At 44.0% G+C, this 115,343-nt stretch carries 88 protein-coding genes (2 of these 88 cut by a window edge); 13 read left to right on the plus strand and 75 right to left on the minus strand.

The annotated features are described in order from the left end of the window. The 22 genes from ligA to PPM_RS23580 all read right to left on the minus strand — a co-directional run. On the minus strand, window positions 1-235 hold the beginning of the coding sequence (gene ligA, locus PPM_RS23480; protein WP_013373297.1) for an NAD-dependent DNA ligase LigA. It extends 1,781 nt beyond the left edge of the window; only the first 235 of its 2,016 coding nucleotides appear in the window; the start codon lies at window positions 233-235; the stop codon falls past the left edge of the window. Between the two features lie 94 nt (window positions 236-329). Further along, the gene (pcrA, locus tag PPM_RS23485) at window positions 330-2,654 is read right to left on the minus strand and encodes a DNA helicase PcrA (protein ID WP_013373298.1); all 2,325 of its coding nucleotides are present in this window, start codon (window positions 2,652-2,654) and stop codon (window positions 330-332) included. Between the two features lie 42 nt (window positions 2,655-2,696). After that, a complete protein-coding gene (locus PPM_RS23490; RefSeq protein ID WP_013373299.1) occupies window positions 2,697-3,407 on the minus strand; it encodes a heptaprenylglyceryl phosphate synthase in 711 nt (236 codons plus the stop codon). Between the two features lie 126 nt (window positions 3,408-3,533). Next, complete coding sequence (locus PPM_RS23495) at window positions 3,534-4,406, minus strand: phosphatidylinositol-specific phospholipase C/glycerophosphodiester phosphodiesterase family protein (protein WP_016324753.1); 873 nt, start codon at window positions 4,404-4,406, stop codon at window positions 3,534-3,536. Window positions 4,407-4,627: 221 nt separating this feature from the next. Then, window positions 4,628-6,028 carry an undecaprenyl-phosphate glucose phosphotransferase gene (locus tag PPM_RS23500; RefSeq protein ID WP_013373301.1) on the minus strand — a complete coding sequence of 467 codons (1,401 nt, stop codon included), beginning with the start codon at window positions 6,026-6,028 and terminating at the stop codon, window positions 4,628-4,630. Beyond that, a complete protein-coding gene (locus PPM_RS23505; RefSeq protein WP_016324754.1) occupies window positions 6,025-6,933 on the minus strand; it encodes a glycosyltransferase family 2 protein in 909 nt (302 codons plus the stop codon). The genes PPM_RS23500 and PPM_RS23505 overlap by 4 nt, the downstream gene beginning before the upstream one ends. A 370-nt stretch (window positions 6,934-7,303) precedes the next feature. Next, complete coding sequence (locus PPM_RS30690) at window positions 7,304-7,396, minus strand: putative holin-like toxin (RefSeq protein ID WP_219727884.1); 93 nt, start codon at window positions 7,394-7,396, stop codon at window positions 7,304-7,306. A gap of 183 nt (window positions 7,397-7,579) precedes the next feature. Further along, window positions 7,580-8,566: a glycosyltransferase family 2 protein gene (locus PPM_RS23510; protein WP_231124484.1), complete on the minus strand. Its 987-nt coding sequence runs from the start codon at window positions 8,564-8,566 to the stop codon at window positions 7,580-7,582. Between the two features lie 97 nt (window positions 8,567-8,663). Beyond that, complete coding sequence (rfbD, locus tag PPM_RS23515; protein ID WP_016324756.1) at window positions 8,664-9,539, minus strand: dTDP-4-dehydrorhamnose reductase; 876 nt, start codon at window positions 9,537-9,539, stop codon at window positions 8,664-8,666. 1 nt (window position 9,540) lies between these two features. After that, window positions 9,541-10,560: a dTDP-glucose 4,6-dehydratase gene (gene rfbB / locus PPM_RS23520; protein WP_016324757.1), complete on the minus strand. Its 1,020-nt coding sequence runs from the start codon at window positions 10,558-10,560 to the stop codon at window positions 9,541-9,543. A gap of 100 nt (window positions 10,561-10,660) precedes the next feature. Further along, window positions 10,661-11,209 (minus strand): dTDP-4-dehydrorhamnose 3,5-epimerase, encoded by a 549-nt coding sequence (gene rfbC, locus PPM_RS23525; RefSeq protein ID WP_016324758.1) that lies wholly within the window; start codon window positions 11,207-11,209, stop codon window positions 10,661-10,663. Between the two features lie 21 nt (window positions 11,210-11,230). Then, window positions 11,231-11,974, minus strand: a complete 744-nt coding sequence (locus tag PPM_RS23530) for a sugar phosphate nucleotidyltransferase (RefSeq protein ID WP_016324759.1) — start codon at window positions 11,972-11,974, stop codon at window positions 11,231-11,233. Window positions 11,975-12,001: 27 nt separating this feature from the next. Beyond that, complete coding sequence (locus PPM_RS23535; RefSeq protein WP_043921427.1) at window positions 12,002-12,367, minus strand: EamA family transporter; 366 nt, start codon at window positions 12,365-12,367, stop codon at window positions 12,002-12,004. A 1-nt stretch (window position 12,368) separates the two neighbouring features. Next, window positions 12,369-12,734 (minus strand): DUF2304 domain-containing protein, encoded by a 366-nt coding sequence (locus PPM_RS23540; protein ID WP_016324760.1) that lies wholly within the window; start codon window positions 12,732-12,734, stop codon window positions 12,369-12,371. Between the two features lie 8 nt (window positions 12,735-12,742). After that, window positions 12,743-13,459 carry a glycosyltransferase family 2 protein gene (locus PPM_RS23545; RefSeq protein ID WP_016324761.1) on the minus strand — a complete coding sequence of 239 codons (717 nt, stop codon included), beginning with the start codon at window positions 13,457-13,459 and terminating at the stop codon, window positions 12,743-12,745. Between the two features lie 62 nt (window positions 13,460-13,521). Then, on the minus strand, window positions 13,522-14,907 hold the full coding sequence (locus PPM_RS23550) for a DUF2142 domain-containing protein (protein ID WP_016324762.1): 1,386 nt from the start codon (window positions 14,905-14,907) through the stop codon (window positions 13,522-13,524). A 463-nt stretch (window positions 14,908-15,370) separates the two neighbouring features. Next, a complete protein-coding gene (locus PPM_RS23555) occupies window positions 15,371-16,282 on the minus strand; it encodes an NAD-dependent epimerase/dehydratase family protein (protein ID WP_016324763.1) in 912 nt (303 codons plus the stop codon). Then, window positions 16,283-17,515: a glycosyltransferase family 4 protein gene (locus PPM_RS23560; RefSeq protein ID WP_016324764.1), complete on the minus strand. Its 1,233-nt coding sequence runs from the start codon at window positions 17,513-17,515 to the stop codon at window positions 16,283-16,285. A gap of 15 nt (window positions 17,516-17,530) precedes the next feature. After that, window positions 17,531-18,520, minus strand: coding sequence for a glycosyltransferase family 2 protein (locus PPM_RS23565; RefSeq protein ID WP_016324765.1), 990 nt, complete (start codon window positions 18,518-18,520; stop codon window positions 17,531-17,533). An 18-nt stretch (window positions 18,521-18,538) separates the two neighbouring features. Beyond that, a complete protein-coding gene (locus tag PPM_RS23570; protein WP_016324766.1) occupies window positions 18,539-20,104 on the minus strand; it encodes a polysaccharide pyruvyl transferase family protein in 1,566 nt (521 codons plus the stop codon). 2 nt (window positions 20,105-20,106) lie between these two features. Beyond that, complete coding sequence (locus PPM_RS23575; RefSeq protein WP_016324767.1) at window positions 20,107-21,378, minus strand: ABC transporter ATP-binding protein; 1,272 nt, start codon at window positions 21,376-21,378, stop codon at window positions 20,107-20,109. Between the two features lie 14 nt (window positions 21,379-21,392). Continuing rightward, a complete protein-coding gene (locus tag PPM_RS23580; RefSeq protein ID WP_016324768.1) occupies window positions 21,393-22,190 on the minus strand; it encodes an ABC transporter permease in 798 nt (265 codons plus the stop codon). 150 nt (window positions 22,191-22,340) lie between these two features. Between PPM_RS23580 and PPM_RS23585 the strand changes: the two genes are divergently transcribed. Further along, on the plus strand, window positions 22,341-24,797 hold the full coding sequence (locus PPM_RS23585; protein ID WP_043921428.1) for an O-antigen ligase family protein: 2,457 nt from the start codon (window positions 22,341-22,343) through the stop codon (window positions 24,795-24,797). Between the two features lie 88 nt (window positions 24,798-24,885). Here PPM_RS23585 and galU read toward each other — a convergent pair whose 3' ends face one another. The 5 genes from galU to PPM_RS23610 all read right to left on the minus strand — a co-directional run bounded on the left by galU (window position 24,886) and on the right by PPM_RS23610 (window position 32,724). Further along, window positions 24,886-25,767, minus strand: a complete 882-nt coding sequence (gene galU / locus PPM_RS23590) for a UTP--glucose-1-phosphate uridylyltransferase GalU (RefSeq protein WP_016324770.1) — start codon at window positions 25,765-25,767, stop codon at window positions 24,886-24,888. Between the two features lie 194 nt (window positions 25,768-25,961). Beyond that, window positions 25,962-28,472, minus strand: a complete 2,511-nt coding sequence (locus tag PPM_RS23595) for a U32 family peptidase (RefSeq protein WP_016324771.1) — start codon at window positions 28,470-28,472, stop codon at window positions 25,962-25,964. A gap of 433 nt (window positions 28,473-28,905) precedes the next feature. Beyond that, window positions 28,906-29,367 (minus strand): GNAT family N-acetyltransferase, encoded by a 462-nt coding sequence (locus PPM_RS23600; RefSeq protein WP_016324772.1) that lies wholly within the window; start codon window positions 29,365-29,367, stop codon window positions 28,906-28,908. A 161-nt stretch (window positions 29,368-29,528) separates the two neighbouring features. Continuing rightward, window positions 29,529-31,442: a stalk domain-containing protein gene (locus tag PPM_RS23605; protein ID WP_013373317.1), complete on the minus strand. Its 1,914-nt coding sequence runs from the start codon at window positions 31,440-31,442 to the stop codon at window positions 29,529-29,531. A gap of 49 nt (window positions 31,443-31,491) precedes the next feature. Next, window positions 31,492-32,724 (minus strand): S1C family serine protease, encoded by a 1,233-nt coding sequence (locus PPM_RS23610; RefSeq protein ID WP_016324773.1) that lies wholly within the window; start codon window positions 32,722-32,724, stop codon window positions 31,492-31,494. Between the two features lie 359 nt (window positions 32,725-33,083). On the opposite strand from PPM_RS23610, the gene PPM_RS23615 reads away from it, so the two are divergent. Then, window positions 33,084-34,709 carry a nitrite/sulfite reductase gene (locus PPM_RS23615; RefSeq protein ID WP_013373319.1) on the plus strand — a complete coding sequence of 542 codons (1,626 nt, stop codon included), beginning with the start codon at window positions 33,084-33,086 and terminating at the stop codon, window positions 34,707-34,709. A 117-nt stretch (window positions 34,710-34,826) separates the two neighbouring features. On the opposite strand, the gene PPM_RS23620 is transcribed toward PPM_RS23615, so the two are convergent. The 3 genes from PPM_RS23620 to uvrB all read right to left on the minus strand — a co-directional run bounded on the left by PPM_RS23620 (window position 34,827) and on the right by uvrB (window position 41,469). Then, window positions 34,827-36,038 carry a hypothetical protein gene (locus PPM_RS23620; protein WP_016324774.1) on the minus strand — a complete coding sequence of 404 codons (1,212 nt, stop codon included), beginning with the start codon at window positions 36,036-36,038 and terminating at the stop codon, window positions 34,827-34,829. A gap of 408 nt (window positions 36,039-36,446) precedes the next feature. Further along, entirely contained in the window at window positions 36,447-39,308 is a 2,862-nt protein-coding gene (gene uvrA / locus PPM_RS23625) for an excinuclease ABC subunit UvrA (RefSeq protein ID WP_040102757.1), read from the minus strand. A gap of 169 nt (window positions 39,309-39,477) precedes the next feature. Then, window positions 39,478-41,469 (minus strand): excinuclease ABC subunit UvrB, encoded by a 1,992-nt coding sequence (gene uvrB, locus PPM_RS23630; RefSeq protein WP_013373322.1) that lies wholly within the window; start codon window positions 41,467-41,469, stop codon window positions 39,478-39,480. A 208-nt stretch (window positions 41,470-41,677) separates the two neighbouring features. Between uvrB and PPM_RS23635 the strand changes: the two genes are divergently transcribed. Both PPM_RS23635 and PPM_RS23640 read left to right on the plus strand, forming a co-directional pair. Then, entirely contained in the window at window positions 41,678-42,505 is an 828-nt protein-coding gene (locus PPM_RS23635) for a flagellar motor protein (RefSeq protein WP_016324776.1), read from the plus strand. Continuing rightward, the gene (locus tag PPM_RS23640; RefSeq protein WP_013373324.1) at window positions 42,489-43,304 is read left to right on the plus strand and encodes a flagellar motor protein MotB; all 816 of its coding nucleotides are present in this window, start codon (window positions 42,489-42,491) and stop codon (window positions 43,302-43,304) included. Before PPM_RS23635 ends, PPM_RS23640 begins: the two co-directional genes overlap by 17 nt. A 233-nt stretch (window positions 43,305-43,537) precedes the next feature. Here the strand turns inward: PPM_RS23640 and PPM_RS23645 are convergent, their stop codons facing one another. Together PPM_RS23645 and PPM_RS23650 are read right to left on the minus strand one after the other, a co-directional pair. Continuing rightward, window positions 43,538-43,765 (minus strand): aspartyl-phosphate phosphatase Spo0E family protein, encoded by a 228-nt coding sequence (locus tag PPM_RS23645; protein ID WP_013373325.1) that lies wholly within the window; start codon window positions 43,763-43,765, stop codon window positions 43,538-43,540. Window positions 43,766-44,060: 295 nt separating this feature from the next. Further along, window positions 44,061-45,464, minus strand: coding sequence for a hypothetical protein (locus PPM_RS23650; protein WP_016324777.1), 1,404 nt, complete (start codon window positions 45,462-45,464; stop codon window positions 44,061-44,063). Window positions 45,465-45,642: 178 nt separating this feature from the next. Here PPM_RS23650 and PPM_RS30285 point away from each other — a divergent pair, with 178 nt between their 5' ends. Next, window positions 45,643-45,801, plus strand: coding sequence for a helix-turn-helix domain-containing protein (locus tag PPM_RS30285; protein WP_016324778.1), 159 nt, complete (start codon window positions 45,643-45,645; stop codon window positions 45,799-45,801). 249 nt (window positions 45,802-46,050) lie between these two features. On the opposite strand, the gene PPM_RS23660 is transcribed toward PPM_RS30285, so the two are convergent. Then, a complete protein-coding gene (locus PPM_RS23660) occupies window positions 46,051-47,448 on the minus strand; it encodes a helix-turn-helix domain-containing protein (protein ID WP_016324779.1) in 1,398 nt (465 codons plus the stop codon). 296 nt (window positions 47,449-47,744) lie between these two features. On the opposite strand from PPM_RS23660, the gene PPM_RS23665 reads away from it, so the two are divergent. Further along, window positions 47,745-48,320, plus strand: a complete 576-nt coding sequence (locus PPM_RS23665) for an RNA polymerase sigma factor (RefSeq protein ID WP_013373332.1) — start codon at window positions 47,745-47,747, stop codon at window positions 48,318-48,320. Then, on the plus strand, window positions 48,292-49,425 hold the full coding sequence (locus tag PPM_RS23670) for a DUF4179 domain-containing protein (RefSeq protein ID WP_016324780.1): 1,134 nt from the start codon (window positions 48,292-48,294) through the stop codon (window positions 49,423-49,425). Before PPM_RS23665 ends, PPM_RS23670 begins: the two co-directional genes overlap by 29 nt. Before the next feature lie 58 nt (window positions 49,426-49,483). On the opposite strand, the gene PPM_RS23675 is transcribed toward PPM_RS23670, so the two are convergent. From PPM_RS23675 to ftsE, 9 genes are all read right to left on the minus strand, one after another. Continuing rightward, window positions 49,484-49,846 (minus strand): hypothetical protein, encoded by a 363-nt coding sequence (locus tag PPM_RS23675; protein ID WP_016324781.1) that lies wholly within the window; start codon window positions 49,844-49,846, stop codon window positions 49,484-49,486. Window positions 49,847-50,123: 277 nt separating this feature from the next. Further along, window positions 50,124-54,188 carry a glycosyl hydrolase gene (locus PPM_RS23680; RefSeq protein ID WP_043921464.1) on the minus strand — a complete coding sequence of 1,355 codons (4,065 nt, stop codon included), beginning with the start codon at window positions 54,186-54,188 and terminating at the stop codon, window positions 50,124-50,126. A 373-nt stretch (window positions 54,189-54,561) separates the two neighbouring features. Continuing rightward, the gene (locus tag PPM_RS23685) at window positions 54,562-54,945 is read right to left on the minus strand and encodes a hypothetical protein (RefSeq protein ID WP_016324783.1); all 384 of its coding nucleotides are present in this window, start codon (window positions 54,943-54,945) and stop codon (window positions 54,562-54,564) included. Window positions 54,946-55,218: 273 nt separating this feature from the next. Further along, window positions 55,219-55,776 (minus strand): class I SAM-dependent methyltransferase, encoded by a 558-nt coding sequence (locus tag PPM_RS23690; protein WP_016324784.1) that lies wholly within the window; start codon window positions 55,774-55,776, stop codon window positions 55,219-55,221. Window positions 55,777-55,954: 178 nt separating this feature from the next. Next, on the minus strand, window positions 55,955-57,271 hold the full coding sequence (locus tag PPM_RS23695; RefSeq protein WP_013373343.1) for a PDZ domain-containing protein: 1,317 nt from the start codon (window positions 57,269-57,271) through the stop codon (window positions 55,955-55,957). A 164-nt stretch (window positions 57,272-57,435) separates the two neighbouring features. Beyond that, the gene (locus PPM_RS23700; protein WP_016324785.1) at window positions 57,436-58,902 is read right to left on the minus strand and encodes a S41 family peptidase; all 1,467 of its coding nucleotides are present in this window, start codon (window positions 58,900-58,902) and stop codon (window positions 57,436-57,438) included. Window positions 58,903-59,106: 204 nt separating this feature from the next. Continuing rightward, a complete protein-coding gene (locus tag PPM_RS23705; RefSeq protein WP_016324786.1) occupies window positions 59,107-60,390 on the minus strand; it encodes a murein hydrolase activator EnvC family protein in 1,284 nt (427 codons plus the stop codon). 84 nt (window positions 60,391-60,474) lie between these two features. After that, complete coding sequence (gene ftsX, locus PPM_RS23710) at window positions 60,475-61,392, minus strand: permease-like cell division protein FtsX (RefSeq protein WP_013373346.1); 918 nt, start codon at window positions 61,390-61,392, stop codon at window positions 60,475-60,477. Next, on the minus strand, window positions 61,382-62,068 hold the full coding sequence (gene ftsE, locus PPM_RS23715; protein ID WP_007432660.1) for a cell division ATP-binding protein FtsE: 687 nt from the start codon (window positions 62,066-62,068) through the stop codon (window positions 61,382-61,384). The genes ftsX and ftsE overlap by 11 nt, the downstream gene beginning before the upstream one ends. A gap of 223 nt (window positions 62,069-62,291) precedes the next feature. Here ftsE and PPM_RS23720 point away from each other — a divergent pair, with 223 nt between their 5' ends. Continuing rightward, a complete protein-coding gene (locus tag PPM_RS23720) occupies window positions 62,292-63,710 on the plus strand; it encodes a VanW family protein (RefSeq protein ID WP_016324787.1) in 1,419 nt (472 codons plus the stop codon). A 72-nt stretch (window positions 63,711-63,782) separates the two neighbouring features. Here PPM_RS23720 and PPM_RS23725 read toward each other — a convergent pair whose 3' ends face one another. Next, window positions 63,783-64,943: an S-layer homology domain-containing protein gene (locus tag PPM_RS23725; protein WP_016324788.1), complete on the minus strand. Its 1,161-nt coding sequence runs from the start codon at window positions 64,941-64,943 to the stop codon at window positions 63,783-63,785. Between the two features lie 267 nt (window positions 64,944-65,210). Here PPM_RS23725 and PPM_RS23730 point away from each other — a divergent pair, with 267 nt between their 5' ends. Continuing rightward, entirely contained in the window at window positions 65,211-65,999 is a 789-nt protein-coding gene (locus PPM_RS23730; RefSeq protein ID WP_016324789.1) for an alpha/beta hydrolase, read from the plus strand. Between the two features lie 79 nt (window positions 66,000-66,078). On the opposite strand, the gene PPM_RS23735 is transcribed toward PPM_RS23730, so the two are convergent. From PPM_RS23735 to argC, 13 genes are all read right to left on the minus strand, one after another. Then, the gene (locus PPM_RS23735) at window positions 66,079-67,713 is read right to left on the minus strand and encodes a glycosyltransferase family 39 protein (protein ID WP_016324790.1); all 1,635 of its coding nucleotides are present in this window, start codon (window positions 67,711-67,713) and stop codon (window positions 66,079-66,081) included. A 105-nt stretch (window positions 67,714-67,818) separates the two neighbouring features. Beyond that, a complete protein-coding gene (locus tag PPM_RS23740) occupies window positions 67,819-69,420 on the minus strand; it encodes an ArnT family glycosyltransferase (protein ID WP_043921429.1) in 1,602 nt (533 codons plus the stop codon). Beyond that, window positions 69,417-69,836, minus strand: a complete 420-nt coding sequence (locus PPM_RS23745; protein ID WP_013373353.1) for a GtrA family protein — start codon at window positions 69,834-69,836, stop codon at window positions 69,417-69,419. The genes PPM_RS23740 and PPM_RS23745 overlap by 4 nt, the downstream gene beginning before the upstream one ends. Next, on the minus strand, window positions 69,799-70,806 hold the full coding sequence (locus tag PPM_RS23750; protein ID WP_013373354.1) for a glycosyltransferase family 2 protein: 1,008 nt from the start codon (window positions 70,804-70,806) through the stop codon (window positions 69,799-69,801). The genes PPM_RS23745 and PPM_RS23750 overlap by 38 nt, the downstream gene beginning before the upstream one ends. Window positions 70,807-70,829: 23 nt before the next feature. Then, window positions 70,830-73,289, minus strand: a complete 2,460-nt coding sequence (locus tag PPM_RS23755) for a glycosyltransferase family 2 protein (RefSeq protein WP_016324792.1) — start codon at window positions 73,287-73,289, stop codon at window positions 70,830-70,832. Then, complete coding sequence (locus tag PPM_RS23760) at window positions 73,282-73,533, minus strand: hypothetical protein (protein ID WP_013373356.1); 252 nt, start codon at window positions 73,531-73,533, stop codon at window positions 73,282-73,284. The genes PPM_RS23755 and PPM_RS23760 overlap by 8 nt, the downstream gene beginning before the upstream one ends. A 515-nt stretch (window positions 73,534-74,048) precedes the next feature. Beyond that, window positions 74,049-75,461, minus strand: coding sequence for an argininosuccinate lyase (gene argH, locus PPM_RS23765; RefSeq protein WP_016324793.1), 1,413 nt, complete (start codon window positions 75,459-75,461; stop codon window positions 74,049-74,051). A gap of 87 nt (window positions 75,462-75,548) precedes the next feature. Next, window positions 75,549-76,784, minus strand: a complete 1,236-nt coding sequence (locus PPM_RS23770) for an argininosuccinate synthase (protein ID WP_013373358.1) — start codon at window positions 76,782-76,784, stop codon at window positions 75,549-75,551. Between the two features lie 51 nt (window positions 76,785-76,835). Next, entirely contained in the window at window positions 76,836-77,792 is a 957-nt protein-coding gene (gene argF, locus PPM_RS23775; RefSeq protein WP_013373359.1) for an ornithine carbamoyltransferase, read from the minus strand. A gap of 48 nt (window positions 77,793-77,840) precedes the next feature. Beyond that, entirely contained in the window at window positions 77,841-79,103 is a 1,263-nt protein-coding gene (locus PPM_RS23780) for an acetylornithine transaminase (protein WP_016324794.1), read from the minus strand. Window positions 79,104-79,155: 52 nt separating this feature from the next. Further along, window positions 79,156-79,995, minus strand: a complete 840-nt coding sequence (gene argB, locus PPM_RS23785) for an acetylglutamate kinase (protein ID WP_016324795.1) — start codon at window positions 79,993-79,995, stop codon at window positions 79,156-79,158. 117 nt (window positions 79,996-80,112) lie between these two features. Next, window positions 80,113-81,339 carry a bifunctional glutamate N-acetyltransferase/amino-acid acetyltransferase ArgJ gene (gene argJ / locus PPM_RS23790; RefSeq protein WP_013373362.1) on the minus strand — a complete coding sequence of 409 codons (1,227 nt, stop codon included), beginning with the start codon at window positions 81,337-81,339 and terminating at the stop codon, window positions 80,113-80,115. 102 nt (window positions 81,340-81,441) lie between these two features. Next, window positions 81,442-82,491 carry an N-acetyl-gamma-glutamyl-phosphate reductase gene (argC, locus tag PPM_RS23795; RefSeq protein ID WP_016324796.1) on the minus strand — a complete coding sequence of 350 codons (1,050 nt, stop codon included), beginning with the start codon at window positions 82,489-82,491 and terminating at the stop codon, window positions 81,442-81,444. A 380-nt stretch (window positions 82,492-82,871) separates the two neighbouring features. On the opposite strand from argC, the gene PPM_RS23800 reads away from it, so the two are divergent. Then, window positions 82,872-83,759 carry an SMP-30/gluconolactonase/LRE family protein gene (locus PPM_RS23800; protein WP_043921430.1) on the plus strand — a complete coding sequence of 296 codons (888 nt, stop codon included), beginning with the start codon at window positions 82,872-82,874 and terminating at the stop codon, window positions 83,757-83,759. Window positions 83,760-83,852: 93 nt separating this feature from the next. On the opposite strand, the gene PPM_RS23805 is transcribed toward PPM_RS23800, so the two are convergent. The 4 genes from PPM_RS23805 to hpf form a co-directional block, all read right to left on the minus strand. Then, window positions 83,853-84,752 carry a YitT family protein gene (locus PPM_RS23805; RefSeq protein WP_040102741.1) on the minus strand — a complete coding sequence of 300 codons (900 nt, stop codon included), beginning with the start codon at window positions 84,750-84,752 and terminating at the stop codon, window positions 83,853-83,855. 97 nt (window positions 84,753-84,849) lie between these two features. After that, window positions 84,850-85,963 (minus strand): peptide chain release factor 2 gene (gene prfB / locus PPM_RS23810; protein ID WP_129550094.1). Its coding sequence is split into 2 segments (ribosomal slippage): window positions 84,850-85,890 and window positions 85,892-85,963, totalling 1,113 coding nucleotides; the frame shifts between segments, so codons are not numbered across the junction. Between the two features lie 522 nt (window positions 85,964-86,485). Next, window positions 86,486-88,936, minus strand: a complete 2,451-nt coding sequence (gene secA / locus PPM_RS23815; protein ID WP_013373368.1) for a preprotein translocase subunit SecA — start codon at window positions 88,934-88,936, stop codon at window positions 86,486-86,488. A gap of 411 nt (window positions 88,937-89,347) precedes the next feature. Next, entirely contained in the window at window positions 89,348-89,908 is a 561-nt protein-coding gene (hpf, locus tag PPM_RS23820) for a ribosome hibernation-promoting factor, HPF/YfiA family (protein ID WP_016324800.1), read from the minus strand. Window positions 89,909-90,343: 435 nt separating this feature from the next. On the opposite strand from hpf, the gene PPM_RS30290 reads away from it, so the two are divergent. The 3 genes from PPM_RS30290 to PPM_RS30295 are packed head-to-tail and all read left to right on the plus strand — an operon-like array spanning window position 90,344 to window position 101,419. After that, window positions 90,344-90,745, plus strand: coding sequence for a hypothetical protein (locus PPM_RS30290; RefSeq protein ID WP_016324801.1), 402 nt, complete (start codon window positions 90,344-90,346; stop codon window positions 90,743-90,745). 18 nt (window positions 90,746-90,763) lie between these two features. Beyond that, window positions 90,764-100,720 (plus strand): DUF7507 domain-containing protein, encoded by a 9,957-nt coding sequence (locus PPM_RS23825; protein WP_016324802.1) that lies wholly within the window; start codon window positions 90,764-90,766, stop codon window positions 100,718-100,720. A 6-nt stretch (window positions 100,721-100,726) separates the two neighbouring features. Beyond that, window positions 100,727-101,419 carry a conserved repeat domain protein gene (locus tag PPM_RS30295; protein WP_016324803.1) on the plus strand — a complete coding sequence of 231 codons (693 nt, stop codon included), beginning with the start codon at window positions 100,727-100,729 and terminating at the stop codon, window positions 101,417-101,419. Between the two features lie 158 nt (window positions 101,420-101,577). Here PPM_RS30295 and PPM_RS23830 read toward each other — a convergent pair whose 3' ends face one another. The 15 genes from PPM_RS23830 to PPM_RS23890 form a co-directional block, all read right to left on the minus strand. Next, a complete protein-coding gene (locus PPM_RS23830; protein ID WP_013373372.1) occupies window positions 101,578-101,775 on the minus strand; it encodes a cold shock domain-containing protein in 198 nt (65 codons plus the stop codon). Window positions 101,776-102,026: 251 nt separating this feature from the next. After that, window positions 102,027-102,362 (minus strand): hypothetical protein, encoded by a 336-nt coding sequence (locus PPM_RS23835; RefSeq protein ID WP_013373373.1) that lies wholly within the window; start codon window positions 102,360-102,362, stop codon window positions 102,027-102,029. Beyond that, window positions 102,355-102,759, minus strand: coding sequence for a flagellar export chaperone FliS (fliS, locus tag PPM_RS23840; protein ID WP_013373374.1), 405 nt, complete (start codon window positions 102,757-102,759; stop codon window positions 102,355-102,357). The genes PPM_RS23835 and fliS overlap by 8 nt, the downstream gene beginning before the upstream one ends. 19 nt (window positions 102,760-102,778) lie before the next feature. After that, window positions 102,779-104,236 (minus strand): flagellar filament capping protein FliD, encoded by a 1,458-nt coding sequence (gene fliD, locus PPM_RS23845; protein WP_013373375.1) that lies wholly within the window; start codon window positions 104,234-104,236, stop codon window positions 102,779-102,781. A gap of 15 nt (window positions 104,237-104,251) precedes the next feature. Beyond that, window positions 104,252-104,641, minus strand: a complete 390-nt coding sequence (locus PPM_RS23850) for a flagellar protein FlaG (protein ID WP_043886061.1) — start codon at window positions 104,639-104,641, stop codon at window positions 104,252-104,254. Window positions 104,642-104,811: 170 nt separating this feature from the next. Further along, on the minus strand, window positions 104,812-106,050 hold the full coding sequence (locus tag PPM_RS23855; protein WP_016324804.1) for a class I SAM-dependent methyltransferase: 1,239 nt from the start codon (window positions 106,048-106,050) through the stop codon (window positions 104,812-104,814). Further along, window positions 106,004-106,927, minus strand: a complete 924-nt coding sequence (locus PPM_RS23860) for an NAD-dependent epimerase/dehydratase family protein (RefSeq protein WP_013373378.1) — start codon at window positions 106,925-106,927, stop codon at window positions 106,004-106,006. Before PPM_RS23860 ends, PPM_RS23855 begins: the two co-directional genes overlap by 47 nt. Next, on the minus strand, window positions 106,924-107,457 hold the full coding sequence (rfbC, locus tag PPM_RS23865) for a dTDP-4-dehydrorhamnose 3,5-epimerase (protein WP_013373379.1): 534 nt from the start codon (window positions 107,455-107,457) through the stop codon (window positions 106,924-106,926). The genes PPM_RS23860 and rfbC (PPM_RS23865) overlap by 4 nt, the downstream gene beginning before the upstream one ends. Before the next feature lie 22 nt (window positions 107,458-107,479). After that, window positions 107,480-108,214: a cephalosporin hydroxylase family protein gene (locus PPM_RS23870; RefSeq protein WP_013373380.1), complete on the minus strand. Its 735-nt coding sequence runs from the start codon at window positions 108,212-108,214 to the stop codon at window positions 107,480-107,482. Between the two features lie 154 nt (window positions 108,215-108,368). Next, a complete protein-coding gene (locus PPM_RS30695; RefSeq protein WP_080567886.1) occupies window positions 108,369-108,617 on the minus strand; it encodes a hypothetical protein in 249 nt (82 codons plus the stop codon). Between the two features lie 95 nt (window positions 108,618-108,712). Then, window positions 108,713-108,841, minus strand: coding sequence for a hypothetical protein (locus PPM_RS30700; protein ID WP_414056401.1), 129 nt, complete (start codon window positions 108,839-108,841; stop codon window positions 108,713-108,715). Then, the gene (rfbG, locus tag PPM_RS23875) at window positions 108,834-109,904 is read right to left on the minus strand and encodes a CDP-glucose 4,6-dehydratase (RefSeq protein ID WP_013373381.1); all 1,071 of its coding nucleotides are present in this window, start codon (window positions 109,902-109,904) and stop codon (window positions 108,834-108,836) included. The genes PPM_RS30700 and rfbG overlap by 8 nt, the downstream gene beginning before the upstream one ends. Further along, window positions 109,904-110,677: a glucose-1-phosphate cytidylyltransferase gene (rfbF, locus tag PPM_RS23880; RefSeq protein ID WP_013373382.1), complete on the minus strand. Its 774-nt coding sequence runs from the start codon at window positions 110,675-110,677 to the stop codon at window positions 109,904-109,906. Before rfbF ends, rfbG begins: the two co-directional genes overlap by 1 nt. 53 nt (window positions 110,678-110,730) lie before the next feature. Next, complete coding sequence (locus tag PPM_RS23885; protein WP_013373383.1) at window positions 110,731-113,559, minus strand: glycosyltransferase; 2,829 nt, start codon at window positions 113,557-113,559, stop codon at window positions 110,731-110,733. 32 nt (window positions 113,560-113,591) lie between these two features. Next, window positions 113,592-115,343: the 3' portion of a glycosyltransferase gene (locus PPM_RS23890; protein ID WP_013373384.1), read on the minus strand. 138 nt of this gene lie beyond the right edge of the window; 1,752 of the gene's 1,890 nt are visible here — the last part of the coding sequence; its start codon lies beyond the right edge, outside the window; it ends in the stop codon at window positions 113,592-113,594.

Genomic DNA, 115,343 nt, shown 5'->3' on the forward strand with positions numbered 1-115,343 from the left:
TCCATAATGGAGCGAGGTGGCGATGCGGTGTGAAGCCCTTGAGTATCTCCCCGCCCACACGCTGTGTTGGCGAATCTGGCAGAACAAGACCGCTTGTTTGTTCAAGCGCTACCAGTTCGTCATAAAGCACATCATATTCTTTGTCGCTGATCTGGGGGTCATCCAATGTATAGTAGTGATAGTTATATGTGTTCAGTTCAGCAACAAGCTGCTCCATCCTGTGCATTGGGTTCATGCAGGCGTATCCCTCCGGGAACTTCATTAGGGCAGAGACCTAAGCCAAGCTGCCCTATGAGGTTCGAGATTTAATGAAATTTGAGATTTGAGATTTACTCTACTTTTGTAATCGGCGCAAATCCAGCCAACAGTCGCTTAACCCCTACCGGAGCAGGGAAAGCAATCTGAAGTTCCATATCATTGCCCGTCCCTTTTACAGCTACAATGGTTCCAATTCCCCATTTGCCATGCTGTACCTTGTCTCCGGCAGCAAAAATGGATGGACCTCCTGTCGAAGCAGTCGAAGTTGGTTTTGCGGGCGAGGAAGTGGTCACTGTTACGCGGGGCGACGCGGAGGCAGACGAGCCACTACGGCTCATCGTATCAAACGAGCGCTCTCCACCAAAGTTGCTGCCACTGCTTTTGCCCAGTCCGCGACCACCATAAGATCCTCCTACATTGCCTGAACGACGGTAGCGGTCACGCTTGATGATCGTATCTTCTTTTAACTCATCCGGAATCTCTTCGAGAAAGCGGGAAGGCGGGTTAGCTGTGGTACGTCCAAACAGAGTGCGCATCTGTGCGCATGTGAGGAACAACTGCTCCTCAGCACGGGTAATCCCGACGTACGCCAATCTGCGCTCTTCCTCCAGCTCTTCATTATCCAAAAAGGCCCTGCTGTGAGGGAATACCCCTTCCTCCATCCCAACGATAAATACGATAGGAAACTCCAGTCCTTTAGCGCTATGCATGGTCATTAATACAACCGCATCACTCTGCTCCTCTTCATCGTCATTCATGGAATCAATATCGGCAATTAGAGCAAGATCGGTCAGGAAGGAAACAAGTGACTTGTCTTCCGTTCCTTTTTCAAATTCCATAGTTACCGACAGGAACTCATCAATATTCTCCAAACGCGAGCGTGACTCGAGTGTATTCTCGTTTTGCAGTTCTAATCGATATTGGGTGGTTTCCAGCATTTTTTCGGTCAGCTCAGTAACTGACAGATAATCCACCATCCGACTTAAACCCTCGATCATATCGTAAAACTCTACAAGCGCATTGCGCGTGCGTCCAGCAAAGCCTAAGTCATCTACCACTTGAAGTACACGGAAAATTGAAACGCCACGTTCCGCTGCAGCTGCCTGCAATTTGCCGACCGTTGTGTCGCCGATGCTTCGTTTCGGTACATTAATGATTCGGATCAAGCTGATGTCGTCGTCAGGATTGGACAGTAGGCGAAGATACGCCAGTAAATCCTTAATCTCTTTACGATCATAGAACTTGATTCCGCCCACGATTTGGTAAGGAATATCCGATTTAATCAAAATTTCCTCGACTACCCGGGACTGGGCATTCGTACGGTACAAAATAGCATGATGGCTATAGGTTTTGCCCGCCTTAATATTCTTATGAATTTCTGAGGCGATAAAGTAGCCTTCGTCATGTTCGGAGTCAGCACGATAAACCTTAATCTTGGCACCGCCTTCTTTGTCGGTCCATAGTTTTTTCGGCTTACGGCCTGTATTTTGGCCAATGACTTCGTTAGCTGCATTAAGAATATTCGAAGTTGAGCGATAGTTCTGCTCCAACAAAATCGTACGTGCTTCTGGGTAATCCTCTTCAAAGTTCAAAATGTTGCTAATATCCGCCCCCCGCCACCGATAGATGGATTGGTCGCTGTCACCTACAACGCATAGCCGGTGATGCTTGTCAGCCAGCATTTTGCACAGCATGTACTGCGCACGGTTCGTATCCTGATATTCATCAACATGAATGTATTGAAATTTCTTTTGGTAGAAATCAAGCACCTCAGGCACTTCTTTAAAGAGCTGAATCGTTGCCATGATCAGATCATCAAAATCAAGAGAGTTGTTATTTTTGAGCCGTTGTTGATACTTGGTATATACCTTCGCCACAATTCCTTCAAAATAATCGCCAATCTTGCGCTCATACATTTCGGGAGTGACCAATTCATTTTTAGCCGTACTCATCATAGACTGAACCGCTTTGGGTTCAAACTTCTTAGTATCTATATTCAAGTCCTTCATGCAGCTCCGAATGACAGACAATTGATCCGTAGAATCCAAGATGCTGAAATTGGAGGTAAATCCGATCCGCTCAATATCCCGGCGTAAAATACGCACACACATGGAGTGAAAGGTGGATACCCACACATCTCTCCCCTGCGGGCCAATTAGCTTGGATACGCGATCCTGCATTTCACGCGCGGCCTTATTCGTAAAGGTAATCGCCAAAATACCCCATGGAGCCGTCTTACGGGTCGCAATGAGGTAAGCTATTCGGTGCGTGAGCACCCGCGTCTTACCACTGCCTGCGCCAGCCATAATCAGCAGCGGACCATCTACCGCCTCCACGGCCTGACGCTGAGGCTGATTAAGGCGAGCTACCGCCTCGTGTATATCTATTGATTGCATGCGTGCATGCTCCTTTCTCTAAGCCTTCATAAAATTCACGCTCTATACTTCCAATTTCACAGCTACCGTCTCCAGCGCTTTCGCCAAATCACGATAAATAATGTTTCCTACTACAATGGTGTCACAAACAGCTGCTGCTTGTAACGCGGTAGATTTATCCACGATCCCTCCTCCGTATAGGACACGAGATCGCTCCATACCACGATGTATTTGTTGTACCAGCTCCATATCTCCAAAGACACCGCTATATTCCACATATACAATCGGTAGATGCATAAGCTTGTCAGCAATCTGTGCATATGAAGCGGCAGCAGAAGCACTCAGCGAAGTATCCGCACTGGTAAGCTTAGCGACGGTGGAATCACCGTTCAAAACAATATATCCTTCCGTCACAAGCAAATCCCAAGGGATCATATAACCAAATTGCTCAATCGCACGTTGGTGCTGGCCCATGATCCAATTACTGTCACTGGTATTCAGCACCATGGGAATCATATATAGATCAAACCCCGGCACTACAGCTTCCAGATCGGATACCTCAAGCACACACGGCACCTCGTAACGCCGAACCCGTGACAGCAAATCCACCGTATTTTCATACGTTACGCCCGATGAACCGCCTACCATAATGGCGTCCGTACCAGACATACACACGGCATCAAGCGCTTCATCATTCAGTTCCTTGTCAGGATCAAGCTTAAATACATGCCTCCATGATTGAATTGAATCTGCCAACACACATTCCTCCAGCATCCATTGCTTTTGTCATCATCCAGACGAGCCGAATTTTAATATCCAAAAGCGTTCTATGCTAAGTCTATGACAGTGCTTAAAAGGTGTCAATGTTCGTATCAAATGGGAACACCGAGTTCAGACAGCTTATGGTCTCAGCGCATACAACCAACTGCGTTTACGAAGTTCTTTTTCCGTTAAAACATCTGTATAGAAACCTCTTACACCCATCTGTTCGTACTCAGTAGCATCCTTCAACTCGTTAATCGTATTTACATAGCACACTGCCCCTGCCTGACGCAAACTTTCAACTAAGGCACCACTCACGCGATTTTCCGGTAAAGTTACTGCCGTTATATCATGTTGTTGAACAAATTGAATGATCTGGTCATCCGTATCCTCTGTAGCATAGAGCGTATAAATAATGGATGTATAAGGATAGATACTCCGCAATGTTTGCAGCATTTCCTCATTATAAATTTGAGGGACAATACGAGATAAAAGTTCGGGATTTTTCTCCTGAGCCTGAAGGGTCAGTTGTGCAAACAACCGTTTGATTTGGGCAGAGTCCTGCTCTTTCGTATCGGTCACAATATAGGCATTCGGGTACTTTTCCAATAAATCCAATACATCCTTCCAATCTAGTGGAGTATAGGAACCGTGTATAGGGGTGTTTTTAAATTGATGATAGCTCCAGGGCTTTCCGCCCTGCTCTGTAGCAACTGCGTGTTCCTGTTGCATTTGTTTTGTAAAGGATTCTGTCCATTCATGCCGTGCCACCAAATGTCCATCCGAAGTAAACATCAGGTCGACCTCGAATACACGGCTGCCTTTTTTATAATTTTCTACAAACGCTTCACGCGCATTGGTATAAGCCAAACCATCAACGGCTCCCATGGCATGCGAAATTACGCGGTGTGTGGTAAAGCCAGTATGTTCTTCTGTAGATTGTCCTTTGTAAGCCAGTAAAAATGTACCGATTAACATTAAAAGAATAACCGCAGCAATCACTCGTTTCATAGGGTGTCACATCCTTTTCGTACAGGTCAATACCCTACATACACCTACTCAAAACAGCTCTATATCAGCTGAACTAAAAAATGTACATATAAGTAGGCAAAATAGTGCTGAACTGGTGAAGCGCGTATTCATCGGCCTTATTATTGAAATCTCGGGACGTTGGCTATGTAAGTGTAATAGACACAAAAATACCCTCCGGCTAAGCCGAAGGGTGCTCTGAATTAATAAGCGTTTTTGAAGCCGTTACGGATTGTACGAAAAATAATTTTAATATCGAATAAGAGCGACCAGTTCTCAATATAGAAGATGTCGTGCTTAATCCGTTCCTCAATAGATGTATCTCCACGTAAACCGTTACTCTGTGCCCAACCTGTAATTCCAGGACGAACATGATGCTTCACCATGTATTTTGGAATTTCCTCACGGAATTGATCCACATAATAGGGCCGTTCCGGACGTGGACCAACGACACTCATATCACCTAACAGTACGTTGAAAAACTGTGGCAGCTCATCGAGACTCGTTTTACGAATAAAAGTACCAAAACGTGTGCGTCTTGGGTCATTAGCAGTCGTCCAGCCCGTATCTTCAGTTCCAGGTGGCAGTACCCTCATCGAACGAAATTTGTACATCCGGAAGGTGCGACGATTCAAGCCTACCCGCTCCTGCTTAAAAATAATGGGGCCTCTCGATGTGACCTTCACACCAATCGCCACGGCCAGCATAATGGGAGAGGTCAGAATAATGGCGAATAAAGAAAATAAAATATCAAACAGACGCTTAAACAATCGATTCCCTGCTACATCCAGTGGAATATCTCGTACATTGATCATCGGCATACCTGCAAAGTTGTCAAAGTAAGGTCGTGCCGGCAAATAATCAAAGAAATCGGGAATAATAAGCGTGCGTACTCCAGCCTTTTCACACATGTTGATAATCTTGGGATACTTATCATGAGCATCCAGCGGCAGCGCCAGAATGACCTCATCAATCATCAGGCGTGACAGCGTTGCCTCCAACTGATCTAATCCTCCAAGAATCGGACGAAAATGAGCTTCTTCCTCTTCGTTCCAATGCCGTTTATCATCTAGAAATCCCACTACTTCATAACCTAAATCAGGATATTGTCCAAGATTATGATAAAATCGTTGGCCTAAAGAACCTGCTCCAAGAATGAGCATGAATTGCTTATTGTATCCTTTTTGACGGAGAATTTTAAGAATTTGCTTCAAAAAATAACGATAAAACAAAATAATCAGCACATTACCAACCATATAGATCGCCAGGTAGGACCGCGAGATGTCGATTTGCTTTACGAAAAACATTACACTCAACAGCACAAACAGACCAACAATGTGAATCTGGGTAACGCGAAATACATCATCTGCAAACCTCTTTTTGCGCTTTGGCGAATAGAGTGAGAATAACATCCCCAGCACTACAGCAATCAGACCGTATATTAAGCTCCACCCTCCATATACTTGAATAGGAAGCGGCTCTTTATAAGTGATCCATTCACTTTCAAATTTGAAAAACCAAGCGATCAGAAAAGATAACTGAATGACCGCGAAATCCGCCACAATATATAATTGGGTTAAAAAACGCTGATTTCTGCGTATCATGCTTTCACCTCAGTACGAGATTGTTCCCCGCCGTCCGGCTTAACCGGTGCAGACAACTTATTTTTAAGAAAAGCCATTCCAAACTTCACCGTAATTCCCGTATATACAGCCATGTTAGTGATCCAGCTGTATTGCTGTTTATAATGCTTACGATGAAATACCCACATCGCTCTATGAAACTCATAAATAATTTTCAAAGGACGACGGCGAGCACTGCCTCCTTTGATATGAATAATATATGTGCGTGGGTAGTAGTAAATGCCCCAACCGGCTTGTTTAATCCGATAACACCAGTCTATATCCTCACCATACATAAAAAAGGTTTCGTCCAATCCGCCGACCTGGTCAATCGTCTCCTTACGCACCAGCATAAAAGCACCAACCAGTACATCTACAGGATACTCATCATCGGGGCTTAGATGCCCAAGCTGATATTGGTTGTACTTCGGGTTATCCGGGTAACGCTTCGACCAGCCGAAAGCATAGTAAAAAGACGCCGACGGCGTTGGAAACCCTCGCTTACAAGCCTTGTCTAGCGAGCCATCCGGCAGAATGACCTTACAGCCCGATGCCCCCATCTCCGGGTGTGTATCCATAAACTGAATCATTGTATCCAGCGTATCCGGCTGCACCAACGTATCGGAGTTCAATAGCAATACATAACGCCCGCTAGCTACTTCCATCCCCTGATTGTTCGCCTTGGCAAACCCTGTATTATCCTTATTAGCTATCAATGTAATATCCGGGTACGCAGCACGAATAGCCTCAACAGACCCGTCACTGGAGTGATTATCGATAACAATCACTTCATATCGATACTGCGTCTTTGACGCATACACTGACTGCAAACAATCCAGCGTCAATCGACACGTATTATAGTTGACGACCAGTATGCTTACATCCATATTTAAAACGCTCCTGACAAATTCAGTAATCTATTCTACTATCGCCTATTATAGCATACCGTGCAGGCCACGGGGCGCAAAAAAGCACATAACTTGTAACCTTGCATAGTTAGTAGAATTTCACAAAATTCGATTCCAGTCGCTCCAAAGTGCAAATATAGACAAACGAAACCATTTCGATCTATATATTGTTCATTGGAAGTCGTTTATTAGATTTTTGTAAAATCCTCGGTTGAGGTCTAAATTTCATCGTGGTAAGATATACATGGAAAAAGGGCTGGTGCCAGCCAGCCCCGCGCAACCAACGCTCCAAGAGCGGACGGTTTTAGAACAATCAGGCCGAAAATAGACCCTTCCTTGCGGGGGCGGTCTATTTTCGTTTGTTAAACTCTAACAGTGTGACGATTAACGCCCCGAACGTCAGCATTAAACTGAGCGCCTCAAACACTGTCACAGGCTTCACCCCCCTCCTCGGGAGAGTTAGCCGACCGCCCTTGCCAGCTCTATCGGTTGCACGCTTCAATTATACTATATATTTCCAAAAAGGAACACGCATTCGATGGTATTTTATCTAGCATTCATTTGCACCTTTGATTATTTGACGCTCCTATATGGAAAAAAGTTTCAATATTTTTCTTTCCATCTTCTATAATTTCCCCAATATAAAAACTAACTTATAAATCCAGTTGTCTAACCGTGACTGCCTATAGAATGGAGACTGCCCAATATATCTCATACGAGAAAGCACACCCTTTTGGTAGCTATCCAGGAATTGATCCACATCTCTGTACAATTGAGAAGGCATGTCTTGTCCATATAGTTGAACAAATTGCCGGGCTTGCTTACTTAAAATATAGCGATTTTTTCCTTTCACAAATCTACTTAGTCTCTTCCTCCACTTGCCGATCCAGCCATCCGTTGACCCTCCGAGCACATTGTTTTGATGCTGCCGATACCAAATGGACGGCTCAGGATCAAAAACGACCTCACCAAAAGCGGCGGTACATAAGTAAATCCACCAGTCATGCATGATAATGTTATCCAAAGTATCTGGCATTCTCGTTTTCACGAACTGAAGTGTTTGTTTATTGATTACCATGGTACAACCTACACATACATTCTCGATGAGAGCATTATATAAGGATAAAGGTCTGGGAATATCGGCTGGCCATACCTTGAGGGGTTCCAAGTTTTGAGAGACCATTTGGGTAGCAGAACAGTACATCAGCGGGCGGCTCTCATCCTTTTCCCTGAGCTGAGCTACAGCCCGAGCAAGCTTGTTCGGCATCCAAACATCATCCTGATCACAAAAAGCATAATAGTCGAATGTCTCGGAAGATCTTTGAATCAGATCAAAAAAACTCGCAATAACTCCTTCATTGCTCTCGGGATATAAAACAACCCGTTGAGGATAACGCTGCTTCAGCGCATTCAATTTGGAAATCGTATCATCTGTTGAGCCATCATCACGAATTAGAATCTGAGTATTTACGTCTTTCTGATTGATCAGGCTTTCTAATTGCTCATCTAAATAAGTTGCTCCATTATATGTAGATAACAAAATTTGTACACTGGGCTTTTCCAGAATAATGCCCTCCTTATAGCTCCATATATGACGAACTGTCTTATACATTATAATACTCATTGAGCTTGATCGACATATGTCCCTAGATAATAAAATCTCCCAATCATAACATGATGGGAGATCGCTGCAGATATATAGTCTACCTCTATTTATTGGAATTTTCCAGATACTCTTTTAAAAAATCCCGTAATCCTTCACGCCAATTTCGCAAATCATTCAGCCCATTGGTTCGAATCGCTATATGCTCCATGACCGAATTACGTGGACGTGCTGCAGGCCTAGGGAATTGTTCTGTACTACATGGGTCCAATTTTGCTGTTATCTTGGCACCTAATAGTCCTGCCGCATCCTGAAAAATAGCTTGCGTAAACTCATACCAAGTACAAGCACCGCTATTGGACGCATGATATACGCCATACTTATCAGTTTGAACCAATTCTGCCAAAAAGCGAGCCAAATCCACCGTATAGGTGGGTGCGCCTTTCTGGTCGTTCACAACCTGAAGATGTGGCTTTTCCTGTCCAAGCTTCAGCATTGTTTTTACAAAATTGTTCCCGTGTAATCCGTATACCCAAGAAGTACGAACAATAAAATATCTGGAGGAAAGTGTTTGGGCCAGTATCTCTCCGGACCGCTTGGACTTTCCGTAAATACTCTGCGGATTCGTATTGTCATACTCATGATACGGTTGCTCCGCTGTTCCATCGAACACGTAATCCGTGCTGATATACACCAGCTTGGCTCCTGCTTTTTCCGCAGCCAACGCCATATTGCGTGTTCCCGACGCATTGACTTGGTAAGCCGTGTCTATATCAGACTCGGCTGCATCCACTGCCGTATACGCTGCACAGTGGATGATAGCATCAGGTTGGTACTGTCCCACGATCTTTACAACCTGCTCCAAGTCCGTAATATCCAGCTGTTCCCGATCGTATCCAAAGACATCAAGTCCCTGGCCCTGAAAAACGTTTACTACATCTTTGCCAAGTTGACCGGATGCTCCAGTAACCAGCACCTTCATCTTACGCATCCCCCAAGCGGGAACCGTACTGCTTAGCATAATATTGCTGGTACTCGCCGGATTGAATACGAGTCCACCATTCTTTGTTGTCCAAGTACCAACGGATTGTTTCTTTAATGCCTGTTTCAAAAGAGTGCTTTGGCTTCCAGCCCAGCTCATTCATGGTCTTCGTTGGATCAATGCCATAACGGCGATCATGACCCGGGCGATCCTGTACATACGAAATCAGAGATTCTGGCTTGCCCAGATCCTCCAATACCGTTTTGACAATATGCACATTTGTCCGCTCATTATTTCCACCGATATTGTATACCTCACCAAGCTTCCCTTGATGAATGACCAGATCAATTGCGCTGCAATGGTCCTCCACATACAACCAATCGCGGATGTTCAAGCCATCTCCATATACAGGTAGCTGCTGATCACTCAACGCCCGCGAAATCATCAGTGGAATCAGCTTTTCCGGAAACTGGTACGGACCATAGTTATTGGAACAACGAGTGATATTCACAGGTAGACCAAAGGTTTCATGATATGCACGAACCAGCAGATCCCCACCTGCCTTAGAAGCAGAGTAAGGACTATTGGGCTGCAGCGGAGTTTCCTCTGTAAACAAGCCCGTTTCACCCAGAGATCCGTACACCTCATCTGTCGATACCTGTACAAACTTGGTCACATTATATTTCTTGGCTGCGTCCAACAGTACCTGTGTACCAAATACGTTGGTTTTCACAAATACTTCAGGCTCCAAAATACTTCGATCCACATGCGACTCTGCCGCAAAATTCACCACCACATCAATTCCCTGCTGCATCAGCTGGTCAATCGCTTGCGCGTCAGTAATATCCGCTTTCATGAAGGTATGTTTAGGGTGATTTTCAATGGATTTCAAATTTTCCAGATTACCTGCATAGGTAAGCGCATCTATATTCACAATTTCGTATTCTGGATGCTGTTTTAACATATACAATACAAAGTTACTGCCAATAAATCCGGCACCGCCGGTGACAAGAAGTTTCATAAAGACCTCCTAAAATACATTCCGATATATACATAATATGCACTTAAATCAAGAAGGAACTATCAACAATGAATAACGCTCTTACTTTGTCGTTCCCTATTTAGTCGAAATTAATCTCCGCATTTGCTAATATAGGTTGCTTCTGATCCTTCTCCGAAAGAATTGCATGGGAAGTTGGCCAATCAATCCCAAGTGCCGGATCATTCCAGAGTATACCACGATCATCCTCAGGTGAATAATACTCATCTACCTTATAAAACACCTGGGTATTAGGCACAAGCGTACAGAATCCGTGAGCAAAACCTTTAGGGACCAGTAATTGACGTTTATTGTGTTCACTCAAAATCACCCCAACCCATTGACCGAATGTCGGGGAACTTTTACGAATATCCAGAATCACATCATAGATGGCTCCTGAGATCACACGAATGAGTTTTGTTTGTGCTTTTGGCTTAAGCTGATAATGCAAGCCACGAATAACTCCAGTCTCCACAGACAATGATTGATTATCCTGAATAAAATCATGACTAATCCCGTTTTGTTTCATGACTTGTTCATTGTAGCTTTCCATAAAAAAACCACGATGATCACCATGAACCACAGGTTCAATAACTTTTGCACCTTCCAGTTTCAAAGGGATTACCTTCATAAGTCTGCATCCTCCCTTTATTTAAAGCTTTAGTTTTCCAAATTCTTCACCAAAGACGATATCCTTGGCTAATTCATTAGCACGTGCAAGAGATGGGTGAGTTCCCGCATCCGTCCACCATCCTTGGAGAACATCATATGTCAATGTTCCATTAGCAATATATGCATTGTTGACGTCAGTGATCTCAAGTTCTCCACGAGCTGAAGGTTCAAGTGTTTTAACAATTTCAAACACACTATGATCGAACATATAAATTCCTGTTACAGCATAATTGCTTTTTGGATCTTTAGGTTTTTCTTCAATAGACACAATTCGTTTCCCCTGAAGCTCAGCCACTCCAAAACGGTGTGGATCTTGTACCTGCTGAAGAAGGATCTTCGCACCCGTGATTTGATTGCGAAAATTGTCCACAAATGGTGCAATGTCATCTTCAAATACATTATCGCCCAAAATAACAACCATTTGATCATCGCCTACAAATTGTTCTGCCAGGTCGAGCGCTTGCGCAATCCCACCAGCTTCGTCTTGGACTTTGTAAGTGAATGTTACGCCCATTTCACGACCACTACCAAGAAGGTTAACGACATCTCCCATATGCTCTTTACCTGTAACGATAAGAATATCGTGTATGCCAGCTTGCTTGAGCTTGGATACGGAATGGAAAATCATTGGATATTTACCCACTGGCAGCAGATGTTTATTTGTTACTTTGGTTAAGGGGTAGAGGCGAGAACCTGTACCTCCTGCAAGAATTATACCTTTCATAATAAATGACCTCCATAAAATGTAAATTTAATCTAATGCTATTATAAAAACGCCTACTAAAATTATTGCTGATCCAACCCATTTCATCATAGATACTGGCTCATGAAAAATAAACAATGCTGCTATAACACCAAAAATATATGCCAAGCTCTGAATTGGATAAGCAACACTCAAAGGCATTCTAGACAACACAACGAACCAAATCAATGTAGCAAAAACATATAATAACAATCCAACAATTATATTTGGAACAAATAAAGCTTTCCAAGCACTACTTAAGCTGACTCCTCCTATTTTCTCCAGCCCCAGTTTAAAAAAAACTTGTCCACTACATAACATGATTACATTGAGAACTAGTAATAAAAAATTAACTAGCGTGGGTCCTTTTAGCATACTAGTTTTCCCTTTCAATCTCCCTAATTTTATTTAATTCGTGCTTGACTAAGCCTAATTCCTGAGATAGTTCTTTTATTTTTATTGTAGACTTGGACACCTCTATTGTTAGAGAAAACATGATGACAAAAATCCCAAAAATAGCAAGTAAAAAAAGAGCATTAACAGGTACTTCAATCCCCATAATCCTGGAAACATAGTTAAACAAACTTGGAAAAAATGATAAAATAAGAACCACTATCATTGCTATGATCCAAAGCATTGAATATTTTAGTTCCATTCTATATTTACGCAGCAAATTTAATAATACTAGAAAACAAATGAGCGCTCCTGCAATTAATATAAATTGTAATTTAATGGATATCATAACTTCTCCTAAACTATTTGTTTTCTTAGTCTATCAATTAAAATTGCCAAGGAGACTTTTGTCATGTAATAAATTGACTTTAATGAGGTAATTGAAGATTTACCCTCAAGTCTTGCTTCCATATTAACTGGAATTTCCTTAATGCGAAAATTATTTCTCTTTAAATACATAATTGATTCAGGTTCAGGATAATCCATTGGGTACCTCTTAGAAAAAGCTTCAATCACCTTATTATTACATGCTCTAAATCCGGAAGTAGGATCAGTTATCCGCTGACCCGTTAACGCCCTGAGCATCTCAGAGAAATACACGATACCCACTCTTCTCATAAAAGATGACTGAAACCCCTCTTTATTAATATAACGAGACCCTATAACTAAATCTGCGTCGTTATTAATTAATGGTTTAATCAAATTTTCCAAGTATTTAGGATTGTGTTGCCCATCTCCATCAACCTGCACAGCTATGTCGAATTGATTATAAAACGCATATTTATAGCCGGTTTGCACTGCTCCACCGATGCCTAAGTTGCATGGCAAATTAACTGACGAAACATTAAGTGTTTCACAAAGTGCTGCCGTTGAATCTGATGAACAATCATTAATAACTAGAATATTCAATTGAGAATTATTTAATTCTCTGATTGAGGAAATTAGCTTTTCTAAACTTCGTTCCTCGTTATATGCAGGAATAATCAGTAGAATTTTTTTTGACTTAATCATCATTATCCCCTTAGCTCCCAGCAGGTAATAAATTTGCAGTGATAGATAGTGTAGCACGGAATATATTAATAATATCTACTACTAATAATATCTAACGAGGAAACATTAAATAAAAACATAAGTAGACATAATGAGTAAAACACATAGTTCTTCAACTTTTCAGGAAATAGATAACTTATTCCCATAACTATAATAATACTAATAGGTACCAAAGAGGTAAATAGATATCTTCCCTGCAGCATAAAGTTATGGAACCGCATGAAATATTGAATTTCGACCAAGTACAAAAAAATAAAATTCAATATCACGACAATAAGACACACCGCAATAGTTTTATAATATTTCTTCCTTTTTATTATTCCGTATATTGAACCCACTACACTAGCTAAAGATATTAAAGCCAAGACTTTATAAATTATTCTAGATGTAAATCTTGTATCTAACCAACCAAAGTTTGCCCAAAAAGAGACAACCCATGTATCAAATGAACGGAAAATTGCTTCTTTTATTAAAAATGTATTTACAATATACCAGTGCAATCCTACATTTAGATCACCAGGAGGCTGCATTCCTATTCCCCCGGTAAATGAATGATAATGTTTGAAACTAAATATTCCCCATGGTAAATAAATAATGAGAATTGGAACGAATAAATACACGGCAGATTCTATCCAAAATTGAAGACTAAACTTCTTACTGATAAAATATACTAATATAAGTGATAACGCTATTGCAGTCACAAATACCATTGTAGGCTTAATAATTAGGCCAAACCCCAAAAGCACACCAGTAAAAAGGAGCCTTTTTCTTGTGGGTGAATAAATAATATATATTAGTGAAAGCATAATCGCCATGGTGACTGTATTCATTAGAATATCATTATTTACAGCAATACCAACCATAGAGAACATCGGGTGGAAACTAACTAATATAGATATAGTTATAGCAATATTCTTTTTTTTATCGAATAATCTACTAGAAATTAAATAAGTGATAGCTGTTGCTAATACTCCTAATAACACTGAAAAAAGACGAACTGCGTAATACCTATCAAAAATTGAAGAGAAATAAAAAAACTTATAAAATAATGCAGCAAAAAAATAATAACCAGGAGGATATCCCGCTGCTACTGAACTGCCGTTAGAATTTCGGTCATAATTTTGTCGATTATCAGATAACTCTTTAAATAAATTTTCATTAATTTTATATTTATTTTCTGTATGATATGCTATATTCCTCATATCAACAGATTTATAAAACAATTCCATTTCTGAAGAATGTTGAGCCTCATCCCTCAGAATTGGGATTTTATTATTTTCCGCCATAAACTGAACGTATTCAAAATGTACAGGCTCATCGGGCGTTTGTAAAGGAGGTACTACAATTGCCCATATAATTCCTTTCACAAAAGACGCAATTAGTATCCAGACAAAAATGCGTTCCTTTTTCACTTCTTAATTTCTCCTTTTCAGTTGCGAAACACCTTATTCTAGAATAATTTACATTTAGTGCAATTAATGCATAGATTTATGTGTCTAAGCACCTTCGCTCATTAATTAATGATGAGAAATTGATACAGTAGTATAGTATGTATTATTTCCATTCACATCCTTTATATAAAAAGTCAGTTTAATAATTCAACTGCTAGTATAGTTAGCCTACTTCTTATCAAATATTTTATTTTCATAACTTAATGTATTATTGAATTTGAATAATCAGTAACCAATTACTGATTTATCCTTTTCTATGGTCCGGACACTCAGCTGGTATACACACACTACTAATAAATTAACAGCTAAGTCTTTTCATAACGACTGCTTTCTGTAATCAACAACCAGAAGGGACAATAGTATCTTCAAATTTACGTAAACGTATCAGAAGCCGATTTCAAAATGTATAGATAGAGAAAACCAACTACTTATTTTTTGTCACTTTAATAATAGAGGCTATCCCATCTTCAATTGTTGTTGATGGACTATACCCTGTTAGGCCAACCAGTTTATCTGTATTAACCACATTTTTCATAATTGTAGTTTGCCCTTTACTTTTATATACAATGTTTATATTCTGATTCGTTCTTTGCTCGACTATTGAAATAACCTGACTTATAGATGTGCCTACTCCACTGCCAATATTTAATATCTCTTGGTCAGCCAGCCTAATCGCACGGAAAGTCGCTTCCAGAAAATCATCTATAAATATAAAATCGCGAACAGCCTGAATATTACCCCAGAATATAAATTCTTCCTTATTTAGCGCCTTATTAATTAAGACCGGGATGATTCCTTGCTTCTTATTGGGATTTTGGAATCCTCCATAAGGATTAGTAACCCTCAAAATAAGATAAGGCAAATTATTGGTTTCATTGTGCTTAATTTTAATTAAATTTTCAAAAAAGACTTTCTGTAACCCATATATATTGATTGGATTCATAGAATCATCCTCTTTGGCTCGGGCCAAGGTATTGCCATATACTGTTCCTGCAGAGGATAAAAACACAAATTTTTTCACTTTAACATAGCTACAGAATTCAATAAGTTTCACAAAAGAAGTATAATAGGACTCTATGTCTGCTAATACATCTGAAAACATATTTGTTGCGTTAATTGAACCAGCTGCGTATAAAACTATGTCATCTTGCTTAATATATTTTTGGAGTTCTTCCATATCGTTTATGTTAGCTCCAACAAATCTTATTCCTTCCAAAAGCAAATGCGAGTACTCTGAGTCTCTGCCTATAATCGTCACAGACCAAGCTTTTTGGTGAAAATAATTGGCCAAATGTGAACCTAGATATCCACAACCAATAATCACAACATGTTCCATTTAACCCTCCAATATTTTAAAGAGATACGTTTGAATTTTTCCCGCTTCTTTTTCCCAGGATGAGTTCTCCAGCAGATCACTTGCATTATCCATTAGAATCTGAACATCTACTTTTTTATTCACAACTTGATCGAGGGCCTCCACAATTTCATTCACATCATCTTCCACATAAATGAATATATTCTTCTCGGGATCGATCCAGTCATTATTTCTACCCTGATTAATTACAACTGGGCATCCAGACGCCATCAATTCCAAAGGTAATAAAGACAAATTTGTAAAAGATAGAATTAATGATACATCGCACTGAGCATACAAATGTGATAATTCTTCAATTCTGACTACACCAGCATTAAAATGCTTAAAAGGTATTTCATACTCAGAAACATCCCAACCAGCCATAACAATCTCAACGTCCGGATTTTTCTTGCAAAATTCGTTCAAAGCTAGAATCCCCAGCTCGAAGCCTCTTCGCTCTGTAGGTGGCCGAGAATAAAAGAATACTCTTCGTATGTCCTTATCCCGTTTTTCCTGTGGTTTATAAAGATCTTTTTCATATGAAAAACTAAAACTTTCACATACCATACCGTAATCTGACGCCAGCTTTTCTTTAAGCCAGTCACCTGCTGTTATTCCATAGAAGCCAAATTTATAGGTTTGTTCTGCAAATGAATATGCACTTCCTGGAGCGTAAAAATAAGGTTCAAAATCCTGCACAAAATATACTTTTTTTACGCAATTATCAAAAGATCTAACATAATAGGCTGTTTGCCAAGAAGTCGCTACAGCAACATCATATTCGATGTTTACTTCAAATTTATCATCAAGTATATAAACATTTGACTTTAATGGAAAGAAGTAATTCCCAATAACCCTTTTAACACTGGCTGAATCCCCCCATTGAGACCCACCACAAATATATATATCTGATTTAACACCTAATTTCTCTAATAAATATACAATTCTAAAAATATTCAGATGACCGCCTGATCCAATCCCAAAGTCAGGAATAAACCAAGCTAGGCTCAACTCATTTCCAAGCCTATCACTTAATTTAGCTGCTTTATTCTCCAGTAACAAATAATGATAGAACTTAAAAACATTTTTCTTAGTTACAGCAATCTCATTTTTCTTTTTTATTTTTGAGATCACGGTTTTGCTGCCTTTTATAACTCCTTGCGACTGAATAATTTTTGCTGCTTTTTTAGCATTATAAAGAAACACATTATACATGATCAACCCTCATTATTACTTATTTATTAATTTGTATTCTCTTGAAAACAACCGATTAAGTGACGTATACCTGTTTCCCAAAACTCCTAAATAGGCGCCTGAGTACCTTACTGTATTTTTAACTAAAGAGTAAGCTGCCCAGTATAGTTTTCTTTTTCGACTTATATTGGTGTTGTGGCGCAGAAACCTTACGTCACTTATAAAGTGCTTAGCTATATATGCCGGCAATAAAAAAACACTCTTAACAGAAGCGTAATTATAGATACGGTACAGACCCTTATACTCATCATAATAGCGTTTAAACTGCTGCTTAAACGTGTAATTATGAGAATGGTAAACTACTGATTGGGGAGAGTAAGCCTTCTTGTACCCTCTTTCAATTATTTGCCTTGCCCACAGTTGATCCTCGGCAAAATCAACTTCTGGATAAGGAATTGTATTCCAAATCTCTTTGCGCATTGCAGAGGAATTATCGGAATAATAACATAATAAATGTCTGTATCCTTCTTCCCTGTTGTATCTCTCTTGATCATCCAAATAATATATGGTTGTTTCTGTACCAAAATTGTTGAAATGTGTTATGATGTTATGCTTTTCAAAAATATCACAATCATCATAAGGCAAGTGTCTACCAAATACACCTACTATGCTCTCATCTAAATCAAAGCATGAAACCAAGTTTTTCAGCCAAAACTGATCATAGGGCAAAGCATCTTGAGTAATAAACACAAGGTATTTACCACTGGCCAAAGAGGCCCCCAGATTTCTCGTTTTCCCATGTCCAAACTCTTTGGGCATGATTTGCTTTAGAACAATATTTTCATTTTGTTTTTGCAGACCTTGTATAAATTCAACTGTTCCATCAGAAGACCCCGAATCTACAATAACAATTTCAAAAGGAGCTCCCAAATCCTGCTTCAGAACTTCCACCAATACTTTTTTGAATATATCTCCTCCGTTTTTTGTGGGAATAATTACAGAGGCTAAATGGTTCAATTCATTCATGGTTATAAATTCCCTTTTTTATTTTTTTTTATGTTTTAAATAGTATATAAAACTGCTCATTACATTCTTATACTCATTTTCGATCAGCAAGAGCCTTCCATTCTCATCTGTTAATACGTTTTTTTGCTCTTGAAGGTTCTCTAGTTTTTCATTCAATTGTTTTATACTACTCTGAGTTAATCTAATATTATTTTCCAATTCGCTATTCTTGGACTCGCTTTGGTTTACTCTTTCCCACAGTTTTTGTATCTGCTCCCTTTCTTTAGACAGAAACGCCTCAGTACTGTTAACGCGCTCCCATAAAGCTTTGTTCTGAGCATGCGTCTCCTTCAACATGTTTTCAGACACATTGACTCTCTTCCATAAAGACGACACTTCCAGCTCTTTTTTATTAATTATAGCTTGTTCAACCTTATATAGCTGATCCAGTTCTTTAGAATAAGAAGAGGCATTCTTGTTCTCAGAAAGATCAAGTAAGGCATTTTTTACGAAGTTAAATATTCTGCCTGAAAGATCCTTAAATTCATGAGTATTGTTCAATCCACTCTTGAAGTAATCAACTATATACTCAGCTTTATCCAGCATATAGACAGGTTTTCTCAGACAGTAATTACTTTTTTGGATGAGTTCAAAAAAGCCTGTTAACTTCGTGGAATACTCGCCGGAAAAAGTCACATGTGGGATGTCGTAACTGTATGAAATGATATTTCCGTGAAGACTCGATCCAATAAAACCTTTTGCATTTGCTAAAATAGCCACTTTGTCCATCAAAGTTAAAGAAGGTATATTTTCCTTATTAATTATACAGGTATCAACAAGTAGAGGTGCAAGCTGATCATATAATTCATTGTCCCCAAGACATTCACCAATTGAAATGAGTACGATAGGAACGCCAAGATTCTTAGAAATGTTATTGAGCAAAACAGCTACGTCTTTAACCTCTTCCTTGGAGATAACATTTTCGTTAGCCTGGAATACAATGTACTCCCCTTTTTTTAATACATGTTGGCTATCAGTTGCTAGCGAGTCCAAAGTGGCTTCAAGAGAGGACTTAGGGAAATATTCAGAAATACACAATACCAAATCAGGTACAATTTCACTTCTTATGCCAACATCTGATAGAAATTTGCTTGATCTCTGATCTCTTACTGACACGACTTTAAATCTGGCAAATGAATTTCTTACATATCTTGAGAACCCCTCATCTAATTGAAAGGGGACACCCAAACCAATTGTGTAACAATTCTCAATACTAGCATCAGTAGGAGAAATAATATTACTGAAGCTAAGTCTACTCTCTTCATAAAGACTATTAATAGACCAGTCATCTGACCTTAACAAATCGCCTCCACCAATAAAAACCTTATCGAAAGAGTAATTATCAAATTGTATAATATCCTCCACTTGCTTTTGATCTGTGTAGGTCGGTGTGTATTGCATACAATTGGGGCTAAAAAACCTGATTTCATATGCCTCGCTTGAATGACTATAAATATCATCCACAATTTTTTCAAAAACTATAGGAAAAAGCAGATCACCTAAATTATCAACATTAAATGTACCGACCTGAGCAATTCTCTTCATAATTAACCACCTTTAATGATTTCAACTGTAGAATCCATGTCCATCAAACCTATTACAGTCCTTTCCGACTTAACGGTTATCTTGTTAACATCATATCTTCTATCCAGTGGGCGGCTTATTCCTTCTACATAATCAGATAATCCTACGGAAACTATATACTCATCTGGGGCAAGATACATTTTTTGCGAAAAAGTCACAACAATTTCTTCTCCACTTTTTACAGGTCCTATATTTTGATCAAGATAATGAGTATTGCCACTATACATTTCTAGTCCCTTCTTATTCTTGATATAGAATCCAAGAACAGGGTTCTCACAATCCTGTAAAAATTTCACGGTAACCCTCAATTTAAAAGAATCCAACGTATAAACAAGCCACTGACTCTCTGAATCATTCTCATTTATACACTCGATCTCTTTTATCACAGCGGTTTCATCACCATATCGGTATTCTTCCGAAGAAGTCTCACTGATAATGTCCACCAATGAGGATTCCTTCTTGACCATTTTATTGACTCTTTCTATCTTTTTGGTGATCTCATCGTTAGTATTGTACAGTTTCACGTAATCGTTAATGATCCTTCTAGGCTCACCTTGCGAAAAAACTTCTCCCTTATTCAACAAAACACATCGGTCACATAATGTACTTATGCTGGTAACATCATGACTAACAAATAAAATAGTTACTCCGTTATTCTTCATGGTCTTTATTTTCTCAAAACATTTTTGCTGAAAAAATATATCTCCGACTGATAATGCTTCGTCAATTATAAGAATTTCGGGTTCTACATTTATGGCTACAGCAAATGCCAATCTTGCGAACATCCCACTCGAATAATTTTTTACAGGCTGGTATACAAAATCTCCAATATCCGCAAAGGAAAGGATGTTTTCTATTTTCTTATCCATATCCGCTTGGTCAAATCCCATAAGCATGCCGTTAAGATATATATTCTCAATCCCCGTATACTCGGGATTAAAACCTGCCCCCAATTCCAGCAGAGCAGCAATCTTACCGCTAATTTTCACTGTACCGCGGGTCGGGGTTAGGATGCCTGTAATTATTTTAAGTAAAGTCGATTTCCCAGAACCATTTTTCCCAAGGATCCCTAAAGACTCACCTTTATTAACATGAAAGCTCACATCATTTAATGCGTAAAAGTCCGTATGATATTTTTTACGCAATGGGTTAATTGCTTCTTTAAGTCTATCCGTTTGATGTTCATATAATTTATATTGTTTTGAAATATTCTCTACCTGTATAGCTATACTCATATTCAAATATCTCCTTATAACACATCTGCAAAGTGAGGTCTTAATCTCTTAAATATAAAAGCGCCAATAAACAGAAAACATAAAGTCACAAACCAAAAATACAAACTCATCCTTGGATATTCCCAAAACCAGCTTCTAAAAATCAAGCTATTCCTATAACCTTCTATAATGTAGTACATAGGATTCAACTTTATAAGGAATTCATATTTTCCAGGTATCATTTTTAGAGACCATAAAATAGGAGTTATCCAGTATCCGAATTGTAATAACATCGATAATATTTGCCCTACATCCTTTAGAAAAATAACCAGTGCAGAAGTGATCCAAGAAATACCAAGTAAGAAAACGGACATAGCAAAAAGATAATAAAAGATTTGTAAAAAATATATATTTGGTGGATAGCCATATCCCCAAAACATCAATACCATCATAACCAAAAAAATCAAATGAATAATTAATGGGGATATTATTTTTACAATAGGTAACAAACTAACTCTAAATACTACATTCTTCACAAGAAAGACATTGCTCACTATTGAGTTTGTAGCATTCATAATGGCGTCCGAGAAAAAAAACCACGGGATGATCCCCGCTACAAGCCATAGAATAAACGGATAATTATCAACAGGCATAGATTTGAAACCTACTTGAAATATAAACCAGAAGATCAGTATAGAGATTGTTGGCTGGATTACTGCCCAAAGAAAGCCTAAATACGATCCCAGATATTTGTCTTTTAGATCCTTCACAGATAACTGTAAAATCAATCTCCTATTTAAATAAATATCCTTAAAAAAAGATAACCCTAACATTAAACTTACTTCTCCTTCCGCACGCTCAACTGTTGAAACGGTAATGTCAATTTCTAATGCAACTGTCAGTGAATCTACATTCCGCCTAGCTCGTAGATAATCAATGTGCTAAAATATTGACGTATCTACAAGAAAAGGAGATTGTAAACCTTGTCGAATCCAGTATACGGGAAACAGGCCAAAACGTCGACCCGTGACGATAAAAGGCCGGCTATATTTTGGGTGTTAATTGTTGGCATGATTTTGTTCTTAGCTTGGGCCCCCTTCCAGGCTGCACTTTTTAATGGTCAAATGCTCGACTTTGAGAAGCCTCTGTATTGGGCTTTGATCATCAGCACGATTCTATTAATTTTAGGAATCGTAACCTATTATAAAAAATTCAAGCTAGAAGAGCAAAGGGATTGGCTAGCTGTACTAGTATTACTGCTTCCCCTAACCTATGTGCTTTCGCTGACTTCAGCAGCTTCGCATTACCTGGCCATGAATATGGTGGTGGTACAATGCATATATGCTGCCCTGTTTATCATTTCAATCTATCTACTCCAGGGTCGTTTAGGCAATAAGATTATTCACAACCTGATTATGACTGTTGCTTATATCATCGTAGGTTTTGGCTTCATTAACTGGTTCGGACAGTGGGCGCTTGCCGGCAAGATGGTAGGCTGGTTTAGCCAATATGTGTATCAGTATCGCTATACCAATGCAGTTATGACAGATACAAATGGTCTCCGGCTGACATCGGTGTTCCAATATGCGAATACATATGCGGCCTTTCTAATGGCTTTCCTATTTGCCGCCGTTTTCTGTCTGATGAAATCAAAACTATGGTACGGCAAGGCTATTCACGGCTTCATGTTGGTCCCTATTCTGGTCTCGCTATTTCTGACTTTGTCACGGGGCGGTCTGGTTATGCTGCCTGTCGTGTTCGTGCTGCTCTTGCTTTTCCTTAAACCTGCACGCCAAATTATATGGATTTTACATTGCGCCATTGCTGGCGTAGCATCAATATCTATCTTGGCCCCGATTACAAATATGGGATTACAACTCAATAAGACCTACAACGGTGGAGAGGCGGCCAAAGGATGGGGATTACTTATTGGAGTTTCCCTGGCTGTAGCTGTCGTACTGTGGCTTGTTGAACGTTATCTGGCACCAAAGCTGGAGAATGCTCTCAAAGGGTGGAGTTCACGAAAGTTATCCAACCTGTGGTTGCCTGTCGGATCAGTTGTGGTGATTGGCTTGCTGGCTTTTCTGTTTATTGGAACTGGCTTGCGCAGCGTACTCCCGGAGAACGTACAGGTTCGGTTGGAAAATATCAATTTCCGCCAGCATAGTGTACTGGAACGACTTGTATTCTATCAGGATGCTGCCAAATCGATTAAAGATCACCCTATTATTGGGAGCGGTGGTGGCGGATGGGCTACCTTGTACGAAAGGTACCAGGATTATCCTTATAGCAGCCGCCAGGCCCATAACTTTTTCATGCAGTACCTGGTTGAAGTAGGCATCTTCGGTTTTGTAATTTTAATGTCATTCATCATATATATTTTTTACAAATATATTCGCAGCTATATTAGACAAAATGATGAAGAACGGGATTCTCACTTCCTATATCTCATTTTGGCACTCTCGATCTTACTTCATAGCTTGCTGGACTTTAATCTGAGTTACGTGTTTATGGGCGTACTGGTATTTATGAGTCTTGGTGGTATGGCCGCTGCTATGGACAGTAAACCGCTTAAACGCCTGTCCATGAGTGCTTCTGCATTTCGAATCATGTATAGTGCAGCCATCGGCATTCTAAGCATTGTGTTGCTTTTTGCAGGTCTCCGCTTCGTGCAATCGGCCAATGCTGCTACATATGCCAAACAGATTATGGCGGTAAGCACATCATTCGAGGAAATTCAAAGTGCGATTAATAAGGATCTTGAACTTCGTCCTACACGTCCCGATTCGGTTATAAGATTGGCTGCACTATACAAGAATGTGTATGATCAAACGAAAAAAGAGGAATTTTATAACGCTGCAATAGAGGTACTAAATACGGGCCTTAAGGCAGAACCGTATAATAAAATCATGTTAAACTCCAAAGTTAACCTTTTACGAGCAAAAGGTGAGAATGAGCAAGCCTTCAGTATTTTGGAAAATAACACTTCCAACTTTAACTGGGACAATGAATGGTACAATATGTTGATTACCCAAGCTTATACTATTGGTAATACGGCACGTGAGCAAAAAGACACCGCCAAAGAACAGAAGTATTTCCAAGCAGGTCTTGCTGCTTATCAGCAGGTTTTGGATAGGGTAGCCCATATTAAGACGCTTCCACCTGAAATTGAGTTGCCACGTACTTTTGAAGTAACTCCAGGTATTGCACTCAGTACTGGCAAAATTGAGTTCATGTCAGGTAAGCTTGCTGAGGCTGCAAGCATCCTCAAAAACGGCCTGAAGGACGACTTGAGCGATGCTACAAATCGTGAGGTTGCTCGCTATTATGTTGCCGCCCTTCAAAAACAGGGCCAAAATGACGAAGCTTTATATAAGAAACTGATTAAGGCTGATCCGAAGGAAAAAGAGCAAATTGCTCAGTTGAAATCGGAGAAATAGTTAATAAAAAGAGACTATCAGATGACGTTATATCATCCGGTAGTCTCTTTCTTATATTAAGGAAGCATAGTTGGGTTTAGCGAGATGTTTATTTTTGTTGGTCAATCTCTTCAATAACCTGTCTCATATAAGCCAATACTTCATCCTTAATCTCGTTATGCTGTAGAGCATAATGAATGGTCGTTTCAATGAATCCCAATTTCTCGCCAACGTCATGACGATTCCCGTCAAATTCGTAGGCCAGGATCGGATTCTTTTCTCCCAGTTTGGACAATGCATCCGTCAACTGAATCTCCCCGCCTACTCCCACAGATTGTTGACCCAGAATATCGAAAATATCGGGTGTCAAGATATAACGTCCCATGATCGCCAAATTGGATTTAGCCTCTTCCTTCTTTGGCTTTTCTACCAATCGTTCCGCCTCAGAGATTTTGGAAGTAAGTGCATGGCCTTCAACAATCCCGTAACGATGCACCTCGTTCCAATCGACTTGTTTTACACCTACAACAGAACGCTGATACTCATCGAACACGTCAATCATCTGTTTGAGACATGGATTCTCAGACTCTACGATGTCATCACCCAAAAGGACAGCAAAGGGCTCGTCACCGATGAACTTACGTGCACACCAGATGGCATGCCCCAGCCCTTTAGGCTCCTTTTGACGAATATAGTGGATATCAGCCATCTCTGATGGTTTACGCACTTCATTGAGCAGGTTCCATTTTTCCTTCGAGGTCAAATTATACTCCAACTCGAATGAGTAATCAAAGTGGTCCTCAATCGCCCTTTTTCCTTTACCAGTAACGATAATGATATCCTCAATACCTGATGCTACGGCCTCTTCGATAATAAATTGAATCGTTGGTTTGTCTATGATTGGAAGCATTTCTTTCGGCATCGCTTTCGTAGCAGGAAGAAAACGGGTCCCTAATCCCGCAGCAGGGATAATTGCTTTACGGATTCTCATAGGTTAAACTCCTTTGTCTTCAATAATAACGGTTAGGTATACTGTCTATGATTATAACAGGTAGATGGATAAATTTAATAGGTTAAAGAAGAAGACATCTTCCCTTAAAGAGAACATGTCTTCAATCCCTACTTACTATATGATTAGATTATGCTTCTAAAATCTATTTGGCTCCTGAACAAATATACAGTTGTTTATTTCACCAGTTGCCCACGTGTAACCCCTAGCTGATTCGTCGCTTTCAGCGTCTTCCATACTTGTGTTCCGCTGATTTCACCGCGCAAGGCACGGTTATAGAGATCAATAACCTCATGAACTTGCTCTGGTGTCTCCTCCAAAAATTCCACGCGGTAACGGGATACGCCTAATTCTAGGAAGTTAGACAGGTATTCCGCGCCTGATTGCTCAATCGCGTTATACACTGTATTACGGCATCCTTCGTCCACGCGAACCGGGTGAGACATCCCAATACGATCACGTAGGGATGCGCGATGATCCTCACACGGACGACCACAGTTAGTGTAGTCTGTGCCTTCACTCATAAAGGTACAATATACGCAGTGTTCGGTATGGAACATCGGCAAATGCTGCTGGATGACGATCTCCAGCTTGTCGGTACGTGTACGTCCCAGCATATCGACCATCTGTTGGATGTTCAGATCATACGACGGTGTTACCAGGTCACAGCCGGAATCCAGGAATAGATCAGCCGCTTTATGGTTGGCGATATTTAGCGAGAAGTCGCCAATCAATTGCGGATGATGTGCATCCGGGTTCTCCAAGCGATGACGCATGTAAAAATACAAGGCTCCCGGATTGCGTACCAGCACAGCATCCGGTTTCAGGCGCAGGATATTGTTGTGATATCCGTTTTCGCCCGGCATGTGAATACGCGGAGTCACCAACGCAATTCGGCGCCCAGCACCGTGCACAGCCTCTACAGCTGCCGGGAATTGCTTGATGAACTCGAAGTCGGCGTAGATGAACTCCACGCCGGCCTCAAGCGCAGCCTCCACCTGAGGGAGGCTGCGGCACAGCGCGGTCAGCTCTGCCTGACCGCGTGCCACAGACGATGCCGGAGCCGAGGCATCGCCATACACCTCTACCGCCCGTTTCGTGTATACGGGTGGTTTGGGGCGTTCGCCCGCGAGCAGTTCCACCGCCTGACGGCGGATGCTGTTCAGCTCGCGCATGGGCACGATGACGTCTCCATGCAGATGGACGTCCAGCTCTTCCAGCTGGAACACTGTTCCGCCCAGTCGGCCGAATTGCTCTTCGAGCAGTTCATGCGTCATCGGACGCTTCTGGGCAATTTCAAGCTCCAGCTCGGAGTCCACGCGAACCGTTGTACCCTTCTGCACGTCGGTCCACCATGTCGACAGTGGCTGTCCTGGGGAGCCGCTGACCCGCACATGTACCGGGAAAACTCGGTACGGCTTTTCGGTTTCGTACGACTGGCGCAGACGCTTGTCCAGCGCCGGGTCGTTGGTCTTCCAAATACGGTCGCCTACGTGTACACGGCGCAGATCCACATCGTTGCGTCCTGCTACGATGTCAACGATCCAGCCTTCTCCGGCTTCGCCTTCAATCTTCACACCCTTGCGGCGGATATCGTATACGCGTCCGCCTTCTTCTTTTTGCGTAGGATCTCCTGCATCAAATACAATACCATCGCCACGCTTGAGCGGGGCATCGATGCGGCATACTACCCCATCACGAAGGATTTGTTCCACTCGGCCCAGGTACACGCCCCGGCTTTTCGGGAACGTACCGTCCACCAGCTTTTTGTTATTCGTTCCTTCCAGAAAACCGTGCGTAAAGCCGCGTGAAAAGCTCTGCTGCAGCTCGCGGATATCTTCTTTGCTCGTCTTGGACGTATCGCCATCAAAATACTTGTCAATGGCCTTGCGATATTTGCTAACCACATTCGCTACATACTCAGGCGTTTTCAGTCGCCCTTCAATTTTAAAGGAAACCACCCCGGCATCAATCAGTTCTGGTATCAAATCAATGGCCGCCAAATCCTTGGGGGATAGTAGGTATGTCACATCGGCCATCGGCTTTTGCTCTCCATCCACCATCAAATCGTAAGGCAAACGGCATGCCTGTGCACACTCACCACGGTTTGCAGAGCGTCCGCCCCACATTTCTGAAGTCAGGCATTGGCCTGAATAAGATACGCATAACGCTCCATGCACGAATACTTCCATCGGAAGTCTCGCTTGATCGCCAATTTTTTGAATCTGTTTTAGATTATTTTCACGACCCAGCACAACCCGTTCCATGTTGTACGGCTTTGTGAATTCTACAGCCTCCGGCGAGGTGATCGTCATTTGGGTAGAACCATGGATCGGGAAATCCGGTGAAATGTCGCGGATCATTTTCACCAAACCCATATCCTGAACAATTAGGGCATCGACTCCGGCATCAATACAGGCATCAACCAGCTCTTTAGCGTCCTCCAGCTCGTTTTCAAATACCAGTATATTGAATGTCAAAAAGCCCTTAACCCCGTAGCTATGCAAAAAAGCCATAATCTCGGGCAGTTCATCCATGCGAAAATTATTCGCCCGTGCTCGTGCGTTGAACTTTTCCACCCCAAAAAAGATCGCATCGGCTCCGTTCGCTACCGCCGCGCGCATACAATCCCAGTCACCTGCTGGTGCCAGAAGCTCGACATCTTCTCTTCGTACTGCTGATTTCATTATTGCCCTCCCTATATGCTGAAAACGAATGACCCCTCATTGAATCTCGTTGTTTTCAGGGCAGCTATGCTGCTTACTTGGTCATCTCAAGAACGTTCCATCCACTCATTCCAAAGCTGGTTATGTTCAGTCAGGGGAATGGAAACTTACTAAGAATCATATTATTAAGTCCTATCTGTCTCTATCATCTTGTTCGATCATTCACACACCGAACCATCGGTCCTCCGCATGAATCGCATCCAACTCAAAAAATCCGCATCACAAACATCTGCGGCAGAAATCATTCTTATCTTGTAACTAATCTAGTGTACCAGACTGCGCCCCAAGCTTCTACACTTTCCAAGCGATTCCTTTAAAAATATAATACTAAAAGCACAAAAACACCTCCAATCCCGGTCAGCGGTGCTTTGGAGGTGCGTCATCATATCATTAACTAAGCAAACCTATACTTCGCAAGCATTTCTCCCCAGGGTGATATTCCTTCCTCCCTGAAACCAGATTTTCTGTATAGCTTTCTAGCTAGTTCATTGTCTGGTTTATATCCAATCATGATAACATCAGTCCTATCACTGGCTTTCCTGATTTCGTCGATCACCAGCAACATTGCATGGTAACCATGACCTCGACCTTGAAATCTTTCGTCAATCATAAATCGGTAAACCCAGTAGTTTCCGTCATCCGGGTCTAAACCAAACATCGTAAAGCCAATCAATACGTCATCATTATAAATCGCTTTAGATACAAACCCATCTAAAAACTGACATTCGGCAATTGAGTAAAGGTTAGATACCATAAATCTTTGTTGTTCAGGACTCGGTTCAAGCTCAACACATTCTTCCCAATTACTTTTATCGACTGCCTTTAGCGTAATTATGTTCGGATTCCTCCTATACATTTAGTCCGACATCTTCGCTCTTCCCTGCTTACTTCACTCTTTAAAAGCTTACTATTCAATCCTTATACAATCCAAGAATCCCGGGTCAACAGCGATCGTAGGATCAAATGGTACGCGTAGCCTCTACCGACTACAACTCACTAATCTTTTCCCCACACCCTCTACTTCACAAAATGAAACGAATTCAGCGTCGAATCTAGTGCATTAGACTGTGCCGCTGTGTTGTTCGCATCGTTTAATGTTGTTGTCACGGTGTAGGTTTTGCCGTTATGCTCCAAAACGATTTGGCGACCTGTATAACCGATACCTTCCTCTACACGGTGGAATGTAAAGGACACTGCTGGAACTCCAGCAAACGTTACGTCCTTCACTTCCTCTACTTTGAGGTTTTTATAGTTCTTGGCTTGCTTATCATAGAAGTCCTTAAGCTGAGACACCGTTAATTCAAAGGATTGGTCGTTGTCGATTTTGATGGAAAAACGTCCTCCGGTAAATTGATACTCTATATCTCCCAATTCAAATTGATCGCTAACCGCGGTCCAATAGCGTGGGATATTCACTGTATATTCATATGCTTTAGACGTCTTTTTAATCGTTTTCGTTTTGTCCGCCAGGTAGTCATCCTCTTCCAATTGTCCAAAGTTATTTGCTACCGTTTGAAAATCAATTTGAAGCGAGGAGATGATCGCGTTGAACTGGTCATTTCCCTTGCTTACTTTTTCAGGCACTGCATATTCAGCCAGGTAGCGGTATCCATTTTGCTGAATCAGCACATTGTACTCTTTGACCCATTCATCTCCAAAATTATAGCGGTACTCCTGCACTAATCCCTGAACGCCTGCAACTTCCAGCGGATATGTCTTTTGTGCCTCATAAGCAGTGGACACAAATGAATCGCTCAGCCATTTTTGCAGCTGCTGACCCCAGTTCTCCAATTTTCCATCCGCAGGAGCTGAGGTGACTTTCATGTTGAAGCTTGATCCGTCATTGCTTTCATATTGCATTCGCTGGTCGTCCATTTTCCAGCCTGCGGGTATTTTGAGTGACACACCATAGTCTGGGTTCCCGGCCTCGCGTGTGCCTCCGACAACAGTGGACAAGTCTTTAATACTTTTATCCTGTGCGTTAAAAGAGGTTTTAAAGGAGTTCAGCAGTCCGGCATACTGGGCCAGATCTTTATAGTTCGTTGCTTTAGCATCGGAAAAATATATTACATACAGTCGTCCATTGTCATAGTACTGACGATTTTCCCATAGTACGCCGTCCCCATCCTTCGTAATAACACGAGCATAAGGCACTTTCGCTTTCGGGAAGGATTTTCGATCCACCACAGTTTCTCCTGTTTCCTTAGCTGCCTGCACCAATTGTTGCAGCAGATCGTCTGCATTCAATGGAACCGGTTGTATTGCTGTGTGTACTTCCATATAGTATGCACTGTTCTCGTCCATAAATGTGGAAATGCTCTCATCTCCACCTCCCTGACCGATGACGAGTCCTGTTGGATAGTTCATGGACCAATCGTAGTAACTGTTCCCGATCTGCGTCTTGCCCTCATCATTATCAATGTTCGGTGTTTCTTCAGCTACCGTACCCGCCTCTTCTTGGGCTTGCATCCGAATGATGATTCCTGCGCCATTCTTCTCCATCTTACCGCCAAGCCCTTCTGCTACTTGACGCAAAGGCACCATGAGGATCCCTGATGACATTTCTGGCGGAGCCGGAAGTGTTACCTTGTGGCCCCTCACCCAGGCTGTACGACTACCAATTGTCAGCGATACGACGTGAGTGCCGCTGGTGATCTTGACCACATTATCTTCAGCTAGGCGAATTTTGCTGTTAAATGCCTTTTTAAACACACCAGCCGGAACCATCAGTGCACCACTTTTGGAATAGGGCTTCGTAATATTCGCATTTTGACCGTTCACGATGGCTGTATTGCTGCCACTTTGCAGTCGCAATTCCAATATGTTTTTATCTTGATCTGCTGCAACTGCTGGTAAAGCGGTAAGCAGAAGGGACAATGCGACAGCGCCGACCCCCAGCTTACGCATCATTTTTCTTTGCATATGCTTCACAGTAAATCTCCCTTTAGCTTTATTTTATAGATTCATGAGCCGTTATCGTTCATTTTCCCGTAGCTGAATCTGATGCTTCTTTCGAAGGCGCTATGCCGTCATCTACAGTAGCTCCTGATTCATTCGAATCCTCAAGATCTTCTCCAGACTGAATGGAATCATAAATTTCACCATTATCCTGTGTCAGTACCAGCTTGCGCTTTACAATATCACCGTCCGATTGCATAAGTACACTTATCGTTTGCCCTGGTTGATAGTTTTTAAGCAGCTCATTGACATCAATGGCAGAGGCTACACGCTTGCCGTTAATACTATACAGCTCATCGCCTTCCTTGATTTTGGCCTGTACGGCATTGGCTGAAGTGATTTTCGTGACTTTCAAAGGATCCTCGGTAGGCAATCCGACGATAGCTGACCAGCTCTCTTCGAGCCCTAAGCCAAGACTAGCACGCCGAACCTCGCCATATTTGAAAAATTGATTGATGACATATTTCACTGTATCTGCCGGAATCGAAAAACCCATATTTTCAATTCCGACCGCTGAGAATTTCATTGTATTAATCCCGATGACCTCGCCCTTGAGGTTGACCAGCGGACCACCGCTGTTACCAGGGTTGATCGCGGTATCACTTTGGATCAGACGATAAGCAGCGTTGACACCACGGTTCAGCCCGCTAACAACACCTGAGGTTGCCGAGTTACGAAGTGAGAAAGAGATCGGCGTACCGATAGCCACTACCTGCTCGCCTACCTGTAAACTGTTCGTAGAAGCTGCAAAGGTAGCAGGCTTAAGGCCGCTTGCCTTAATTTTAATCAACGCCAAATCACTGATCGGATCGCTGTAGCTGTCGATGATTCCGTAAGATTTTCCGTCCGAGGTTACAACTACGGCATCACCTAATCCTTCGATAACATGCGCATTCGTAACAATCCATCCATCTGCCCGAATGATGACACCCGTGCCGTGAGCCAGGTTGTATCGGTCTCCCCCTGCTACGGTCTCTCCTGTCGCTGAACGACCAATGATGCCGACTACAGAAGGAGAAACATTTTTAACGACCTGTGGCACACGATCGGCCGATAACGTGTATGTACCATTTGCGCTGTTATACGCGCCGCTGGTTCCTAATGCTTTATTCATATCACTTACGTTAACATAGACCCCACCATTAATGACCTTGGCCTTTAATGCAGTTCCACTGCTGGCTGCACCTGCCGTTCCAGAAACACATAGAGCGCTGCCCAAAGCCAACACAGCCACCCTTTTCCCCATCTTACGCATATACTCACCATTTCCTCTCTAACATGACCCTGTTCTATCAGTTAGTCCAAATCTACCATAGAGGGGACACGCATACAATCGCTTTAAGCCCTATCTTTTTCTAAAAAAGCGCCGTTTGCTGCATCCCTATCCTCTCATGCTATTTATATTATAAATTTTCCAAATCCTTATATCAAAAAAATAAGCAAAAACAATAAAAAATCGTTATACCTTTTAGACCATTCCTTCGTTTACGGGCATAACCAACTATGATACCATCACATTATATCTTAGTTATATTGTCGGAAATAAAAATAAAATCGTGAGTTCTATATCTAACATCTCAAGTATAAATAAGACACCTGAAGGAGGTTAAAAGGATGGCCTATGAACCAATCTGGAACGCTCATCCCGATAAGCTTAACAAGTTTGAGCTAGTCAAGCTGGAAAAGGACGGTCTCGACGTTATACGCACCATCATTGAAAGCTATGCGCACAAAGGCTATGACTCGATCACTGCGGACGATATGGACCGATTCAAATGGGCCGGGGTTTACCAGCAAAAGCCTAAGGATGGCCATTTCATGATGCGTGTCCGCATCAACACAGGGATCATGACTTCAGCCCAGGCACGTGCCTTAGCGGACATCTCCGCGTTGTATGGGCGTGGTCTCGTAGATGTCACCACCCGTCAGGCGATTCAATTTCACTGGCTGACCGTTGAAAGCTTGCCGGATATTTTCGAACGATTGGAAAAGGTCGGTTTGTATTCCTTTGAAGCCTGTGGGGACTGCCCGCGTACCATTGTCGGCAATCCGCTGGCTGGCATTGATCCTAATGAACTGGTGGATACTCAGGAGATTGTAGATGAAGTAAACCGCTTTTTCTTATTAAATCGTGACTTTTCCAATCTTCCGCGCAAATACAAAATGTCCATCTCCAGTAATACCTACAACAATGCACAGGCTGAAATTAACGACCTGTCCTTCACACCGGCAACCAAGATCCTTGACGGAAAAGAAGTGGTTGGTTTCCATGTGATGGTTGGCGGTGGATTATCTGCCAAGCCGCATTTGGCACATCCGCTGGACTTGTTTGTCCGTCCTGAGGAAGTGCTGAAGGTTGCTATTGCTGTCACAACCATCTTCCGTGATTACGGCTATCGGGAAAAACGGCACCATGCCCGTCTGAAATTCCTCATTGCCGATTGGGGCCCGGACAAATTTCTAGCCAAGCTTACCGAGTACACTGGCGAAATGCCAGGACGAGGTGAAGATAAAACCATTGGGTGGCAAGCCGCCTATTTTGACGGTATACATCCCCAAGCCCAAGAAGGTCTGAACTATGTCGGTCTGAACGTACCTGTCGGTCGCCTCAGTGCTAACGAGTTGCACGAACTGGCCGACCTGGCTGATCGCTACGGCGATGGACAGATTCGTACCACGATGTCGCAAAATATATTGCTGAGCGGTGTGCCGGATGACCAAGTAGATGAGCTACTGAAAGCTCCTGTGCTGCAACGCCTGACACCACAGCCCAAGCATTTTATGAGCCGTACGGTATCGTGCACAGGAAATGAATTTTGCAATCTGGCGATTGTGGAAACGAAAAAGCGAGCGGTTGACGTTGCCGAGTATTTGGATCAGCACGTACAATTGGATGAAAAGGTGCGCATCCATTTTATCGGCTGCCCGAATTCCTGCGGTCAAAAGCATATTGCGGATATTGGACTGCAAGGCTCGCTCCTTAAGACACCTGAAGGCATGGTTGACGCGTTCGACATCGCTGTTGGCGGGGCGCTTGGAGCTGGTGCCCAGTTCAACAAGACACTCAAAGGCCGCGTACGTGGGGACCAGGTTGGTCCTGTATTGGCAGAGCTTATTCTGTTCTACAAAGAAAATAGGATTGCTGGCGAAAGCTTTTATGCGTATGTACAGCGTGTAGGCATTCCGTCTTTCCAGGAAAAGCTGTCCGCCATTTTACAGTCCAGCCACGTTGCATCCTAGACATTAAGTCCATTAACAGCCTGCTTGTATTTTATATACAAGCAGGCTGTTTCTTATGCCATAAACCAGCGCCATACCTACTTCCTACTTCTTCGATTGAATAAAAAAGACACCGGATTACTCCGGTATCAATATTTTCGCAAAATCGAGTACTATTGGCTTATGAGCGCCTGTTGTAGATGTCACCACCGCGTAGCCTGAAGGTATCTTATATATCAATCCCGTATCATATCGGATGCCGAAGGAGTTATCTTCCTTATAATGAGTCTTCGTTTCCCATACCTTCGTACCGTTTCCTTTTAAGCCTGTGATAGTGATGCCATGCATCTTCGTGGTTTTACCCAGTGGGTCATATTGATCACTGAACTGGACGTACAACTGCTCCTCGGGCAGATATACCCGGTCAGCCGCGTAGTCCTCTGTGTTACTAAACAATTGCAGACCATTACTTAACACCTGGGTGCGTTTGCTGTTTCCTTTAAGCCCTGTTACAGCAATATGACCGCTAGACAACTCATGTACCGCGGCAATTTCTTTACCTGATCCTAAGTCCAGATGGACATCACGGATATTGCGACCATACACATCGGCTTGTACCCCCACGGGACCATCTGAGCTGTTCAATAGCGCATAATATCCATTGTGATTGCCGACCAGCCAACCCGAGGTCACTCCGTTTGTCGTTCGATTCCATTGTATATCGCCAGTTTCAGTGTATTTGAGTACAGTGAAGGACTGCTCCGCAGGGTTCAGCGAGGACACCAGAAAACTGCCATCCTCTAGCGGCTCCAATCCTACCTGAGAATTCTGCCCATAGGATATCAAACCGTCAGTGGATAACGTTTTGGACCACAGGGGGTTTCCATCCGCATCCAATCGTGAAGCCTGCACATCTCGCATTCCGTTCGGTTGGGTATAATCAAGCAGAAACAGCAAGCCACCATCCGACGTCTCCCGCTGGACTCCCCTGCTACTTGTTCCCGGCTGTACGCTCAGGTCTTGCTGGTGTTTCCATACTGTCTCCAGAGAACTATCCAGCTTGCCATACGTGACGTGTACTACACTGGCTTCTGTATCGTCTTCGACGTTCAGCATTAAGAACCCGCCCTTTGCAGCGGGCTGAATGTAATTGTGAGCGCTCTCGGAATCCTTAATACTGCCAATCGCTGCACTAGTTTCGATCTCGGCTTGTTTGGGCGCATACGCCTCGGACACCTCGGATGCATAGGCCGGTACAGCACTATAACCCAACAACCATGCCGCTAAAGCGACTCCTGCTGCCCATGAGTATACACGTGTACGTAGAACTCTACTTTGCTTAATCTTCAAACGTTCCAGCTCCCTTCATGACTTCCTCAGAGATGTGATATAAACCTTAGATGCAATTTAACTATAAACGGTCGCTTCAACTAGTAATGGTTGTCACGTGGGCACGGAACTTCGTATGATGCTAGATAATCATAAGTTATATATTAACCTCTTCAAGCCCGAGCCTAAACATCCAAAACTCTAAAATGTAGAGATTACTCAGAGACTTTCTTCGAAGAATATACCTATAGATTTATTATTCCAGCGCTTGGTAAACTATGTGTCACATGCTTTAACGCAGGAATTTAATAAAAGTTTTCTTTTTTTACAAAAAAAATAAACCCTGCCAACGGGAAGGCACAAATACGCTAATTTGTATTCTGCCTTCCTGTCTGTGCAGGGCTTTCACAACGTACGTTAAAACTATATCTATAGATCGACGGTCTGAAGCGCTTGACTGCGCTGTGTATCCCGTTCAAGGATCGGCTTTAAGTATCGGCCTGTATAGGATTCCTCTACTTTTACAAGTTGTTCTGGTGTCCCGGTAGCCAAGATCGTTCCACCGCCGCTTCCACCTTCGGGCCCCAGATCAATCAGGAAATCGGCTGTTTTAATTACATCTAGATTATGCTCAATAACCAGTACGGTCTCGCCTGAATCGACTAAACGATGCAGCACGGTCAACAATCGGTCAATATCGTGAACATGCAGACCGGTTGTCGGCTCATCCAAAATATAAATGGTTTTGCCTGTGCTGCGACGATACAATTCGGAAGCCAGCTTCACACGCTGTGCTTCACCACCAGACAAGGTAGTTGCTGGTTGACCCAGCTTGATATACCCCAAACCTACATCCATCAGCGTCTGAATCTTGCGATGAATCTTGGGGATATTTTCAAAAAATGCTGTCGCATCCTCTACCGTCATCTCCAGCACATCAGCAATACTCTTCCCTTTATACTTAACCTCAAGGGTCTCCCGATTATAGCGTTTGCCTTTGCACACTTCGCATGGTACGTACACATCAGGCAAAAAGTGCATCTCAATCTTGATGATCCCGTCGCCTCTGCAAGATTCACATCGGCCTCCCTTAACGTTAAAACTAAACCGGCCTTTCTTGTAGCCTCGAACCTTAGCCTCGTTCGTCTGCGAGAATAAGTCACGAATATCATCGAACACACCTGTATAAGTTGCAGGATTGGAACGCGGGGTACGGCCGATTGGCGATTGATCGATCTCAACAACCTTTTCGATATGCTCTAGCCCGCGAATTTCTTTATGTTGACCTGGGCGTACTCTCGCACGGTTCAGATCACGCGCCAACGTTTTGTACAAAATTTCGTTGACCAGCGTCGATTTTCCAGACCCGGATACGCCAGTAACAGCCGTGAAAACACCCAATGGAATTTTGACATTCACATTTTTGAGATTGTTCTCCTTGGCTCCGCGAATCTCCAGCCACTTATCCGCAGGCTTGCGCCGCTCGGTATTGACCGGAATAAACTTGCGACCGCTCAAATATTGTCCGGTCAGGGAATTCGGATCTTCCATAACTTCCTGTGGAGTCCCCTGCGACATGATCATCCCGCCATGGATTCCGGCTCCTGGCCCAATGTCAATGATATAGTCCGCCGCCATCATCGTATCTTCGTCATGCTCCACCACGATCAGCGTATTGCCCAGATTCCGCATATGTTCCAAAGCACTAATCAGACGATCATTATCTCGCTGATGCAGCCCAATACTTGGCTCGTCCAAAATATAAAGCACACCCATCAGACTGGACCCGATCTGTGTCGCCAATCGGATACGTTGTGCCTCCCCGCCGGACAATGTACCTGCTGCACGGCTTAAAGTCAGGTATTCCAGACCAACGTTCACGAGGAATCCCAGTCGGCTGTTAATTTCCTTTAAAATGAGATTGGCAATCGACTGCTCTTTCTCACTCAGCTCCAGTGTATGGAAAAAGTGAGAAGCCTCCCCGACAGACAAAGCTGTCACATAAGCGATATTGCGCTCTTGAATGGTTACCGACAGGCTTTCTTTTTTCAGTCGGTGCCCCTTACAGGTGTTACATGGCTTTGCACTCATAAAGCCTTCAATAAATTCACGTATTCCCTCAGAAGCGGTATCACGGTAACGACGCTCCAAATTCGGGATAATGCCTTCAAAGGTCACATAGGCTTCCTTACGTTGACCAAAATCATTTTCATAGCGGAAACGGATCTTCTGGTCACCTGTTCCGTGCAAAATAAGATTCATTTGTTCTGACGTCAATTGGCTTACAGGAATATCCTGCGGAATACCGTAGTGTTCGCATACGGACTGTAAAAATTGAGGATAATAAGTGGAAGTTCCTCCACTCCATGCCTGGAACGCCCCATCTTCTACACTTTTTTCTGGATCGGGTATGAGCAGATCAGGGTCAACGACCATTTTAACGCCTAACCCATCACAATCTGGACAAGCGCCGAACGGACTATTAAAAGAAAACATCCGTGGAGATAGCTCATCTATGCTAAAACCGCAAATCGGACACGCAAAGTTGGAGCTAAATCGCAACTCCTCTTGCCCTATAATATCTACAAGCAACTGTCCGCCTGAAAGATTCAGTGCCGTCTCAATAGAGTCGGACAGACGCGCACGTACATCTTCCTTGACTACGATCCGGTCTACGACCACTTCAATCGAGTGCTTCTTGTTCTTCTCCAGTTCAATCTTCTCGGACAATTCACGCAGTTCGCCATTCACACGTACCCGTACAAAGCCCTGCTTGGCTATATCAGTGAACAGTGTTTTATGCTCACCTTTGCGACCGGATACCAATGGAGCCAGGATTTGCAGCCGCGTCTTTTCAGGATACTGCAAAATGCGGTCTACCATCTGTTCGACGGTCTGTGAAGTGATTTCAATGCCATGTTCAGGACAATGAGGATGACCTACTCGGGCAAATAACAACCGCAAGTAATCATAGATTTCTGTAACTGTTCCGACCGTAGAACGAGGATTCCGACTTGTCGTTTTTTGGTCAATGGAAATGGCAGGAGACAGGCCGTCAATCGAATCGACGTCCGGTTTCTCCATTTGCCCGAGGAATTGACGGGCATACGCAGATAATGATTCCACATACCGCCGCTGTCCTTCTGCATAGATCGTATCGAAAGCCAGTGATGATTTACCTGAGCCGCTAAGCCCCGTCAGGACGACGAACTTGTCCCGTGGAATCGTCACGTCAATATTTTTGAGATTATGCGCGCGTGCGCCTTTGATGATGATGCTTTCATTCGCCAAATGTTTCATCTCCTTAGCCGTAATTCACGTCATCCTATATCGCATTGGATTATCCGATGGAAGTGATATATCGCAAAGAGAACGACCACATCGGCCGTCCTCACTATTTCTTAAAAGCAATCAAACATTTTATTATCAATATGTTTTGCTTATAGCTTATTCCCAATGTTTAATCAGCCCGCAACTCCAGCAAAGCATCACGCAACTCGGCGGCCCGTTCGAATTGTAGATTCTTGGCCGCGTCCTTCATTTCTGCTTCTAGGCGCTGAATGAGGGATTGACGCTCCTTCTTGGAAAGTTTACCCGTCTCATTAGGAAGGTAATCATTCTTGGACTCTGCCGTCTTGGTTGCTTCAATGACATCACGAATCTTTTTACGAATGGTTTGCGGGGTAATTCCATGTTCTTCATTGTATTGAATTTGAATCGCACGGCGACGTTCCGTCTCCTTGATCGCTTTATCCATAGAATCGGTAATCTTATCGCCATACATAATAACACGTCCGTCACTATTCCGTGCTGCCCGCCCGATCGTCTGAATCAGAGAGCGCTCAGAACGCAGGAAGCCTTCTTTGTCCGCATCCAAAATCGCAACCAGCGATACTTCCGGCAAATCGAGACCTTCCCGCAACAGGTTGATCCCGATCAGCACATCGAAGGTTCCCAGACGAAGATCCCGCAAAATGGCCATCCGCTCCAAAGTCTTAATCTCAGAGTGCATATATCGAACTTTGATGCCCACTTCTTTTAAGTAGTCAGTCAAATCCTCAGCCATTTTCTTCGTGAGTGTGGTGACCAGTACCCGTTCTTCACGCTCTATGCGCTGCCGTATCTCATTAATGAGATCGTCAATCTGCCCTTTGCTCGGACGCACCTCAATAATAGGATCAAGGAGACCGGTGGGACGGATAATCTGCTGCACCATCGTATCGCATTTTTCCATCTCATACGGGCCTGGAGTAGCCGATACATAGATAATCTGATTCACTTTGTCCTCGAACTCTTCGAACTTCAGCGGACGGTTATCCAAGGCAGATGGCAAACGGAAACCATGCTCAACCAGCACATTTTTACGCGCTTGGTCCCCGTTATACATCGCACGAATCTGCGGCAATGTAACATGAGATTCGTCGATGACGATCAGCATATCATCTGGAAAGTAATCCAAAAGAGTATATGGTGTCGCTCCGCGCTCGCGGAATGTCAGTGGACCCGAGTAGTTTTCGACACCGGAACAAAAGCCAACCTCTCTCATCATCTCGATATCATAGCGGGTACGTTGCTCCAAACGTTGCGCCTCTAACAGCTTCCCTTGTTCCTTCAGCTCTGCTAACCGCTCTTCTAGCTCACGTTCAATGTTAACCAATGCTACCCTCATCGTATCCTCATGAGTAACAAAGTGAGATGCCGGGAAAATAGCGATATGTTCACGTTCACCGATCAATTCACCTGTAAGCACATTAATCTCAGTAATTCGTTCAATTTCATCTCCGAACAATTCTACCCGTATTGCATTTTCTCCATGGGAAGCCGGGAATATCTCAACAACATCCCCCCGTACACGGAAAGTACCCCGCACGAAGTTGATATCGTTCCGCTGATATTGAATATCGACCAGGCGGGACAAAATCTGATTGCGGGGTTTCTCCATGCCGACTCTAAGCGAGAGCAGCAAGCTTGAATATTCTTTCGGGGAACCCAAACCATAAATGCAAGAGACACTCGCTACAATAATAACGTCACGACGCTCAAACAGAGAGCTTGTGGCTGAGTGGCGAAGTTTATCAATCTCCTCATTGATGCTGGAATCCTTCTCAATATACGTATCGGAAGAAGGGATGTACGCTTCCGGTTGGTAGTAATCATAGTAGCTGACAAAATAATCAACTGAGTTGTTTGGGAAAAATTCTTTAAACTCACTTGCCAGTTGAGCAGCCAAGGTCTTGTTATGCGCAATAACCAGTGTAGGCCGATTCAGCTTGGCAATGGTTTGAGCGATGGTATACGTCTTACCTGTTCCCGTAGCACCCAACAGAGTTTGATGCTTCTTTCCTTCTGCAATTCCTTCTACCAATTCAAAAATGGCCTGGGGTTGATCGCCTTGAGGTTGGAATTCCGACTGAATTTCAAAAGTCTTATCGCTAACAACGATATCACTCATTGCCCTGCATCACCCTTATCGTCTAAAATGGAAACATCATGTTTTTACACCAATCGAGCTTTAACGTCTTTGCCTGTAATTCTATGTCGATATTTCCCGAGCAATGATACTTGGGAAATATGGTTGAATAAGAATGTTTGTTCCCGTATTATACCTCTTTCTTACCGCGGATGCAAACGATAAGTCTTGAATAGGAGTGAATTGAATTTTGGATATCACCATCGTATTGGGCATCATCGCCGGAATCATAGCATTAATCGGTGGCTTCTTGTGGGAAGGCGGAGAATTCACAGGGCTGCTTCAAGGTACATCAGCTCTGATCGTATTCGGCGGAACTTTCGCCGCCGTTGTGATCAGCTACCCTGCCTCCAAGCTGAAGACTATACCCACCGCTCTGCGGATGGCTTTTAGTCGTGAGGACAATCCAACGGAGCAATATATAGAAGATTTGGTTTCCATGGCAGCCACCTCCCGCCGATCCGGTGTGCTTGCGCTAGAACGTATATCATCAGAGCATCCGAATGCATTTTTGCGGGAAGGTCTTCAACTAGTCATTGACGGCACTGAACAGGAACAGATCAAGCAAATTTTAGAACTAGAGTTAGATGCTATTGGGCACAAACATGAAGGGTACGCCAAAATATTTGAATCGGCAGGCGGCTATGCCCCTACGATGGGGATTATCGGTACGGTCATGGGTCTGATCCATGTACTTGGCAGCCTAACCGAGCCTACTGCGCTCGGACCGTCGATTGCTGTAGCTTTTATCGCAACATTATACGGCGTTGCTAGCGCCAATCTGATCTTTCTGCCCATCGCGTCCAAAATAAGAGCAGCCAGTGAAAGTGAAATTATTACGATGGATTTGCTGCTGCAAGGTATCCTGGCTATCCAAAACGGAGAGAACCCTAAGCTTGTACGCAAGAAGTTGGAGTTCTTTATCCGCTCAGAGCAAAATATAGATCGCAAACCACCTCGTCGCTCACGTACAGAGAGCGCTACTCCAAAGGAGGACTTCCATGAGAGCGCGCGCTAAGCGCCGTGGGCGTCAAGGTGGCGGCGGAGACCAACGAGATCGTTGGATGATTACCTATGCCGATCTGATCACCCTACTGCTCATTTTTTTCGTCGTGATGTATGCCATGAGCAGTCTGGATGCTAAGAAATACGACGTCGTTGTTCAATCCCTCCAGGATACGTTCCACAAGGGAGATTCTATTTTGGAACAAGGCTCGGGCATTACAGGGACTGCCGATCGTTATACCAGCAAGAATCCACCCGCGACGAAGCAACCGGCCTCTAATAAAAAAGAAGCGGGATCAACCAAGCTCACCGAGCGTGAACAAGCATTTCGCAAGCAAGAAAAAGAGCTGCAAAACCTAATGGGTGTCATTCAGGAATATATTACAGACAACAAGCTACAAAACCAGATTTTCGTATCCGATCAACCGCGTGGCATTGTCATTACGCTGAATGACCGCTTTCTATTCGACCAAGGCAGAGCGGCACTCAAGCAGGGTTCTGCAAACACGTTATCCAAATTAGCCAGTCTATTTCGAGATTTAAAAACACCGATTAGCATTGAAGGTCATACGGACAACATTCCATTCACGCGTTCCTCTAACTCGTCGACCTACAAGGACAACTGGGAGCTTTCCGGCGCTCGGGCACTGTCTGTACTCCGGTTCTTTATCGACCGAGAGCAGTTATCCCCATCAGGCTTCCAGTATGCGGGTTATGCAGATACCCGTCCGGTTGGTGACAATAGCACCGAAGCAGGACGACAAAAAAACCGCCGTGTCGAAATCACTGTGCTGCGGCAGCTGCAGCAGTAAAACCCAAAAACCTCCCCATTCACGCAATAACGTGAATGGGGAGGTTTTTTTAAGATGTATCATCATGTTACGTGGCTTCCGCTCTGATGTAGACGCAGAACAATAAACTGTACGAACAACGTGGATAAGGGCGGCGTACAAGATGCAATAGAGATTATTTTGTTTATGCTATATCTCACTATGTATTAGAAGCCAAGGTGAAGTTAGGTTTTATCTTGTCATGATGCTTGATGTTAATAAGATAGGACGAGCTCGTGTTGCTTCTCTTGGATCTGTGAACTTTGAAGTACGCTCTGTTGTCTACGATAGCTATATTTCCAGTCGCTGTACTTATTAAGGAGCCGATCCAACTCCATAGACTTGGTCAACACCCGTCGATCCTTCAATCCCACCTCTTTCGCCAAATCATTTAATTCTTTTCGCTTTTCTTCGATGCACTCCTCCAATTGTTGCCATTTCACATCAATAAACCTCCTGTTCGGTGTGGTATTTACATTAGTTTACAAGCTGATACCTTCCCTACAGGTTAAAAATATAATAAAACCCATTTCATCCCTTTAACGGAATGCATCAAAAAAACAGCCTAAGAACGGCTGTTTTTTTGGTTGAGTCCATTTAGTTGGAAAAATCCCTTAGTTTCAGTTAGATGCAGAATGAATTTTTTTGAAATTTTACCCACCTCTACCGTGACTTGAAACTGTAATCTGTGAACCATTGCCAATTGTAATATTATGCAAATAGGACAGATTCCCAATATTACTGACTACTATTAGAGAAAGCAAAAGCGAAAGAAAAACCTTCTTCATCTTTGCACACCCCCTTAATAATAGATTTATAAATCTCAATTTGTATTTCGTCACATAAAGCTCTAAGATTTTCGAAGAAAACCATACTTTGAGCAAAACTCTCCACATTTTTAAGAAAGAATGATGTCTGGATACATTGTAAAATAGCATTTATTGCATCCTTGTGTCTCTTGTTTCGACTATAATAAATGGCTAATTGAAAATTAAAATTATAATAATCATCCATAAATATTACATCCTGAGTACTTCTAAAAGTATCAATAAACTTGATAAATTGATCTAAAATGCTGTCAACTGTGAAGAAATTTCTGTTAGCCGATTCTAAAATGTTCACAAGCCCTGGTAATATCTCATCATTATTGTTTTCTAATAAATTTACATATTGAGGGAGTACAGATGTATCTCCTAACAGTAAATCAAGTGTATAAGAGTTCCCCATAGACCATACCTTAAACTTTTCCACTTCTCTTTTCCCAACGGTGTCTAAACCCTCAAACCAACTTAGATCGGCATACTCAGCAACAATTTTTTTCGCCTTCTCATAGTCACCAATTTTTTGTAAGGCATAAGCTTTCATAAGTAATCCTTGCCCATAATAAACTACTAAATGTCGTTCGGTTTTTATCGGTACATAATTCCTGTTTTTCCGAGCCCTTCTTTTATTTTCCTCTTCATATATAATTTTAGATTGTTCCCAAAGCTCATCACTATGTGTAATTGTTTCTTGCCATTTATGTAGCGAGGAATATATATTTGTTAGGTGCAATAAGCCGTCTAATTGATGACACTCTGGCAACCGAAAACGAAAAGGCTCAAATTGAATAGCTGCCTTTAGATTTATTTCAGTATTCTCACCAAGTTTTGCACGAAATAATTTATAATGACTGATCGCCAAACGTTCTGAGTGCTGATACTTTTCATTTTCAATTACACACTCATAGAAAGGAATTGCCTCCTGTAGCTTTCCTCCATCATATAACTCCTCTGCCAAAGCAAAGATTGTTGGAATATGGTTAAGATCCTCCATTAATCGGGATAGTACTTTCTCCACACACCTCAGGTTTCCTACTTCTACACAGCGTATAAGGAACGGCTTAACTCTTTTCCAATGAGGTCTTCCATCATAAAAACATTCATCAACATATAGGTCATATAGCCAGCCCTCCGGATAATTAAGCGCTTTAGTAATCAAGTCCATTTGTCGTACGGAGATAGGTTTAGGTGGATTTCCGTTAAGCATAGCACTAAAAATGCCTCGGTTAAGTCCTGTAGCTTGTCCAAAACTATTAAAAGTGTAGCCACCAAGTTTTAATTCTCTCTCAATTTCCGAACGAATTGTGGTTGTATTTTCCAATAAAAACACCCCCGACTTATTCAGATGATTTTTAAAAAAATCACCCTCCTCGACAATCAATTACAATATACTAGAAATTATATGAATAAATTGGATGGAGGTCAATCCTTTATTCTACACCATTTCAATATATTATGGAATTTAATGTGTATAATAATCCACCAATCCTAAAAACCATGTGTTGTTAGCAGAAACATCTGATTCAACAGGTTCCTATATCGGCAAGTTAGAGCGTGGTGAGATCAATGTACAAATTAAAAATTTGGAGAAAATAGCCGCGGCACTCAATACAAACGTTTTTGCATTTTTTGACCCCAATCCATATGAAGAACTCTAAAGTCAGCCCTAGATATGGGGAAAGCATTTATATTTTTTCACAAGAGAGTGAAGCAGAGCAAAATAAAGCTTATCGCATTTTAAAGGAACTGATTACAGAGAGTGAGCTTCTTAAAGATAACTCCGATGATTCCAAAGACAAGAGATGAGTTTAATATTTTTTAAAATTTGTTATATATTCTACGAAGAATAAAAAAGACTAGGTACTTTTCTACTTAATAAGTAAAAAGTACCTAGTCTTTTTTGTGGTTTAAGGAATCATCTGGTTTACATTATGCTGTACTTCTTCAAGTAATTTTTCATATTCCTCCCGTTGTACGTTCGTAGAATGATCTTTATACTTTTCAAATAATAATGTAATAGACTTGATATAGTAGGCTTTATCATTCAATTGAGAAGATGCTTTGAAGCTTTTCAACATAGCATCCATGGCTTTCAAATAAGCTTCTTTATTAAAATAATAGCGACTAAGCTCAAGAAAAAAACGAGAATAAGTGATCAGATTATAATTCGTATGATAGTAAGAAATATTGGTATTTAATTCTCTGAATTTATCAATTTTTTCGGCAAAGAGAATTAAGATTTCATCTATTGGATAATTGTAGGCATTAGCTGACTCAACAATAGTCAATAGCCCGTGTAATATCTCTTGCGGGTTATTTCTAAGAAGCTCAACATAGGCTGGCAAACTATCCATTTTCCCCATTAGAATTTCGAGACTTAACTTGTTTGCTTTCGCCCACATTTTAAATTTTTCTGCCTCTATCCTCCCTATATCGTCAAGCCCTTCAAAACCAGTTAACTCTGCGTAATAAGGAATAAAATCCAGGGCCTTTTGATATAACCCTTGTTTCTCGTAGGCATTTCCTTTCAATAAAAAGGATTGACCATAATACACGATTAGACGCCTTTCTGTGTTTAGTGGCTTAACTTCACGACTCTTCAATTTTTCTCTGACCTGCTGTTGATAGATATTCGTAGCTAGTACTCTTAGTTCTTCAGCATACTGTATAACCGTCTCACAATCATCAAGTTGAAAATAGGCATTAGCCAATTTTAATAATGCATCTAATTGGTAATTATAGGGAAGATTTCTTCGAAACGGAGCAAACTTTATAGCTGCTTGACGATTATTATCCAAGTCAGTATTCAGAGAGTTACAAAACAATCTGTATTGACTAATAGCCAACCGCTCCGAGCAGTAATATCTTTCGTTTTCTATCACACACTCGTAAAAAGGGACAGCTTCGTTTTCCCTCCCACCTTCATGCAATTCTTCTGCAAACTCAAATACTGTCGACACATAGGACAAGTCCTCCGTTAGTCTCGACAATACCCTTTGAATACACTCCTTCCTCCCCAACTCTACACAACGCAATAAAAAAGGTTTGATCCGTTTCCAGTGCCCTTTCCCCTCGTGAAAGCATTCATCTATGTACAGCTCATACAGCCAGCCTTCTGGATATCCTAATGCCTTAGTAATCAAGTCCATCTGCCGAACGGAGATCGGCTTGGGTGGGTTACTGTTCAGCATGGTGCTAAATGTACCACGATTAATACCAGATATTTTACTAAAGCTGCTAAATGTATATCCCCTTTGCTTTAGTTCGGTCTCTATCGTCGAGCGGATCGTAGGTGTGTGTTCCATTTCAATCCCCCTCAATATAGTGCAGATATAATCGTAAGTCATACTTAACATGTGATTTCGCTCGTAAGAAATTCATTTCATTACAAAATAATTAAAATAGTGAAATATATGGTCTATAAAGTCATTTTATTTTATGATGCCTTAGAAAGCAGCCTTTTTTTTACGAATTCCGTGATAATTGAAAAGTTGAATGAGGTGCATGTGGAGAAGCATTAAAAGCAAACTTCAAGTTTTTTTATTTGAATGTCACAAATGCATATCTTTTTCAGTTATATAGGCAGAAGGGAGGGACGTTAATGGAAAAACTAAATACTGATAATCAAAACACAGATATCAATCTTGTCATAGAGCAGGTCCAAGCAGGCGACAAACAAGCATACACACATATCATACGGCGCTATCAACAACAGATCTTTTTATACTGCTACTATTTACTTAAAAATCGGGAAGAAGCGGAAGATGCTGCTCAAGAAATATTCATTAGAGGGCTAGAACATATACATCATTTTGTACCTACCGTCTCTTTTTCAGCTTGGCTTTACAAAATCGCTCAAAACCACTGTACTGACTTATTAAAAAGAAACGCTAGAACATTCAAATCCTTCATTCAGTACAAACTGAACCTAAAGCAACAGCCAATACACGAATATACAAATTTAATCCACGAGTTACTGGATCAGCTAACATTAAAAGATCGCCAGATTTTATTATTACGTTCGCTTGAGGATTACAACTACGAAGAGATTGCTACAATTATGGGGCTAAAATCGTCCACGATCCGAAAAAGGTATGAGCGACTCCGTAAAAAGCTAATCAACTACAATGAAAAGGGAGGAAAACAAATTGAGCACTCATTTAAACCCGGAAGATAAAGAAATTGAGCACTTACAAAAGCTTATTCGAAATACCCCTTTCCAAGTGGATTTAATTGATAGAACCATGGAACGCTATAGTAATAAGAGCTATAAGCAATCTAGCTCTCGTTCAAAAGGAGTTCGCAATACCTTTTTCGGGACCTCCGCTGCACTTGTAGTAGCGTTTGCACTTGTCGTTAGTACTGGATTTATTTCACCAACAATGGCTTCGTCCTTGAAACAAATTCCAGGTATAGATTCTATATTCCAGCTTGCTGGTGATCTTGGTTTACAAACAGCAGACGAAAAAGGGCTAGTATCAAAGCCAAATCTTAGTGATACTCACGATGGCCTGACTCTCAGCGTACCAGAGGTCATGTTTGATGGAACACGTGTATCCATTGCCTTAGAACGACAAACCACTGACAAAAGATTTTTAAACACTGAATTACCCTTATTACTTGATGACTTAATATTTTTTATTAATGGAAAAGAAATCAACTCTTCTTATGCGCCTGCAAACACTACTAACTCTATTGACCCATATATGATACCTGGAAAAAATAAAAACTCAACAATTATACAGTTTTCAGATTTACGCAACCAAGGGGGTAAATCTTTCCCAGATAAGTTTGATTTAACAATTTCCATGCCTGTCTCTGGTATCAAGCAGCCCTTCAAAATAGAAATTGCAGTGGAAAAAAACACAAAAAATAACCTGACTTTTACGCCATCTCTTAAACGAAAGTTCCAAAACATCGACTATACTCTGGAAAAGATTGAGCTCACGCCGATTACAACCAGCATCACAACTCGCATAAAGCTACCTGACAATTTAAAAATTTCTTCGTCACTTCCTTTTTTGAGTTATGAAATTTACGATGACAAAGGAAAGCAACTAAATTTTATAAGCAACAACGGTTGGAGTGCTACGGATGGAAACGTTCTGATAAGTGATTCACGTTTTGAACCTTTCACCTCTCTCCCCAAAGCAATTACTATAAAGGTCTACAAAAATATCTTTAACAAGGATGATAAGAGTAAATTTGAACTAGACAAAGATGGAAATCCGAAAATAGAGTATTTCCCTGATCTGGAGATTACTTACCCGATTAATCCATGATAATAAAAATAAGTGAAGGAAGTGAAGCGTATTTCACCTCCTTCACTGCATATAAATACTATCTTTCAACCTTAAAAGTATAAACTCCAAGTTTGTCTCCATTAGATTTAAAGGCTTCAACCTGAGCTGTACCATAGCCAATCATCTTAGCTTTATTTCCATGAAGTTCGACAACATCACTTCCATACAAAATCATCCAGTTATAACCATCCATTTTATACGTGCTACCTATTCCTAAACGAAGTGGAGGAGTATCCTGCTTTGTAATGGGCGCTTTTTCTCCTTTTGCAAGTTCAAAAGTTACCGTAACTTTTGCTGGGGTTACAGCTGATGCCGTTGAACTTACTGGTGAAGCGGAGGCTACTCCCCCTAAAGATAAAGCTAACGCAGAAATTGATAGTGCTAAGATCGCTCTTTTCATTTGTCATTTCTCCTCTTTAAGTATTTGTACTGATTAAACATTAGACTTCCAAGCAATTCTAGCCAGTAGACATCACCAAAATACGAGTTATTTCATTTCTTTCATCTCCTTCTTCTAATTAATTCCATTCTAATTCTTGATGTGTTACAAAAATAATAGAAATAAACATATCATTTCATTTTTTACAAAATAATCATATATGAGTTTTCTCGTATAAAAAATGAGCAGATAGGATACTAAATCCCCCTGCTCATTTCAGCGATTGTATTTATATCATTTAATTAGCTGTCGGTTCAGTTCCCCAAACAAGTACGCCATTATGGTACAAGGTAGCTTTCATATGATCGGCATATGAGGTTTGTGTGCCTTTGTACGAGTAATCGTCACTTTCGTTGTAATTCGACCAGTCTGTTTTATGAATACGGGTTTGGATTTCGCCCGTGCTTCCTCCAGGTGCTAACACGCCTGCGTCCGAGTTGAAGCTGACTTCCAAATAATAATCGGCACTGGTTGCAGCCTTCTCCATTTTAACCAGTTTACCGTTCAGCTTCGAGCAGCTCAGCGCCGCATAGTCACAGTTGAAAGTCTGCTCACGGTCACCGTCGATCGTGTAGTAGTAACGAATCTTCAACTCGTTGAGCGGTACGGGGGTTGTGCCTTGGTTTACAATTTGGAAGTGCGGATTCAGGTGATTGTCGTTCACCTTGGTATCCGCTGTGCGATACTGGAGCAGCAGTCCTGTTGTTGGCTGCTGAGTATCCACTTTTGGCGCTGCGCTAGCCGTGTTCGACAGCGTCTGTCCTGCATCGTTCTTCGCTACGACTTGGTAGTAGTACGTCGTGTCTGCCGTTACAGCTGTGTCAGTGTAGCTACTGCCATATACATCACTCACTACAGTGGCGAACGCGCCGTTTTCAGCCGTCGAACGCTTCACTTCATAGCTTTTTGCATTCGCCGATGCTGTCCAGCTTAGCGATACTTTCGCCGTTTCGCCCGCGGCGTTCAGCGTGAAGCTGCCCGGTACTGACGGCTGTTCGGTAATGCCATACGTTTTTAAGTTCGTTGGAAGCTCATCAAGCGTAATAACGTTCGGATGATTATACACTATTTTCAGATGCTCAAGGCTGTTTTGTTTACCGTCTCTCAGGAAATCCCCATACCATGTAGCAAACCAGCTCCAATGGGCTTGATATGCCTTCATTAGATCAGGGTCCGGGATCGGTCCGTTTTCGCTCATGGCAACTAACTTTTTGTCCTTGCCCAATGTAACAAGGTCTTCGTATTTTGCAATTTGAGGGCTGTAATCACCTGCTTGCGGATAAGAGTCAAAGCTCAAAATATCCACATATTCGTCTCCAGGATACCAGTCTGGAGCAACAGAATTCCATACCCATATCAGATTGTTCAATTTATGCACATTCGTCAAACGATCATGCATCAAAATATACAATTTTTTAACAGGCTCAGGACCTTTGGCGCCCCACCAGAACCATTTGCCTTCCGCTTCATGCAAAGGACGGAACAGGACAGGAACCTTCGCATCCTGCAGCTTCTTCAATTGCCCTGCGATCACATCGATATCGCGAATAAGTAATTTATAATCCTCGGACTCTGGATGGCTCATCGCATATTCTATATCGAATGTGGTCGAATCGGCATAGAAGCCTCTCCACCATTCTTTTCCCTGCGTATCGATCAGACCTTTCGGAGCGTTCCAGTGCCATGCAAAGGTAACGATGCCTCCTTGCTTATCCCATGCAATCGCCTTTTCCGTCTCTGTAGAACTAAGACCATGCTCCGCTCTGCTTGGCGAATAGTCGATCAGATCAAGCGCTGCAATCGCCGGCTTTTTACCTACATTAGCTTGAAGCCAATCAATTTCGTTCATTTCCTCTTGACCAGAGAGCATATTCTTCCCGTATTGATCAACCAGGTAGTTCATCAATGCTTTTGCTTCTACCGTCGCATTCGGATTAGTGAGCGTTTTGGTTACCGCATGGGGTGGGCGATCAGCAGCAGGCTCCAGCCTGACATAGTCGATATCGTACCAGCCCCAGCCTGTTTCAAAACCGATCGTATTCGCGCCTGCATTCAACAGAAGCTTGCCTCCGGAAGTTTCTTTGAAATCAGCCGTTTTCCCGAGCACCAGTTCTCCAAACGCTTTGCCGTTTAATGAGAAATTCGTGCGTTTGTCATCATGAGGAGAACGATAGCCGATTGTAAGATTGTACAGACCTGCCGTGGGAGCCTGGATCGTCATCGTTAGAGAATCCCCTGCATTGTGAAAATTCGTTACATAACCAGTACCGGAGTAGCCAGTTCCACTGGATTCTACAATGGTTCCCTTCAGCGTGCCGTCTTCAGCTTCATAGCGAACCGGATCGTTTACAGACACCTTCGGAACCGCTTTCAAAATGTTAGATTCGCTCGTTCCCTTATTTGTCTTGGCGGTTACTTTGTAATAGTATGAAGAGCCGTTCGTTAAGTTAGTATCCGTATAAGACGTTTCGATTAAGCTGGCTGCTACAGTAGTAAAAGGGCCGTTTTCATCCGTTGCCCGCTGTACACTGTAGCCCACAACTCCGTTGGAAGCGTCCCAGGACAAATGGACTTGCCCATCGCCTGCCTCTGCTTTCAGCTTAAAGCCCTCAGGATTTTCCACTGGTGGCACAGACGTATCTTTACCGGCAGTCAGCACGATATGATAAGCCGTCAAAGGCGGTACGGTATAAGTAAAACGGTTGCCTGAAATTTGCGTGATTGGCGCTGCTTCTTTAATTTGCGAGCTAGTTTTATCGAAGCCCCATACTTTACCGAAGCCATAAGTCGTCTCACTAGAAAGATCAAATTGGGCGTCGAATGCGCTGTCCATGCTTTTATTCATGACTACGAGGTGCAGTTCCTTGTCGGATGCATTTGTTATGGAAGCATGCACTGAGCTGTTGACAATATCCGACGTTTTCGCACTAACACTGGTGTTACCAAAAGTAGAGCTTTTTCCGTCATAATTGCGGTAAAGCTTGTAAGCGGCATTAACGTAGTTGTTGGCACCATCCTGTAACTTCCAGTAGTTTGCCATATAGACATCATTTTTGCCTAAAATCCCGAGCACATCAGCCATCGCAATACCGCCGGAAATATCATTTTCGCCGCCATAGCTATACTCGGTCATTGCCAGCTTGGTTCCTGGATAATATTTATCCACCGACTGCTTCAATCGAGGCAGTATAGGCAAAAATTCGCTGTTCCACTGGGCGATCCAGCTATCTTCCTTATAGGTCGGGTCCCACAAAGTACGAGGTGCCTGCATTCTGGCTTGCTTCGTTTCGTCATTGCCTACCTCATTCGTAATTCGTATGCCTCCGCCCATCGCTTCGGGATACCAGTGCACATCGAAAACATCCAGCAATCTCTTGCCTTCGGCTTGCGAACTGAGGCGCATTTGATCCAGGTAATAGTCCACGAACCAGCTATAGCTACCTTTTACAGAGTCCCAATCAGGTGCGGTTTGGAGATCTTTATAAGCGCCAAAACCGTAAAGAACCGGCCCAAAAATTTCTGCACCCGCGTCAACCGCCTTCACAGCTTTGGATAAGCTTACTGACCGGTCTACCAACTCTTTCGCCCCAACCTTTTCGCCATGAATACGCGGATGCGTATGCGACCAGAGAGCAGGTTCATTGTCGAGTGCATATCCTTTCACACCCGTCTTTGTTGAAGCAGCGCCATACTTGTTCACTAAAAAATGGACGAACTCATCCGCATAGACCCGATTGTCATTCAGATCAGGCTGTAGCTGAAACGGTGCATTTTTGGCGTTTACGACCTGATTCCAACGAGCGGAAGGGGCTTTTTCGCTTTCCTGCACACTGCCGTTTCCATCCTTGGCCACGTAGCCGGCCATCGGCAACGTAACTAAAGAATAAGCGCCTAGCTTCAGCGATTGATCATGAAACGAAGTCGTCACCGCTCCCGGTTTTTCGCATTCTGATCCTGTCAGGCCACCGTTATTACATAAAAAGTTATCGCTGGATTGCTGCCAGTCACTTCCTGCATTGGACATATTGTTTTCCCAGTTGTATCCGGTCATTCGATTGCCACCAAGTCGTCTGGCGGCCATATTTTCATCGCCTGCCAAATCCTGATTCGTACCGTATATATAAGGACTAATAGGCTTACGATCCTTGGATGTATCTACTTTAATGGTAATAGTTTTTGCCGTTTGACCGTGAACTACAGTTGGAGCTGGTAGAGCCCCTCCTACTATCATTGTGCATGCCATGACGACAGGCAGCCATTTGGAACGTTTGAACAAAAGATTACTACTATTTTTCGCCCTCATACCGCTTTCCTCCTTTACATTTGAAAAGAGCAGCACCCCATACGAGTGCCGCTCCATCAGGCTTTAAGGCTCCTGATTCCTAACGAGTTAATCGTTCCGGTACAGCGTCTCGAATCTCCAGGTATTCGGTTGATTACACTCTCCTCTCCGTCCGAAATTCAGAATTGCTCGGATCTTCAAATGTTGTAATACAGCTTTGCTATACGTTCTACCGACCAAATCTTCATATCGAACCATTTATGGGACGTAATGTCCATATACATAGATTATTCCATATATCCATATAGCAGAACATTGACTAGAGTTAACTTATTAAATAACTTTATAGCCTGAGTATAGAAAAAAGCCCCTTAGCCAAGGGGCTTTTTTATCTCTACCGTACTTTATCCTTTTGAATAAGCTCATAGTAAATTCGTGCAGGCTCGGCATCTCCAGTAGATAAAATGTATTCTGCTAAAGGTGCGCACAGCTTTTGGAGATAGAAGGAGTACAGCAGTTCAGCTGTGTCAAAATGAATGTTCAACACTCGTTTCATCAGTTCTTCAAATTTGTTATAATCCAGTTCTTCCGGGCTAATATCAAACGGGTATTCTGGAAAGGTTTGTTTTTGAATCTCAACAAATTGTTCCTTAAGTTTCGGTTGATTGCCTGATCGTGCAGCCGAAAAATTCATCATAAAAAAAGATACAAAATCTGTCTCACGGTCGCTTAACCCATAATACTCACACCAGCGCATGAACATCAGCGGTTTTACCATATATAAATCTCCTTTAACAAAAGTTCAGATTTATTATGAATCCTACAAAAATCTAACAGGTTCCAACTTATGTAATATATAGGTTAAGCCCCATTTTAAAATATGATTCCTTAAAACAATTTTGCTATTTAACATATCCATTCTCTTATATTTCCATAAAAGTAGACAACAAAAAAGACCGTTTCAACATCTTAATGATGCTGACCTAGTCTTCTCATAATCATCCGCATATGGATATTCGTATTTATTCTAATCTCCTACATAGCTGAAGGCTCACAGGCTGCAAGTGAACACATAGGCTGGCGGAACGTTATAGTTTACCTTTTTAATCTGGATATCTGCAAAAAAAGTACGGAAGAAATTGTGCTTAACCTTGCTGTACTGGAACGTAATAAACTTGCCCTCCTGGCCTAGTACCTCGGCCGTTTGTCCCAAAATAAGGCTGGATAACGCAGCGGGTAAGCTGGTAAAAGGGAGCCCCGATACGATATAATCCACCTTCGAGACATGATACTGTTTCATATACCGCGCTACATGCTCGGCCGATCCATGAATAATGTGTACCCTTTCCAAGTGTCCGTATTTGCTTTGTAATGTTTTATAAAACGATTCATTAGCTTCAATCACTAACAGTAACGTTTCTGGACGCTTGTTCAAAATCAACTCCTGCGTAAACACACCGGTCCCTGCCCCATATTCAATAATGCATGAGGCTTTATCAAAGTAAATCGGTGTGGCAATTTGCTTGGCCAGCTGTCTTGAACTGGGTATAACAGCGCCTACGCTGCGTGGGTGCCTGATGTACTCTCGAATAAAGTGAATCGCGTTCATCTTTTCCTCTCCCTGCTTGACACACATGATAGGCATTCGGTTCATCAAAGGTTTCCATTACATATTCATTGTATACCGATGAGAATATTGATTTCAAGCAGGCTGCTGTCGCCATATACAAAAGAGGATAGCCTTATTCGATTCTAATCAAATAACGACTACCCTCTTGTTGTAATATCTATTGATCCATGGTGTCCAAATGCGTACTCTCTGCCTTGGATGCTTGTTCCGCTTTACGTCGTCGTGCGCCTATGTGCATGGCCACAATTCGGTAGATGGAGGCCGGTTGTATGGATACGGCCCAGCCTGCGTGTTCATCCGGTGCAAGAACAACCCCTAGCTGGTGATGATCGCCATCGTACATGCCTCGCTGTACAAACTTGCTCTCACCTTGCAGATTGCGTACCTCCAGCTTACAAAAAGCAGAGTTGATCCGCAAGGCCTGGTGCAGCTCGGCACGGCTGTTCACAACCATGCCATTCACACGATAAATGGCCTCGCCTGGTAGTATGCCCATGGCTGTCGCCGGGCTATCTGGCAGCACAGCGAGAACACGCATCCCTTGCTCTGGATGTACAAACATCGGGCTAAGACGGCTTTCCTCTATATTTCCGTACCAAATCAGCGCTTCATGGGCCAGGAAGGAAAATAACGCTGACAGCAAGATTAGCGGACTCCACCAGGCCGCTAACAGGCTTAGCAGAAGCAAAGCCACACTGTACAGGAGCAATCGGTTCGAAGTGAGTACTGCCTTCTGTCGTGGTAGCTGGCCGAGCGTCACACTGCTAAAGCCCATCAGGACTGGCAGAGCTGCTAGCATATACCCCGTTCCGGCATCGCCGCCGAACAAAGGTGTCCAGGGAAGCATGAATCCTCCCTGAGCAGGTACCAGCAACAGCAACGGAATGGGCCAGAGATCTTCCATACGATAGCCACCGACCAATCTCCCCCGTTTGCCCTCAACAAACAGTGGCATAGCTGCCTTTCCTCCTTGCCAGCGAACCAACAGCGCTTCAGCCACATGCAGCACAGCAACGAGCACTAAGAGTGCTGGAATATCCAATCCGCGGATAGCTGCTACCGATGTCCCGAGCGCTCCCCCAGGCTGCCAGCCACTGGCTACGTTTAGAAAAAATTGAACTACACCTAGCAGACCTACCGAATAAGCAAGACACAGGTAGCGGACGCGTACCAGCATGAGCAATAATGTGGCTATCCACAGGCACACGATGGAAGTCGGGTTCAGATGCACGCTGACGAACATTCCTAGAGCGGATAGTGCCATCCCGGCAAGCAAGCCGCTCCATACGACACGCCAGGTCTCTGCAGCCCAGCTATGAATTCTAGTATGAAATAGCTTGCGCTCTAGTAGCATTTGCCGACGATAGCCAAGCGCGACAATGAGTATCGAGATATAATAAAACGGCTGCAAAAGCAGATACAAGCAAGCATTCAAGACGCTCCATCCCCATTGTAATGCCCATTCCAAGTCCATTCACACTCCTTATGCCCCTGGCCCGCTATATAGCGGATCACGTACATTTCATATCCATTTATTCTATATGAAATTGCCAACGTAGGGAAGACAAACCGACAGACTGCAAATAAATCCCAATAAAAAAGGAGGCTGTTTCCAGCCCCCTTGTTGTAGCCTCACTATTATTTCGCTGCGCTTGTCTTCATTTCCTTCCGAATCTCTTCAATCCCCTGCTTGAGTTGATTATCATTTTTCGGATCGCGAATTTTTTCAATCAGCTTGGCTTCCATTGCTGCTGCTGTCTTGGCATCAATGATGCCGTTAGTCGTCAGCTTCGCCTCTTTTTGGAAAGCCATAACAGAACTTTCAGTCACTTTGTCAAAATAGCCGTCCTCACGACCTGGTTTGTAGCCCAAGCCTTGCAGAATGATTTGTGCATTTTTTACATCACTGCTATTCATATTGTATTTCAAGGATTTTTCCTTGCTCAGCGGCGCTGCCGTGAAGTATTCAGGCTGATCCACCGCGATATCCGGCTTAATCCCTTTTTTATGAATCCATGTTCCGTTTGGCGTTAGCCACTTGGCAATCGTGATTTTGAGCAGGCTACCGTCACCCATTTGCTTGTCATAGCTGGTTTGTACAGTACCTTTACCAAAGGAGTTTTCCCCGATCAACACTGCGCCAGCGGATTGCTGGAGAGCACCTGCCAGAATTTCGGACGCACTTGCGCTACCTTTGTTCATGAGCAAAGTCACCGGATAATTTTTGCGCGAACCTTTGGATTTTTCTTCCTCACGTTTCTGATTTTTATCTTCAACTTGTACAATCGTTTTGCCGGAAGGTACAAATTGCTCTGCAATATTAATAACGACAGAAAGCACTCCACCCGGGTTATTACGCACGTCAATGACGAGTCCTTTAAGCCCTTGTTTTTCCAGCTTGGCTAACTCTTCCTTGAAGCGTTCTGCCGTATTTAAGGAGAACTGGGTGATCGTAATGACACCTACACCGTCGCCTTCCATATGAGCCGTTACAGTTTCCATATCAATGTTGTCACGGGTAATCGTGTATTCAAGTGGATCCGGAGAACCGTTACGCTGTATTTTAACTTTTGCCTGACTGCCTTTAGGTCCACGAATTTTGGAAACAGCCTTGTTCAGATCCAGTCCGTCCAGGGTTTCACCGTTAACAGACAATATAATATCCTTAGCGCGTAGTCCCGCCTTCTCAGCCGGAGAGCCTTTAATTGGTGTGACTACGACTACTTTCCCATTTTCAGCTGCTACTTCGGCTCCAATCCCGGTAAAGGAGCCTTCTATGGATTGCTCGAACTGCTGTGCAGTTTCTTTACCCATATAAGAGGAATACGGGTCGCCAAGCGACTCCATCATCCCATTAATGGCGCCATCCACCAGCTTGGTTCGATCCACATCCTGATAGTATTGTCCCTGGATTAAGTCCATCGCTGTCTCAATTTTGCGGATATCACTTCTGGAGGAGGAACTACTTCCTGTCACACTCGCCAGCAGTCCTTCGCCCAGAGCGCTGTTCCCAACTGTGGTTGTTCCAGTATAAGCAAAAGTGAGCAGACTGCCGCCAAGCAGCCCGATCACCATCAAGAGTACCGCTGTACTTTTTTTCAACATCTAATCGTCCACCGCCTTCTCTTTATCTTGTATCCTATTTCCTCACAACGCATCCATTCACGAAGTATACGTCTAGCTTGTACGGAATATGTTAATTGTATCCTACTCTGTGTTTCAATGCACATGTTCTTCATTGGATATGAACCATTAAAGCAAAACCCTATCTACAACCGGATTGGTTACAAATAGGGCTTACCTTATCTATTATAAATAGTTCATCGGATTTACAGGTTTGTTATTCTCGCGCACTTCAAAATGACAGTGAGGTCCAGTGGAATTCCCCGTCGAACCCACTTCCGCAATTTTTTGACCGCGTTTCACCGTTTGCCCCGTATGAACCACCGTACCACCGTTGCGAATATGTCCGTATAGAGTCCATAGTCCGTCTCCGTGATCAATGACAACCGTGTTCCCATACCCGCTCCACCATTCAGCAACAATAACAACACCATCTTCAGCTGCATGAATATCGGTTCCCTGCGGAGCCGCCAGATCAATACCTGTATGGCCTTTAAGCTTGCCGGTTATCGGATGTACCCGCATGCCAAAAGTAGATGAGAGTCGGTAATGGGCTACAGGCGTAGCCAAAGTACCTGATCCGCCTGTATACGTACTGGCTGCCGTATGACTGGAATTCGAGGCGGCGCCTGAGGATGAAGATGCATATCGCTTAGCTGCAGCTGCACGTGCAGCCGCTCTAGCGCGTGCTGCTTTGGCAGCCTGCTCCGCTCTGAGCTTGTTCTTCTCCTGCACAAGAGCCACACGTTTGTTCGCGAGGGCTACCAGCATATCGTTTTGCTCTTCACTGATTTCATCGGATTCAGCAATATCATGATCGTAGTTGGCAATCAGTCTTTGCTTCTCTTTTTCCTTCGAATTCAATTGAGCTTTGGCGTCCTGCTTGAGTGCATACAACTTCTTGGCATTTTTATATTCCGTGTCGAGCTGCTTCTTCTTGCTAACGACCAGAGCCTTGTCCTTTTTATGCTCGTCCAACAGAATTTGGTCCTGCTCCACGATCGTTTTCAGAGAATCCACCCGGCTGAGAAAATCACTAAAGCTGGTTGAGGACATAAGCACGTCCATATAGGATACCGTTCCATCCGTATACATGAGACGCACACGAGTTTCCAGCATTTTTTCCCGCGAATTGATGCGATCAATCGCTTCGGCTAAATCTTTTTTAGTCGCACGCAGATTATCTTCCGTTTGATCGATCTGAACCGCTACACGAGTCAGTTGATCACTGACGCTGTTAATTTGAGCAAGTACCGTTTTCAGGTTTTGCACGGTTTTATTTTTATAATGCTGAGCATACTGTTTATCTTGAGCAGCCTTTTGCTGCTGTTGCTTCGCAGATTTGGCTTGCTTTTCTAATTGGTTCAGTTGCGAATTGATTTCACTTACGCTTTTGGCATATCCGTCAGAAGGCTGGATTAGCAATGCAGCTACCAACGTAGCAGCCAACACAGATTCTATTTTTTTCAACTTGCACTCCCCATCCTTTATCGCAAAATAACACCGGGCTTCCCCGTTCTATTAAATCGACCACGACGTTCCACCAAATGCTTCTTAGACTTTCAAGAACTTGCGCATGGACAGGGTACTGCCAACAATTCCGACCAGCATCCCCAAAATAACCAGCAATGCACTCAGCTGAATCCAAATGCCTTCAAGCGGCATAAGCTTCAACATATTGAGAGCGATATCTCCTTGAACGGCTGTCAGCAAACGCTGATAGCCTGTAAATAAAATTCCTACAGTAATAAGAGAACCAATAAGACCAATAAGCGCGCCTTCGATAAAAAACGGCCATCGTATGAAAAAGTTGGTCGCACCGACCAGCTTCATAATGCTGATTTCTCTGCGTCGTGCCAATATCGTTACTCGAATGGTATTCGAGATTAAGAACATAGACATGATCGCCAGTCCGGCGACAAATATAAAACCAACATTGCGGATCAGCTTGGTAATGGTAAAGAGCGTCTCTACAGTGCCTTTTCCGTAACGAACCTTTAAGATCGGTTTTTCGGGATGTAATGTATTCAGCTTCTCAATTTTCTCAGCCACAAATGGAACCGTCGTTGGTTCAATAACCTCTACCACGATTTTGTCCGGCAGTGGATTGCTGTCCTTGTCAAAGCCCTCTAGCAGATCCTTGCCACTGTCTCCCAAATCTTTGCGCAGCTCCTCCAAACCTTGAGCTTTCGTCACAAAGGTAGTTTTGCTGATTTCCGGCATTGCCGCGATTTCTTTTTGCAGCGTTTCACGCATGCTCTGATCGACATTGAGCTCCAGAAACACGTTAACTTCCACCTGACTATCTGCTTGATCAGCCAAGGAGTTGACGTTAAGCACCAGCATGATAAAAACGCCCAATATGAGCAGTGACACAATAATTGAGGTGACGGATGCTACGGACATCCAGCCATTGCGGAATATGTTTTTGAAACCTTCCCGCATATGACGCAAGAAGGTATTAAAAGTCATATCCGTACTCCCCTCTTACCTGGTCTCTTACGATATTGCCATTTTCGATCGCAATGACGCGTTTACGCATGGAGTTCACGATGTCCTTATTGTGTGTCGCCATCACAATGGTCGTGCCCCGAAAATTAATTTCATCCAGCAGTTGCATGATCTCCCACGATGTTTCGGGGTCCAGATTCCCCGTCGGTTCATCAGCAATGATGACCGAGGGATTGTTCACGATGGCCCGTGCAATCGCTACACGCTGTTGCTCCCCACCAGAAAGCTGGGCAGGCTCACGATTCATTTTTTCTTTCAAGCCAACCAATTCGAGCACTTCTGGAACCCGCTTGCGGATCAGCTTCTTGGGAGCCTCTATAACTTCCATAGCAAATGCCACATTCTCATAGGCTGTCAAACGCGGCAAAAGCCGGAAATCCTGAAAAATGACTCCGATGTTACGACGAACGTAGGGAATTTTGCGCTGCTTGAGCTTCCCGATATTAAAACCATTGACTGAAATTTGTCCCTTGGTCGGTACTTCTTCTCTATAAATAAGCTTCATAAAAGTCGATTTCCCCGCTCCAGACGGGCCGACTACGTATACGAATTCATTACGGTCAATTCTGACCGATACTCCTTGAAGTGCGTGGGTCCCGTTCGTATAGGTCTTCCACACATCCTGCATTTCAATCACTCGATCACTTCCCGCTGCTTAATCATATTACGTATAACCTAGTATCCATTCGACATATTCCATGCATTTCCTTTAAAAACTTCTGTATTTCATCATACCGTTTATCATTGTAACAAATTTGTTACCTAAATAGTACCGAAAGTTTTCTGCTTTTGGCACATATATATGAATATTGTGGCACACGAAACGCTATCAAGCTTATCAGACAGGAGACATCTGCATTATGAAAAAAATTCATTTATCTGTCATTTGGATATGGTCTGGTGTTCTGGCGCTGGCCGTGCTGTGGGGAGGACTTCATCTGTACGCCGACAGACAAACGCTACCAGAGGGAGTGCGAGTCGGAGGAGTCAACGTAGGCGGTATGCATAAAACGGATGCTCTTCGGCTGGTGGAGAAAAAACTGGATGCATTGAAGCAGCGTCCTCTACTCCTCACGGACAGTGACAGCAGTGCACAGGATATAAAGCTAACACTCGCAGAAGCAGGGATTAGTTATAAAGCGGATGCATTCCGAAATGCGGTGAAGGCACTAAGCGCGAAGCATCTATGGACTCGCGTACAGACACGTTTTAGCTTTGAGAAGGAATGGTCTATCACACCTTTCCAGCAAGAGAAGATCCTGAAATCCAAATTTGGAGCTGATTGGGAGGAGCAACGATACGGCATGCCTATCAATGCGGTGCGTCAGATTGATGCAAACGATCAGGTTCGTTATATTCCGGAGCGCTCTGCCCGGCGCTTGGATTGGCCCAAACTGGACGTCGTAATGAACCAGGCACTCCCCAAGGATTTTACGGCTTCTGAGGAGCCGATCCGGGTGGAATTACCGTTCTACCAGCTGGAGCCGAAAATTACAGTCGACAGTCTGCGCAGCGAAGGTATAGAGCGAAAAATCACCCAGTTTTCCACCAGTCTCGGCAGCAGTTCGGAAGGACGTGTGTATAACGTTAATTCAGCGGCAAGCACCGTCGATGGTTTAATTCTCAAACCGGGTGACATATTCGACTACGGCCAGGTGATTGCCAAGGCTGAGCGCACCCATGGCTTTCGTGAGGCTCCAGTGATCGTGAACGGACGGCTGGAGTCCGGTATTGGCGGTGGGATTTGTCAGGTATCCAGCACGGTGTATAATGCAGCGCTGCGAGTCGGCTTGGACATTGTCGAACGCCGTAACCATTCCTTGCCAGTCAGCTACTTACCCAAAGGTCAGGATGCGACTTTTGCTACAGGGTCCATTAATTTTCGTTTTAGAAATAATACCGGCAAACATTTACTCCTTCGCGCTGTAGTCCAAAATCGAACGCTTACTGTTAAAATTTTTGGTACATTCCCATCCAATATTTCGTATGAACTTGAATCTCACACCGTTCGCGTACTCCCTATACCGGTAAAAAGAATACGTAATGACTCCCTATCTCCCGGATTCTATCAAGTCATTCGACAGGGCAAAGAAGGGTATATGGTAGAAACATTTCGAATAAAAAAGGTAGATGGAAAACCCGTCGAGCGCACCCGAATCAGCCGCGATACGTACCGAGCGCAGCAGCGCATTATAGCTAGTTATGGCGGTAGCACATCGTCTGAGCCACAAACACGCGAACTGGAGAAACCTATTGTGGAAGATGGCATAAGCGAATAAACGAAAAAATCCCCCTTCACTACTGGCTGGATTGGTTCCAGACAGAGTGAAAGGGGTTTTTTTGTTTCTAAATTACTCGCTGCGTTTACTTAAAACCGAGATTTCTACAGGCTCACTTTCATGGCCGTCTGTATCTTTAGCTTTGATCACCAGTCTAACTGTCGCTTTTTGAGTAAGCACACTGATGCTAAATGTGCCGTCATCTTTGGCTACTGCACTGCCGATAGGCAGATCGTTGGAATAGGCAGTTACTGTGGAACCTGCTTTTGCTGTTCCTGTAATTGTACCTTCACCATCGTACACATCGTTGACTTTCAGTGCATTCGAAGTAGCATCCGCGTCAGTAGCTGTGTCTGTAGTGTTGTCTGTAGTCGTATCGGTATTTGTAGTTGTCTCTGTTGTTGTAGAGTTGTCTGTAGTAGTCGCAGACGTGCTATCTGTGCTAGTACTTGTGCTGCTATCTTCTGTTTCAGTTCCAGAAGTAGTCGACGTATTACCGTAAGTGGAATCTGTCACGTTACCGTACGTGGAATTCGTTACCGTTCCACCAGGAGTCGTGGTCAGATTATCGACAGAGCTCAGGTTGTAACCGGATGCAGCATCCAAAATAGCAACCGCCTCTGCACGAGTCAACGGCTTCAGTGGCTGGAATTTACCATCCGGATATCCGTTGATGATTTTTTGCTCCGCAGCTGCCGCTACACTTTTCTTCGCCCAAGATCCGATTTTGTCGGAGTCAATGAATTTAGTAACATCTGCTGCGTTACCCGCAGTCAGCCCAATAGCTTTGCCAATGATCGCAGCTGCTTCCTGACGAGTTACCTTACCATTTGGTTTGAGCTTGTTATCTGCATAGCCGCTTATGTAGCCTGCATTCACGGCACTTGTCAGTTCGTTGTATGCCCAGTGGGATGCCGGAACATCTGTGAACGTTCTGCTTCCATTACCGTTTACCTTCACACCGCCTGCATACGTTACGTCTGTCACTGCTGGAAGTTCCTGCGTGAACGTTCCCAAGCTGCGGTTCAGAAGAACGATAAATTCTGCGCGTGTGATCGCCGCATCCGGTTTTACCGCTCCATTCAATTGCCCTGTAGCTGACCAGCGTTGCACCTGATCTCCTGCCCAATGGCCACTTGTAGTTTGAGGAGCAGCTGCCGCTGCGCTGAATGCGCTAAGAATAAGACCTGTGCTCAGTACACCTGTAATTGTGTTCCTTAACTTTTTCCCCATGCTATAAATTCCTCCCTCAGATTGGATTCATCAATCTTTTTTAAACACTTTACCAGAAATCAAACCCAAATAACCCCTAAATTAAAAAAATCGTCCCATATAACCATACCCCCTCCTAATGTAGGATAAAAAAGAAACAGGACTTAATACCTAGCCATTCACTTGGATATGTATATTTGGACAGGTCACTGTATACTGGATGAATAATCAGTTGTATGCTGGAACAGGTCAATGAGGTCACATCCCCCTAGGAAAAGAGGTTTTATTATGGCTCTTATTCAATGTCAGTTTTATTCGGAAGTTCTTGGTCTAAGCACATCCATGAATGTTATTCTTCCGCAGGCAACCCGATCACAGATTGGAATGGAAGGCAAGCAAGGAATAGGACCACATCCGACACTGTATTTACTGCATGGCCTGTCAGACGATGATTCAACCTGGCTGCGTCGAACCTCCATTGAACGCTACGTCGCCTCCATGGGCCTAGCGGTCGTCATGCCTCAGGTACATCGGAGTTTCTATACGAATATGGAGCAAGGAGCAGCTTATTGGACTTTTATCAGTGAAGAATTGCCAGCTTTGGCACGTTCATTTTTTCCTCTGTCCGACAAGCGTGAAGACAATTTTGTAGCCGGACTTTCTATGGGTGGTTACGGCGCCTTCAAACTGGCACTTCAGCATCCAGAGCGCTTTGCAGCCGGTGCCAGTCTTTCGGGGGTTATGGATTTACACGCATCACGCACCGATCCTAAGCAAAGTGCTATGAGTCCAGCGGAATGGCTTAACATTTTCGGGCCAGATGAAATACGCGGAACAGATCACGACTTGCTGGAGCTGCTACAACGTCATGCCACCGCGGGGACCTCACTCCCCCAACTCTATCAATGCTGCGGTACAGAGGATTTCTTATATAGGGGGAATCAGACTTTTCGTGAAACATGCACCTCTCTTGGAGTTCCGCTGACCTACGAAGAAGGTCCTGGAGCTCATGAATGGGGATATTGGGACGCTAAAGTCCAGGACGTACTGGCGTGGCTACCGCTTAAAGGACACTAAAACAGGCAAAAAAATCCCCAGGGCCTTTCTCCTCGCACCATGCGAAGGAATTAAGCTCCGGGGATTGTTGTTATGCCCATCAGGGATTTGTCGTTGTCTCCGTCGATGGAGATTCTTTAGTTAGTGCCTTAGGCAGTACTTTATACAGGCGCCACTCGCCGTTAAACTCACGTTCAAGCTGAACCCATGGGGCACCATGCTCATATAAATTCGGATATACCATATTAATCTTACTCAGCGGCATGCCTGACATAATCTTAGGTACAAGGATATAGTCCACATGATTCTCCTGCGGATAACTTAATGCCTTATTGAACGCATAATCACTGGTGATCAGAAAACGTTTGGAATATTGACTGTAGACGATCATTGTGTAGGCTGAAGCTGAATCAGTCATAATGGTAGACTTCGGCAGATGCTCATCCAGCCAAACGGCAATCTTGCGATCTGATTCCTGTCTCACATAGTTCACATTCCCTGTGCGTGTGAGAAAGCTATTCTCATCCGGTGCAATATCCGGGCGAGTCAACGCATAGGAGAGTAATCCAGCGGTAAGTAGCAGACTGACGGACACTAGACCAAAGGCCGCCCTCCGCCATCGTCCCTGAAGCTGGCTCAACTCATAAGGCAACCAGGCTACGGTAATTGGGAATACATACATAAAGTAACGAAACCACCCGTACGAGGATTGTCTCATCATAAGTAAAAATTGCAAGCCCGGCACAGACAGGAACAATAACAAAATAATCAGGGTTCCCCACCGAAATAAGCGTCCACTCAACAGACGGATGAACAGAATAGTAAACAATGGTACAGAGTACCAGATGGTTTTGGAAGCAATAAACTTCAAGGCTACCAGTGGATTGGAGAAAATTTCCACAAATTTATCATCATTCAGCAACTCTGCCGATTGGGCCGTGTTTGAATACTCTGAATTCAGGAAATAAAAGGCATTCCCCATAATGAGATAGTTAAAGAAAATCCACAACAGCCCGGAAAAGACCACAGGAAGCAAAAGAAGTAACCAGGTTGCCTCGACTTTATGCAGCTTTTCCCGCAGGGCCAGCTCGCGTCTACCCAAGTTGCGATGAAGAAATAAGGTCGCCAAGACTACGCCAACAGCCATTGCCACGCCTAGAGGCACCGCTTCATAACGAGTCCAGAACGCCATGGCAAGCGCTAATCCAGAAACAATCAGACTTGCCGTCATGCGGTCCTTGAGCCACAGCGCAAATTCAATCACTGTCATCATAATAAAATATATGTATAACGAATCGCTCAGACCGTTGGCACCAAACAGTAAAATAAACGGATTCAGTGCATACAACAAAGCCAACAGCAAGCTCATCCTAGAGCTAAGCCCTGTTCTGACACCTGCCCGATATAGCAACATTGCGGTCAAAGCAGAAAAGGTAGCACTCAGAATAACAGCAGCCAATCCATAGGAGGCTAATGCCGGAAAGATTGGATACAGCAATAGAATTACCATTTCCAGAAGACTGGGTAGTGGATTCCAGATAAATCCGATGGCGCCCAAATGCGGGTCACGGCTGTACAGCACATAAAATGCGTTAGCTACGCGACTGAGCGCATCTGTGTGCATATATCCCAGAACATAGCTAAAATAGATGCCCGCAGACAGCTCCAATGCAAGTATAAACACAAACAGACCTATAGCCATCCATCTGCTTGCAGACATTTTTCGAAAGGACATTCCTCTCGTTCCCCCTCAAACTTCTTGCGGCGGTGCAGCTGCAGGGAAATTACGCCCGACAGCTGTATCCTTTCCTCCGCTACGATGCACTAAAATACAATAAAATTATTGCAGTTCTTCATGCTTTATCTTGTACAAACGCCACTCCCCGTCAAAGTCATGCACCAACGAGGCCCATGGCGCCCCCTTTTCAAACAAATCAGGATAGTTCCGGTTCACCTGATCCAGCGGTACCCCTTCTACCAAGCGCGTAACCAAAACATAATCCACCTTGGAGGCGGGCAGATCCGTTAAAGATTTTCCAAAATCATAATCACTCGTGATCATAAACTTCTTCGGAATTTTACTGCTCAAAATGATCGGATAGGCCGTATAAGAATCAGTCAAAATGAGAGATGAACCATAATGTTCATCCAGCCATGACCCTATTTTCCGTTCAACAATTTGCCGAGTATAGCTTTCATTGCCACTATGCGTCAGATAGCTATGCTCATCCGCCGCAATTGCGGGATTCGTCAGTGCGTAGGATAACAAGCCTACTGTTACCAACATTCCTGCCGTTACCAGTGAGATTCCGATCCCCCGCATTTTCCCCTTCAACAGACTAAGCTCATACGGCAGCCAAGCAACCGTAATTGGGAATACATACATAAAATATCGGAACCAGCCAAACGAAGAATGCTTAAGCATAAGTAAAAGCTGAAGCCCGGGTACCGATAAAAAGATAGCCAGCAGCGTTAACGTGCTCCAACTCCACAGACGTTTGTCCAATAGGCGTATAAGCAAAATGGCAATTAATGGAGCCGCATACCATAAGGTTCGTTGCCCGACAAACTTTAGCATCAGTACAGGATGAGCAAACATTTCCACAAAGCGTTGATCCTCCAGCAAAGCCGCTGATTGTGTGGAATTGGAATACTGCGAACGTAAAAAGTAAAGCAGGTCGCCCATGATAATCCAGTTAAAAAAGAGCCACAGTAAACCCGAAAAGACAAGCGGCAGCAACAATAGAAGCCATGTCGCTTCTACCTTGTACAGGCGCTCTTTTAAAGACAATTGCGTTCTAACGCTCTCTCTGTTTGTACGCCACCGATGCAGAGAAAAAATCGTCAGTAATACGCCCAAAGCCAGCGCACCCCCCAGGGGAACTGCTTCGTAGCGAACCCAAAATGCCAATGCAAGCGCAAAACCGGATACGATCAAATTCGCCGCCTTGCGATCCTTAAGCCACATACAGAATCGACTCACTGTCAGCAGGATAAAAAAGATATATGGCGAGTCACTTAAGCCGTTGAAGCCAAACAGAAACATAAACGGATTCAGTGAAAATAACAGCGCAATCAGCAAACTGGTTGCACCGTGAAGCCCTAGTTCTTTTCCCGTCCCGTACAATAATGCTGCACTCGCCCCAGCAAACAGGCTGCTCACAATCACTGCTGCCAGCCCATGGGAAGCGAGTGCGGGAAATAAAGGATAGAACAACAGCACAATGAGTTCCATCAAACTCGGTAGCGGATTCCAAACAAACCCAATAGCACCCAAATGTGGGTCCCGACTATAGAGTACATAAAATGCATTAGCTACTCGACTGAGCGCATCGGTATGCATATAGCCAAGATGCCATGCAAAATAAACACCCACGGCTAATTCTAGAGCAGCAATACAAGCAAACAATGACAACAACTTTCTATGTTTCCTTACGATCATGAAACCTCTTTCTGACGCTGTTGCGGAACGGAGAAGATCCAATAGCGGTTCCAGATATAATTATGAACTGGCACGATGATGGTAGTTAAGACTTCACCGATCAGATATGACCAACCAATCCAGTGAATGGTTACGTACATCAGAGCGGCATTCAGGAGCAAGCCGCAGGTACAGACCAATAAATATTTAAGAAACTGAGTGCGGCTCCCTTCGCCGGTAGGCTCGAACGTCCAGTTACGATTCAGCACATACGAAACGAGCAGCGTAACGATAAAACCTATGGTAGTAGCCGTTACTGCAGGTATTGCAAACAGCTCCACCAGCAGCACAAGCACACCGACGTGAATGCCTGTACCCAGCAGTCCGACAATACCGTATTTAATGATTGGATACTTTAGATACGAACGTCTGATCATGTTGATTAAACTCCCTATCCACCCACAATCGGTCAGCATTCGCCCGTTTGTCTGCAATTAGATAACGGGGTCTGGCTTTGACTTCGTGATATATGGCGGCAATATATTCTCCTACCACTCCAATCGACAGCATGAGTACACTGCCGATAATCAAAAGCAGTAAAATGACAGTGGTAAACCCGGTCACAGCATCACCCGTTATTTTGTGCATTAAGGTTTGAATCCCCAACACGACCGAAATCAGCATGAAAATGAGACCCATTAAACTCACTACCCGCAAAGGTACCGTCGAGAACGAAACGATCGCTTCCGCGGCCAATCGAAGCAGCCCTAACGGACTCCAGCGGCTTGGACCCTCTTCTCGTGGAGCCACCCGGAATGTAATCTGGGTTTTACGAAAACCGAGCCAGGCGGTCATCCCGCGAAAAAACGGCATACGCTCTGGCATCGCCATCCAGGCATCCACCACTCGTCGATCCAGCAGCTTATAATCGGAGGCATCCTTGAGATTAAAGCCCGTCAAACGATTCAAAGTCGCGTAGAACAAAGAAGCTCCGAGCTTTTTGCCTACAGACTCTTCTCCCCGAAATTCTTTCACACATTCAACTAAATCATAACCTTCGTTCTGCCATAAACGCACCATTTCCCCGATCATTTCAGGAGGATGCTGCAAATCACCGTCCATAACAATGATCGCATCGCCAGAAGCATTTTCCAAACCTGCGCACAATGCCAGCTCCTTACCAAAATTCCGACTCAGCCGGAGTGCGAGCAAAGAGGGCATACGACGGGACAATTCGGACAGTTTGAGCCACGTATCATCTTTGGAACCATCATCTACAATAATGAGCTCATAACGTGAGGTGACAACAGACAGCACCCCATCAATCACCTTAAGAGAACGTTCGAGGTGTGAGCCTTCATTGTACATAGGAATGACGACGGATAAAAAAGGGTTTTTTGTCTCCATTCTTGCTCCTTCTTTCTTCATATTCAGGAGGACTGTGCCGGGGCATCATCCAAGTCATGCATATCGGTCAGACCATGCGTCGTTTTCTCCCAATAGAACGGCTTGGTTATAAGCTGCCAAGCTGCTTTTATCGCAGCTATACTCATAAGTACCCAATATAACGGCGAGAGTAGCCCATATTTGACCATTGCGTATGAAAATGTTCGTTCACCGCGCTCTTCCAGCTCACCGATGACCCAATACATGCCAGCCACATTACTGAATACGAACAGGAAGTTACCGATATAAAATTCCGCGCTGGCTAGGTAGTACACATAACCCGGGAACAGCTTGGGAATAAAGGACAACTCCCAGCCAAACCATAAAATAAGCAAGCCCCAAAAAATCGGGTTCAGCAACGGCAACATCGGAGTCGCCAGAATCATTACCTGAAAACCGAAAAAGCCCTTCCAGCCCACTTCGCGCACCAGCTTAACCGGATTACGCATATGAACCAGCCATGTCTGCATATATCCCTTGATCCAACGTGAACGCTGACGAATCCAGTTGCCCACGCGGCTGTTCGCTTCCTCCCATGTGCGGGAATCAACAATGGCCGTTTTGTAACCACCTTTATACAGACGAATGCCCAGATCGGCATCCTCGGTTACATTATAGGGGTCCCACGCATTAATATCTTTCAATACAGATACCCGAAAATGATTGGACGTACCGCCCAACGGAATAGGGGTATCTAACTGCATAATTCCCGGCAGCAGCAATTCGAACCACATACTGTATTCTTGTGTGAACCAGCGGGTCAGCAAATTTTGTGTACTGTTAAAATAATTGAGCTTCGCTTGAATACACGCATAATTCTCAGGGAGTGAATCAAACGCTGCAATGACTTTTTTAAGTTGGTCAGCATCGGGACGATCCTCAGCATCGTAAATGACGACAAACTCGCCGCGGGCGCGAATAAGTCCATAATTACATGCCTTCGGCTTGGTTTTCGGCAAGCCATCAGGCACGACCAGTGTCGTGTAATAGGCAGGCAGCTTCATTTCACGCAGCAGCTCAATCGTCTCAATGTCGTCCTCTTCAATCAGCAGCCGTACATCCAGCTTGGACTTTGGATAATCCAGCTGCTCCAAATTCCGCAACAACATCGGAAGCACGCCCGCTTCCTTATACATCGGGACAAGAATCGTATAGATCGGCAGTCTTTTTTCATCCATGGCGTCTACCTCTTCCTTCGTGAAGCGAAGCTGCGCCCCACGCCGGGAACCGAGATAGATAATTCCAAATTTGAAAAGCGTCATCGCAAAATAAAAAAGCTGGATCATCATATTAATGATCAGCACTGTCTTCCAGCTGTTCCAGAAGAGGCCGAGCAATGTGATCATTCCCATGGCTGCAAACACCCAGAGCTGTCCCTTGGTAAAGGTGGTCCGCGCCGAATTGTGCGGTTCTTTTTCCAACAACCCGGTTGTGCTTTCCTGCATCATTTCCTCGCCGTAGATTTTACCCCAGAGCTGCTCCATCTCTTCCTTTGTTGCAAGCACTTGCTCTACCGGCATACCCAGAATTTCCTCCAGCTTCAAGCGTCGCTCTTCTGGTAATGGATCACTGACCGCTACAATATAGCGGTTCATATATTGATGGATGACGACCACGCCATAAGCCATTGCCACTTGCTCGGGTAGCTTGTACGCCGCATCCAGCGCCAGCTCCTCACCAATACGCCCGATTCGGTTCTGGGTAGCAATCGCGCGGTACAAATCCGCAGGCTCCAGCATTTGCAATGATAGCAAGATGTCGCCGAGCAGCCCGCCGCTCTTCGCCTGGAACTCGAGCGCTCGCTCTAGCTGCTCTGGTGTAATATAGCCGGAACGAACCAGCATGTCGCCCAGTCTCTCCTTGGATTCATCACCGTCAATTTGCTCTTGTAGCTGCTCAGCTGTAATGAAACCCATCTCTACAAGAATATCGCCCAGTCTACCACCGTAACGCTTCTGGTTGCGGATAGCATCTGTCAGCTGATCCCGGGTAATCATCCCGTTCTCCACCAGCTGATCTCCCAGACGGGCCTTGCCGTTTCGTCCGGTCTGCGTTCCTGCTGCCGCCTCTCCGCCTTCTGCACCAGGAATACTGGAAGCAAGACCCATGGCTGCTCCTGCCGCTGCCTGTTCCTGTCCAGATGCATACTGGACTTGCGCCTCCTGCATCTGTCCATCCTGTATTCCTTCATCCAGCAATTGTTCCACAGCTGCTGCTGTATCATTGGCATTCTGTATAGCCTGAATACGAAGTTCTGTATCCCGAAGTCGTCGTTCCAACTCTTCGATGTGAAAATCAAGCTTGTACAGTATCGGGGCCTGCTCTGCACGCTGAGCCTCTAGCTGTTGTTGCAGTTGTTCGATTCGCTGACGCTCTTCTTTTATTCTTCTCTTGGTTTGGCGAATTGAAACTCCTCCAACCTGCCACCTAAGCTTGTCACCCATGAATTCCCGCCCTTTCAATCCAGCGCCGCTCTTCCGCAAGCGCATCTGCAAGCAGCTGCTTTAACTCGGTATCCCGCTGCTTTTTCCGCTCCAGCGCCGCATGGAAAAGCTCCCGCTCCTCACGTAGCAACCTCTCTGCCTGGATTCGCTCCTCATGCAATGAGGATACCAATCCATCGGCGTCAGAAGCGCGATAACCGATCCAAGCGCTCTTTAGCTGACGCGTCGTTCGTTTAGTTCTCATAATACCTCCCTGGATCGTCCCGACTCTGCCTTTGCTATGTCGCTACTTCAATATTTTTACTGGCTTTCTTCCAAAACCAGGACACACCTGCTTTCTCATTCAAGCCCTTCATTTACACATTTATGCAATTTCTCTGGTCAAAAAAACCAATAAAAACTTGAAAATGGTTTATCGCATATGCTTCTTGTTCTATCGAATTGGTAATTCAATGAAAAACTTAGTGCTATTCTACCATAATCCTAGTAGGTGTAGTATACAAAAATGTAAATTCTAGAAACTTTCACACTAATGTATAGATAGGTATATAGAACTAGATATTAAACATCTTGGGCGATATTCTTCCAATAAATCTATGTAGTTTATGATTATTCTGATCATAAATCATTCAAATACCTCAGAAAACACAAAAGACACCGCGAACGGTGCCTTTGAAAACATAGATGGCAAATATTCTTAAAATCTGATTTTACACAGCATCCCGTTGCTGTGCAAGAGAATAATTCTTTCTGTATGGATTATTTTTTTGGCTTATGATTTTCATACCATGTTGACGTGTTCACTAGAAGCTGTTCACTGCGTCCAATGGCTGCCTGCACCTGACCGGTGGCGGTTCCGCCATACACATTCCGAGCATTGACTACCGCTTCTGGTTGAAGCACCTCATAAATGCGCTCGTCGAACAGATCCGAAAACTGCTGGAATTCATCCAGTTTCAAATCAAGCAGATATTTGCCCTGCTGGATGCAATACAGCACCGTTTTGCCGATAACCTCATGGGCCTGACGGAACGGAAGCCCCTTGCCGACCAGGAAGTCCGCAATATCCGTTGCGTTGGAGAAATCCTGATTGACCGCTTGACGCATCCGGTCCTTGTTCACCTTCATCGTGGCGATCATTGGAGCGAACAATTGCAAGGCTCCCTCCAGCGTAGCAACCGTATCGAACATCCCTTCCTTGTCCTCCTGCATGTCCTTGTTGTATGCCAGCGGCAAGGACTTCAGTACGGTCAGCAGACCGACGAGGTTTCCATAGACACGCCCGGTTTTGCCACGTACTAGCTCCGGTACATCCGGATTTTTCTTCTGTGGCATAATGCTGCTGCCTGTACAGAAAGCATCATCCAGTTCGACAAAACCAAATTCTGTGCTGCTCCATAGCACCAGTTCTTCGCTTAGACGGGACAAATGCGTCATAATCAGCGAGGCCCCGGCCAGAAACTCTACGATAAAGTCCCGATCACTGACAGCGTCCAGGCTATTTTCATAGACGCCATCAAACCCAAGCTGCTCAGCTACAAAATGACGATCGATCGGGAAAGTGGTTCCAGCCAGAGCGCCAGCGCCCAGCGGCAACACATTGATGCGTTTGTAGCTGTCCTTGAGTCGGTCAATATCACGCTCCAGCATAGACACATACGCCAGCAAATGATGCGCGAACAAAATAGGCTGCGCACGCTGCAAGTGTGTGTATCCAGGTACAATTGTGTCCAGATTGTCCTTGGCCTGCCCAATTAATGCAACTTGTACATCATGCAGCATACCCACCAGTGATACGACACGTCCGCGCAAATACAAGTGCATATCTGTTGCTACCTGATCGTTACGACTGCGTCCAGTGTGCAGCTTACCGCCGACCGGGCCAATGACTTCGATCAGGTTTTTTTCGATATTCATGTGAATATCCTCATCCGAAACGGAAAATTCAATTTCCCCACGGCGGATACGCTCCAGAACGGTGTGCAGTCCTCCCTTGATCGTGTTCGCATCCTCCTGCGGAATAATACCGCATTTGCCCAGCATGGCCACATGAGCCAAACTGCCTTGAATATCTTCTTCCGCCAACGCCTGATCAAACCCAATAGAAGCCGTATATTCCTCTACCAGCTTGTTCGTTTGCTTTGTAAACCGTCCGCCCCATAGCTTACTCATTGCATGATCCCCTCTCTGCAATAACAAGCCGCCCTCGTCGTTTGGACAAGAACGGCCCGCATTCCGTACATTTTTTTAGATTACATCTTATTTATGATTTTGTGTTACGCCCGCGTTGACCTTCAAACGCAAAGCATTCAAGCGGATAAAGCCTGTAGCATCGCCTTGATCGTAGGCTTGTGTCGGATCAGCTTCCATGGTCGCAATGTCTGGGTTGTACAAGCTAACCGGACTTTTAACGCCTGCACCAATAATATTGCCCTTATACAGCTTCACGCGCACCGTACCACTGACATTTTTCTGGCTCTCATGAACCAGAGCCTGTAAAGCGACACGTTCCGGCGCGAACCAGAATCCATTGTACACCAAGGTAGCATAACGGGTAATCAGGCTATCACGCAGATTCATAACCTCGCGATCCATGGTGATCGATTCCATTTTGCGATGAGCAGTGAACAGGATTGTACCGCCTGGCGTCTCATAGACTCCGCGGCTCTTCATACCCACAAAACGGTTCTCAACCATATCTACACGTCCGATCCCGTGCTTGCCGCCCAGTTCATTCAGTTTTTCCATCACTTGCAGCGGAGTTAACTGTTCACCGTTCAAAGCAACGCAGTTGCCTGCTTTAAATTCCAGCTCCAAGTATTCTGCTTCATCAGGCGCGTCCTCAGGCGCGTTGCTGAGCAAGAACATTTCTTTATTTTCAGGAGCGCTCGGATCAAACCAAGGGTCCTCCAGCACGCCGCTTTCATAACTGATATGCAGCAGGTTGCGGTCCATGGAGTACGGTTTGGCTGCAGAAGCGGTTACCGGAATACCGTGTTTTTCTGCATAGGCAATCATTTCTGCCCGACCCGGGAACTGATTGCGGAACTCTTCCAGCCGCCAAGGTGCAATGACTTGGATGTCCGGCGTTAACGCCGCCGCGTTCAGCTCGAAGCGCACCTGATCGTTACCTTTGCCTGTTGCCCCGTGAGCAATGGCTGTTGCTCCCTCGGCAATCGCAATATCGACCATCCGCTTAGCGATCAATGGACGTGCAATACTCGTACCGAGCAAATATTGCCCTTCATATAAAGCACCTGCCTGAAACATCGGATAAATAAAATCCTTGGCGAATTCATCACGCAGATCATCGATGTACACTTTGGAAGCTCCCGTAGCGAGTGCCTTTTCCTCCAAACCGTCCAGTTCTTCCTTTTGTCCGATATCTGCAGTGAATGCGATAATTTCAGCATCATATGTTTCCTTGAGCCATTTCAGAATGACCGACGTATCCAGACCGCCGGAATATGCGAGTACGATTTTTTCTTTTGCCATTATTGAAGTCCTCCCCGAATGCTTATACCTCTATCTTCTTTACGATCAACCTTATCCCATTAAAGCAACTAGCAACGCTTTTTGTGCATGCAGACGATTTTCCGCTTCATCAAAAATGACCGAATTGGGACCATCGATTACTCCCGCACTCACTTCTTCCCCACGATGTGCAGGTAGACAGTGCAAGAATAAATAATCTGGCTTAGCGAGCTTAACCAGCTCCTCATTCACCTGGAAGTCGGCAAAAGCAAGCTCACGCTCCTTTTGCTCTTCCTCAAAACCCATGCTTGCCCACACATCTGTGTAGATCGCATCAGCATCTTTTACTGCTTCCTGCGGACTTTGAGTGATCACAATTTCACTACCTGTCTGCTTGGCAATCTCCCGGGAAACTGCGATCACACTCGGGTCAGGCTCGTATCCAGCTGGACTTGCAATGGAGACATGCACTCCGAGCTTGGCTCCACCAATCAAGAGGGAATGCGCCATATTGTTGCCGTCTCCGATATAAGCCAGTTTGAGCCCTTTTAGCTTACCCTTTTGCTCATACAAGGTTTGATAATCAGCCAGTACCTGACACGGATGCGCCAAATCGCTCAAGCCATTGATTACCGGAACGGATGCATAACGGGCCAACTCTACGACATTATCGTGCCCGAAGGTACGAATCATAATGCCATCCAGATAACGTGACATGACTTGGGCCATGTCGCTAATCGGTTCACCGCGTCCCAGTTGAATATCATTTTTGCTGAGGAAAAGGGCATGCCCACCCAATTGATACATTCCGACTTCAAAGGATACCCGTGTGCGTGTGGAAGACTTTTCGAAAATCAGTCCAAGTGTTTTCCCCTTCAGCGGCTGATAAGCTTCTCCGTTTTTGTGTTTACGCTTAATTTCAATGGCGAGATCAATTAAATACTGGATTTCCTCTGGCGAGTAGTCGTCCAGTTCTAGAAAGTCCCGTCCTTTCAAATTCACCTGTTGCAATGCGCCGCCCTGACTCATGCGTTCCTCTCCTTTTACACTCTAATCTCGGATGCTTCTGGCTCTACACTAAGCTACGTGCTCCCGAATCAATTCAGCAATCCATGTTACAGCCTGATCTATTTCGTCTTGCGTTACATACAGGTTAGGCAACAGGCGAATCACGTTCGGTCCTGCTGTAATGAACAGAATGCCCTTCTTCTGTCCTGCCAAAACAAGCTCTGCTACCGGCTCCGCACACTCAATCCCGACCATCAGACCTTTTCCGCGGATATCCTGGACAAAAGGAATATCTTTAAGCTGTTTTTGCAGACTATGAAAGAGATAATCTCCCATTTCGGCAGCGCGTTCTGGCAGCTTGTCATCAATAATCGTTTCAATGGTTGCTTGAACTGCTGCCATGGCAAGCGGTGTACCCCCGAAGGTAGAACCATGACTGCCCGCTGTGAACGCTTCACGCAAATATTCTTTGCCTAGCATTGCACCGACCGAAAAGCCACTGCCCAATCCTTTCGCCAATGTAAAAATATCCGGTTCTATTCCATAATGCTCAAAGGCAAACAGCTTACCTGTCCGTCCCATACCTGTTTGCACCTCGTCAATGATCAGCAGCAATCCATGCTCGTGGCACAGCTTGGTAATCACGTCTACGAAAGCAGGGTCTACCGGATACATGCCACCTTCGGCCTGCACCATTTCCAGCATAATTGCCGCTGTATTCTCATTGATAGCTGCTTCGAGCGCAGCCTGATCATGAAGCGGAACGCTTTTGAATCCGGCGGGAAGCGGTAAAAAACCTTCTTTCACTTTGTCCTGACCCGTAGCAGTCAAGGTTGCCAGCGTCCGTCCGTGAAAGGATTGCGTGAACGTAATGATTTCATAGCGACCGGTCTGCTTCACCTTCTGGTGGTAACGACGCGCCAGCTTAATGGCAGCTTCGTTCGCTTCAGCTCCGCTGTTGCAGAAGAACACGGCATCTGCGCTGCTATTGGCTGTCAGCAAGGCCGCGGCCCGTTCCTGCCCGGGAATATGAAACAGATTGGATACATGCCACAGTTCATCGATCTGTTTTTTCAAACGCTCCGCTACAGCTTGAGGCGCATGGCCTAGATTGGTAACGGCAATACCTGACATGAAATCCAGATAACGTTTGCCCTGATCATCCCACAGCCAGCTTCCTTGTCCTTTCACCAGTGTAAGCGGGTATCTTGCGTAGTTTGGAAAAAGAGAGCTATCTGCCTGCACTTTTGCCGCCCCCTTTTCCGCTTGCGCTCCGCTTCCATTCGTACTTGGCATTTCCTCGCTCACCAGCGTATTCGGTTCCTTACTCATATCGTTCACGCCCCTTTATCGTTTGGTTATATAGGTTGAGCATATATCGCAATTACTGCATACGCACAATGCGTGTTCCAATCGATTCTCCACCCAGCACACGGCTGAGTACCTGCGGTTCGCTGCCGTCCACAATGACGACTTCCTTCACTTTACCGTGAATGCAGGCAATAGCCGCTCTCACTTTCGGAATCATACCACCGTAGATTTCACCTGTACTGATCATATCTTCAATTTCCTGTATGGTAATTGACTCCATAACCTTCTTTTCTACACCATTCTTTTTCAATATACCGGGTACATCCGTCACAACAATCATTCGACTGACGCCGAGATGAGAAGCCACCGCGCCCGCCGCTGTATCGGCATTAATGTTGTAACGCTGACCGGATCGATCAATGCCAATAGGCGCAATAACTGGCATATAGTCCATATCCAGCACACCGGTAATAATCGAAGCTTGAACATGTGTTACCTCTCCAACCCAGCCGACCTCTGCGGCATTCGTCACAGGCTTCGCTTCAATTAAATAGCCATCACTGCCTGACAAACCCAGCGCTCGCCCTCCGTGCATCCCTATTCTGCGAACAATCTGCTTGTTAATGCTGCCTGCCAGCACCATTTCCACGACATCCAGCACGGGTTCAGTCGTTTTACGCAATCCATGAATGAACTCCGTTTCGATTCCCAGCTTCGCCAAATTGTCAGAGATCGCAGGCCCACCGCCATGTACAATGACTGGTTGAAGGCCTTCCGACTGCAGACGGGCCAAGTCGTCAAAAAAGGAATCAGGCAACGCAGCCAGCGTACTTCCTCCGCATTTCATCACAAAATTACGACGTGCCACTCCCGCATGTTTCGCTTGATCCGCGTGTCCCACTGCCGATTGCATATCATCTCTCCTTTTCTCCTCTGCACAATTTTGTGCGATTTTCAAATGATGCCGAAGCTATATTCGCTCGCTTCTTCTATTAACTATTAAATATCCATCCGTAATTAAATCGGGTATCTATGTCCGATAAGCCGCATTAATCCGCACATAATCATAGGTTAGGTCACAGCCCCATGCTGTAGCGGTCCCATTCCCGTGATGCAAATCAACAATAATTTGCACCGTATCTCCACGTAAATAGGAAAGCGCCTCGGCTTCATCAAAAGCTACTGGACTTGATTGGCTTAGCACGATAATATCCCCCAGGCGAATGTCTACCGTATCCGGATTCACCGGTTCTCCGGCACGTCCGACGGCTGCAATAATCCGTCCCCAGTTGGCGTCTGCGCCAAAAACGGCTGACTTCACCAGACTGGACCCGATCACAGTCTTGGCTATCGCCTGGGCAGATGCATCGCTTATCGCTCCGCTTACAGACACCTCTACCAGCTTCGTAGCACCTTCTCCATCACGGGCAATCGCCTTCGCCAGCTCACGGCAGATATAAGTGAATGCCTCGGCAAAAGCCTCCCAATCGGGATGGTCTGTGTGCAACTCGCTGTTGCCTGCCAGCCCGCTCGCCATAGCGATCAGCATATCGTTCGTGCTTGTATCCCCATCGACTGTGATCATATTAAAGCTGGTATCCGTGGCCTGCTTTAATAGTTGATGAAGGGCCGTCTGTCCGATGACTGCATCACAAGTTATGAAAGCGAGCATGGTTGCCATATTCGGATGAATCATACCCGATCCCTTTGCTGCCCCGGCGATGTGCACAGTCACACCATCCACTTCAACTGACACGCACGCTTCCTTTTTAACCAAATCCGTTGTCAGAATGGCTTGGCTAAATTGCTCCGCCCCATCGCTTGCCTCGCTCATCCGCTCAGGTAGTGACGATATACCGCCAAGCACACGATCCATTTTCAGATGCTCGCCAATTACACCAGTCGAGGCAACGGCTACATCGCTCTCCGCCACACCCAGCTGATGAGCAGCGGCCGAACGCATAGCGTAAGCATCCTGCTCCCCTTGCTGTCCCGTACAGGCATTGGCGTTCCCGCTGTTCACTACTATCGCCTGCAATCGACCGTCTGTCAGGCTCTCGCGAGTCACCTTCAGCGGTGCAGCCTGAAACACATTGGTGGTATACACCGCAGCAGCTGTCGCCTCTACCTCACAGCGAATCGCGCCGATATCGTTGCGATTCGTATTTTTTAATCCACAGTGCAATCCCCCAGCTGTAAAGCCACGGGGAGTTACGATGTTGCCCTCATGTACTACTGTAAAGCCTACTTTGCCCATAATTATGTGCCCTCGTTCGCAACATATAGGAGGCATGACAGCTGGACGCTTGCGTTCTCCAACTCGCTGTCGTCCCCGTAGCCTGTTGCGTTTACGTGCTACTTACGGATATACCGGTATGAAGCCCAGTCCGAGGTTCTCCTCCCATCCCATCATCAAATTTAAATTCTGAATCGCCTGTCCGGCGGCACCCTTCACAACATTATCAATGACAGAAATAATGGTAAGACGCCCGGTACGAGCATCTGCTGCAAAACCGATGTCGCAGTAGTTTGAACCAAATACTTCTTTCGTTGCCGGCCATATACCTTCGCCACGTACACGGACAAAAGGATGACCTTTATAATAATCCCGGTATAACCCGATGAGATCCTGATCCGTATGATCACCTTTCAACGTGACATAGATTGTACTCATAATTCCTCGCGTCATAGGCACAAGCTGTGTCGTAAACGTAATCGTAACATCCTCGCCCGCAACATCACCCAGTACCTGCTCGATCTCTGGGATATGCTGGTGCTTATTGACCTTATAAGCCTTAAAGTTTTCATTCATCTCCGCATAATGCGAAACAAGACTTGTTCCCCGACCGGAGCCAGATACCCCGGATTTGGCATCCACAATCAGTGACCGATGGTCGATCCACCCCGCCTCCAAGGCAGGAATAATTCCTAATAGTGTTGCCGTTGGATAGCAGCCTGGATTCGAAATGAAAGAAACTCCAGCAAGCTTTTCTGCATACACCTCGCTGAGTCCGTATACTGCTTGCTTGAGATACTCAGGTGAAGCCGCAGGCTTTTTATACCAAGCTTCATACACTTCCCCGCTTCGGAGCCTAAAGTCCCCGGAAAGGTCAATCACCTTCAGTCCGGCATCCAGAAGCTGTGGCACTAACTGGGTACTAACGCCTGATGGCGTAGCTGTGAAAACCAGATCAGCCTTGGCAGCAATTTCATGGATATCGACACCGTCCAAATCCTGCATTACAATATCCGTCAGATGTGGAAACCCATCACTAATCGGGACACCCGCGCTGGACGAAGAAATAACAGATACAATCTCCACCTGCGGATGATGAACCAAAAATCGAATCAGCTCCACCCCACCATATCCAGTGGAACCGACAATTGCCACTTTTAGCTTACTGCTCACAGACCTTCCTCCATTCCGTCCCTATGAAATATGTATTATTATACGACTCTATTCATATAAATACAACACCTCATGTCATGTTATTCTTCCAAATTTAAAATATGCATTCTTGCCCATTCTTTTGACCGACAAGCTGTACAGGCTATTAACTGAGGAAACCAAAAAAGACAGCCCCCCTTGTGAATCCAGTCTGCTATTTTGCATAAAAAAAAACATCGTTCCTTTTATATATTATCTTGTATATTGGTATTCATCCGGATTATCCATTTGCTGCACTTATGTATTCGTTGAACATTGAATAGGGTAAAAAGAGTGAGTATGTACAAAAATAAACCTATACGTTAGGAGTGTTACACATCGAAACCTATACAGCGAATATAGTGATAGATGCTAAAGCCAAATTAGGCGAGGGTCCTAGTTGGGATCACCAGTCTCAACGTTTATTTTGGGTCGATATTGAAGGCTTTCAATTGCACATCTACGATCCATCTACAGGCACAGATCGTACCATAGATGTAGGCGAACATATTAGTGCAGTTGTACCTTATCTTAAAAATAAAGTAATCGTAGCCATGATCAGCGGTCTATACTGTTTGGATATAGAGACAGGGACCAAAGTATTGATCCACGATCCTGAGGAAGGTCGGCCAGGAAATCGATTTAATGATGGTAAATGCGATCCTGCAGGACGGTTTTTGGCTGGAACAATGAGTTTAAATGGCGAACGCGCGCAAGGAGCATTGTATAGTCTGAGCACAAAAGGAAATGTCTCCTTACTGATTGATAATGCTTCCACATCTAATGGCTTAGCCTGGAGCTCAGATTACCGTACCATGTATTATATTGATACTCCGACCTTAGAAGTGGTCTCCTTCGATTACGATGTGACACAAGGTACTATTAGGAATAAGCAATTGGTAGCTAGATTGGATGAAAGTGAAGGATATCCCGATGGCATGACCATCGATGCAGAGGGCATGTTGTGGATCGCGCGTTGGGGCGGTAAACGTGTATCTCGTATCCATCCTGTTCAGGGAGAAGTGATTGCTGAGGTGTTACTTCCAGTCAATCGTGTGACTTCGTGCGCTTTTGGTGGTGAACATCTGGATGAGTTGTATATCACAACTGCTCAAGATGACGATAATACCAGCCAACCACTAGCAGGTGGTTTATTTATGGTCAAAACCGGGGTAAAAGGAGTACCCACCTCATATTTTAATCAAGGACAACCGGCAAATTGGCTTGATCTATTACTAAAAAGGAATTGATAAAGCGGTTCTGAAAAGAGAAGAGCCCACTACATCAGTGAGCTCTTCTATATTGATTCAGTTAAGAGCAAGCGTTCAGAAGGTCACATTAAGTTAGCCTTCCCTTTTGAACCCTTCACCCAATACTTCACGTGTGTTACTAATAATCACAAAAGCTTCCGGGTCTACCAAGCGGACGAGCGTTTTGAGGCGGGTTACCTCATTTTGCCCGACTACAACCATAAGTACAGGACGTTCTTCGTTCGTGTAACCCCCCCGTCCTGCAAGCTCTGTCAAACCCCGATCCAAATCCTGTAAAATCGTTTGCGTAATTTTTTCCTTTTGATTAGATATGATATAAGCTACTTTGGAGTAGCCCAGCCCCATTTCTACAGCATCAATGACTTTGCCGGTTACAAACAAGCCAATCAATGCATACAGGGCCCGCTCCGGCGATAGGGCGAAACCAGCTAGCGTGATTACCGTGCCATCCATGAGCATGACACAAAGAGAAAGGCTAAAACCGGTATACTTTTGAATAATCTGCGCCAAAATAGCCAGTCCACCCGTCGAGCCTCTGCCCCGAAACACAGTGCCCAAACCCAATCCTACTCCGATTCCACCATACAGCGAAGCCAGCAACGGATTGGTTGTCGGTACTGCCCAATCCTTCGTCACATAAACGAATAGTGGCAGCATGATGCTTCCCAGCAGGGAACGCAAGCCATACTTTTTTCCTAACAGCAGTACTCCTGCTATAAATAACGGAATATTCATTCCCCACTGCGTATAGGCCGGTTCCAGGCCAAACAGGTCCTCACCCAAGATAGACAAGCCAGATACACCCCCGGATGCAATCCGGTTGGGCAGCAAGAACATGTTAAAGGTCAGCGCTGTAATAAAGGAGCCGAGTATAATCAGCAGGACATCGGTCACGTTACGCGCTGGTCCACTGGCGGCAATCAGAGGCTTACGCCTTCTTCGGCGGGCAGCGGGAGGATTCAATTGAGACATCATTCATGTTCTCCTTTAATAAAAAATACCGTCACACAAAAATTCCTACAGGCCGCAGGCACATGGACTGCGGTTCTGTAGGAAAACGTACAGGCAATTATTCTGCGTCCAGCTTAATTTGGCTGCGCAGGTAACCATCGATGAACGGATCGAGATCGCCATCCATAACAGCCCCTACATTGCCAGTTTCCACACTGGTACGATGATCCTTAACCATGCTGTATGGATGGAACACGTAGGAGCGAATTTGGCTACCCCATGCAATGTCGGACTGTTCACCACGGATTTCGTCCAATTGCTGCTGTTGTTCTTCAATCTTGCGCTCGTAGAGCTTGGAACGAAGCATAGTCATCGCACGTTCACGGTTTTTGATCTGGGAACGTTCATTTTGACAAGTCACGACAATACCAGTAGGCAAATGCGTAATCCGAACAGCTGAGTCGGTCGTATTAATATGCTGACCACCTGCACCGCTGGCCCGGTACGTATCAATTTTAAGATCTTCCGTGCGGATTTCAATATCCACATCATCCGCAATTTCCGGTACCACATCACAAGACACGAACGATGTATGTCGACGACCAGAGGAATCAAATGGAGAAATGCGAACAAGCCGATGTACGCCTTTCTCCGCCTTGAGATAACCGTAGGCATTGTAGCCTTTGATCAACAGGGTTACGCTCTTAATTCCCGCTTCATCACCTGCCAGATAATCCAGGGTCTCCACCTTGAAGCCTCGTTTTTCTCCCCAGCGTGTATACATACGCAGCAGCATTTGACCCCAGTCCTGGGACTCGGTACCGCCTGCCCCCGGGTGCAGCTCCAGAATAGCATTAAGTTTGTCATAGGGCTGATTTAAAAGCAATTGCAGCTCAAATTCCTCCAGCTTGCTCAGCAGGGATTTGATACTGTTTTCAACTTCTCCAACCAGCGCTTCATCGCCTTCCTCTTCAGCCAGTTCAACCATCATACCTGCGTCTTCATATTCCTGACGCAACTGTTCATAGCTGTCCACAGAAGACTTCACAGCATTCATTTCAGCAATTACGCCTTGGGCCTTTTCGTTATCGTCCCAAAAATCAGGCGCTGCCATCTTTTCCTCAAAGTTCGCGATCATTTCCTGTTTGAGATCTAAGTCAAAGAGACCCCCTAAGGTTTGTTAGTTTCTTGCCTATTTCTCGTAAATCATGTTTTACACTTGGATCAATCATGATGTCATTCTCCTTTTAATATAGGGTTAGGGGGAATAAAAGCGTTGTGAGTTACGGCTGGTGGGTAGGCGCTGCGCGAATGATTTGATCTTACGATCGCTGTTGCAGCGAGATGCCCTGATTAAAATAACACATTCAAAGGTTGGCATCTCACTGCAAAGGCGAACGCTGGCGCTTCTCCAGATTCAAATCCTCCGCTTCGCTCCCAACCGCCGTAAAGTCAAACCACTTTTAAATAACAGGCTCTGGTATGTGAGCCAGATCAACTGCGGAATTGACTGACAAGCAAGCAGGGAACTGCTTACTTGTCATAATTGTTTTAAAAGTACTAGGAGAGCACAGTCATCGCCATATTCAACCTGACCATAACCTGACCATCTCACAGAAGAGCTATATTGAATACATCAGCATCGTCCCCTGATGGCACAAAATGGCCGACGGTCAGTGGTTGAACTGCCGCCTGCCATTATATGCATTGCAGGGGATAGTGTATATCAAGATCTATCCCTTAATTTCAATCCGTTATTTTCTACGCGGACGCGAAGGAGCGGATTTCTTTTTAGGAGCCGCAGGTTCGCCACTCGTAGAGATTTTATCTTCATCAACGACAGCCTGACGCTCTTGGTTGGATTCGATTTGTGCTTTCATGATGTATGTCGCAACTTCCTCTTGGATGCTGGCGATCATAGCATGGAACATTTCGAAACCTTCAAATTGGTATTCACGCAATGGATCAGTACCACCATAAGCACGCAAGTGAATACCTTGACGCAATTGATCCATAGCATCAATATGATCCATCCATTTGCTGTCAACTGCACGCAGTACGATAACCTTCTCGAACTCACGTACCATTTCTTCGCCGATCATCTCTTCACGGCTGTGGTATCTGTTGGTAACTTTCTCGAAGATCATATCGACCATCTCTTCTTTTTCCTTACCCCACAGATCGTCGCGCGAAAGTGTGTTTTCCTCAAGCAGATTGTTGTTCACATACTCTGCTACTTCATCCAGTTCCCAGTTTTCAGGGATATCATCACCACAGTGAGCTTCCACTACACGCTCAATGACAGGCTTGATCATGTCGAACACAATTTCCTTGATGTTCTCTGATTCCAGCACCTCACGGCGTTGTTTGTAAATAATAGCACGTTGCTGATTCATCACGTCATCATATTGGAGAACGACTTTACGCTGATCAAAGTTATTCCCTTCGACACGTTTTTGAGCTGATTCGATAGCACGTGAAATCATACGGCTCTCGATAGGTTGATCTTCCTCAAAGCCCAAGCGCTCCATCATATTCAGTACGTTGTCTGCACCAAAACGCTTCATTAACTCATCGCCCAGCGATAAGTAAAATTGCGTGGAGCCTGGATCGCCCTGACGTCCTGCACGTCCGCGAAGCTGATTATCAATACGACGGGATTCATGACGTTCTGTACCGATGATGTGCAAACCACCGAGTTCTGCAACGCCTTCGCCCAGTACGATGTCAGTACCACGTCCAGCCATGTTAGTAGCGATGGTAACCGCGCCAGCTTCACCTGCACGAGAAATAATCTCAGCTTCTTCGGCATGATACTTGGCGTTAAGCACTTTATGACGAACGCCTTTGCGTTTCAACATTTCAGAAAGAAGCTCGGAGTTTTCAATAGAAACCGTACCTACCAATATCGGTTGGTTCTTTTTGTTACGCTCCAGGATTTCGTCTACCACAGCATGGAATTTACCTTTCACGCTCTTGTATACTACGTCAGGCATATCTACACGCTGGTTAGGCTTATTCGTCGGAATTTGGAGCACTTCCAGACCGTAGATTTTTTTGAATTCTTCTTCTTCTGTTTTCGCTGTACCCGTCATCCCCGCCAATTTGCGGTACATACGGAAATAGTTTTGGAATGTAATTGTCGCCAGTGTCATGCTTTCGTTTTGGACAATGATGTTTTCCTTCGCTTCAATAGCTTGGTGCAAACCATCACTGTAACGACGTCCAGCCATCAGACGACCTGTAAACTCATCGACAATCAGAACCTCACCATCAGCCACGACATAGTCCACATCCAAACGCATAATAGCGTTAGCTTTCAAGGCTTGTACGATGTGGTGATTGATTGTAACACTTTCCTGATCGTACAGGTTTTCAAGACCAAAGAAATTTTCAGCCTTGGATACGCCGTTTTCGGTCAAAGCAACTGACTTCACCTTAATATCCAGCGTGTAATCTTCTTCAACGTTCAGGCTCTTTACAAAACGATCAGCGGCAAAATACAGCTCGGTCGATTTTTGAGCTTGTCCTGAAATGATCAATGGTGTACGAGCTTCATCGACGAGAATGGAATCCACTTCATCAATGATACAGAAGTACAACGGACGCTGTACCATCTGTTCTTTGTAAAGCACCATATTATCGCGCAGATAATCGAAGCCGAACTCATTGTTTGTACCATACGTAATATCACAAGCATAAGCTTCCTGTTTGGCAGCATGATCCATATTGGCCAGGTTCAGACCTACGGTCATTCCCAAGAAATTGTAAATTTGACCCATTTCTCCGCTGTCACGTTGTGCCAAATAGTCATTGACTGTAACCACGTGCACACCTTTACCCAACAGAGCGTTCAAATAAACCGGCAGTGTTCCCACCAGTGTTTTACCTTCACCGGTTTTCATTTCGGCGATTTTTCCTTCGTGCAACGCAATACCGCCGAGCATCTGTACGTCATAGTGACGTTTGCCCAGCACCCGCTTGGACGCTTCACGAACCGTTGCAAAAGCTTCCGGCAGCACTTCTTCAGCCGTAGCACCTTGTTCAATCCGCTCTCTAAACTCCGCCGTCTTGGCTTTCAGTTCCTCATCCGAGAGCTTCTCAAAATCAGGCTCTATTTTATTGATCAGTTCAACCGTCTTCATTAAACGTTTGACGTCACGTTCATTTGTATCCCCAAAAATTTTTTTGACAATTCCTAGCATGGTTTACCCCTTTCGCGCAAAACAATTAATAGAATCAATTTCACAATAAGAAAGGGTCCATGATGAAATTGATTCCCGATATGTTTGACAGGCCCGGCTATACCAGCCCATCGTGCGATGTTCTTTGCATAAATTGTAACAGTTTGTAGGACATGCCGCAACACAAGCAGCCTGCAGATTTGCATCCGGTTAAAGATACCAAAACAATTGACGCACGAAATACACAATTGGTTACATCGATCTAAGTTTAAATTTCCATTCATGTTTACAATAAACATATAAAAGAGCCCTATCCCGCCAGGTTCGCAAGGATAAGGCTCGTGTTATTATCATTTTCCTGATATCCATGAAGCATGCTTCAATCAAAAAGTTCTATTCATTTTAAAATGCAATAAGTTCTTGCTTTACAGGCTATTCCCGTTCGATCAGACCGTATTTACCATCATTGCGTTTGTAAACTACGTTAACTTCTTCATTATCAATGTTAGCAAATACGAAGAAATTATGTCCAATCATGTTCATTTGCAGAATAGCTTCTTCCACATCCATAGGTTTCAATAAGAAACGCTTGGTGCGGACGACTTCCAGCTCATCCAATTCTGCATCCTCATCTTCAGCAACAGCCACACCACCAGCCGGATCTTCCACAAAAAGGGTTTTTAAACTGCCTTCCTGCCGGAATTTTCGGTTTAATTTGGTCTTGTGCTTGCGAATTTGCCGTTCTAGCTTGTCTACCACGGCATCAATGGATGCATACATGTCATCGCTTTCGTCTTCGGCACGGAGTACAAGCCCCGGCAAAGGAATGGTTACTTCTACAGTGTGCAAATCTCTGGTTGTGCTTAACGTTACACTTCCATCAGACGTCGGGGGTGCATCGAAATACTTTTCAAGTCTGCTGAATTTCTTTTCAACGTAGTCCTTCAAAGCGTCGGTAACCTCGATCTGTTGACCTCGTACTGTTAAGTTCATAGGGCACGCCTCCTTTGCCTCTTCAGTATAACACATATGTTAACGCCAAGTAAAAAAGGAGATCAACATTTCGAAGATTTTTTACAATTTTCCTCATGATTCGACAAAACACTTCCCATAACGCCATTCTATGAAAAGGGTCATGTTTAAATTCAGCTCGCATACATATGTGAATAATGAAGAGATATTTAAAAAGTTACTCTGCTGGTGTCATGACAAATCAACTATTTCGAGTTCATGCTATGTATTTTATCGACTGGGGAGGGAGTTATTTGTCAGACTGAATCCGGTATAGAACCTATGCTAAAAGCAAGACCTGACTATCATGCAGGCAATTTATACGAAAGGATCATTACACCCAGCCCAGCGGGCTCTTCCCCTGCAAAAATCCTAAGACAGCTAATTGGGGAGAGATGGAAAGTAGGAAGTTAATCCATGGCTTTTATTCAGCGTTATGCAACGAACCAGACCGGGGCTATTACCTTTATAGGAAATACACTCGGGCTGGCACGTTCTGCTTCGGCGGGGGTGCCAGGTACAGTGACCAGCATTGGCGCTTTCATCACAACCAATACAGCCTCTCGCTTCGGCACATATCCATTCGGCACGACTTCTGCTTTTGCCAGTAACTCATCGACGGCATTCCTTGTGCTCCCTGCGGGCAGTACCGTGCTATATGCTGAACTTATTTGGGGAGGAAGCTATGCCAACGGCAATACCAATGTATTGTCCAGCGCCAGCAATCCGATCACATTTCAGACGCCTGCTTTATCTACTACAGTCAGTCCCGAATCTGCAACATCGATCAACGTCACCAGTCTCAGTACCTATGTGTGAACCGCAAATGTAACAAATTTGGTCATTCAAGGCGGCGCAGGGGCATATACGGTCGGAAATGTGACGGGCACCATCACGGTTCCCGATTCTACCAACACCAATCACGCTGGATGGACGCTGGCAGTGGTGTACAATAACCCGTCTCTCTCCTTCCGTAACCTATCGCTGCGTGTAGGTGGTGAAGGGGTCAGCAGCGCTACTGGCTCGGTCAACGTGGTAATAAGCGGGTTTGCCACGCCTGTACAGGGGACTTTGCGCGGCAGGGCGTTAATTAGCGCCCAAGAGGGTGACGTAGATATCACCGGGGATCGTGCGTTGTTTGGACCTACCACATCCAACTTAACTGCGCTGTCTGGGCCCAATAATTTTTCGACTAACTTTTTTGCGTCCCAAATTAACGGGGATGACGGCACATTGGTCACGACAGGGACCTTCGGTACCACTAATGCCGTGAATGGGACACCTGGGACGCAGGTGACGGGTGGACGGCAAGGCTGGGACATTACCAACGTCGATATCTCCTCCACGCTGTTAAACAGCCAAACCAGTGGTGTCCTTCAACTAACCACTAATGGGGATATTTATACCGTTAATGCCAATGCCATTCAAATTGATATCAATGCTCCGCTGGTAACCCTAACCAAAACTGCTAGCTCTACGGGATTGGTTATTGGCGATACAGTTACTTACACGGTTAACATTTCAAATACGGGGCTCGTCAGCGCTTCTAACACAGTACTTACCGATACCATACCAGTCGGAGCTACGTTTGTACCCGGCAGCGTTATTGTCGCAGGCATTGCCCAGCCCACAGCCAATCCTGCAACAGGTATTACAGTGGGCAGCGTAGCTCCTTCTTCGACAGTAACCATTACATTCCGAGCAACCGTCACTTCATTACCAGCCAACACGCAACTGGGCAATCAAGCATCGGCAGCCTTTTCCTTTCAAACCGTGCCTGGCGGGCCTGTCATCTCTGGTAGCGTTCCATCCAACACTACGAGTACACCGATCTATCAACCCGTTATTGGGATTGTTAAAAGTGCCAATACATCGGCTGCTACAGTAGGAGACACCATTACGTACACGTTTCAAATATCCAACACGGGGAGCATTGCTGCCAATCTCAACTTTATCGAGAGCATCCCGGCGGGCTCATCCTTTGTTCCGGGCAGTGTGACCATTGGCGGATCTTCCGTGCCTGCTGCTAATCCGGCTACTGGCTTTTCAGTAGGAACGATTAATACGGGGACTACTATACCAGTGACCTTTCAGACCCTCGTCAATGCTGTTCCTGCCTCTGGTAACTTGACCGATCAGGCGACTTACACGTACACCTTTACACCACCTGACGGACGTGTATTGAATGGAAACGGTACATCCAACACGCTTACCATTCCTGTATCCTCGCCGAATGTGAGCGTGACCAAAGCCTCTTCCCTAGCGGCTGCCGCTGTTGGAGAAACCGTTCAGTTTACGATAACCGCTACAAACAACGGCATTGCAAATGTGACCAATGTCGTTGTGACGGATCCGCTACCTAGCGGAGTTGCCTTCGTACCCGGCAGCGTCACTGTAAACGGAACACCAGCTACGACAGCTTCGCCTGTAAACGGGATTCCAATTGGCACTTTGGCTCCAGGCGCATCGGTAACTGTTGTATTTCGAGAAGCCATTAATTCATTGCCTTCTCCCGCGCAAATCAACAATCGCGCAACCGTCAGCTTCACCTCTGGTGCCTTTACCGGATCATCGTTGTCCAATCTTGTAGCTATACCTGTGGTAATTGCAGTGTCGACGATTACCAAAAGCGCAAGCTCCAACCGTGCCAGCGTCGGTGGAACGATTACTTATTCATTTCTCATCGCCAACACCGGTACAGCCGTGTTAAATATGACCTTAACAGAAACTGTTCCGACAGGCTCCACCTTTATTCCAGGGAGCGTCATTGTCGGCGGGTCTTCAGTTCCCGGTGCCAATCCCAATACCGGTATTCCAGTAGGTACTGTAAATCCCGGAGCACAAATTACCGTCTCGTTTCGTACCACCGTAGACTCTCTACCATCTGGGGGCGGATTAAACGATCAGGGATTACTTCAATATACGTATCAGTTGCAAGACGGGAGAGTTCTTTCCGGTTCGCTTCTATCTAATATTGTTTCTGTATCCATTTCGCTCCCCAATGTAGCAGTAACCAAGTCTGCCGGATTCACATCCGTTAGTGTAGGCGAAACGCTGACCTACAGTGTAAGCGCCGTTAATAACGGAATTGATCCCATCACCAACGCCGTGATTACCGATCCGCTTCCCGGCAGCGTCTCATTTGTACCCGGAAGCGTAACTGTTGGCGGTTCACCTGTGAGCACGGCTGACCCCAGAAGCGGCATTCCAGTCGGCAGCATTGGTGCAGGCGCATCTGTTCTAGTGTCCTATGCCGTGCTAGTTAATGCCGTCCCGTCCGTACAGCCGCTGCAAAACACGGCCAGTGTCAGTTTCACCAGTGGCACCTTTACCGGAACCTCCCAGACGAATACGGTTGCTGTGCCCGTTTATCAGCCGCGTATTAGCGTTGCCAAATCTGCAAATACAACAGCTGCTACGATTGGCGACACGATTTTGTACACCTTGTCGGTCACAAATAGCAGCAACTATAATGCTTCTGTCACGCTGACTGATGCTATTCCTTCTGGGTCTTCTTTTATAGAGAACAGCGTGGTAATCAATGGTGTTAGTCAGCCAGGAGCCAGTCCAGCAGCAGGTATTTTCATCGGAACCGTGTCACCGCAAAGCCCGATCACACTGACATTTCAAACTGTAGTGACCTCTCTTCCAACGCCATCTGTGCTGACAGACCAGGCCAACGCCGCCATTTCCTTTACGCTGCCTGATGGGCGAGTGCGAACAGATAGCACATCATCCAACGTGGTATCCATTCCTGTGTCTGCGCCAAATGTGTCCATTTCAAAGACTGCAGACCGTTCCACTGCCATTCCAGGCGATTCAGTGTTATACACGCTGACAGTACTTAACAACGGTATCCAGGCAGTGAACAATGTGGTCGTTTCCGATCCGATCCCCGCCGGTTCCCAATTCACTGCGGGCAGCGTAACACTGAATGGCATCGCAGTGGCTGGCGGAGATCCGAGATTAGGTATCCCGGTTGGAAGCATTGCCTCAGGAGGAGGGGCTACGATCACGTTCAGGGTCACGGTATCCTCTCCATTGCCGATCCCACCGCAGCTCACCAATCAAGCGCGTGTCAGCTATACCAGCGGCGCCTTTTCAGGTGTCTCAGTTTCTAATCCGGTGACGATAGCCGTAAATGCCCCAGTGCTAACTGTAAGTAAAACTGCAAATCCCATACGGGCAACGGTTGGCGATATCGTAACGTATTCTGTGGCAGTGACCAACAATGGCAACATAGCTGCTGCTGCCACATTGACAGACAATATCCCCGCAGGCTCGGCACTGGTGCCGAACAGCGTGGTCGTTAACGGTGCTCCTGCTCCGGGCGCCAGTCCCGCAACAGGTCTGTCTATTGGCTCCATTGCACCTGGAGCCACAACTCAAACAACTTTTCAGGTGGTGATTACTTCCGTGCCTTTACCTCCCCAACTCACCGACCAGGCGAATATCAGCTTTTCCTTTCAACCGCCCGATGGCCGGATTGTCAACGGCAATGTTTCGTCCAATATTGTCACAATTCCTGTATCATCGCCCAATGTGCAGGTCAGTAAAAGCACCTCGGCAACTGATGCCGTCCCCGGTGACACGATAACCTATACTATTACAGCTACTAATAGCGGCATCGAAATCGTAACAGATGTTCGTGTGACTGATACCATTCCGACAGGCTCCTCTTTTGTTCCTGGCTCTGTCATCGTAAATGGAACAACATTGTCGTCAGCTAGTCCCGTGACCGGGATTCCAGTCGGTTCGATCGCTGCCGGAGCGTCAGCAACTGTCACCTTTTCCGTGTCTGTCAATAGCTTGCCTGATCCACCCCAACTGAGTGACCAGGCCACGGTTTCTTTTACCAGCGGCACACTGAATTTCACCTCTCTCTCCAACACCGTTGTCGTTCCCGTTTACCAACCTATTATCAATCTCGTTAAAACCGCTAATACGAGTCAAGCAACCGTAGGCGATACCGTAGTTTATACACTTACCGCACAAAATACAGGGAATTTAGCAGCAACAGCTACCTTTACCGATGCCATTCCATCAGGTTCCTCCTTTATACCCAACAGCGTCACTGTTAATGGCCTGCCTGTTGCTGGAGCTAACCCTCAAACAGGTGTGGTAGTTGGAAATATTGCAGCGGGAGCCTCTGTCGCATTAACCTTTCAAGTTGTCATTAATGCTGTTCCTACGGGCTTGGGCCTGCTAAATCAAGGTTCAACCACATTCACTTTCCAGCCGCCTGACGGTCGAACATTAAACGGAAGCGTCCAATCGAACCCGGTATTTATTCCTGTATCCAATCCAGATGTCACCGTGACTAAAACAGTCAATCAGACGTCTGTAGCCTTTGGAGATACCATTACGTACACCATTACCGCAGCAAACAATGGCATTACACCTGTGACAGGAACGGTCTTTATCGACCCGATTGCTGACGGTACTACTTTTGTATCTAACTCCGTACAAGTCAATGGTGTCACTATACCGGGAGCCAACATTGCCACAGGCGTGTCAGTGGGCACTATCCCTTCTGCCAGCTCGGCAACGGTCACTTTCCAGGCCACAGTAACCTCCTTGCCAGCATCAGGTTTGTCAACGGATCAGGCAACGGTTTCCTTCAATTCTGGGGCTTTCGCAGGTCAGTCCGTCTCAAATCAAGTCAGCCTGCCTGTATTTCAGCCAATTTTAAATGTGACCAATACTCTGAGCGCAGATCGTGCAACCGTAGGGAATACGCTTGGTTTTGTCATTACTGTCACGAATACAGGCAATGCACCGGCAGACACAGTCGTGCTTGATCTGTTATCCAGCTCGCTAAGCCTGAATCAAAATAGCGTGTTGGTCAACGGTGCTCCTATTCCCGGGGCAGACCCGATTACAGGCATCAATATCGGATCGGTCGCCCCAGGTGCGACGGTAACCGTCTCATTTAGCGCTGTGGTCATATCGGTACCCCCAGGCTCCATACTAACCAACCAAGCCACTGTAAACTACACGTTCCAACTGCCGGATGGACGAACGTTGACCGGTAGCGGTGCAGCCTTGCCCGTATCCATTCCAATCTCATCACCGAATGTTACAGTCACGAAGGCTGCTGATGTGGCTGTCGCTGTCGTAGGTGATTCTGTTCCCTACGTCATAACTGCGTTCAATAACGGACTCGATCCGGTTACTGGCGTAATCGTCACAGATACCATTCCTTTCGGAACCGCCTTTGTACCGGGCAGCGTTACAATCAATGGTACTCCTGTTGTTACAGCCAACCCGCAAAATGGTATTCCTGTCGGAACGCTTGGAGCTGGTGGCGGAGCCACCATTCGCTTTTTGCTTAACGTACAATCACTGCCGTCACCAGCATCCATTACCAATGAAGCGACCGTTAGCTTTACTTCAGGTGCATTTAATGGACTTTCTGTATCCAATCCCGTTACCATCCCTGTGTACCAACCGATCGTTACTGTATCAAAAAGTGCAGGAACGGGAAGAGCTACGGTTGGAGATACTATAACCTATACAATCTCCATTACAAATTCTGGGAACATCGGCGTAGATACCATTCTTACTGATCCGATTCCAGCCGGGGCTGCCTTTATCCCTAATAGTGTAGTGATCAACGGCACCGCCGCACCCGGTTCAGATCCAACCGTTGGGATTCCCTTAGGTATTATAGGCGCCGCTACGACCGTCGCATTGACCTTCCAGGCAGTTATTACCTCACTGCCCGCGTCGGGTACACTGGTCAATCAGGCGACCGCTGCTTTCAGCTATCAGCCACCAGATGGCCGTGTCCTGACCGGAAGTGCGGTATCTCCGGCCGTGACCGTCTCCGTCTCTTCGCCGGATGTGGACGTTATCAAGACAGCCTCCGCCACAGATGCCGTAGTCGGAGATACCATTAGTTATACCGTGATCGCTACGAATAACGGAATCAGCCCAGTCGTTAATGCCGTGGTATCTGATCCACTGCCGCCAGGCACCAGCTTTATCCCCGGCAGTGTGACCGTGAATGGCACATCTGTATCTGCTGCGTCCCCAAGCTCAGGTATCCCTGTAGGCACCATTGCAGTGGGTGGCTTGGCAACCGTTACATTCCAAGTTTCCGTTGCCAGTCTGCCTCAGCCGCCGCAAATAACCAACCAAGCGACTGTCAGCTTTACTTCGGGCGCGTTGACCTCGTCTTCGCAATCCGATCCGGTAACCTTGCCCGTTTATCAACCGATTATCGGTCTGACCAAAACCGCTAATACCCTCAACACACAGATCGGATCGACATTAGTCTACAGCTTGACGCTAACCAATACTGGAAATATCGCCGTTATCCCTGTTCTGTCGGATAACATCCCTGTAGGTTCTGAACTATTGCCTAACAGCGTAGTCGTTAACGGCATCCTTGTGCCAGGAGCTTCGCCAATTACAGGCATAACACTCGGATCATTGGCCCCTTCAGGCAGTATCACAGTAAGTTTCCAAACCATTGTCTCGTCTCTGCCAACTCCGCCTATACTGACCGACCAAGGGCAAGTGAACTTTACGTACTCACCACCGGATGGTAGAGTGCTGAGCGGTACTGTTACATCTAATACAGTTAATGTCGCTGTGTCTGCACCTAATATTCAGGTGACTAAAACATCCAGTCTGGCAGCCGCTGTAGTTGGAGATACGATCAGATATACACTGAGCATTACGAATAGCGGTGTGGATTCCGTCACAGATACCGTTGTAACCGATACAATCCCAGCAGGTACTTCCTTCGTTCCAGGTAGTGTTCTTATCGACGGTGTACCTTTCCCTAACGCCTCGCCAATTGCTGGAATTGCCATTGGCAACGTCGCACCTGGAAATACATTTATCGTGAGTTTCCAAACTTCTGTCCAAAGCTTGCCGCAGCCACCACTGCTCACGGATATTGCATCCGTCACATTTACCAGCGGAACATTTACCGGCACTGCCTTTTCCGATCCACTCATCATCCCTGTGTTCCAGCCGTTAATTACACTTACTAAAGCATCGAGCACTCTTAACGCCTCCGTCGGCGATACACTAACCTATACGATTACAGCTGTGAATAACGGTAATATTGCAGCTGCCCTTACGATTAGTGATAATATTCCCGTCGGCTCATCATTCCTTGCTAACAGTGTCAGCATCGCTGGCAGTCCGCAACCTGGTGTGTCCATCGAAACTGGCGTCCCGGTTGGATCTGTGCTGCCAGGCGGAACGGTATCCGTAACTTTCCAAACTGTTATCAATGCTCTACCTAATCCACAGGTGCTGGTCGATCAAGCATCAGGCTCATTCACTTTCCAACCGCCGGATGGCAGAACCGTATCAGGATCAGCCGTATCCAACACAGTTAGCATCTCTGTATCTTCGCCAGATGTGAGCATTGTCAAAGGAACAGCAGCTACAGACGCCATTGTCGGCGATATCATCACCTATACCTTGGCCGTTTCCAACAATGGAATCAGTACTGCCAATAATATAGTGGTTTCAGATATCATTGCGGCAGGAAGCTCCTTTGTGAATGGCAGTGTTACTATAAACGGAACCTCCTTCCCTGATGGAAATCCGGGATTTGGTATTGCCATCGGTATGCTTGCTCCTGGAGCCGTTACGACCGTTACATTCCAGGTTCGAGTTGATTTCTTGCCTACACCTGCACAATTAACCAATCAGGCATCCGTTAGCTTTACCAGCGGGGCATTTACTGGCAGCTCAACATCTAATGTGGTAACTGTCCCAGTCTTCCAGCCAATCCTGACAGCAGTCAAAACAAGCAGTACCAATAATGCCACCATAGGTGACATCATCACTTACACGATTGTTGTATCCAACACCGGAAACATTGCTGCCTCGACTACGGTAAGTGACAATATTCCAGACGGCTCCGTATTCCTTCCAAATACAGTGTCGATTAACGGTATCGCTACTCCTGGTGCAAGCCCAGTTTCCGGCATCCCGACTCCAGCCATAGCACCAGGACAATCGGCAACCGTTACTTTCCAAGTGCTGGTATCCTCCATCCCTACAGCTGTACTGCTGGTAGACCAGGCTGAGGTAGGCTATCGCTTTAGTGCTCCAGATGGCCGAGAGGTCGGCGGCTTCCATTTATCCAACATCGTTGAGGTTGCCGTGTCACCGCTAGACATCACCTTAAGTAAAAGCGTAAGCTCGCCTTTCGCCACTACTGGCGATACCCTGACGTATGAACTCGTGATTCTTAACGAGGATACGGACACTGTGCAAAATGCCCGTTTGCTGGATACATTGCCAGAGGATATCGAGTTTATTACAGACTCAGTTCAGATTAACGGGTCTACCGTGGCTGGAATTGATCCTAGTGATGGCATACCGTTGCCTTCATTAGAAGCGAATACCAAGACCCTTATATCCTTCGAAGTCCGTATCGTAGCTACCGAACAGCCGGGACCGCGCACCAACCAGGCCCGCTTGTTGCTCACGAATGGTGAAGAATCGAGTGCCATTTTGTCCAATCCTGTGACAGTTGCTATACTCCAGCCTGTAGTGAACCTTACGAAATTAACCAATACAGAGAGCGCACATCCGGGTCAAAGCGTCACCTATTCTATCATCACAGAAAATGTTGGAAACACAGGTACCTTTGGCTTGTTGACGGACTTATTGGCACCTGATCTTTCCTTTGTTCCCGGCTCTGTTTCGGTTAATGGAGTGGCCCAATATGGTGTCAGTCCAGAACAGGGTATTGCTCTAGGCGTCATCGCACCAGGAGAAAAAACGACTACCGTCTTCTCCGCACTTATCGTTCGTGCCTCTGAATCGGGCTCACTGGTGAATCAAGCTTCGCTGACTTACTCCTACCAGCTGCCGGATGGGCGGAGCCTAGATCAGGAAATCACTTCGCCTTCCGTCTCGGTTAAAGTAGCCGCTGCTGATCAAGGAGCCTTGTCAGCTGTGCTGCGCACGACGGTATCTACTGTCGCATTGGGCGATGCTGTACCTTATCAGCTGACCCTTGTTAATGATGGAGGCTCCGTCGTTACCGACATCGTGTTAGCCGATTACGTACCAAGTGGCACCATCATAAGCCCGGACAGCTTGAAAATTAACGGTTCACCATCTGCCTCTAGCAAGCCGGGTGAACTACTCTTTATCGGTAGCTTACAGGCGGGACAGACAATTAACGTATCCTACACCGTAAATGTTCAATCTCTGCCGGTCGGAGGATACCTGGATAATAACGTGCGGCTTCAGTACGCTGATAATGGCGGTGCGAGCGAGGTCACCAGCAATACCGTGACTGTAGCTGTTTTCGATCCGCAGCTTGCCGCAAACATCTCCACAGACCATAAGGTGGCCCAAGCTGGGGAAAACCTGACCTACACGGTACTCCATAATAACTTTGGCAACATTGCTTCAGAAGTTATTTTTCAAAATTTCATTCCTGCCGGAACCCTATACATTCCTGGCAGCCTCCAACTGAACGATCAATCGTTGGCAGAAGCCGATCCTGCCGCCGGAGTTAGTCTTGGGTCTGTGGAACCTGGTCAGTCATTGACCCTGGCTTATCAGCTAACTGTATCCGAGACACCTCCATCTGGCTACATCGTAAATCAGGCTGCCTTTACTTACTCATTTACATTACCTGGAGGAAGAATCGTACCGGACACATTGACTACAAATACCGTGACGATCCCAGTGGTATTCCCACTGCTCGAATTGGTGAAACAGGTAAACACCTATGACGCCTCTGTAGGAGACACTCTTACCTTCACCCTTCAGATTACAAATAAAGGAGGGGTCTCGGCGTAGTTTCCGTTGTTTACGGACCTGTTGCCGCATGGACTTGTTTATGTACCCAACAGCCTGACTATCCAAGAGAAAGCACAGCCAGGCGCTAATCCTAGCACTGGTATCACACTCCCGGATATTGCACCAGGGGAGACGCTTACGCTTACGCTCCAGGGACAAATTCGTGAAGCACCTGCAGATGGAACATTCAGCAACCAGGCTACCATCGAATATACCTCACGTCGTAGTGGTGGAGAGACCTTGAAGAAAACCATCCAAACTAATACCGTAGATTTGACTGTCATCGCAGCTATTCCTAAACTTACACTTAGCTCCAGTGCTTTGCGTGTCGCGCAAGAAGATACCCTGTCCTTTACACTCCAGGTGGAAAACATCGGAAATACTCCATTGGAAGAACTATTGCTCACAGCACCATTCTCAGCCAAATATTTCCTTGTACTTAGAACCGTCACCGTGAACTCAGTGCCGCTTCCGCATCCTAATTTGCTCCAAGGTATCCCATTAGGTCAGCTTGATCCTGACCACAAAGCCGTCATCGTCTTCTCATTCGATATCGAATCTGCACTCCGCGCGTATCTGATCGCCCAGGCCATTCTGCGCTATCAGTTCCGTTATCCAGACGGACGCGTAGAGAAACAATCTGCCTCCTCCAACACCATTTTTGTGGAGATGGCTGACTTTGACGGTTCTCTAGAGTAAAGATACTGTTATGATGAGCCCCTTACCCGGTGGTAAGGGGCTTTTTATGTATTTAGAAAACATAAAAAAGCCCTGGAATATATTCCAGGGCAGTTGCTAGCGCGTTATCCATTGCTAACCATCTTACCAATTATGTAGGTCGGCTATGCCGGGGATGATTATAATTTGGTTACGTTAGCGGCTTGTGGTCCACGTGCGCCTTCGACGATGTCGAACTCCACGTCTTGTCCTTCTTCAAGTGTTTTGAAGCCTTCTGTTTGAATTGCGGAAAAATGTACAAATACGTCGCCGCCGTCAGCCGTTTCGATGAAACCATAACCTTTTTCTGCGTTAAACCATTTTACTTTACCTTGCATGCACTAACATTCCCTTCGTCATCAAATGAAGTGAAGCTCTCGCCCACATTTTTGACTATACCACCCAAAGTTATCCATTGTCAATTGGAATTGATAATGTTTTCATACATTTATTTGCCATCGATATTCTCCTGCTAATACAGTTGAATATCGTTACAATGAATTCTTAATGATTGTATAGAGGTTATAATATAGTAATAACCCGCTTCCCTGTATGCTGAAACAGGTGAAACGGGTTAGGGAAAATATTTTTATTTTCGGCGATCCATCAAAATGGCATCAGAAGAATAGGCGGTTTCGTAGGCATTGCGCTGAACTTTGGCCATGTTACGCTGTTGGAGCCAGTCGGCTGCTTCTCCTTTTAAGAAATTCATTCTGCTTATGATGGCAGTATCATTACTTAAAAGATTCTTTATACGATCGGTCTGTCCTACGTCTGCAGCACTTAGCTTAAGAAGTTCCTCTAGTTCATTCACTAGCAACTGACGACTTTCAACAAATCTCACCATCTCTTCATAAGATGTTACATTCAGTCGATTCATTAAATCAGCAGTAAGGTTCTCCAGTTGACCGATAAGCTCATCCATGGTTGGATCCTATCGCTGTATCCGCAGCGCCAGCCGTCAACTTACTTGCCTGTACCCAGGTTTCGCGTAATTCGGTGAGATATCCTAGAGCTTCATTGGCTGGATCTGCACTTTTTTTTATGTTGGCTTGAATTAAAAGATAATTCATGTATTCGTAGAGAGCAAATAAGCTTTTAGAAATATCGTAGGAGTGATCCAATGTCGACATAAGCTCACTAATGATGGTCTGTGCTTTACCAAGGTTTAGGTTAACCTTTTGATAGTCCTTAGAGTCTAAAGCAACCAGCCCCGCCTTAACAAAGCGAATGGCTCCATCATATAACATAACTACAAGTTGAGAAGGAGTAGAGGTTTGAACCGAAGACTGCCGATATTTTTCATAAGGAGATGTAATCAATCCACTCACCCTTTACTTTCTATTGTAAAAAACTTGTCAGACTGGACGACTGGGATTGGTATTTATTCATAGCTTCTTCCATGGCTGAGAATTGTTTGTAATAGCGTGTTTCCATATCACTAAGTCGGCTTTTCATGTCAGAAATTCGTTTATTGTAATCCGCAAGCTGCTTGCCCATAATACTTTCTGTTTTAAATATACTATTTACATCAGAACTATACTTGGATGTACCTGCCTTCTTAGCTAGTAAGTCCAATGTTCCGTTCATTTCGTCACTGATTTTACTGTATATCCCTGGAGTAGCGCCGTCTGCACTACCCTGAAAAATATTCATGACTTTTTGAGGGTCGCTCTGTAAAGCAACCTTGAGCTTCTCCTCATTGATATATATTTTCCCATTTTCATAGTATTGTCCAGTTGTAATGCCTATTGCGCTTAGATCACCGAGACTTCCTGTAATCACTGAACGCATCGAGGAGACTGCAGAGGATAGGATATTATCGTTTTTGAGAAGGCCACTTTTAGCCTTTTGTTCCCAAAGTGTAATATCATTCTCTTTCATGTCTTTCTTTTGTTCATCTGTAAGTGGCTGATAATCACGGTATTTTTCCTCTTTAACTTTCGAACCAAAGGTATTGAGTAAGTCATTGTAATTTTGAACGAAATTTTTGATCGTATCTAGCGCTTTAGCTGGATCTGTTTGAGTTTGAATTCTCGCAAGATCTGTAGATGTGTTCGTTGATAAAAGGGTGAGCGTGATACCATTGACAGTAAGAGAATTGTTATTAGTGGTAAATTCCTTAAAACTTGAACCACCGTCCGTACTAATTCTTACTGTTCCTGCTGTAGCGTTTTGTATTGTACCCATGCCCAATAATGTTTTCAAAGTACCTGAACCATCTGTAAGATTCGTTCCATAATCTTTTGATGTGATGGAAAATTTACCCGATACTTCATCAAAACTCGCATTAACCTTCATATCGGCATCCGTACTAATTGTATTAATAACGTTAGCTATAGTTTTATCGCTAGAAAAGGTTAAAGATTTCCCATTAATGGTGACTGTATAATCTGCAGCACCTGTACTGGTGGATAGATCTCCAATTTTTGTTGTTAGCGTAGCATCTGTACTAGAGCTAGTCAATTTACTCTCACTTGTCATATTCGATTTCTGCGCAAGGCTTGTAACTTGTACAGCCATCGCCGCCCCGCTCGCATTAGCATTTGCGTCTGCTTTGATTGCGGTCGTATTTCCCGATACAACCGCCTGTTGTGTATTCATCGCTGGTGATAACTTAAACTCCGAAAGCTTAGTTCTGAAATCAACAATTTTGCTGTTTAACTCTCTATAGCTGTCCCGTGTCCATTCCAAGATTTGTTTCTGTTGATTCAACTTGTTTAATGGTGCTTTTTTGGCAGTCATTAAACTTGTGACCATGCTATCGATATCCATTCCGGAAAATCCGTTAATACGCATGATATAATTACCTCCTTACGCTTTTTGGTCTACTAGGATTCCTGCTATTTCCATCATCTTAGCTACTAGGTCCAATGTTTTTTCTGGGGGAATTTCACGTATCAGTTCTCCGCTCTCTTTATTCAGGACTTTCACCATAATTTGGTGTGTCTTTTCATGTACGCTAACTTCTAATGTTGTGGAAGGACCCTGTAGAGCCTTAACTGCTCGATCTATTGCCTTAATTAGCTGTTCCTCACCAAGCGAAATGCTAACTCCTTGCTGTTCAAGCCTACTTAAATCAATCCCGGTTTTTGCTGCCCGCAGAAGCATGCTGCTCTGAGTAACATCTGAATCACTTAGTTGACTTCTCGTACTCGACGTGGAACTTGCCACATTGGTAGAAAGTGAAAACTGTAGATTCATCGTTCATCCTCCGATGGAATTATTTATTATATTTATCGGTTAGTGAGGTTGAAGATTGAATAGGATATCCATTCATACAGAGAAACCATTTTTATGAATTCACTTCCTGTATTCAGGATATATATATAACAATCTCTTAGCAGTCCCCGCTCTTTAAAACTAAAAAAATGTCATACCTGCTGAGTATACCAATTCTCAATATCGACAAGTTTGATTTTAAGTCCTTTTTGTTTAACTACTTTTATAATCTCATCAAGATAATTCGAATTCGTTACTATAATTGTTGACAGTCCCTTATTGCTTAAGCTTTCTATCCCAACTATCTCATGCCCTGTTCCAGGCAAATAATTACCTACTTTATTTGGATTGACATCTATTACACAATCAATAAATTTTAACTCAGGATCAATTAAATTTAACAATGTTACGCCCTTAGCCCCCGCTCCCCAAACAGCAGTTTTTCCTAATTTAGAATATTCAGAAAACTGCTTCAGCGCTCTTCGTTTCCACTCGACTTCGTTTTGGGTAAAATCAATGCTGCTTGTGTCACTACATTCTGAGTAATTTGTATTTTGTGCGTTTCTCGCGCCTTCTACTGGCCTAGCTTCTACCCACATGTATTGACCATTAAAAATATGTTCTATACTTAATACATCAAATCCAGCCAATTCAAATACTTTAGAAATCGAATGTTTATTAAAATAAGAACAATGCTCGTAAAAAAAATCAAACATTATCTTATTATTAAAAATCCAGTCAACACATGGCGTCTCAAAAAACACCCTAGCATTTGGAGAATGTACTAGTGTCTTTCTTAAAGACTTGAGCAATATTAAAGGATCAGGGATATGTTCAATAACATGCCGACACAGAATAGCATCTGCATTAATGTGAATACTCTCTTCATCGTATAGTCTCTTCTCGAATTTTAATCTGCCATTGAGGTCCACCTCAGGTCCAATGTAGCTTGGATCAAATCCATATCCATAATTATCGCCGGCCTCAACTAATTTTTTTAGAAAAAAACCTTTTCCGCAACCAATTTCTACTATATTCATGTTACATACGCCTTTTTTAGTAACAAGCGTATTCACTAGATCATTTAAATAATCATCAAAATAAGAAGAGTATGACTGTGTATTCTCATAAGCACTATTATAAATAACTTTGTTTTCATCAAAGATGCAATTATAAACAAAACCACAATCTATACACCTGACGATCTCTAAATCGCCTTTTGGAATCTGTTTCGCATCTTCCGAGGTATTAATCAACAAATTTTGATATACAGGGATGTTTTTACGAGTTAAAACTGCAGCTATATTTGTTGATTTACATATTGGACAGCTAATATTATCCACCTTACTTGCCCCCATTAAGATTAGATTGCCACCACTGGACAGTTTCATGTAATCCTTCTTCTAAAGTAAATAAAGGATTCCAATCCGTACTTCCTTTCAGCTTCGTTATATCCGCTAAAACAATTTTAGGTTCATCCACTGAAGTTGGGATAGCTCCTAGATGGACTAATTCCTTATGACCAATAATATCAGCAATTTTATAGATAATCTCCGATAGGCGTATTGGCGTGCCTGAACCAATGTTAACAGGGCCACTTACTTCACTGTCTAAGAGCTTCACCACCGCTCGTGCTACATCTTTAACATACAAATAATCACGAATTTGCAATCCGTGGGAACATTTTGCCTTCTCACCATCCAGTAAAGATAAAATCACCGAAGGAACCAAACGTAGTCGATGCTCACGAGGGCCGTATAGATAAAAAATCCGTGCCCATGCACTAGAAATTCCAAAGTGCTGTGAATACGTCATCAGCATTTGGTATAGTGAGTTTTTACTCGATCCGTAGATAGTATTATAATTCAGGGGAGTATCAGACTCTTTACATCCCTCTTGACTTGAATCATATTCGAAGCAAGAGCCCACTCCTACAATTCGTTTACCTCCAGCAACACGAAACCGATCAAATAAAGAAAGACTCGCGCTAACCCACTTAAAGTTCGAAGATGAATTCTGGTAATGCCCTGGTGTAGTGTCCCACGCTAGATGCAGAAGATGCGTGGGTGAAGTGACAATAGAGAAAATTTCATCGATTTGATTATCATCGTGTAAGTTAGCTTTCACCCATGTAACATTACTGGTATTTATTTTGAGATCAACTTTTGATGTAATAGCGTATACTTCATCTCCCGTAATCCCTAATTCATCTATTACATGGCTTCCAATAAATCCATTGGCTCCTGTTACAATTATTTTTTTTTTCATGACCGATACCTGTCACAATTCTGGTCTTTTTCTGACATAATTCTCTTTTCTTCTTCAGGCCATTCTATATTAAATTCAGGATCATCCCATTTTACTCCGCGGGCATATTCCGCTTTATACATCTGGCTCACCTGATAAAAAACCTCCGTATTATCAGACAATGTTTGATAACCATGTGCGAAACCCTTGGGTATGTAGAGCATCTTGTAATTTTTATCTGACAACTCAATAGAAAGCCACTGTTTATAAGTTGGAGAATCTGGCCTCAAATCAACGATAACATCATAAATAGATCCTTTCGTACAACGAACTATTTTCACTTCTTCGTAGGGAGGTGCCTGATAATGTAATCCCCGCAGTGTTCCTTTTTTTTCGTTATAAGAGATATTACATTGAACGAATGAACACTCCAGACCATGTGACTTAAACTCATCTTGGCACCAGGCTCTGGCAAAATGTCCTCGCACATCAGTTAATAGCTCTAATCCGATCAAATACACCCCTGATAATACAGTTTCCGTAAATATCATCCAAATATCCCTCCATTAATCATTAGTCAGATACACATTTCAGATATCCTTCAGGAGCAACGGTTATTAAAAGTTTATCCTCGATATCTCTATCGACAGTGAAACGCTTGTTTTCCTTCAAGAATTGTTTAACAGCACTTTTGGGACTATTACCCGCTCTCCACGGGCGGTCCTTGAAAAAATGATCCGGCATATCTTCAACAATTGTATCTAATACAACTAAATAGCTCCCATTAGTAACTAAAGGGGAAAATACCTCCAACTCTTTAAGAACGTGATCGTGAGTATGGTTAGAATCCAGTATGACCAGAACAGATTTACCTCCTGAAATGAGCTCCTTTACTTGATCCATAACTTCAAAGCTAGTAGAATCGCCCTCAATTAAATAGACATGATTTGCGAATGGATGATTTTCTATTGCTTCCCGATTATGAGACCTAATGTCAATATCTATTCCTATGACTATTCCATTGTTACCAATCAGCCTTTGCATGGATGAATGGAAAATAATTGAACCACCACGTGCAATACCTGTTTCAATAATTACATCAGGTTTTACTTTCCAAATGATTTCTTGCAAAGAAATAATATCTTGAGGAAATTGAATAATAGGCATTCCCAACCATGTAAAATTGTAAGTATAGTTATGTTCAAACTGTTGGAGAATAAAATCACGTGCAGTATTTCTCAACTTTACATCTGTGGCCTGTCGTTTAATGTTCTCTTTTTTCTCTAACTCGAAACGCTCTCTATCCACTGTTCACACATCCCTTTTCATTTATTCAACAATGTGTATATCCGGTATAGGTAAAATCCATTTTACCTCCCCATTCACGAATGAATGAGGTATGTTCTATTATTCATCCTTTAAATTCCACGGCAAAATAAATACATAACTGGTTGGGTTAATTTTAATTTCTCGGGTGAATATACTGGAATTCGTGCACCAGGCAGGCATCATACGCCGCTATAACTTTCCCTTGGTCTTTTAATTCGATAAGGAACTTCGTAATTCGTCTCTTTAACTGTTCAATTTTTTCCTGGAACCCTCTATACATCACAATATTCGTCATTCCAAACTTGGCTTCTTTATCAAGCAGCTCATGAACAGATGCCTGTGTTAGAACACAAGGATTCTCTGAATGCAGTGACTTAGCCAGCTATCTGAGAAACTACTAAAATAGGCATAATCACTGAATATATGTTCAGGGGTTTCAAATTCGTGCACTTGAACTAAAAAACAGTGTTCACAAACTTATGTTCTTAGTGGGTAAACATGCTCCATTTGATCTGTTGATTTAACATACGAATTTGCCATTGGAGAAACTCCAAGATCCAAAAAAACAGTGTTGAGTTCTTCACCACGAAAACGACAGCTATTCATGATGGCTATGCTCCTTTATGATCTCTTCGAAATACGATATTTGATTTAATGTTACTCGACGCATATCCTCACCTTGAATGTAAGCTCGAGTCCAATCCACGACCCAATCTATGCTTGTATCAACAGATAAGAGAGAAGACCATCCCAACTTCAACTTTGCTTTTGAGCAGTCCAATCTTAGATAATTGGCTTCGTGTGGATGGTTACCTTTATCATCATATTGGATATTTAAAGATTCACCCCATGCATTTTCAAACAACCGAAGCAATGTTTCTACTGATACAGCTTCTTGGTCCCCAGGACCGATGTTCCATGAATCACCATACTCTTTACCATCAAACCACATTCTTTCTGCTAATAGTAAGTACCCGTACAGCGGTTCTAAAACATGTTGCCAGGGTCTAACTGAACACGGATTCCGGATAAAGATAATTTTATTACTTACAATTGAGCGGATGATATCAGGCACCAAACGGTCTTCTGCCCAATCTCCTCCCCCTATTACGTTACCAGCACGTACGCTAGCTACTGAAGGTCCGTCGCTAAAAAAGGAGCTTCGATACGAGGTTGTAATTAATTCCGCACAACCTTTACTTGCACTATAGGGATCACTGCCACCGAGTGGTTCGTTCTCCCTATAACCCCATATCCACTCTTTATTTTCATAGCATTTATCGCTCGTAACGTTAATGATAACTCGGAGACTGTCTACTGAACGAGCAGCCTCAAACAAATTGGCAGTTCCTATAATATTGGTTGAGAATGTCTCCAAAGGATCGAGATACGATTTTCGCACTAGAGACTGAGCCGCCATATGAAAGATAATTTCCGGTTCAAACGAACATATGAGTTGCTTCAGTTGGTTAAAGTCCCGAATATCTCCGTATGTTGTTTGCATACCACTTCCTACTTCAGCCTGACTAAATAGATTGGGAGTAGTCAGGGGTTCCATTGAGAACCCCATTACTTCTGCCCCCAGTTTTTGCAACCAGATCGAGATCCAACTCCCTTTAAAACCGGTATGCCCGGTTATCAAAACTTTTTTACCCTTCCAAAATAGCATTACGAATCCCACACTTTCCACGGAGCTTCTTTCTTTCCCCACATCTCCTCGAGCTTTACTTTATCTCTTAATGTATCCATAGGTTGCCAGAAACCAGGATGTTTAAATGCCGATAACTGATTACCTTGGGCGAGCTTCTCTAACGGTCCTGCCTCCCAAATCACGCTATCATCCTTAATAAGACTGAATACTTCTGGTTCCAAGACAAAGTATCCTCCATTTATCCAGCTTCCGTCACCTTGTGGTTTTTCCTCGAAACTAGTTATTCTATTTTCCAATATATCTAATGCTCCAAATCGTCCTGGAGGTTGTACACCCGTTAGAGTAGCTTGTGTTCCTGATCTACGGTGGAAATTAATAAGTTCAGTAATATTGACATTAGAGACCCCATCTCCGTAAGTAAAACAAAAGGTTTCATTGCCTATATATTTTTGTATCCTTTTAAGGCGTCCACCCGTCATTGTTTCAAGTCCGGTATCTACTAATGTTACTCTCCATGGCTCACTATTATTATTGTGAATCTCCATGTTGTTACCTCTCATGTCAAAAGTGACATCAGACATGTGCAAGTAGTAATTGGCGAAATACTCCTTAATCAGATATCCTTTGTAGCCAAGACAAATAACAAAATCATTGATCCCGTAATAGGAATAGATTTTCATAATATGCCAAAGGATCGGGTGGCCGCCAATCTCAATCATAGGTTTTGGCTTTAAATGAGTCTCCTCACTGATTCTGGTTCCATATCCTCCTGCTAGAATAACCGCCTTCATCCTAGTCCACATCCTATCTTGTTGAGAAAATAAATTGATTTGTAGAACTATGCTTACCAGCCGGTAATCTTCCTAAATATATTTGCCGCCCCGTATACATCCGTAACATTAAAATCACTCAGGTCTAAGGTTAGCCCTCCATTGTATGTGAACCCTTTTTGAAACTTCATTGGCGTTTTTCCCGATCTTCCAAAACCAGATTTCTCAATATAATTCTTTACAAACCATTCTTTAAGTCCCTGATCATCTTCTAAGCTGGAGTAAATGATTTGTAGATGTTTTTGAAAATCCTTATCGGTAACATCAAGACTTTCAACACAAATTTGTATCATCTTTTGTCTGTTCAAAATGTAATCTGCACTAAAATCCCCTAATAACTGTTTTACGTTTAGAAAAGATTCAGCAATAGGAGCTACAACGTTAGGTATATCAGGCACAATTTTAAAGCGGGTAGCTCCCAGTTTATTGTTTAGCTTATTAAAATCCTTCTGAATACCCTTGGATTCTTTATCTTTATTCCCATGTAGCACTGCAATTCCATTACTTTTACCAGAAGCGCCTCCTATGCTCATAGGGACGTCTACTGCAATGAAATGCTCCTGTATACATGCCAAAGCGAATCCTGAATAGACATCTGGAATAGTTCCTGCAAATACTGTCCCCGTGATTGTTTTTAGTTTATCAATCAAATCGCGATGAACCACCGCGTTACAGTACAGCATAGGTAAAGAATTATACGGGATATTAAAATCCACAACATTGTTAATTATATCTTTGCTCTTAATTACCGTTCGATTAATGCTTCCTGTTATAGTCTTAGGAATATTAAAATAATTTTCAACACCACCAAGTTTTACATCAGGCCAGCCATAGAAGACGTAGTCCCACTTCAATATTTTCGTATCCAGGGTGTCTAAGAGAATATCTAAGGTACTAAGTGCATGAAGTAGTAAACCATCATCTGAACCCAGTACAATAATGTACTCTCCTTTTGCCTTTGAGATAGCAAAATTAAAATTTTCTGTCATTGCTAACTCTTGTTCGGTCCGAAAATATTTAATTTTATCATTATTGATACTGGCAACCAAATTACAAGTTGAGTCATTACTACTGTTGTCGCTTACCACGATTTCATAATTGTCAAATTCCTGATCAAGACAGGTTTTGAGGGTATATTCTAAAGTCATGTGATTATTTCTGGTTGGAATAACAATACTAAATTTTAGATGTTCCTGGGACATTGTAACCTTTTTGGCGTACTTTCTACTCTCTATAATTCGTCCTTCTTCTATTAAGGAATTCGCCATATTATGATAAAGTGTCGGACTGCTGTTTAAAATATTGTTATTATGATTCAGAAGTTTATCGTATATCATAATAGATTGATTGTAGTACCCATTCTCATAATAGTAATTACCGAGAATATAGTTATACTCGAATAAGTCCCCTTTTTCCAACTCACTTATCATATTTCTAAGTTCCCTAAACCACTTTGCAATATGAAGTAGCCTGCTCTTAAGAAGGTTACTCCGATCATTCCGGATCAAAAACTCTATTTCTGCTTTATCAATTTCTGTAAGTTTAGAATCATTTATAATCGTTTCTGCACATTCATTAATGCGATTTGCTTCTACTGAAGCAAAAATATAGTTTTTGAGAGTAGAAGCCGTCTGCAGTTCATCGTAAGCACGTTTGGCTAATCCGTAAAACTTGTCTGTCTCTGTCCCAGCAAATGTAAGCGCGTATAAAGATGATAGGGTAGGGTTTGGCTTATTCTTCAATAGCCCTTCATATCTCTCTCGAATTATTCCAATTTCAAGATTATCTGCATGCCCATTAATCATCGACAATAACTCTTTACTTTTAGAACTCCATGAATTCAGACTAAGAGCTTTACCTGAGAATATATTATTTTCACGATCGTTCTCAGAGTTGTCGCCATTTTCAATTAAATAAACATTTTTATAAATCCCAAGTCTATTAACCAAGAATGATCCAGCATCGTTGGTCGTTATAATATTGGATTTCTCCAAGAGAACCGCATGATCTTCAATATTATTTTTTTTCTTTATATATAGAGTTTCCAACTCTTCTTCATCAGGACAATCATAAATAATTTTGAAGCTGCCCGTAAGTTTATTTAAAACTGTTGCGTGTGCTGGTAAACAACAAATAATTACTATTTCCTCATCGGATAGATCAATTAAACCTTGAATCATATCCAGATAGTTATCTGAGAGAAATCCGCCATTATGATAGACGGAAATAGGAATATGAACATTCAAAAAACCCAATCGACGCATATTATGTTGACTGTATTTCATCATTTCACTGTTTTCCAAGGTTGGTCTCTCTATAGAGACATCAATAAGCGGTTGAATATACTCCACTTGGAATGCTAATCTCGATAGGGATTGAGCAATCAACTGGGGCCTGTTCATAACCTCACTCCACTCTCGAGAGCCTAAAACGATGAATTTCTTTTCCGTTGTGTCATCCATCATTTTCAACTTCTTTATGGTACTTTTTATACTACTAATCTGTTGGAAATCATCAGTTATTTTCATGACCATCCAATAAAGATTAATTGCTGTACGAAACTCCCCCCTAACCTCGTAAAGATAACCTAGGTTGTATAAAATATCTTTGTTTTTATTATCTAAATCTACACCCTTCCATAGTAAATCCTCCGCTTCGTCATATTTCCCCTCTATAAATAGAATAATGGCTTTCATGCTCCATATATCAGCATCATAAGGGGCAAGGGTTTCAAATTGACGTATAAGATCTTTTGATTGTTCGATTTCTCCGTTGTTTATTAATAATTCTATATTCTCTTTAAATATTTTTTTTTGTTGCTCCATCTCTTTATTATTCGACATAAATTCATCTCCATCGGATCTTAATACTTGCCTTATACCATTGAAAATCCCTTGACCCAAGTAGCTAGAGGGAATTTACGCTTTATCTCTTCCTTTATCACACGCATACCCTGTACATTCTCACTGACTTCATACAGGTCATAGCACCTTTCATATGATGAGTAATCAGGCTTTATCTCCAGCAACTTGTTATAAAATAGTTGGGCATCTTGCAAATAACCCGATTTCAGGCAAATATCTCCTAGCAGACTAACTAAAGAAGAACTATTAGGTTTCTTTTCAAAACACTTCACAAGAATATCAATTGCCACCTCATGAAAACCGTAAGATGTCAAAACCTCGCCTAATTTTTGTTTTATTCTGTCACTTTCGCTTGTTATTAACACCAAGGAAATACTCTCAAATATCTCAAACTCCTGTAAAACTATCAGATGAGAGATTACTTTTAGTATCATCCCCTCCAAATTAGTAGTCATTGACAGTTTGGTTAAATTTCCACCAAAAAGTATACTCTTGAACATTTTTCTTTCATTAACACTTAAATTTAAGATCATTTGAGCAGAATTATACAATCCTTCGTCCTGAAGAATAATTGCAAGAAGAACCACGTCCAATGCATTTTCTTGATCAAGAGGAACTTTACCCCAGTATTGTTTAGACTCCTCATATTTTTTATCAAATAGGAGGGCAACCGCTTTGATTTTAGCTTCAACAGTCAAATTATAAGTAATTAAATATTCATTAAGTAGGGGGTGTCGTAATGAGTACATAGATTCCATAAGCCATCGTAACTCTTCAACATTCGATACATTGTATATATCATTTATATTGAATTTCACATCGTTGAAAGGAATATTACTTTTCAGTATGACATCAAAATAATGATTCAGACCAGGTACAAACAGCTTTTTTTCTTGAATCACTTTAATGATCTCATCATAACTTTTTGCCAGCTCACCTTTTTTATAATAAAGCAGGGATAGATAATAGTGAGCACCGTAACCCCCAGCTCCCTCAGTTACAGTTATTCCCTTATCACCCATTATTAAACATTTCCGAAATGCAAGCTCAGCATCTTTTAAATAATCAGCTTCGAAATAAATTTTACCTTGTGCATAACGCAAATCCACTGTATTTGGAAATATCTCAACTGCATCTTCTAAAACTCTCAAACCTTCCTCATGTTTGCCCAAATAACTCAGGCATGTTGCTATTTTAGTTAAAAGTTCTGGAGCATAAGATTTATCCTTACTGAGTGGGTATGATCTTTGATAGAACTCTATCGCCTTTTTATAGTTACCCAGGGAGTAGTATACGTTTCCTGTGTTAAACAAATTGTAGCCATTTGGATTTTCAGCGACTTCTCTTAACATAATAGGCAGGTTTCTGGATAGCTTATCTTTTTCCGCCACAGTTTCATTCATATAACCAGTATGGAGAATAACAAACTCTGCCATTTCAGTTGAATACTCATAATTCTCGTTCATAGTATCTAGATGCTCGTGTAGACGATTTTTATATTTTAACTGTGGTTTATTTACAAACAATCGAATTGCAGTATGTGTATGCGCCCAACCAAAAGATAGCAAATTTCTGATTCTTGTTAAGTAATAATCATTACCTGACTCGACAACTTTTTTTAAGTCCGCATCCGACTCCAAGTACTCATCTGCATCCAGAACAAGAATATAATCAGATTTAGCATATTCTAAGGAATGATTACGGGCTGCTGCGAAATCATCGTCCCACTGATAGGAATATACTTTCTCTGTATATTTCCTTGC

Source organism: Paenibacillus polymyxa M1 (genome assembly GCF_000237325.1).
GTDB lineage: Bacteria > Bacillota > Bacilli > Paenibacillales > Paenibacillaceae > Paenibacillus > Paenibacillus polymyxa_C.

Coding starts and splice junctions, on each gene's coding strand:
- rfbC (WP_016324758.1), bottom strand. CDS start 11,209: ATGAAGGTAATCCCTTTGAAACTGGAAGGTGCAAAAGTTATTGAACCT.
- PPM_RS23735 (WP_016324790.1), bottom strand. CDS start 67,713: ATGTCCTTTCGAAAAATGTCTGCAAGCAGATGGATGGCTATAGGTCTG.
- PPM_RS23495 (WP_016324753.1), bottom strand. CDS start 4,406: ATGAAACGAGTGATTGCTGCGGTTATTCTTTTAATGTTAATCGGTACA.
- PPM_RS23530 (WP_016324759.1), bottom strand. CDS start 11,974: ATGAAAGGTATAATTCTTGCAGGAGGTACAGGTTCTCGCCTCTACCCC.
- PPM_RS23665 (WP_013373332.1), top strand. CDS start 47,745: ATGGAAAAACTAAATACTGATAATCAAAACACAGATATCAATCTTGTC.
- PPM_RS23615 (WP_013373319.1), top strand. CDS start 33,084: ATGGCCTATGAACCAATCTGGAACGCTCATCCCGATAAGCTTAACAAG.
- rfbB (WP_016324757.1), bottom strand. CDS start 10,560: ATGAAACTTCTTGTCACCGGCGGTGCCGGATTTATTGGCAGTAACTTT.
- PPM_RS23770 (WP_013373358.1), bottom strand. CDS start 76,784: ATGGCAAAAGAAAAAATCGTACTCGCATATTCCGGCGGTCTGGATACG.
- PPM_RS23640 (WP_013373324.1), top strand. CDS start 42,489: ATGAGAGCGCGCGCTAAGCGCCGTGGGCGTCAAGGTGGCGGCGGAGAC.
- PPM_RS23500 (WP_013373301.1), bottom strand. CDS start 6,028: ATGATACGCAGAAATCAGCGTTTTTTAACCCAATTATATATTGTGGCG.
- PPM_RS23755 (WP_016324792.1), bottom strand. CDS start 73,289: ATGGGTGACAAGCTTAGGTGGCAGGTTGGAGGAGTTTCAATTCGCCAA.
- PPM_RS23505 (WP_016324754.1), bottom strand. CDS start 6,933: ATGGATGTAAGCATACTGGTCGTCAACTATAATACGTGTCGATTGACG.
- PPM_RS23860 (WP_013373378.1), bottom strand. CDS start 106,927: ATGAAAAAAAAAATAATTGTAACAGGAGCCAATGGATTTATTGGAAGC.
- PPM_RS30700 (WP_414056401.1), bottom strand. CDS start 108,841: ATGAATAGCTGTCGTTTTCGTGGTGAAGAACTCAACACTGTTTTTTTG.
- PPM_RS23750 (WP_013373354.1), bottom strand. CDS start 70,806: ATGGAGACAAAAAACCCTTTTTTATCCGTCGTCATTCCTATGTACAAT.
- PPM_RS23575 (WP_016324767.1), bottom strand. CDS start 21,378: ATGAGTATAGCTATACAGGTAGAGAATATTTCAAAACAATATAAATTA.
- PPM_RS23600 (WP_016324772.1), bottom strand. CDS start 29,367: ATGTATAGGAGGAATCCGAACATAATTACGCTAAAGGCAGTCGATAAA.
- PPM_RS23830 (WP_013373372.1), bottom strand. CDS start 101,775: ATGCAAGGTAAAGTAAAATGGTTTAACGCAGAAAAAGGTTATGGTTTC.
- PPM_RS23720 (WP_016324787.1), top strand. CDS start 62,292: ATGAAAAAAATTCATTTATCTGTCATTTGGATATGGTCTGGTGTTCTG.
- PPM_RS23560 (WP_016324764.1), bottom strand. CDS start 17,515: ATGTATAATGTGTTTCTTTATAATGCTAAAAAAGCAGCAAAAATTATT.
- PPM_RS23760 (WP_013373356.1), bottom strand. CDS start 73,533: ATGAGAACTAAACGAACGACGCGTCAGCTAAAGAGCGCTTGGATCGGT.
- PPM_RS23685 (WP_016324783.1), bottom strand. CDS start 54,945: ATGGTAAAACCGCTGATGTTCATGCGCTGGTGTGAGTATTATGGGTTA.
- PPM_RS23490 (WP_013373299.1), bottom strand. CDS start 3,407: ATGCTGGAGGAATGTGTGTTGGCAGATTCAATTCAATCATGGAGGCAT.
- PPM_RS23660 (WP_016324779.1), bottom strand. CDS start 47,448: ATGGAACACACACCTACGATCCGCTCGACGATAGAGACCGAACTAAAG.
- argJ (WP_013373362.1), bottom strand. CDS start 81,339: ATGGGCAAAGTAGGCTTTACAGTAGTACATGAGGGCAACATCGTAACT.
- ftsX (WP_013373346.1), bottom strand. CDS start 61,392: ATGACTTTTAATACCTTCTTGCGTCATATGCGGGAAGGTTTCAAAAAC.
- PPM_RS23540 (WP_016324760.1), bottom strand. CDS start 12,734: ATGATATCCATTAAATTACAATTTATATTAATTGCAGGAGCGCTCATT.
- hpf (WP_016324800.1), bottom strand. CDS start 89,908: ATGAACTTAACAGTACGAGGTCAACAGATCGAGGTTACCGACGCTTTG.
- rfbF (WP_013373382.1), bottom strand. CDS start 110,677: ATGAAGGCGGTTATTCTAGCAGGAGGATATGGAACCAGAATCAGTGAG.
- secA (WP_013373368.1), bottom strand. CDS start 88,936: ATGCTAGGAATTGTCAAAAAAATTTTTGGGGATACAAATGAACGTGAC.
- PPM_RS23545 (WP_016324761.1), bottom strand. CDS start 13,459: ATGATGATTAAGTCAAAAAAAATTCTACTGATTATTCCTGCATATAAC.
- rfbD (WP_016324756.1), bottom strand. CDS start 9,539: ATGAAGGTGCTGGTTACTGGAGCATCCGGTCAACTTGGCAAAGATGTA.
- rfbC (WP_013373379.1), bottom strand. CDS start 107,457: ATGATATTTACGGAAACTGTATTATCAGGGGTGTATTTGATCGGATTA.
- PPM_RS23740 (WP_043921429.1), bottom strand. CDS start 69,420: ATGATCGTAAGGAAACATAGAAAGTTGTTGTCATTGTTTGCTTGTATT.
- PPM_RS23745 (WP_013373353.1), bottom strand. CDS start 69,836: ATGATCAGACGTTCGTATCTAAAGTATCCAATCATTAAATACGGTATT.
- PPM_RS23780 (WP_016324794.1), bottom strand. CDS start 79,103: ATGAGTAAGGAACCGAATACGCTGGTGAGCGAGGAAATGCCAAGTACG.
- PPM_RS23675 (WP_016324781.1), bottom strand. CDS start 49,846: ATGAAAAGAGCGATCTTAGCACTATCAATTTCTGCGTTAGCTTTATCT.
- PPM_RS23535 (WP_043921427.1), bottom strand. CDS start 12,367: ATGCTAAAAGGACCCACGCTAGTTAATTTTTTATTACTAGTTCTCAAT.
- PPM_RS23680 (WP_043921464.1), bottom strand. CDS start 54,188: ATGAGGGCGAAAAATAGTAGTAATCTTTTGTTCAAACGTTCCAAATGG.
- fliD (WP_013373375.1), bottom strand. CDS start 104,236: ATGCGTATTAACGGATTTTCCGGAATGGATATCGATAGCATGGTCACA.
- PPM_RS23555 (WP_016324763.1), bottom strand. CDS start 16,282: ATGGAACATGTTGTGATTATTGGTTGTGGATATCTAGGTTCACATTTG.
- PPM_RS23850 (WP_043886061.1), bottom strand. CDS start 104,641: ATGAATCTACAGTTTTCACTTTCTACCAATGTGGCAAGTTCCACGTCG.
- argF (WP_013373359.1), bottom strand. CDS start 77,792: ATGAGTCAGGGCGGCGCATTGCAACAGGTGAATTTGAAAGGACGGGAC.
- pcrA (WP_013373298.1), bottom strand. CDS start 2,654: ATGCAATCAATAGATATACACGAGGCGGTAGCTCGCCTTAATCAGCCT.
- PPM_RS23725 (WP_016324788.1), bottom strand. CDS start 64,943: ATGGGGAAAAAGTTAAGGAACACAATTACAGGTGTACTGAGCACAGGT.
- PPM_RS23695 (WP_013373343.1), bottom strand. CDS start 57,271: ATGGACTTGGAATGGGCATTACAATGGGGATGGAGCGTCTTGAATGCT.
- PPM_RS23730 (WP_016324789.1), top strand. CDS start 65,211: ATGGCTCTTATTCAATGTCAGTTTTATTCGGAAGTTCTTGGTCTAAGC.
- PPM_RS23610 (WP_016324773.1), bottom strand. CDS start 32,724: ATGCGTAAGATGGGGAAAAGGGTGGCTGTGTTGGCTTTGGGCAGCGCT.
- PPM_RS23565 (WP_016324765.1), bottom strand. CDS start 18,520: ATGAATGAATTGAACCATTTAGCCTCTGTAATTATTCCCACAAAAAAC.
- PPM_RS23580 (WP_016324768.1), bottom strand. CDS start 22,190: ATGTTAGGGTTATCTTTTTTTAAGGATATTTATTTAAATAGGAGATTG.
- rfbG (WP_013373381.1), bottom strand. CDS start 109,904: ATGCTATTTTGGAAGGGTAAAAAAGTTTTGATAACCGGGCATACCGGT.
- argH (WP_016324793.1), bottom strand. CDS start 75,461: ATGAGTAAGCTATGGGGCGGACGGTTTACAAAGCAAACGAACAAGCTG.
- argB (WP_016324795.1), bottom strand. CDS start 79,995: ATGCAATCGGCAGTGGGACACGCGGATCAAGCGAAACATGCGGGAGTG.
- PPM_RS23700 (WP_016324785.1), bottom strand. CDS start 58,902: ATGTTGAAAAAAAGTACAGCGGTACTCTTGATGGTGATCGGGCTGCTT.
- PPM_RS23885 (WP_013373383.1), bottom strand. CDS start 113,559: ATGTCGAATAATAAAGAGATGGAGCAACAAAAAAAAATATTTAAAGAG.
- PPM_RS30290 (WP_016324801.1), top strand. CDS start 90,344: ATGGCTTTTATTCAGCGTTATGCAACGAACCAGACCGGGGCTATTACC.
- uvrB (WP_013373322.1), bottom strand. CDS start 41,469: ATGAGTGATATCGTTGTTAGCGATAAGACTTTTGAAATTCAGTCGGAA.
- PPM_RS23835 (WP_013373373.1), bottom strand. CDS start 102,362: ATGGATGAGCTTATCGGTCAACTGGAGAACCTTACTGCTGATTTAATG.
- PPM_RS23855 (WP_016324804.1), bottom strand. CDS start 106,050: ATGAAACTGTCCAGTGGTGGCAATCTAATCTTAATGGGGGCAAGTAAG.
- PPM_RS23805 (WP_040102741.1), bottom strand. CDS start 84,752: ATGTCTCAATTGAATCCTCCCGCTGCCCGCCGAAGAAGGCGTAAGCCT.
- galU (WP_016324770.1), bottom strand. CDS start 25,767: ATGAGAATCCGTAAAGCAATTATCCCTGCTGCGGGATTAGGGACCCGT.
- PPM_RS23595 (WP_016324771.1), bottom strand. CDS start 28,472: ATGAAATCAGCAGTACGAAGAGAAGATGTCGAGCTTCTGGCACCAGCA.
- PPM_RS23570 (WP_016324766.1), bottom strand. CDS start 20,104: ATGAAGAGAATTGCTCAGGTCGGTACATTTAATGTTGATAATTTAGGT.
- PPM_RS23690 (WP_016324784.1), bottom strand. CDS start 55,776: ATGAACGCGATTCACTTTATTCGAGAGTACATCAGGCACCCACGCAGC.
- PPM_RS23510 (WP_231124484.1), bottom strand. CDS start 8,566: ATGTATAAGACAGTTCGTCATATATGGAGCTATAAGGAGGGCATTATT.